Raw genomic sequence first — 114,959 nt, forward strand, 5'->3', positions numbered from 1 at the left:
AAAATCCGACCTATTTCAAAAAATACACCATAGAGCCTTTCAAAATCATTCTTAGCTTTATATAACAATTTATTATCTGATTTTCTCTTAAACTCTTGTCCATCAAAACAAACCTCATCATAGAGTGACGTTACATCAACTATTTGTGTGATCTCGCTAACATGTTTATCACTATTTTCTAACAAAGCAGAAAACTGTGAGTGGTTTCCTCCATAACACTCTATCAGTCCCATAGGATAAAAATAATAGTTATCTAAGTTTCTATTTGGAGAAAGTGGACAGCTATGATGATTTATATTTTCTATATTTTCAACAATCCTACCTTTATTCCAAGCAAACAGTAAGATAGGGTGTTCATTCAAACGGAAAGTTGGTTTTTCTATAGATAGATTGGTATAGTTTGAATAATAATGGACAAAGTCTTCTTGGTGAACGTTAAAAACGTAATTTTTTACTAATTCATGCGAAAACCTAGTATCAATTATGGTGCACAATTTCCCATTTATAACTTTCCCCCACTTATTATTATCCGAATTCAATGTATCAAAGGCTAAATGATATGTATAATAATTAGATAGGGTCCTCAAATACTTATTTACTGATTGGTAATCACCTTTTTCAAGGTATTTTTTGACAGTTGCTACTTTCTCATCTGGTAACTGTTTAGCAGTAATTTTAAATTCTTCAGTCTGTTTTTTCTTCTTATCATCTTCTTTCCGTTTTTTCTCCTCCTGAATTTCATTTTCCTGATTGATATAATCAAGAGTCTTTCCCGTTTTTAATGCAGAATAAATATTTTTAAAGATTGATACCATCTGAACTCCTCTCTTTCTTTACTATATTACAACATTTACAACATAAAGTGTCAAGTATTCATATAACTTATAAGTAATTCAAATTATTTTGCAATATCTTAAGACTAGAGTATCTAATTGCTTCGCCTTATTTGGTATTTCTCCCGATACCGCCTAAAAGTCCTTTCTGATATTCCAGTCAGCTTACTAACGTCTCTATCTGTATATCCCTGAAGATACAAATCAAAGGCATGCTGCAAGCGTTCGTCATTTTCTGTATAGAGTGCTTTCCTGCCCTGGTACTTCCCCTGAACTTTGGCAATTTCTATTCCCTGGCGCTGGCGCTCCTTAATGCGCTCCCGCTCTGCCTGGGCTTGATACTTATACAGCTCTAAAATCAAGTTATTAAGCAACCGTCTGAGATTATCATCCTCGATACCTCGAAGGGTTGGAAGGTTAAGAACTTCCAAAGTGGCACCCCGAGCTTGTATAGCAGTTATGATCTCTGTCAGCTCCTGGTTATTCCTCCCCAAGCGTTCAAGTTCCGTTACGGCGACTATATCCCCTTCTCGGATGTACTGTAGGAGAGCCTGAAGCTGATACCGTTCCTTGCTGGCTCCACTGACCGCCTCCTGGAAAACTTTTTCGCAGTCCTGCATCTGCTCCAGCTGCCGATCCAAATTCTGATCTGTGCTGCTGACTCGTGCATAACCTATTTTTGTCATATGTTCCTCCTTATTTTTGCCGAACTCTAATGGCCGTGTCATAAAATCAATAGAATCAAGTTGCACGTGCAATATATTTATAATTATGTTTATGTTTATAATGAGCTTTCCTGCTCTTTCTCTCTCCGAACCTGGTTATTATCCTTAACAGATCGGTACTCTTCAAAGCTACCAACAATGTCATCATATTTCTGCTGCAGACCTGCTTGCTCAACACTGATTTCAGTAATCTCTTTCTCCAATTCCTCTGCTCGAATGGTCAAAGGGAAGCCCAAGCTTTCTAGAATTTCCTGACCTAGCGCCTGGTATTCTGGATTGTCAGACTTCAGATCAGACAAAGCAGCTGCAGCTTTGTTGAGTTTCATCAATCGCTGCTCAATCTGCTGTAGCGTCTCTTCTGCTTGGTCCAGCTGCTCAATAAAGCGTTCCTCGAGTTCTTCAAATTGTTGGCCACTGGTCACGTCGTGAGCAGCCAGGAACTCAAACTCTTTAATCAACTGATCTAGATTAGAGATGTTCCGATTTTTAGTCAGAACAACCTCACCATTATTATAAGCAAGCTGCTTCATAAGGGTATTTCCTTTGATGTAACGGTTATTCTCTGAGTGATCTGGATTAAGAAAATAAAAGAAATCATTTCTTCGGACAAAGAGTTCAAAACGGCCATCTTCCAACTGATCTACTTGCCGATGTGGGACCTTAATCAAACCATGATTACGGATCCCAAAGTCTATCTCAAGGTAGATGCCGTCAGCTGTAACCTCTTTAACTTGCCAAGGTTCAATCATGAGACGTTGTTCAAAATCTTCTGCTTTTTCTTGCTGCAGTTTGTCATACTCTGGCTTAATGTCCTCTAGGGAGTAGGTCGCCTTGTTTTGGCTGACTCGCTTCTCAATCGTGGCCAAAGTGTAAGCACCTTTTTTAGATAACGTGCTATCACGAGTATTGCGTTGCTGCTCACTGTCCAGCAAACGATAAGTGGCATGCTTACCAGAGAAATTGACTGCTAAATTCAGTGCCTTTGCTTTCTTTAAAAAGTCCTCGATGGATGTTGAGTGCTTAATCAAGAAATTCAAACGGGACTTAATCTCAAGTTTAAATACATTCTTTTTCTGATAGGCTGCGTACTTCGTATGAGAAAATCTTGGAGCGCTCCGATCAATAATTTTAGCTCCAGCCAGCTCCGCATAACGGTCTGAAATTTTCTCCAGGCTCCGCTTAGTTCCCTTTTGCCAACGGAATTTTTTCAAGGTGCTATTATCCGTTGTATTGAAAATGATATGGTTGTGAATGTGATTTTTGTCTACATGAGTTGCAATCACAAACTCATGTTTTCCCTTTGTCAATTCCAAAACAGTCTTGCGTCCTATCTCGTGAATTTCCTCTGCTGTTAGATTGTCCGACGGATCAAAAGATTGGATCAGATGATGAGCTAGCACTCCATTTTCTGTAACCAAGTCAGAGGTTTCTTTTCGGCCAAAACGATTATCAGCCAGCTTCTTAGTCAGAATGAATTCTTCTGCAGCTTTTCGCTCCTGTCCAATCAAATGACCAGAGACTAACTGCGTCTGCAATTTCCCATCTTTAAGAATAACTGGAAAAGATTGGTTGCTGTTAGTGACCAGCTCTACTGTCTTAGCTTCATCCAAAATATATTTAACAGCTCTCTTTAAGTTACCAGTGTTTTTTATCTGAATAGCTTTTGTAACAACCATCTATTCTCCTTTCTCTGCTTCTTCAATCTTGCCCTCAATCAGCTCTTCAATCTCCTGCAGTTTCTCCAAAACAGCAACCAACTCCTCTCTGCTGGCTTCTTCGTTCGTGTTCACCTGCCGAGCAATTTGGTTGATATTGACCCCGACTCGGTTGATTTCCTGACGCAGTTTAGACAGCTCTTCAAAGTTGATAACTTGCACTCGACCAGTAAGCAACATGTAGCGGGCAAAGGTCGAAAAGTTCCGGATACCAGCTTCCCCCATTTTACGACGGATGGCCTGATTTTCGCTTTCGTTTATCCAAAATAGCTTTTGTATTGGTCGTTCTCTGTGTCCTTGTTCTTTCATACCTAATGTTGTTCCTCTCTGCTTGATTGCAACCTGCCATCTTGATATACTTTGCTCTGGCAAGCATAGCATTTGTATATACAAATGCGAAATTTAAAAGAATAGGCTCTCTTCTCTTTGGGCTTTCCCTGCCCAAATAAGAGAACCTATCTTTCAAAATTTTGGGGAAATCCCCAAGCCCCTGGTGAGGTGCTGCGCACCTTAACAAGCGGACCATTTTTCAAATGGCCTCGCCTATTTTGAATACCTACCTAGCGGTAGTTATCCTTCAACTGCTCATATTCTGCGTCGTTAATAGACTGCAGATAGGCGATTGTTTCTGTTGTATCTTCTGCAAGCTCCAGCTCCAACTCTTCCTGTTCTTTCAGGTCCTTTTGGAGTTCGTGGATTGCTGCTTTACGAGAGAGTTTGAAAAATTCTTCATCTGGTTTTAGCACACCATCTGGTGCAAATGTTGTAAAATAGGTTGCTAAAGTTTCTTCAACTATTTCTTTCATCTTGGTTATCCTTTCGTTTTCGGTTAAGTGAACTGAGCAGTTCTTTTACTTGCTCGCTTGGTTGTCCTTCTCCTCGTCCCCTTTCTGGGGATGAGATTTTTTTTCGGGTTCTGATGCCGCCTTTTCTGCCATCTTCTGATGACATTTTTCGTTGAACTGTTCCAATTTTTGAGAGAGCGGATCCTTGGACACTTCCTTGTTTTGATATTTTTCAAATGCTGTATCTAACCGATGAATGAGGTCAGCAGCTTCCTTTTGGACGATGGATAGCTGAGCTTCAAGATCGGCTAGACTATCCGGTTCCTTACTCCAATTAGCAAGGTAACCAAAACTGTATGAGCTGGTATCTAAACCATAATGATTAGCCACAACGTAAGCTACAGACTCAGCTTGCAGCTCCTTATTAGTTCGTGTCAGCTTCTGCCCTTCAAGTGCTTTAGGGTTGTGTAAGTCTGCATGCGCCATCTCGTGAAAGATGGTGCTCAACGTCTCCCGCTCACTCATGCCAGCCCGAATGACAATCTTATTCTCCGTCGGTGAATAATAGCCGTGTGCTTCCATTGGCTCCTTAGAAATTTCTAAACGAACCCCTTTAGCAGCTGCAGTTTCTTTAGCTGCACGATAGAGGTTAGCATAGTCTTGATGGGTTCCTTCTAATTCATAAACAGGTTTAGGAAGCTCCTTGCCTTCCGTTTGACTGACATCAAAGACAGGAACTAAACGGAAGCGTGTGTCCTTTACTTCTTGACCTTTTTTATCTAAAACAGGCTGGCCTTTTTCGTCCTTTCGAGTTACTTGATAGGGTGCCCAAATCTTGAGCGCCTTCTGCCCTTTTTGGACATGTCTTCCTAATTTTTTCCATGCATTAAAGGAAGCAACCGCAGACGCATCTTTCTTTTGAGCGACGATTAAAAATAAATTATTCAGAGAGTAATTGTTGAATTTGCTCATGGTTTGCAAGAAAATTTTATAGGTATCAGAGTTAAAATAATCTTTGACACCTTCCTTCAGGTGAGCAGACAAACCTTTCAGATCTCTGTCTTGAATGAGCTGGTCAATAGTCGCTCTTTTCTCCTGAAACGATGACTTAATCTCACTTACAGAACCAACTGAAACTGCGGTTTTGTATTTATCTAAATCTAAATATTCTCCGTCAGAAGTTAATGCTTCAAAATATGTAATCTCTGCATTTTTTGCTAGACTATATCCATTTACTGTTACTGAACCTAAAACGAAAGAGTCTGCATAAGCTGACAATAAATCGTGAAGATTAGGATTGTTTTTTAAAATTTCATCCATGACCTCTGCCGCTTCTAAATTTAGAGGATCATTTAATTCCTCTCTCAGTCCTTCTAACAAAGCAGCAATGCTCTTATATTCTGTATTACCTCGTATAACGGATGTAATACGTTCTAAATTTGGTTGATCTGCCATTGATATTCCCTCTATTCTTTCTTCATATTTTGTACTCTCTTTAGCTTCTGAGAGCTGCGGGTAAGTCTGTGATTGATTGGTCGCCAGTTCCTCTATCTCGTCCCGAGAGAGCGTTTCAGAGGTACTGAAAGCGACCACATCACCTGCAGTCAACTGGGTGACTTTTGCTGTAGCCAACTCTTTTGAAAAGTAACCTTGATAGGCTGTAGTTTTTTTCTTTTTATCGTAGCTGTAGATATGAACTAGCTCTGCTTGCCCCTGGAGCGGTTCTTTCAAAAAGCTGTTCCAATCGGCTTTTTCAACCCCTTTTTCAGCAATAGGCGGAATATCTAACTTAAAAGGGATTCCCTTTTCCTGCAGCTTGCTGATAAAATTCCACCCTGCAGAGTCATTATCTACGGCCAAAGTGATAAAATCCTCATTGCTCTGAAAGAACGTGGAGGTTTTAGCTGTAGCTTCAAGTACTCTAGCTGTTCGCTCCCCTGGCTCATAAGTCTTGCCCTGCAGCTCACTGACTAGCTCTGCAAAGCGAAAACTCATAAGACCTTCCTTGAGTCCATCCATAGCCACTAAACGGACGTCTTGCAGCTGAGGATGGAGCTGATAATAGCTCATAACATCGATGGGAGACTCTGCAAATATAAGCCGTTTAGGTCGACCAACGTCTGCGTAAAAACCAGTAAGACCATCAGAATTTTTCAATATCCGCTTTAGATAGCCTCTATCAGGATATTTCTCACGATTTTCGACAATTCCCTGCAGGCTGGCTCCCATCACCTTTCCCTGGCTGTTTTTAAATTTAAAAACAATAGCTGGCTCAGAGTAATCGTTCATTTTATGAGATATTTCAGCTATACTCCCTTGTTGAAAGAAAAATTCAATCGTTCCAGGTGACAACTTTCTTTCTCGTCTTAGATACTGTCTTGTCCAGCTAGTATTGACATGCTCATTCTGGCTTAACTTATACTCAAAGGCTATTTTAGGAACTGGTGTAGAGTCCATTTCTGACTCTGGAAAGTGGCCTGCTTCTAGGAAATGTTTAGCAGATTTAAAAGACGGCCGGCTTCCTGTCTGCTCTTCTCGGATCGTTTGGACTAACTCCAAGGCATCTCCTCCCCTTAAATCACGAGAAAACCAAGAAAAGCGATTGCGACGTGGGCTAATAACGAGGCTTTCATGCTCAGTCCAAGCATACCGATCACTGCCTTGCTGCTTCAACTCCATTCCTAAAGCCTCGGCGACATCTAATATAGATATCTTTTTCAATTCTTCTACTCGTGCCATAAACAACCCCCTTTCTATTCTGCACTGCTAGGCAACTTTAGGAAGAAATCTTCTGGAGCAGCTCGGATTAATTCAAACTCTTCCTGAGTTGCCTCCAGAGATCGAACTATTGGGACTTTTGCTGTTTGTTCTGCATCATAACAAAATAGATAAGGCTGCAGCTCTTGGAATTCTTGATAAGTCAATTCCTGAATAGACTTCATAACTACCTGCAGCAAAAACTCTTCCTGAGATTGATCTGCAGTTCCTTCTTTTGTAGCAGATACCGCAGCTCTCAATAATACCCCTCCAGGTATTTGCTCCTCAATGCCCTCAAAAAAACCAACTCCATAAGTTGGTTTTTGAGGTTGTTTGTCGCTCTTAAACATAAAATCGTACATATCATTTCCTTTCTATGCGCTCAAGTCCCAAGGCAGAGCGATTTCTTCCAGTTCTTCCATGCTGATCTCAACCTGGTTACTTAGCTCGACATTTTCTAGCCACTCATCTATATCTGACATATAGCGTCTGTATGTAAACCAATTAGGACTGAATGGCCCATCTGCATGATTTTCATATTGTGGATGTGTCTCTAAGCGGTATTTCTTATCTTTGAACACATTTTGGCGATTGAGATAGAGCAAAGCTTCATCAATGGCTACAGTGGCTACTTCATGATAATTGAGCAGTTCCCGCTTGAGGCTATCTGTGGACTCGCTTGAAGAGCCATGTTGACCATAGCTTTTGGAAGTCTTAGTCTGCTGAATGGTCTGCGGTCCTGTTCGGTCTGCCATACTTTTCAGTGTGTCTGGGTCATTAGAACCCAAATAAAGAACTGCCCCGCAGTTGTTCAAAATGGTGGTAGTATTCTTATCTCCGTACAGCTGCTGAAGCTGACTCATAGATTGGATCATCAGCTTGATTGAAATTTCCCGGCTCCGGACAACAGCAATTTCTTCAGGAAGATAAGGGATTTGCCCAATTTGACCCGTTTCATCTGCATAAATCTGCAAATGCAGTAAAGTCTCAATCGTTGCTGTTGGATGCGTTCCTTGGATGATAGAGTCTGCAGTCTTGTTAGATACTTCAAAAATGGTATGGAAAAACAGGGCTGACAGGAATTGATAAGACTTATCCGTTTCGGGCATATGAATAAAGACAGCTGTTTTCTCCAGCTGCCATTTTTCAATTTCCATTGTATCCCGCTGCACCATCTTTCTCACATCATCATGGTCAAAAACAGAAAACCGGCTGGAGATAATAGCCAGGACAGACATCAAAGTCTGACCGCCAAAGTTCTTCATAAAGAGCTGGAACTGCTTATTAGCATAGTTACCTGGCAACTCCTCTTCAAGCTGCTTAAACATTTCCTCAACCGGACTTTCAATCTCCGGATCAGTCCGCTTCAGGAAGCGTAATAAATCGGCTACTTGAGGCAGGTTTGGCTCATACTTGCCTAGAACTTTTCCATCAAAATATAGATACCCAATCAAAGCTCTGGTCAGAAAAGCCTCTGCCTGAGCCCAGAAGTCCTCCCCTTTATTATCTGAGCGCTTAGTAGCTGTGATAATGGCTTCTGAAACCTTATCAATATCTGTTTCCTTCTGCATATAGTGAAAAACATTGAAACCATCCGAATTGATCAGTTGGATCAAGTCCAAGATTTTAATTTTATAACCAGCCTTTTTCAAAATAGTGCCAACTTCATGTATGATAAGCCCTTTAGTATCTGTGATAACATAGCTCGAGTTTAGCTGCATAATATTAGGTTTCACAAAAGACCGGGTTTTCCAGTCACCAGTTCCCCCGATAACCAGGACATTCTTGTTGATATGCTTGTTGTAGGGCAAGCGTTGATTAAAGAGGCCCATCTGAGATCGCTGTGTGAAAATCATGTTTTTCTCTGGATCCTGATCCTGAAAGCTGGCCAGCTCCTCTACGGTTGCAAAACGAGCTGTTCCGTGTTCTTCTCCAGTTCGGTAAATCCCCCGATCTTGACGCCGAGCAAAAAAGAAAAGAACAGCCATGACACCGACAAGACCAGCCATCAATGAGGAAGAGGTAAACTCGACATCGATAGGAAATTTTTCTGTCCAATGTTCCGCCATCCACTCCAAACGAGCCAAACCAAAATCATCGTTAATGGCCGTATCTGGGGACATTTCAAAAAGTTTGGCCAACCAATGCAGACAATAAAATAAAATCCCTGCTGTAATGACGTAAGGCAATGGTTTTCGTTCTGTCATTTTGTGACCTCCTTACTTGGACTTGGCTTGGTAATCTTTGGAGCCTTCTCTGCAACTGCTTGAATTTTCACCTGCTCTTGAACCTTGAAATGAGTGATTTTTTCCTCAAGGTTCATGTTTTCAGGACTCTTCAGCAATTCCTGAGTGAGTTTCTTAGTCTCCTGAGGACTGGTTAAGTCGGTCAGGAACTGTTCATAGGCTTTTTTGACTAGTTCCTTATTCTTGACCTCAAAGGCCAACATGACTCGGTTATCCTTTAGAGCCTGAGTGGCAAAACCTATTTTATACTCTTCCAGATAAGCCTTGAGCCTATCCAAGTTGACCTCATTGCTCAAGAAGGTTTTCACTTCCTTGGCACTATCACTGGCCATGAACTGGTTCCATCGGGTTTCCGCACCGTATCGTTGCCGTTTCATGTACTTCTGACCCTGATCAGTCATGTACTCAACCATATAAGCCAGCATCTTCAGCAGCATCTCTCCAGTTAGTTTTGACACATCTTTCACCTGAAAGATGGTTCTTTCCTGCTCCATGTCGTCTCTCCTTTCTTGCAAACAAAAACAGCCCTACACAGGCTGTTTCAAAACTTTGTTCTATAAGCTCATCCCTCTGTCAGAATGACCTCTATCTCTATGTAACTGACGAGTAGGCGGCTTGAGTTGGTTCAGTTGCTGGGCCAGATTTCTATTTTCCTCCTTCAGCTGCTCAACCTGAGACTCTAATTGCTGGACCTGAGTCAGCAACTGTCTATACTGCTGTTCCGCTCGGAGACGCCTCTCCTGCGTTTTTTCAATAAATCGAACAACAGAATCGGCCGCCTGTCGAGCCTCTTTTTCTGATCCGTTTAAACTTTCTAAACGCCGATTAGACTCTTCTATACTACCTTTAATATACTCAACCCGAGTATCCAAGGTAGCAAGAGACAGATTAGCCTTATCCTGCTTAGAAAGAATCGTTTGATGATCTCTATCTAATTCATCTTTCAAACGCTGAGATTGATTTTTAATATCTTTCTGACCATTTGAAAGAGTCCGATTATCATAGATAATCTTTACGATAGCCCCAAAACTGGCTATAATACCCGCAAATAATGCCCAATTCAAAATCATTTCCTCCGTCATCTTTTTCCTCCATTCTAACATATTCTACTATTATTTGTATAGAACAGCAGCATCCTCTCAGACGCTGCCGTTTTGCTTCTGTTTCTTGTGAAGAACAAGACCAAGCAAGCCCAAGGCTGCCGCTCCCAGGAAGCTCATAAGGGGGCTGTCAGATGTCCCGGTATCTGGCAGTCGATCTAGAGTTTGCTCGCTCTCCTTTTGTTCAGTAGTTTTCTCTGCCGTTTTTGAGGACTGAATTTGGCTTTTTGGAGTGATAACTACTTCTTCTGCAGGCTTTTCAGAAGATGCGGGAACATCAATGATTGGCTGCTCCCCTGCAGGCTCTGTCGAAGCGCTAGAGCGAACAATAGGAGTCACTGGAGCACTAGGATTAGTTGCTGAAGGAGTTTGGCTGGTTTGACTTGATTGCTCTACTTCTGTAGGCTGATTAGGTTCTGTTGGAGTGACTGGAGTCTTTGGTTGCGTTGGCTCTTCAGGAAGTGGACGAACCGGATCCGTCGGTTGGCTTGGCTGGACTGGAGCCACAGGCTCTGTCGGCTGCACTGGTTTTGTCTCTTCTGTTTCCCCTGGAGTTACTGGATCAGCTGGAGCTGGCTCCACTGGATTAGTTGTTGCAGGTACGGTCGGAATAACTGGCTGACTTGGTTCTGTTGGAGATACAATACCTGGCTTCTCTCCAGCTGGAGCGATGATTTCATCTGCCAAAACAGCTTGATTTAAAGCTAATGAAGTGAGTAATAAAGTTGAGTAAATAGTTGTTTTTTTCATGATTGATTTTCCTTTTCTATTGTTGATGTTTAGATAATGTATTGGTTTATCCTGGATAGAGACTTTCAGTCGGCTGGCTAGTAACAAGCCAACCAAAGCGACTGTCTTTGTCCGCCACAACATCAAATGTCAAGCGGACTAGACGGATACTGTTCTCTTGATTGACATAGAGAACATAGGTCACCTCGTAGCCCTTGCCTTCTGGTTTGATGGCCTCAAAGACAGTAGATTGTAGCTGACCATCTTTGACCTCAATTTTCTTCTGCATATCCGTATTGAGGTATTGCTGGACTTGCTCCTTATTATTGGCAAAGAGAGTGGCCACAAAATAACGGCCAAAGACATCTACCTTTGAGCCTGCTTCTTGCAGATTAGAAAGAGTTCCAACCTGGTTCTTTAGGTCTGTAATCTGGTTTTTCAGCTGCTTGTTTTGGCCACCTAGAACAGTTGTATAGCCCCCTAAAAGAAGAACCAGGAGAAGAACCGGCGCTAAGACTTTAAGAGTGCTGAGAGGGCTTCTAGGAGCTTCTGAAGCAGCCTTTGAGGTAGCTTTCCGCTCTACATCTGACTGAGAAGCGGATTTTTCCAGTTTAAGGAAAGAAGGAAACTTCTTTTTTTGAGCTGTCTGAACGAAGCCAAACTCCTGCAGCAATTCCTCTACTGTTTCTACAAATGGCAAGCTGACCCGCTTCTTCTGCAGGATTTCCCCTTCTTCCGTTACCTGCATCAAGGTCAGGTCCGCTTCCTGTTCCAAACTCTTCACTTTTGCATTTTCCTGCTCAAGAAAGCCCAACAGCTGATCGCGACTAGGAAATTGCTGCTGGCTTCCTCCTGCTACATTCTGAGCTAAAAACATCAGCTCTCACCACCTTCCTCTGTCTGTTCGCTTTCCTCCAGCAGGAGGCCTTTCAGATCGTCCAGAGAAGTATTGGACTGACTGAGCAGGGCAGTCACGTACTCTGCCTTGGCCTGAGTAATAGCCTGCTCCATATCTTTTTCTTTCTTCTTGAGCTGGACTTGCTGCTCCTGTACCTTGATTTTCTCTTGCTCCAGGCGCTGGAGTTTCTTTTCCAGATCCTGAATAGATTTCTTTTTCACCATGTTATGTATGTTCCTTTCTATTCTTGGCTGCTGCTTGACTCGGTCGCTTCTTCTGAGGAGCTAGAGGAGCTTTCTGAGTCCTCTTTCAAAGCTCCATAATCTGGATAGCTGCTAGATGTTCCTGTATTGGACGTGAGAAGCAACTGCTCCTTGCTGTTGAGCAAGAGCTTGCCATCTTGTTTACTGTAGATTAGTTTTAGTGTCGTTTCATTAGCTACATTGGTTTGAGCCTTATCATAATTATTTTTCTTAGATAAGAGCGTATTGCTGTACCTTACCTGAACAATAGCTGTCAGATTTTCCTGATCAATATAGATCTGAGCGCTTTGGAAGACATAGTCTACAACATATCCCTTGTAGGCTTGATTGACGGCCTTGTCTTCCTGATTGACCTCAGACGTATAGAGTCCTTTCGTCATAAAAGGACGATAACGCTCTCGGTTTTCCTCTAAATCCTTTTTGGTAAAGTAAGCTACTAAAAATTCCTTGACTTGCTTCTGGCTCAATTCTGCCTTTTGATTTGTTTTTATCTGTTCCTGTTGATTGGTCGTCGCTTTAGTTTTATTAGAACTGCTGCTCGCCTTTCCAAACCCGCCAATACCATAGCCGATTAAAAAGATAATCACTGCCAGACCAAGCAGGAGAAGATTTTTCATTTTTCCGACCTCAATCTTATCAATCATCTTATTTCCTTTCTCTCTCTTATTTTGTCGCAAAGGTATAGTAGGAAGCATTTTTCAAGACTCGGTAATGCACCCTATCCTGAATACCTAAATAATTACATTCTGAAACTAAGAATGTGCCATCAGGGTTTACAGCTTCTACAAAGGCTACATGTCCATAAATGGCATAAGTTCCATCGAAGCCGCCAAGTGTTGAAACAACTGCCCCAACGCTTGGAGTTGAACTTGTTTTCCAGCCTTTAGCAGCCAAAGATAGCACCCAGTTTTGTCCATTTCCTAGATACCCATAGCCGCCTGAAGTATCCGTCAGAATTCCTGTTTCAACCAGTCTATTATAGACATACCAGGTACATTGACCTACCGGATACCCACTACCGGGCTGCGTAGTCATAGCTGCTGTAGAGGGTCTTCCGTACTGTAGCTTTCCTTCGTATTCAGCAGGTAAATTAACACTGTTGGCCAGTGTTCCGCTTTCGCCTCCAGTTATCTGACGTTTGAAGTAACCTAGCATCTGCTGGGCCACATGTTGCCGCTCGGCCAGCTTATCCCCTGCATTACCTTCCCAGTTATTAAGAAAGCGCTTGGTCAGCGTTTCAACATCTTCATTGCTGGTCAGGATTTGCCGGGCAATTTCTCTGTAATAAGGAGCATCTCCATCCAGGATGAAGTCAATCTGCAGCTGCAGATCGTACCACTTCTTGCCCCGCTCCTGAGCAAAGGCCAAAAGGAGACTATGACGAGTACTGCCATCTTTCGTATCCGTCCACATACCAAGACCCAAACCTCGACGTAGGATATTGTCATAGCCGCCACCATAAATGGTTGGTCCGCTCATTGAGAGCCATGCTTCATCATCCCAGGAGCTGTCAGTTGCACCGACCGGCTGGGCTAGATAATCTCCTTCAGCTCGTTTAGCGGTCATATTGCTCTCTACTCCAAAATTTCCAAACATGGCTGCTATACCGTTATCGGTCGCTTTAGGTTCTTTTTTCTTGATATAATCATACGTTTGTTTGCTTCGAGTAGCCAAGTCTCCTGAAAGTTCTAAATCAGAGATAACCGACGTAGTTTGATTGTATTTGACTTTTTCAAAGTAAAAGCCAGGATTGACCCAGACCCATTCATCCTTTTTATCTTTATCATCGTACTGACGATATTTGCGATAATAGAACTCCTGACCACCCTGACCGGATACTGTTCCCAATTCCTGACCAGCCGAGACCTGTTCGCCATCCTGAACTCGAATACCATCTACTTTTTTATAAGTCAGTTCTCTGTTAGAGCTAGTAATCAGCACATCACTACCCTTTATTTTAATTTTGCCTCCAAAGGCAGCCCTCAAACTTTGTCCCTGGCTAACCTGGATAACTGTTCCGTTATACATCTTATCTTTAGGATCATATCCAAAGCGTCGAGTAATGAGGAGTGGGCTATCATGTCCGGCATCTGAAGAACTATAGATAGGGTTCTCTAATTCCTGATAAGCCATATAGCGACCCAACTCGTCCGATTGCTTCAGGAGTTCTTCATACTCTTTCAAAGCCTTCTCCCCGAGATAGTAAGTAGTAGCTTGCTCATTGGTATATAAATCTTTCATACTCTCCAGCTTCTGGGGATCATCATTCAATCCATGCCAAATCTGACGCAGCAAATCTTTGTAGGTGAGTTGTTCGCTGGTATCTTTCCGAGTGGCCGATGGATTAGTCCTGTTTTTCAAGCTATTACTGCCGTCATCATAAATATCTGACAGCTTATAGTTCTTATAACGGTAATTCATGTAAAAGACCACATCATCAATATTGGACCAGTAGTCCACTTTGTCGTTAGAAGCGTTCCGATCCAATTCTGTCAGATAGATCCATGATTGATTTAATTCCCATTCATCCTGCTGGACTGGGCTTGGATTTCCTAAAAAGATAGCGAAAAAGAGGATAAGAAAAAAGCCTATGATATAGGCTTTGAGTGATAATGGATTTTTCAAAATCACCTGCAGGGGCTTCGTCAGGAAATTCAGAACTTTTCCTGTTCCTCTCACAGACTTACCGGCTTTAGAAAATTTAAGTCGGTGACGAAAAGACCTGAGCCGTTTGGCTGCTTTGACTTCCCATCGTTCCCCTGCAACTGTCCGAGTAAATCCTCGGCCTTGTAACAGGTTATAGCCTCGGTTCACTAATCCATAAGAACCTCTTACTAGTCCTTTAGAAACGGTTTTACTGGATCTGGCTATCCGCTTACTTTGTTGGATACTTGCATGGAAACCTCGGATTTTTTGACGAGCATCTGCGATATCTTCTAAGGTATCATTCCCCTGCCAGGCCACCTCACCCATCCTACCGATGACTCGATGTCCACCTCGGGCTAGTTTTTCCTTTTTCGTGCCACCTACTCGGTTATAAGCCGCTCTTTGAGCCTGCTTATCCACCTTTAAATTGTGTTTGGCTTGATGAAGTTTTTCTCTACTGTCAGCTGTGCTTTGCTTAGCTTTGACCGTCGCTTTATGCTCAGTCTTAGCTTCTTTTAAGCACTGTTTACTTTCCTGAACAGCGCTCTTGGCTTGTTTCAAACCCTGTCGCTTACTCAGTTCATTATGCTCAGAAATCTTCTGGCTGGCTTCTCGTTTGATTTTCCCCCTTTCTGACCAGGGTTCTTTTTCTGCCATTCTCTAGCTCCTTTCTAATTTATGCCACTACTGCATCTGTCTGTGTCAGTTCATAAAGCTTAGTCTCTTTAGGTATCTTGTTTTCAAACGGAACGACAGTTTCTCCAGCTAAAATCAAGCCACTACCTTTTTCTTTTGGTCTCTTGATATAACGTAGCATTGCATCAGGAATATCTACCACGTCTCGCAGGGCCTCGATGTCCTGTTCTCTCATCTTAAGTAAGATGAAAAACTCTGTATTGGACATAAGATTTCTTCCTTCCTCCCAGGCTAGGATAGTTCCTGGGTTTTGGGTAATGCCAGTTGGAATAGCACCGTACTTCCGGATCCGTGCCCATAGCTCAGCAAAGAAAGCAGCATCCGTCTGGTTTCGGAAGGTTAGATGCAGTTCGTCCCAATAAAGACGAATAGTTTCTTTGCCCTGGTACTTGATCACCTGTTGCCAGATGAAATCTTGAAGCACCAAGAGAGCAAAAGGTTTGAGCTTCTTATCCAACCCCTTGAGATTGAAAACAACCAATCGATTATCTAAATTGACATTCGTTTTATGAGAGAACAAGTTCAAGCTCCCTTTAGCATATGGTTCTGATCGGGTAGCTAGTCGCTGAGCTGCAGCTTCTGGCTGTTCTAAAAGAACATCATGCCAATCCGCTAGAGTCGGTTCTGAGTAGCGTTCATAGACCAACTTTGTAACCCGGTCAATAATCCCAATATCTTCATCAGTAACCTCTTTAAGAATAGACTCAAAGAGAGCCATAAGAAGATTGGCCTTATCGGCCACACTGTCAATTTCTTCATCATTCTCGTTAAATAAGACCTGATCCGTCTGAGTCAAGCCCATCAGGTTGATATGGCTATCTGACTTTGGAGATAGGTTAATCACCTGACCTCCAAAAGCCTCTGCAATATCTGTGTATTCATTTTCCGGATCCACTATGATAAAGCGATCCTTAAGATACTTTAAATAGGCTGGAATGACTTCAGTTGTTTTAGTTGTCATCCCTTTCCCTGACCCCGTCGTTCCGATAATCAATCCATTCGCAGCGTTGAGGTCTCTCTGACGGTCCAAAGTAATCAAATTTTTTGACAACTGGTTTTGCCCATAATAAAGAGCTCTTTGACTGTCAGACTGCAGGTCCACATTAGTAAAGGGAACCTGCGTCACTACGTTGGATGTCGTAAAAGGGCGCATAAACTCCTTTTTAACTTCCAGGAAGGGCTTGCCGATCGGAAGAATGGTATTGAGACCATTTTCTTGATGATAATAGGTTTCTTCCAAATCCACTCCCAACTTGCGTCCTGCCGCCTGTACTTTTTTGGTACTCTGCTGCAGTTCTTCCAAACTGTCCGCTACAAAGTAGACTGTGATGACTCCGTTGAAAATTTTCTGATCCTCATTCACCTTATCTTTCCATTTTTGAGTCGTCTCACTAACTTCTACAGCCTTGCCAGATGTCGCCAACTCTGGATCAATCCCAGCCTGAAAGCCTTGTTTTTGGTTACGAACCATTTCTACCTTAGCAGCTGCCTGTTCATTAGAAAGTTCTTTTCCAACTTGCCCTAGTTCCCGAGGAGCAGCATGGATAGAGACCGCCAACTCCAGACCAATATCACAAAAACTCTTGATAAGCTTATCAGATAAGAAGCTTGGATAGTCTCGCACATAGAGGACCTTGGCAAATTTTTCATCAATCCTCATGAAATTCTCTTCAAATTCTATTCGATTGGGAACAATGAAATTTTTAGCTGCTAGGCCAGATAAGGCAATATCTTTGTAGGTGTAAGCAAAATAAGGCTGGTACCTGAGTAGGAAATTAAAGATTCCTAGACGCTCTACTCCTGATAATTTCTCCAGGCTAATATTCATCGCTTGTAATTCATTCTCTACTAAGGTTCCCATCTCCTGAAGCTGAGTATCTGCCAGGCTCTTCTCATAGGCCTCTGTAGCCAAGGTGATATACTTTTCTACCTTGAAATTTTTGGCATCCAGAGAGAAACGATCCTGAATAATATCGTTGTATTCCTCTCGGTAGATATCGTTTCGGTCTCCTGCCGGCTCATAGAGAACCTTGCGAACTGTCTGATTGTCCACCCGTCGATTAATCACCAGAAGCTGAAAATTATCTCCAGCATCCAGAGAGTTCAGTGCCTCTCCATAACTGTCAATAATATCCAACTTATCCTCTGTGCTGGCCGTAGTATAGGCAACATCCCCTAGCCGGAAAGTCCGACTCCACCAGTTTTCTGCAATGTGCATGATTCCAGTCTCAAACTGACTGGTAAAGTAAATGCTATTCTGTGTTGAGGGCTTCCTCTTAAATTCCTTCTGCAGGCGCAACTGACGACTTCGTTCAGCAGCCGTCTGTGTCGTCCGCTTCTTGAACGGAAGCTGATTGAGTAAACTCATAGTGTTTTGTCTCCTCTCCTCCATACTCGGTCATGTAAGACCGTTTCTGATTGGTCACCATAAAGAGCAAACGTTCTTTCAGAATTTGGTCTTTTTTAGTGCCATATAAAAAACTAGGAACAATAATAATCCCTGTAATCAAATAATTAAATATTTCTGGGAAACCCAACCAATTCAAGAGGACTCCCAGGCTGACACCCAAGATAATTCCAATTGTCATGACCAACTCCCTCAAAGTCCGATTTAGAAAGACCGGGCGCTCATAGTCCCCGAATTCCTTAATAAAATCACTACCTAATTTTTCCAAATAAAGCCTCGCTTTCTGATTTGTGCACAATAAAAACACCTTACTGGCTGCAAAGTGTTCTTGATATTTTTTAGTCAATTTTTCCTTGATACTGCCAGATGGTTCCAATCAGAGACAGGACCCCTGCAATCGATATAATAATCGTTGTAATGGTATCATTCATAGAGGTTGGGGGCGCTTGAAAAGGACCTGTACTGTGTTGTTGTAATACAACTACACGGTAAATAAAATCCCCAAAATAGCATATAAGCCAAAGACCAAGTCCCATGAAAAACCAGTTTTTCAGGAAAGAAAGGATGAAAAAAGGAGCCTTGAGAATCCAAAGCAATAACTGAAGTACAATCCAGCCAGCTGCAGCCAGCAACTGACCCGCTCTGGAAATAAACTTCTTCCAGCCAGAAATAGGCGCTTCTTTATCAGGAAGCTCGAACTGGTCCGATTGGAAATTTTGTGTCAAAAATTCTGTTCGCTCTGCTTCTGGGGCTTGGCTTAAAGCCCGATTAAGATTCTTAACCGCTCTTTCTAATTCAGTTGCCATCTTCTCACCTCTTCCCATTTTTATTATTATAGCATAAATTTCTAGGAAGTTCCGAATAACTTTTTAGCTTGTTGCTGAGTTTTCCATATAGTAAAAACAAAAATAATGGATTTTAGAATTGCGCTCCAGGCAATGTCCCAGCCGTCCTTTCCAGTCGAGACCTTAAAAATATCATCGGACACAAAAGCAGCATATATGCTCGCTACTACAAATAGTACGATCCCCTGAAATGCTGCAGCTGCAAACTGCTTAAGCAAGTTCTTGGCGATGTCCCGAGTACCGTCTGCCATCCAAAAAGCAATCAACAGAGGAGCTACTGCTTTAAGAATATACATTTCAAAGGCTCTCATGAAAATAATAAGCTTCATAGAAACACTAACAACAATATCTGTTATACCGCTCACAAGTCCTACAAAGTTCTTTTGTACCCACCCCTCTACTCCGTCTGTATTAATATCAGATTTAAAATTAGGCGACGTATAAAGCCGTCCCAGAAGCTTCAGAATGATATTGAACAGTTCTGCGATGGCATCAAAAATAGTCGCAGAGTAAGTAACAGCTAAAAAAGCAAGAAAAAACTTAAAAAAGAGTTCTAAGAACAGACCATTATTAAAGCCTCCACTTTCTTGCTTTAAGTATCGATGCCACGACTCCATTTCAAGCAGCAGCATGATCAGAATGATAATTTGGCCAGCTTTTACACTGGTAGAGTTAATGAGATTAGCCATCTCATTAACCTTTGGTGCATAATCGGCGAGGCTTTGGGTTAAATCTTTGATTTGATTAACGTCCATTGCTGCCTCCTTCCTGCTTTACTGTGGCAAGTTTGAGATAAGATTGGCTACATAATTCAAGATAATACCAGATCCAGCAATAATCATGCCTCCATAAACCATACCGCCTTGTCCCTTATCTTGTTCTTGAAAAGTGTCATTCTTTTTCCCTTTGGAATATTGGTACCAACCTTCTAAAATGGCTAAAGCACCCATAATGTTCAAGCCATAACCCACAAATTTAATAACTGTTTGTAACACTTCCATGTGATAACTCTCCTTGTATTATTTCTTATAGCCCTGCCCCGTCAACAGCAGGCAGGTTTTACGTTGTTGTTTCATTTTCCTTGCGACCAAAACTGGACCGTCTTTGATGGTCCGTATCTGACTGATCAATCGAGCAGTGTAGGGGATGATTAAATCCACTTCCTGGACTTGGCCAGCAATAATGCCTGACCGTCTTTGAGTCGCATATTTAGGACCCAGGATAATCTCTTCTCCTGAGTCAAGACGAGCAGTTGCTCTGCCATGTTTTCCCATCTTTTTGAGGTCAGAGATGGTCACTGACTTTATGTCGTTTTTTTCAGTCATGGTTAATCCCCCTTCTGAAAATTGCTGATTTACAGCTTGCCGAGGCAGTGCGTAACTGCCTTCCGTTTTTCTTACGCAGGGTTATTTTAGTCTAGTAAACCCTAAAACTCCTTTGCCTTACGGGACAAGTCAACCGTGGCTTTACGTCATGTGACCAACACTAGATATCCTTTTCTAGTTACTCGCCGCCCCTATTTCTCTTTTATGTCTAGGTCACGCTAATCAGGACAGCGGGGGTATTCAGTTGTCAAAGATCTGGTAGCAGTTTAACGACTTGCTGAGGTCAAAATATAGTAATCTTAAGCCAATTAGCCAGCTCCTCCATATTTCAGTTCAGCATTTCTATGAGCTACTATTTTAGCTTCCAGCCTACGCTCTTCCTTGAGGTTCTCCAGGCATTTCAGTAAATAAGCGAGGGGCTGTTCTGTATCAAAGGGCATGCGTTCGATAGTATCCAGGATCTCCTGACTGGTCATATATCCATCAGCCAGAAACTGACCAATCAGCATTTTCTGACGATGGGTTAGATTGTAAATCTCACGTCGGTCATAATCATAAGCAAATTTGTCATTGTAACTATCTGCGATCACCTGTAGCAATGAGTAGTATTCTGGCTGGATATATTTCCCCTCAGATTTTTTTTGAATAGATGGACTATCAGCCCCAGCCTTTCTAGAACTATCAATATTATTTTTATTCTCACTCTGTTTAATCTCACTAGATTTATTCTTACTTGAGTCGGATTTCCCGACTTCTTGAAGTCGATTTTTCCGACCTCTTGAAGTCGATTTTTCCGACTTCTTGAAGTCGATTTTTCCGACTTCTTGAAGTCGATTTTTCCGACTTCAGGCGATTTTACTGGAATTTCAGACTGTTTTGCCTGTTCAAAATCCATATTCAGAAGTTCTATACGAGTTTCAACGTTCTTAACGTAGATCCGGTTAGCCTTCTTCAAACCTTGCCGGACTTCATCAATAAGGTCGTACTCGATAAGCTTTTTTTTGAGTGACATAACTTTGTCACGTTTCCAGCCAAGATCCTCAACAAGCTCTTCAATGGGATAGTAGATAAAGACATCTTGATTATCATCAACAAAACGCATATCGCCTTTTCTGGCATTCTCAATCGAAGCCCCCATACGATCCCTAAGCAACATAAACATCATTTTGGCTTCTGATTTTAACTTGCTGTAATATTTTGAACCAATCATCACTTTAGGTAATTGATAAAAACTTTCACTGCCTAAACCTTGGGCTAGGGATATTCTTCCGTTATCAACCATTATTACAGCGCCTCCTCTCGAAGCATCACTCCGCCTGCAGTTGGAAACTTAATTAGGTTTGCAGCTTCTAGCTCCTTGAGAGAAGCTACTACTTTCGCTCGTGACCAACCAGTTAATTCCATACATTCCATAATTACCATATTTCTTGATTGTCTTTGTTTAGGAAGTCCTTTTTTATTCATAAGCAAATGCTCCTTTTCTTTGAACAACAAAAAACGAGGAAATGATTTCTCATTTCCTCGTCAATTTCTTATTCAATTTTTCACTTTCTCAAAACTCTAGACACTTACGACGGTTCATATAAAAACCCGCCTTAAACGGGCGGGAGTTATCCGGTATGAGGCTGGTAAAAACAAAGCCTTACTTATTATCCTGCAATTCCTGAATGCCACTTCTCTTTTGCTGGGCACTTTCTTTGACTTGTCACCGATTTTATAACTAGTATATTCTTGCCAAGCAATCTTATTCTTTTCTTCATCATTGTAAAACATCGAAATCACTCCTTAAGTAAATCTTGAAATTTCTTTGATTTTGACATTCCCACTGTACTAATTGGTTCGTCTTCCCCATATTTTTGAATGCCAAACTTACCTATAATATCTCGGTTTTTGTTAATCACAATATGAAACATGATTCCGCTCATAGGATTATGACGGATGGTCTTGTCATCTATTTTATAAGAGCGAATCTTCCCCTTATCCGTTAAAGCATGAGGGTCTAATTTTTTAATTTCTTTTCTATTAAATTCTTCACTTCCTCACTGTGAACAATCCTTGTCATCTCATTATGGAATTCTTGATTTTTGTGAGTCAAGTATATTCCTCCTCCCAGACAAAGAGCTAAAAATAAACTGACAACTGATAAGATAATTTTATGTTTTTGCTTCATGAGACACTCCTACGACTATTATAATTTAGTATGTGGTATAGGTTTTGCAATTCCAATTAGAGCAAGAGGTTTTCGCTACAACTAGAATACTGAATCACTTGTCGTCACTTTCCAACAACGCCCGCAAACCAGCTGATTCAGTCATACCATCCGTACGAATTTTCCCATTCTCACCATCCATCCGAAGACCAGTCTTCCCAACCATACTTATACTATCATTAATGATAATATGAAACATAATTCCTCCCATCGGATTATGCTTAATGGAGCTATCATCAATTTTATAAGAGCGAATCTTCCCTTTGTCTGTTAACGCATTAGGATCTTTTCTTTTTAAATCTTCTTCAATCAACTCCCTCACTTCCTCACTGTGAACAATCCTGAACATTTCATTTTGAAATTCTTGATTTTTATGAGCTAGGTAGAGACCTACTCCAATGCAAACAGCCACAAACAAGCTGATAACCGATAAGATAATTTTATGTTTTTTCTTCATGTATTCACCTCTAAAAAAAGAAATCTCCTTATGACTCTTTGGCCATTACTCCCCTAGCAACTTCTGAAGACCTTTTGACCTATCCATACCAACAGTTCGTATGTCCTCATTCTCTCCATATTTTCTAAGGCCTGTTGACCCAACAATATCAGGGTCATCATTAATGATAATATCAAACATAATTCCTCCCATTGGATTATGACGAATGCTTCTATCATCAATTTTATAGGATTGAATTTTCCCCTTATCCGTTAAAGCATGAGAATCTAATTTTTTAAATTTCTTTTCTATTAGATTCTTCACTTTCTTACTGTGGACAATTCTTGTCATCTCATTCTGAAATTCATGAGTTTTATGAGCTAGGTACAGGCCTACTCCCAGCAATATCAGTACACTTATGCCAATAAGTCCCATAATCCTATTTCTTCTCTTAGACATATAAACACTCCTCAATCTCTATCAGTTTCATTATATAGTATAAACCATTTTACCAAAAGCAAAAACCCGCCTTAAACGGGCGGGTTGTGGTGAAGAAAGTGATGAACTTCTTCCTTGATAAATTGACAATAAGCGTAGACAAGGTAGCAAGTAGATGCCACACCTAAAAGGGCAACAAACAACTCAAATAAGGCAGACATAGTCATGGCGAACCTCCTCTCCTTATCAGGCAAAGAATGCAGATACGCTTCTCAGCTTAGGCAGTCTGATTTTTTCCGTTTTATTTTCCTTTCCGACTTACCTAAGTGAGTTCATCACCATTATACCAAAATACGAAAGCGGATACAAGGCGATGAGGCAGTTGCTCTTAATAATGATTTTATCAAAGTAGATAACATGCTAAATTTGAAGCATCAAACGTAGGAATGTCACTGTTAACAAATTTTTTATCTCCTCTTAATTTGACACGGTTTCTCTAAATGAATAAGTATTATCATAGTTGACAGTTACTGAATAATAGTAATAATCGTCGTTTCGGTTTGAGCTTCCAAAACCTAAAGTTGCCTGCTCTCTTTCATTTTTGTGAAAATAATGATTGATAGTTTGATTTTGAACCGAATAATCAATATCGAAGGCCCCGTTGTTGCCATTATAACTTTTGGATTTCATAGATAAAGAAGATAGAAAAGACTGATTAATCGTTAACTTTTGAAATAAGAATCCATCAAAAGGCCATAATTCTTTCGCTTTCTCCTTATCAGAAAAGATAAATTTCCCATCTATATAATCCACCCTTATTGTTTCTTCTGGCTTTTCAGTAATATCATCAGAAGCCCGTGTCTTGGTTAACACTCCAGAAATTGTGTGATTGCTACTATCCCCTTGTAAAGACATTTCGATAAGATAAGTCCCACGTTTGATATACACTTGCTCTACTTTAAACCCATCCGGAAATTGCTTAAACAAATTAAATAGATTTTCAGTGGGATAGACGCGACTCACTTCAGCTACCTTATTCTCAATCCAATCTCGGCTGCCCCTCTTTTCTCCACATCCTATTAATCCTATCATGACTCCCCCTAAAAGTAATATTTTGAGAAAAATTCTCTTTTTCATGATATTCTCCTTGATTATTATGCTTAGCAAAGTAACTTATTTCAGTCACTCTATAGTGTACCATAAATTTTTGAAACTCTATTTTATTCTGCCTCTATCTAATCGTTCGCTTATCTGCTGATATCTTTATTCAGTATTTTCAAACCAATATTAGAAAGCATAAAAGCTCTATACTGGAAATTTCTTCTTGATGAGAGCGCTTTAATATAGTATAATATAAGTCTGAAATTCATTTTAACAAAGGAGATATTATGTCCAAATCATCCCTTCAAAAAACAGTTGTGCTTTTGAGCGCAGCGGCTCTTGCAGCAGCTGTAAATGCTGTCCAGGCTGATGAAAATGCTCCAGCAATCACTGCTAATCCTGCTCCAGTAGAAAGCAGTGCAGCTGAAGCAAAACCAACGACTGCTGCAAGTCCTACTGAAGCTACTGCGACACCAGAGAGCACAGATCCTAGCTCTGCTATTTCTCCAGAAAATGCCAGTGGGAACGCTGATGCTCTGATGGCTATGGCTCGCAATGTCGCAGCTACTGAGGATACAAAGCCCGTGGAGGGACAGACTGTCGATCTTCGTATCTTGGCAACGACCGACCTCCATACCAACTTGGTCAACTACGACTACTATCAGGACAAGCCGGTGGAGACCTTGGGACTGGCTAAAACAGCCGTGCTGATTGAGAAGGCCAAGAAAGAAAATCCTAACGTCCTCTTGGTCGACAATGGCGATACCATCCAAGGAACGCCGCTGGGAACCTATAAGGCAATTGTAGATCCTGTGGAGAAGGGCGAACAGCATCCTATGTACGCTGCTCTGCAGGCTCTGGGCTTTGAAGCTGGTACGCTAGGAAACCATGAGTTTAACTACGGTCTGGACTACCTGAATCGTGTGATTGAGACAGCTGGCATGCCTCTTGTCAATGCCAATGTGCTGGATCCAGCGACTGGTAAATTCATCTATCAGCCTTACAAAATCATCGAAAAGACCTTTACGGATACTCAGGGACACTTGACGACTGTCAAGATTGGTGTGACTGGGATTGTACCGCCGCAGATTCTCAACTGGGATAAGGCAAACCTAGAAGGAAAGGTGGTTGTTCGCGATTCTGTTGAGGCTATTCGAGACATTATTCCTGAGATGCGCAAGGCTGGTGCAGACATCACTTTGGTGCTTTCTCACTCTGGCATCGGAGATGACAAATATGAAAAAGGCGAGGAAAATGAAGGCTATCAAATCGCCAGCCTGCCAGGTGTGGATGCTGTCGTAACGGGCCACTCCCACGCAGAATTTCCAAGTGGAAATGGAACTGGCTTCTACGAAAAATACTCTGGCGTAGACGGTGTCAACGGTAAAATCAACGGCACTCCTGTAACCATGGCTGGAAAATACGGCGACCATCTGGGCGTCATTGACCTCAAGCTAAACTATACCGATGGCAAATGGAAAGTCACTGACAGCAAGGGCTCCATCCGCAAGGTAGATACCAAGTCTAATGTAGCAGATCAGCGCGTCATTGACATTGCCAAAGAATCCCACCAAGGAACTATTAACTATGTCCGCCAGCAAGTCGGCACTACAACTGCACCGATTACAAGCTACTTCTCTCTGGTCAAAGACGATCCATCCGTGCAAATCGTCAACAATGCCCAGCTTTGGTATGCTAAGCAAGAGCTGGCTGGCACGCCTGAAGCCAACCTTCCCATTCTGTCTGCAGCTGCTCCTTTCAAGGCAGGAACTCGTGGGGATGCAACGGCCTACACAGACATTCCAGCTGGTCCTATTGCCATCAAGAACGTAGCAGACCTCTATCTCTATGACAATGTCACTGCTATCCTCAAGGTCAACGGTGCTCAACTCAAAGAATGGTTGGAAATGTCAGCTGGACAATTCAATACCATTGATCCAAATAATAGCCAACCGCAAAATCTGGTCAATACTGACTACCGGACTTATAACTTTGATGTTATCGACGGTGTTACCTATGAGTTTGACATTACCCAGCCGAACAAATACGACCGCGAAGGCAAACTGGCCAATCCAACTGCCAGCCGGGTCCGTAACCTGAAATACCAAGGCAAAGAGATTGACCCCAATCAGGAATTTATCGTTGTGACCAACAACTACAGGTCCAACGGTAACTTCCCTGGTGTTCGAGAAGCCAGCCTCAACCGTCTGCTCAATCTGGAAAACCGCCAAGCCATCATCAACTATATCTTGGCTGTCAAAAATATCAATCCAAGTGCAGATCAGAACTGGCATTTCGCTGATACCATCAAGGGACTGGACCTGCGCTTCCTGACAGCTGATAAGGCCAAGAACTTGATTGGTACTGACGGAGACATCGTCTATCTAGCGGCATCTGCCCAAGAAGGATTCGGCGAATACAAATTCGTCTACGTCGCACCGAAAACTGAACCAGTGCCTATTGAGCAACCAAGCTCTCCGACTATCGCAGTCGAAGCAGCCAACCTTCAGCATAGCAGAGTAGACTTCCCTGTCTTGACTGCTGTTGACCCTAGCACAAACAAGCAAGCGTCCCACAGACAGGCAGGAGCAGAAAGCCTTCCAGCAACCGGAGAAAAAACGTCCTCGCTCGGACTCTTGGGACTTGTTATGACTGGACTTGCAGGAATCTTCGCCTTCAAAAAACGAGAAAGACAATAATGATTAAAAAATCAGCAACCAAAACGGCTGCTGATTTTGCTTTTTAAAGACTGTCCTTGCTCAATTCCGACAAAACACTGACTGCTGTCAAGGCATAAAGCGGAGCGGTTTCAGCCCGCAGGATACGTGGACCTAGACCAGCGGAGACTGCCCCTGCTTGGCCAAAGGCTACTATTTCCTCTGGCGATAAACCGCCCTCCGGTCCGAAGATAAAGAGAACTTTTGCGCCGGCTTCCAAGCCTGACAGAGCCCGGACTAGAGCTGCAGATTCTCCTGCTTTGGCCGATTCTTCATAGGCCACGATGATGCGGTCAAAGTCTGTCAAGGCTGCCAGAAAGTCTGCCTTTTTATCAAAGAACCGAATCTCAGGAATCAGATTGCGCTTGCTCTGCTCTGCTGCTCCCTGAGCAATTTTCTCTAGCTTTTCACTCTTTTTAGCCAGCTTTTTGCCATCCCACTTGGCCACCGACCAGTCCGCTGGGAAAGCCCAGATACCACTGGCTCCTAGCTCCGTTACCTTCTGGGTGATAAACTCTAACTTATCCCCCTTGGGAAAACCTGAAGCAATGGTCACTTGAACCGGCAGCTCGGTATTGTCTGCTAGCTCTTCCAAGATTTCCAAACTCTGCTGACTGGGGTCTAACACCCGAGCCAGCCGTTTCATGCCATCATCAAAAACCAGTGTGACTTGGTCACCCTCTTTGAGCCGCATGACTGAAAACATATGTTTGGCCGTATCCTTATCCGTAACCACCAGAGGGGACTGAGGATTTCCTTTTATAAAATACTGCTGCATCTAACCACCTATCACACCTGAAATGTCCTGCGTTTTCTTAAAGACACAGGCATTCCATTCGCCCTGAATCATATGCGTTTCCAGGAAAAATCCTGCCGCTTCCGCTGACTCGCGCACCATTTCCCACTTCTCAGAAATAATCCCACTCATAATCAGATAGCCCTCATCCTTGACCAGACGGTAGGCATCCTCTGTCAGATGGATGAGAATATCGGCCAAAATGTTGGCAACTATGACATCCGCCTCGGTTTCTACGCCTCGGAGAAGATCACCCGGCGCCACATGAATGTTCTCCATACCAGGGTTGAGCTCAATATTTTCCTGCGCCACGCGTACAGCCACCTCGTCCAGGTCATAGGCGTAGATGTCCTTAGCGCCCAAGAGAGAGCTGGCAATGGAGAGGACGCCGCTGCCTGTACCCACATCCAGCACCGTTTCTCCGCCTCGCAAGACCTGCTCCAGTGCAAAGAGGCTCATCTTGGTCGTCGGGTGAGTGCCTGTACCAAAGGCCATACCAGGATCCAGCTTGATAATCTTCTCACTAGCTGTCGCCTCATACTCCGTCCAGGACGGCACAATTGTCAAGTCATAGGTGATACGAGCCGGCTCAAAGTACTTCTTCCAGTTGTCCGCCCAGTCTTCCTCAGCCAGTTCCTGCCGAGTCAGCTGAATATCTCCCGTCTCCAAGCCGAAGTCATCCAGCTCAGCCAGACGCTCATTGGCCTGGGCCGCAACAGCCTCTATATCTACCGAATCCGGGTAGTAGCCGGTAATCTTGACCCGCTCGCTCTGCTCAACTTCTGGAAAAAGCTCACCATACTGGTCAACCTGCCCCAGATAATCTGCGCTGTCATCGATAGCCACACCCTGACTGCCCAGCTCAATCAGAATATTCGAGGCTGCTTCCTCCGCCTCACGCTTCACTTCAATCGTTAATTCCTGCCAAGTGTCCATCATCAAAATACCAAGCCCGTAAAACACAAAGCCAAAATAGGAAATTCTCTGACGACGTTTGCGTCTAAGAGAACTTTATCTTTTTCCCACAGTGTTTAGGGCGGGTTCAGTTTAGAAATTTAACTGAACAATCCTTTCTTTGTTTATTTCATTGTCTTCGTCATATAGACCATATCCATGCCATCTTTTTCGGGCTCAGTATGGGTCTGATGATAGCCATTTTTCTCATAAAAAGCCACCATGCCTTTATCCTGGAAAACCGTACACAAATCCCATTGCCTAATGGTGGAGAATGTCTCCTCTATCAGACCAAGCCCCTCGGAGCCATATCCTTTATTCTGGTGCTCTGGCAAAATCGCCACTGTCCCAATCCAGCCTGCTGTATGTTCGTCATTTGTATTCAATCGAATAAAGCCCAGAATCTTCTCGCCGTCTTTGACAAAATAATAAAAACTATTGGGCCGCTCAACCAGTTTCCAGCGAATCCGCTCACGCTCCTCCAGATAGGGGTCGTATTGATCCTGATATTTTTCATAAACAGCCTTAAAACTCGCTCGCTGAATGACAATAATGGTCTCTAAATCCTCAGCTCCTGCCCGCTCAATATAAATCATGATCGCACCTCCAAATAATCTATCAACCTGTCCTGCAGCTGCGGAATAACCTTTTTATCTGATAAGAACCGGCTCACATCCATCATCTGATAAGCCTGGCCCTCATCACCAAAGACGATACTGGCAAAATCTTCCTGAGTGATGGTTCCCACCATAAAAATAGAAGTTTCGTCTGGAACAAGCATTCCTTGATATTCCTTGGCCCAGACAATAGCCGTTTCTTCAAGCTTCAAACCAAGTTCTTCAAAAACCTCTCTTTGGACGCATTCAAAAGGCGTTTCCTCGCCCTCTCGGCCACCGCCTGGCAGCTCCCACATATTGGGCCAAGGAATGGTTGAAATATCGTCTCGCAAGATAGTCAGCAGCTTGTCATCACAGATCAAGACGATCTTGCAGCCAGAAAATCCCTGATGTTTGTGCAGCAAATCTAGTTCTTCTTCATCCGCCATAAGCGCCTCCTAATACCTCGGATAGGAATAAAAGTCAGTCTCAATCAAATCAGCTCTGCCATTTTCAAAAGCCTCAGCATTCCAAGCCATCTCAAACTCTGCCACCTCTGGATATGCTAAGAAGTCCATGAGTGCATCGAGACCAGACTCAGCAGTTTGGGTTAGGAAATCCACAAAATAAGCCAGAAACTCCCGTGACAGGCCCTTCTTAGGCTCATAGGGCAGGGCAGCCAGATAGTCCTCGGCCTCAAAACGAGACTTGGCCGGATTGTAGAAAAGCACGGCTTCCTCAAAGTAAATATCCTCAGCCGAAGCATTGCCCTCAGCATCAACCGTCTCAATCCCGCCTGGATTTTGCACCTCAAGAAGAAAGGCTACTTCCACTGCATGATTCTTCTTGTCCCAGTTTATCTCATAGTCAAAAGGAAAGCTCTTCCCCATTTCCTCGTCCAATATCTCCAAAAAACCGTACTTAGCCATGATTTCCTCTTTTCATTGTGATAAAATATTACTATCTACAATAGTAACACAAAAAGCCAAGAAAAACACTTGCAGAAAGGAAATCTTATGCCAGAAAACCTCGCCCTGCGCATGCGGCCGACCGACATCGATCAGATTATCGGCCAGCAACATCTGGTCGGATCTGGAAAAATCATCCGTCGCATGGTTGAAGCCAACCGCCTGTCCTCGATGATTCTTTACGGACCACCCGGCATCGGCAAAACCTCTATTGCCTCAGCTATTGCCGGCACAACCAAGTTCGCCTTTCGGACCTTTAACGCCACCGTAGATAGCAAGAAACGCCTGCAGGAAATTGCTGAAGAAGCTAAATTTTCCGGCGGACTGGTGCTCCTACTTGACGAGATTCACCGTTTGGACAAGACCAAGCAAGACTTTCTTCTACCGCTATTAGAAAGCGGTCTAGTCATCATGATTGGAGCGACGACGGAAAATCCTTTCTTTTCTGTCACCCCTGCCATCCGAAGCCGAGTTCAGATATTTGAGCTTGAGCCCCTCAGCAACGAAGACATCCGGACAGCCATTCAGCTAGCCCTGACAGATAAGGAACGAGGATTTGATTTCCCAGTGGAGCTAGACGATGAAGCTCTAGACTTCATTGCTATCTCTACCAATGGAGACCTGCGCTCTGCCTATAATTCACTGGACCTAGCCGTACTCTCTACCCCAGAAGATAGCAAGGGCATCCGCCACATCACGCTTGATGTGATGGAAAACAGCCTGCAAAAGAGCTACATCACCATGGATAAGGATGGAGACGGCCATTACGATGTCCTCTCTGCCCTGCAGAAGTCCATCCGTGGCTCCGATGTCAATGCCAGCCTCCACTACGCAGCTCGTCTCGTTGAGGCAGAAGACCTAACTAGCCTAGCTCGACGCCTGACCGTTATCGCTTACGAAGATATTGGCTTGGCAAATCCAGACGCTCAAGTTCATACTGTTACAGCTCTGGAGGCAGCTCAGCGGATTGGCTTCCCTGAAGCCCGTATCCTTATTGCTAATATCGTCATTGATTTGGCACTTTCTCCTAAGTCCAACTCAGCCTATGTGGCTATGGACAATGCCCTGGCCGACCTAAAAAAGAATGGAAATCTTCCCATCCCACGCCACTTACGAGACGGCCACTATGCTGGCAGCAAGGAATTGGGCAACGCACAGGACTATCTCTACCCTCACTCCTATCCTGGCAATTGGGTCAAGCAGGACTATCTGCCTGACAAGATAAAAGATGCCAATTACTTCACGCCTAATGAGAATGGCAAATACGAGCGAGCCCTTGGAATGACTAAGGATAAGATTGATGACTTAAAAAAATGATGACATCGTTTGCAAAAAATCACATTTTTCTCTTGAATTTTTCAAAATTTATGGTATCATAATTATAGAAACGCTGTGGTGTACGACTTCACACTTAAGTGTTGACCGACTATTTTTTGTATTATTAGGGAAACAAAAGACTTCTAACAGCATGCAAGCCGTGTCACGCGGAAGCAGCTTCAGTTAGAGCGAGTTGCCCACCTGCTTAATTGCGCGGGTTCAATACAAATCGTGAAGGTCCGGCACCAATACAGCTTTTTCTATTGCCTCCTTAGCTCAGCTGGCAGAGCAGCGGACTCTTAATCCGTGGGTCGCAGGTTCGATCCCTGCAGGGGGCACATCTAAATCAACAGAAATAAGCCTTGAAACCAAGGCTTTTTTTAACGTCTAATAGCTTTTTGTAGAAAAGTATTTAAAAATAAAAGAGAAGAGAATCTCTCACTCTCTTCTCAGTATATCTTATTAAATTTAGTTTTTCTTAATCTACCTGATTTTCCTTTGCAACGACAAATTCTTTAACCAGTCGATAGATAACAGCAAATACGGGGGTAAAGAATATCATTCCAAGTAGTCCGAAAAGATTCCCTCCAATACTAGCAGCCGCAAGCGTGAAAATAGCTGGCAAACCAATAGACTGACCTACAACTCTAGGATAAATAAGGTTTCCTTCAATCAGCTGTATAACTTGATATAGAAGAAGAGAAAGTAAGGCTTGAGTAGGACTCACTGTGAAGATAAAAATCGCTCCCACAACACAAGCAATCATAGGCCCTACATAAGGAATGAACGATAGCACTCCTGCAAAGATACCTGTCATTACTCCATAGGGTATCCCAAACACGCTGTAACCAACCGCTATCATAACTCCTATGATAACTGCTTCAATCAGCTGACTCATCAAAAATTGGTCATAAGTCTCTAGTGCTACTTGTCCAATGTAAGTCAACTTTATCACCACCTTCTCTGGAAGAAAAACTTTTAGAAGTCGACTCGTCATCGCTGCCAAATGTTCCTTACTGGATAAAAATAAAAAGGTGAAGACTATAATCAAAAAGGCATTCATCAAACTTGAAAAAATATTGCCGATATTACTAGTCAGACCTGATAAAAAACCTATCAAAGCTTGGCTAATAGAACTAGATTGTCCCTGTATGCCTGATACGATAGTTGACAACATGTCTTTGGTTACAAATTCCGAGCTGCCTAGCAATTTCCCAAGTTGAGTAAGGACTGTTGAAAGGACTGTTCCCAGCTGACTAATAGTCTGGGCTAGGGTTGGCAGCACCAAAACCAAAAGAGCAATCACGATTAAGATAAGAGCTAGGAAAACAAGTACCATGGCAATCGGACGACGCAACTCTGCCTTTACCTTCAATTTAACTAAGTACTGTTCAATTTTTTTCATAGGAACATTAAGCACAAAAGCAATAACAGCACCATAAATCAAGGTTGATATTACATCAAAGAGAGAGATTGCTCCTGATATAAAGCTCGATGCATTCAGAATTACAAGAGCAACCAGCCCTATAAAAAGTATTAACGGGGTGTATTTTTTTACTAAGTTCATAAATTCTCCTTAATAAACATGTTTAGATACGACTATACTATTTGGTTTTTCAAACTCTCGATTAAGGTAGGCTTGGTAAGTTCCTGGAGCGATAAATCCTTTGGGTGAGAGGATATCGGTGCCAGCCTGACCGACTATGGTATCAGCCAAGAGCACACAGTTTGTAGATAAGACAAAGTAGGATTTAAACTTAGATTTGATAAATTTATAAAGTTCCCCATCTGTCTCATGTCTGATTTTATAAGCGTAGGTGTAGTCTTCCTTACCATCACCTGTCATGATTTTATCTGCACTTGGCTCCCATGGAATCGTCAGTTGTTTCAATTCAGCCAACTTTTTCTGAACTGCTTTTTCCATTTCAGGCGTCAAATCTATCCCATAACCAAAAAGCGTTTTTTGACTCTCACGTTTACATAGGTCAATGTACTTGTCACGATCACAGAAATATAAGACACCATCTCCTACCATGCCAAATAAGGTCTCAGAAGACGGATCATAGTTGCCATAAGAAATAACACGGCCTTGATAGCAGATATCCACATGACCAATTGCCGAAAACAGAGAGGTCTCAGCTGTATGAACAAAAATTTCAAGCTCCGCTGTCTTACCAGACTTCACCATTCCAAGATGGATATCCTCTCTCTCATCAGCATTTTCCAGCATAAATTTGTTAATTTTTGCTAAAGTTCTTGCAGGGATGAGAGCGGCTAGGACAATAGGTAAGCTAATTCTAATGCGACGTTTGAGATGGTTTTTCCCAATTTCCCCTTCAAATAAGAAACCGTCACGGATATTGGACAGACCATAAAGGAAAAAATAAGCCCCTAAAACAAAGAGTTGAAAGACAGAATTTCCCGTAGAGGACAAAAGACTAGCTCCACCAAGAAAAACTAGTAGAATACCATCTAGTAAGAGACGAAAACGAGGTCGAATATTATTTTTACGGTAGAGAACATAGGTGACAAGATTAATCGTGGCCCTAAAAATCTGATAAACTCCAATCACAAGAGCCAGAACATAAATCGGTATATCAGTCGCAAGATTAGAACCTAGCAAATATCCCAGCACTAACAATTTAACCAGTGCAACTCCCAAGGTATCCGTTGACTGGCTTTTTTTGAAAACTCTTAATAGCAAATCTACGACCGTTGCTATCCAAGCTAAAAACAGAACCAGGCGAATAACTGTTACTGGCAACCAAGTCCCCGTGACCATCAAGATGAGACCTAGCAGAACAAACAAGAACCCCTGAGCAAGTAATTTCTTACCTGTCAGACCTAAAGATAGAATTTTCGCCATATAAAAACCTTTCAACAATAAAAATTAAACACTCCGATTAAACTGACTAGTAAATAGCCAACACTACAAACAGCCTGTGCCAGCAACATATGGTGACTAGAAATGACTGTAGTAATGTCACCATCTTGTCTTATGCACTTCTAAAATTTGTTATATTGATTAGAAACCAGAGCTTATAAAAACTAGCTAAACTCGAGAGATAGACACAATTGCGACGAAAAAATGTATAACCAATTCAACTTGTTAAGGTAAGAAAGCATTATTTCCAATCTATTAATTATTCATATATTACCTATTATGACACAATATTCCCTATAGTTCAACTTTTTACTTGTTTTTATATTACACGGACTAAAAAGTTTTCAACAGTTGATTGCATTTGTTTTAATAAGTTTTAACCTTTCTTGGTTAGATAAAAAAAGAACCATACAGTTTAGAATCTGTATGGTTTTTGCCCCACTTTTGCCCCATTTTTAAATCATGACATTGAAAATACCTAAAAGTACCTTCCGAAAATCACTTAAATTTCAACTTTTTAATTACTTTCAAGATGATATAGTCTCCCAAATCCATGGGGGCATCTACATACAACAGGAAAAGCCTTGGAATCAAGGCTTTTTTGTGTAGTCTTAGCACTAAAAAACGATAGAAAAAACACCCCTTCTGAACTGCACCCCAAAAGTTAGACAGAAAAAACCTAACTTTTGTGGCGCAGTTCATTCGCGTCACATGAAGTTATTTAAGCATCTCCCTTTTTTTTATTACCATTTTCTGTTATAATAAATTGTACTTCTAAAATAGAAAGGTCTTAAGATGACAACTCTTATTAAACATAAACGTGTAGAATTTTCAGAACTTTTTTATGACCTAGTTTTTGTTTTTGCAATTTCAAAAGTAACTACTTTAATTGACCATCTTCATAACGGTATTTTGACTTGGAATTCTTTCCTTGATTTTTTCATTGCTACTTTGTTTCTCATCGATTCCTGGATGATTCAAACCGATTATACCAATCGCTATGGAAAGAACTCTTTATTTAACATAGTAATCATGTTTATCAAAATGGGAATTTTACTCTTTATAGCCAATATGATTGGACCTGATTGGCAACAATATTTTCATTATCTCTGTTGGGCTATTGGTACATTAACCCTTACCTTATTTTTTCAATATTTGGTTGAATTTTTTAGAAAATCAACCGATGATGCTAATCGGGAAAGTATCAAAGGTTTTCTATGGATAACAGGTCTAGGAAGTTTAGGATTCTATCTAGCAGCTCTTCTTCCTATTTACCTTAGAGTCTATATCTTATTTGCTAGTATTCTGCTAACATTTATTATGCCAAGTATCTTGCTTAATAAAGATAAGCATTACCAGGTAAATCTCCCCCATTTAATCGAGCGTATCTCCCTTCTTGTCATTATTATGTTTGGAGAGATGATTACGGAGCTAGCTAACTTCTTTACAATCGAGAATTTCTCGATTTATTCGGTTCTTTATTTCATTATTATGATTTCTCTGTTCTTGTTTTATTTTGGTCAATTCGACCATGCTATTGATGAAAAATCTAATCAAAAGGGACTATTTCTAATTTACAGTCACTATCCTATTTTCATTGGACTTATTATGATGACTGTATCGATGAGTTTTCTTCAGAATCCTGAAGCTAATCGTCTCTTTGCAACCATCTTCTCTTATATCGGATTTGGCCTCTTCCAAGTTGCTGTCCTAGTAAATGGGCCCTGTAACAAACACTATCTTCGCTATTCGAAAAGTTACTACTGTGTCCAAGCGACACTCTATCTGGCTGCCTTGATTCTCTCTTTAATCTTTGCTTCTAATCCTATAATAGTAGTGAGTATTACAACCATTTTAGCTCTAGCTATAGCCATTCATTTTATTTATTTTTATATGACACAGAATAAAAAATATTCCAAATCTAACTGGGGGTTCTTTTAATGAGTTTATAACATAAAAAAGCTTTGGGAACCAAGGCTTTATATGATATCAATCACCGACCACGAAAATGTTTAGCTTACAGAACTGCTAGTGAAGCTCTAGAGGATGAGTTCGAGTAAATGTTGCACTTATTCTTGCAATTTATCATTTACTTGATGCACGAACTCGATATTTTTTTCGTTAATTTGTTTTTGCCCCACTTTTGCCCCATTTTTAAATCCTGACATTGAAAATACCTAAAAGTATTTCCCTAAAATCAGCTATATTTCAACATTTTTGTTTATTTTCAATATGAAAAGTTCTTACAAATTCATGCAGGGGGCATAGAAATAGATAAGAAAAAGCCTTGGTTTCAGGGCTTTTTTGTTTGTTTTATCTTTTTTCTGCTCAATCATCTCCTTAAATTCAAAGTAGATTTTCAACAAAAAAATCCCCTTCCTTTAGGCACAAAAAGGAGGGGGTATTGCATAACAAAAACTACAAGAGAAGACTGAAGTAAAATAAGTTTGACGAAAACCTGATAAAGATGATCACACACTGAGCATATTCCTAAGGATGTCTTATAATTTTTTTGGTTTAGGAATTAAGAAAGATTATATATATCAAGTTTTGATATGCCTCACGCTTGCATATCCAAGCGGCTTTCCCCGTAGTTCTGAGCAACTAATTTGTTCTAGGAAACATCTTAGTTGCTTTTTATTTTAAAACAACTATATTACGGAACATCACAGTCTCGATTAACAAAAGGATACAAGATAGTGACTGATTGTAAAAAACATTCTTAATTCTGCTTTCTAAAAAGCGACCACTGCTACTTCGGAGTTGGAGTAAAAAATCTCTGTCCCTTAAGGGAACAGAGATGAAATTTATTTCTTCTTCGCACGGAAGACAACAAAGCCTACCAAGCCTACTAGAGCTACTCCAGCAGCAATCATGATCCAGCTAGCATTCTCACCTGTTTTAGGAAGAGCCTTCTTGACTACAGTACTACTAGAACTACTACTTGAACCTGGTGCTTGAGGTTTGCTTGGAATGATTGTATTAATAATATTCATGCCATCTACAGTAGTTGTATAATCATAAACACTATCTTCAGTTACAGAATATACGATATCGGTTCCATCCGCACTACTAGCAGGTAAATCAGTAAATTCATATTTCCATTCACCCTTTTCATTTGGACGAACTTCTTTAGAAGCAACTTCAGTACCATTGGCAAAGAGGTGAACAGTAATCTTATCAGGACGCTTACCAGCTTTATTGTTATCATCAACCCAAGTTTTGGTACCTGAAGCAGTAATCAAAGCTTGACGGTTAGTGAAGTCTTTGTAAATGACACCAGATCCATAAGTGTCAAGCTGAGCAGCATTGACTTGAATAGCTTCATCAGATAGTTGATAACCTGCTGGAGCTTTAGTCTCTTTAATGACATAATGTTCTTTAATCAGATTACTGAAAGAAGCCACGCCATTAGAATCACTCGTAGCTGTCTGAACAACTGTCACACCGTCTGCATCATAGAGCGTAAACTCAGCACCTTCTAAAGGTTTTCCATTTTCATCCTTCTTAGTTACTTGAACCCCATATACATCTCCATTCGCCAATCCATTTGCATGTTGATAACGAACGACTGCAGAAGATTTTTGATCCTCTATATTATCCGCCTTTAAAACAGCATCATTAGGAAATTGTGTTCCATTTAGCGGGGCAGCAGGAAATTTCACTCGATAGCGGATAGAAAAACCTTCATCTGCTGAGATATTACCCAAGTTTAGCTTGAATGAACGTTTATCTTCAGATAGTTCTACTTTATATTGAGCAGTCACATCTTCACGTTCTTTAGCGAGATGAAAAGAATTATCAGATGGGTCTACAATCCAACGACTCTTTATGATTTCAAAGCGATTCATATCAATTTCTCCACCTTCAAATCCAAGAGTGTCAGCAATTTGTACATTCTGTAATTCCTGACCATCTTGGTTGATGTTCAAGCAATAGGTGATAGACTTGATATCATCCGCATTATCCCAGCCAGATTTTATAAAGGTATGAGGCTTTTCTGGCTGGCCAGGAACACCTTTGAAATCAATCTTTCCGAACTCAATAATTACATTTTTTCCAATAGTAAGGTAAAAAGGTATAGAGTTCTTATCTTTGGCAACAGTATGATCTACACGAGCAATAAGATGAACTTTCCCTTCAATCCTGGACTTTGTTAACACATAATCTGTATAGGTCAAAGTTAGTTCCTTGGAATTGCTATTAACCGCTGCAGTTGCAACCAAATTGCCATCTTTATCCTTCACTTCAAAATCAACATCTTCTAAAATGAATTGCGCGGGAAGAGAAATACTCGTTGTATCTCCTGGCTGAACTTTCCCATAATTAAAAGCAAAGTTCGCATCTATTTGGAATCTCTCCCAAAGAGCCAATCCTTCAGTAAGTGCTTCTCCTTTTTCATTATAAACATTAACTGACGTAAAGACGTCATCTACTGTTGCTGCTTTCGCTTCTTTAGCACCTGTAAAAATGGAACCTGTACACAAGAAAACGAGTGATAATAAACTTGCAAATATCTGCGTCAATTTTTTCATTTTTGTCACTCCATAGTCACTTTTTATAGATTATGTAAAAAATATTAAAATTTATTTACATTTCCACTATACTACATATATTAGACTATCATACGATTGACTATAAGTCAACTATTATACTTTACTAGTTGATAAACAAGCTACAATCTGTAAACCTAGATTTTTCCCAAAAACCTTGTCATTTAAGACTTGGAAACACTTGCAGCTGTTATTTCTTTGTATTTTTTGAAACAAAAACGTAATATTTGACAACCAAACAAATGAACCAATCTAAACACTTCTCAAGGATATGAACATATATATAAATATATACTTGCTTAAAACAAAATTTTCAAGCACTTCCATATATAGTAATATAATCAAAAAAACTGAACAAATCTGCTCAGTTTTCTAATTGATAAATATAAGACAAAGATTATACCTAATTTATACGAATATATAATCCATTATTTTCTACATCATACCGCCCATCATTCCTGGATCCATAGCTGGAGCTGGGCTAGCTGGTTCTGGTTGATTAGCTACTACTGCTTCGGTTGTCAAGATAAGACTGGCAACAGAAGCGGCATTTTGCAAGGCTGAACGAGTCACCTTAACTGGGTCAATGATTCCAGCCTCAATCATGTTAACCCATTCGCCAGTCGCAGCATTAAAGCCTGTACCAACTTCAGAGTTTTTCAGACGGTCAATGACGATTGAACCTTCAAAGCCTGCATTCAGAGCGATTTGACGGACAGGCTCTTCCAAGGCGCGAAGAACAATGTTACGACCAGTCGCTTCATCCCCTGCCAACTCAAGACCTGCGACAGCGTCCAGTACGTTGATATAGGCCGTACCACCACCTGAGACGATTCCTTCTTCTACCGCTGCACGGGTTGCGTTAAGGGCATCTTCGATGCGGAGTTTCATTTCTTTGAGTTCTGTTTCTGTGGCAGCTCCAACCTTAATCACAGCTACACCACCGGACAATTTAGCCAGACGTTCTTGCAGTTTTTCACGGTCAAACTCAGAAGTGCTGCTTTCAATCTGTGACTTAATGACTGCCACACGGTTAGAAATAGCTTCTGGATTGCCAGAACCTTCCACAATCACAGTGCTGTCCTTATCAACAGTGACTTTAGAAGCTTGTCCAAGCGCTTCAATCGTAGCGTCCTTGAGCTCTAAACCAAGGTCATCTGTAATCACTGTACCGCCCGTCAAGATAGCGATGTCTTCCAACATAGCCTTACGACGATCGCCAAAGCCTGGTGCCTTGACAGCTACGACATTAAAGGTTCCTCGAATCTTGTTAAGAACCAATGTTGGCAGAGCTTCACCATCTACATCATCTGCGACAATCAAGAGCGGACGATTGGTTTTCAAAATGTTTTCCAATAATGGCAGAATCTCTTGAATGTTAGAAATTTTCTTGTCAGTAATCAAGATGTAAGGATTGTCCAGTTCGGCTACCATTTTTTCATTGTCAGTTACCATGTACTGAGACAAGTAGCCGCGGTCAAACTGCATACCTTCAACTACATCCAGCTCAGTTTCCATCCCTTTGGACTCTTCGATGGTAATGACACCGTCATTTCCAACTTTTTCCATAGCTTCAGAGATATATTCACCGACTTTCTCGCTGCGAGAAGATACGGCAGCAACCTGAGCAATAGCTTCCTTGTTAGAAACTGGCACTGAGTTAGACTTCAGAGCTTCAACAGCTGTTGCAACGGCTGCTTCAATACCGCGTCGGATACCAATTGGATTAGCACCAGCTGTAACATTTTTAATCCCTTCACGGACGATAGCCTGTGTCAAAACAGTTGCTGTTGTTGTTCCGTCACCAGCGATATCATTGGTCTTTGAAGCAACTTCTGACACCAGCTTAGCGCCCATGTTTTCAAAATGGTCTTCTAGTTCGATTTCCTTGGCAATGGTCACACCGTCATTGGTGATAAGAGGTGAACCAAAGGATTTTTCCAAAACGACATTGCGGCCTTTAGGGCCCAAAGTTACCTTGACAGTATTCGCCAAGATGTCAACACCACGAACCATACTGCTTCTTGCATCTGCTGAAAATTTAATATCTTTTGCCATTTTATTATTCCTCTCTTCTAATCTTACTCGACAACTGCTAGAATATTGGCTTCACTGACTAAGAGATAAGCTTCATCTCCGTCCTTGACTTCCACGCCTGCATGGCTTTCTACGAGAACCTTGTCCCCTTCCTTGACACTCAAGGCTACCAGCTCACCGTTCAAAGTACGAATACCTTGACCGACTGCGACAACTTCTGCTGTCTTAGTCGCTGCTTGGCCGTTGCCTGCAATGACAAATCCGCCAACTTTCTGCTCTTTTTCTTCTACTTTCAAGACCACACGGTCTCCTAATGGTTTTAACATGGTTTTCCTCCAAAGATTGATTTTTTAGCACTCTAAACTATCGAGTGCTAATCTATAGTTATTATTTTATCACTTGGTCAAAAATAGTCAAGAAAAAAAGCGGCTAGATGAAAGAAAAATTTTATTTTTTTGCTTTACTTGCTCCTAAAGTCAAAAAAATAAAAAACAAGTCCGAGCTAAAATCCTCTCAGACTTGTCTTTAGGGGGAGAAATGTCTATCTTGCAAGTTTTAGTTTTGCTTCAAAATCATCAATCACTTTTTGCAGATTTAGGCGCCCTCTATAGATCCCATAGCCAAACAAAAGCATGGCTAAGATACCAAGTAGAGCTAGAACGATTCCTGCAATCAGTGCTAGGAGATTGGTCTCATGAAAGAGATAAATCAGAACAAGACCCATGCTGGCAATGGCAAAGAAGAGACTGAACCAGCGTCCTAGATTTTCAATCATGTGCTTCTGGTAGTGAATTTCTGTTTCATAGCCTTCAATCAATTCTTGTTCTGTCATGATTTTCTCCGTTCTTTCTTTTACTCTGCTCAAAAAAATTTGTATTAGACTAGCAGCAAATCGGACTTACTGCCAGCCTGAAATTGAGCGAGGATTAGTATTTCAGTTGAGGGTCAAAGATGCCAAGCGCTACACCAATCAAAGCAATGACAACCAAGAGGAGCATAACGAGGTTTGGTGATACTTTTTTCTTGGCCATCAGCCACCAGCAAAGGGTGATAAAGCCAGCTGTTAAGAGACCTGGATAAACACCGTCAATTTTTTCTTGCAGCTTCAGGAAGGCTTCGCCATCAGCATTTTTCAGCTCTAATGAAGTCGTTACAGATACCCAAGTTGCAGCGACTGCCCCGATAACCATACCACCAATAACACTGATTGCCTTACGAAGCGCCTGTCCTTTAGGTCCTACAAGGAATTCTACCGCCTTGTCCCCTAATTCATAGCCTTTGAAGTAGGCAAAGCGCATACCGCCATAGATGAGAACATTCCAGACAAGGATGTAGAAGAGAGCCCCGATAGGATTTCCACCTTTAGAGAGGCCAAGGGCAATCCCCAGCAGAACTGGAATCAAAGTTCCGACAACCAAAGAGTCACCGATACCCGCAATAGGTCCCATGAGACCGGCACGCATACCATTGATAGTTTCGCCGTCAACAGCGTCACCATTGGCACGCGCTTCTTCCAAACCAGCTGTAATCCCCACTACCAAAGCTCCGAGCTGAGGTTCAGTGTTGAAGAAAGCTGTATAAGTCTGCATAGCTTCTTTCTGCTCTGCCTTGTCTTTGTAGAGTTCTTCCACGATTGGCAGCATAGAGGTCAAGTAGCCGAAAGTCTGCATGTGCTCTTGAGAGAAGCAAGTCAAATGACCATAGTACCAATGGTGGAATGATTTCGCTAAAGTCTTTTTAGTTATTTTCTTTCTTTCAGCCATCTTAGATATCCTCCTCATCGTCATCAAAGTCAGCCCCACCAGCCGGCGCGGTTACACGAGCTGATTTGATTACTTCCAATTCATAGTAAATTACTGCAAAAATCAATGAAACAACTGCACTGGCAACCAAATTAAGACCGAGTGACTTAGCCAAGGTGAAGCCCACAAAGAATGGGATAAAGTCAGCAGCCTTGGTAACGATTTGTTTCAAAAGAATGGCAATACCGACACATGGGAGAAGAGCTCCGACTGTAAAGAGGGATTTCATGATGAAGCCATCCATTGGCAGGTGGGTCTTCATCAGTTCAACCATATTCGGACCAAACTTCGTGATAATCATAGTTGGAAGGAAAGAGAAGACAAAGTGGGAAATCCAAGGATAGACCCAGTCAACAGCGTAAAGCTTTTTGAATTCGCCTTTTTCAACAGCTTTCCAGCCAATGTGCTGCCAAAGCAAGTTTGTAGTGGCTGTTCCATAGAAGAGAACTGTACCGATAGTACCAACTGCTGCTCCGATTGGTGCAGCTGCTGCAGCGATAGCAGATTCAGACGTGATTCCTTTAGAGTGAACAAACAAGATTGCGAGAGGAATCCCAATGTAAGAAATCGCCCGAACGTCAGCGGAAACTGTCCCACCTGGTGTTACCAGAGCGATATAGAGAACCTGAAGGGCTACCCCAACCATAATACCTGTTTTTAAATCTCCAAGAATCAAGCCACTAATCAAGCCTCCGACCAGTGGACGTCCCAGAGTGTAGTTACCAATACTAGAACCACCCATACCAGGCATAGAAGCTAAACTAGCAAAAAGACCCAGTAAAGCGGCTTGCAGCCAAGAAATTGTCATAATTGACCCTCCTTTTCATTATTGTAATTAAAAACCAAATTTAGACTTGAAATCGCTCCAGTAACCGATGGAAACATCTGGCAAGAGCTGGAATTTGACTTTGTAGCCAGCTTTTTCAATCGCTTCAATCGCTTCTGCCTCTTCCTGGGTGATGGACTGGTTGTTGCCCAGCTTAATAGCTCCCGGACGGTCATTAGCAGGACCGATGATGATTTCCTTAACATCCCCAGGTACAAAACCTTGGTCCACTAGGATTTCCTTCATGTCCACAGGATTTTTTGTAATGAGAAAATAGCGACTGTCTGACTCGGTGACCTTGCCTGATTTTTCCTTGAAGGCTTCCTTGGTCCAAACAAAAGTCTTCTTATCAGAAGCTCCCTTGTAGGCCTGAATCAAAACCTTGTTTCCTGCTGCAGCATTATTAACTGCAATCAAGCCATCACAAGGGTATTCCTTAGCCCAGCGAGTGACTGTTTGACCGTGGATCATGCGGTCGTCAATCCGTACAAATGATACTGTCATCTTTAAAATCTCCTTTTATCTTTTATAATGTATGCGGAAGCACTAAATGTCGTCTTCATCTTCGTCAGCTGCATCGCTTACGACTTCAAATTCCTGCAAAGCAGCTGTGGCCTCGGAAAGGATAGCCTGAGCCAGCTCTTTTCCGTCTAAGATGTCTTTCATAACCAAGCCAGTCAATCCCATGGTTAGGTTCAAACCGCCCAAGATAACTGCTGTGTCGAGCTTACCCATGTCAGCTAAGACGCTAGCTGCTGTCGTCAGAGGACTGCCTCCTACAATATCAGCCAGAACTAAGACACTGTCATCAGCGCTTAAGCCAGCCAAAGCCTGAGTAAAATCAACTGCAAAATCATCAACTGAGTTGCCTTCCTGAAGACCGACCGCAATCACCTGATCCGTCTTGTCTCCGGCAAACATCTTCAAGGAACTCTGCACGCCTGCAGCCAGTCCCCCATGGCTGACCAGTACAAGGTATTTCATCTTTCCTGCCTCCTTTATCCTTCGACTTCTTAGCCCAGTCTGGCTTTAGATGCCTAAGGATTTATTGATGATTTTATTGTACAGGATATGAAACCGATTTCATATTGTCAAATGTCATTTTGCCCAGATGACATTTGTTAGGAAAAATATGACATTTGTCATATTGGTCTAGGCAGCTGTACTTTTTTCTGACTTAATTGGCAATAAAAAAGAAAGCAGATTATTTTCCGCTTTCTATTTCTCTTTGAATGCTCGGCAAGGCACTGTCAATCTCTTGATTCTGCATAGCATTTTGAATCAGATAGTCCATCCGGTCCATCGTATGACGGTCTACTTCTAGACTGATGTCAATGATGGAGCGATTCATCATGTGGTTTAGCCTCTCAGAAGTCAAGGAATCCAAGCCAAAATCATCAGCCTGTAAGATTTCTCTAGCCTGTTGACTTTTCACCACAGATGGTAAGACAGAGGTCCCCTGCGATTTTTCAAATAAGGCCTGCTGGCTTTCTTTATCCTGTGACAGCAAGAGCATAAATTCCCAAGCCAGCTTCTCTTGCTTGGTATTGGAAGACATGGCAAAGAGCGAGGTCTTAACCTGTGTTCCCATCACCTGGCTATTGGCTGTCGGCATGAGGATACAGGTCCAAGAAAAGCTAGAATACTTGGCAACATGGTAAGGGTAAGGCTTGTAGGTCCGATACTGGGCCAGACTCATGGGATAGAAGGCCACCCGTCCCTCATCAAAGTCATTAGAAGTCACCTTATAGTGCTGGCTGAGCATGTCTAGCTTGCTCATAAAGGCCAAGGCTTGGTGCATCTCTGAGCTGTCTACATTGATACCGGATTTATCGGTAAGATGGCCGCCGTAAGCTACCAGAGCTTGCTGCCAAGTGTAATCTGTTATACCGTACTGATCCACCACACCATCGCCATTGGTATCCTTGGTTACCTTCTTGCAAATCTCATAGAAATCCTCTAAAGTCCAGCCTGACTCAGGAATGCTGATTCCTTCTTTTTCAAGCAAGTCTTTATTGACACACATCATGATGGGATTGCTCTCAACTGGAAGGGCATAGCTTACTCCCTGATATTTCCCAGCTTCATATGCCACCGGATAAAAGGCTGTCCGTTCATCATCCGTTAGGAGGGTATCCAAGGATTTAAGCGCGCCAGTCGAAGCCAACATGCTAAAGTCGTTTTCCGGTACCATAAAGAGATCAGGCTGCTCGCCTTTCAGGACTTGCTCCGCCAGCCAGTCAGCGTAATCATCCTTAGGAATCCCGCTTTCGTAGACGACCTTGACATGAGGATGCGTCTTTTCAAATTGTTTAATCAGGCTGTCCAAGACCTTGTTTTCGCGGCTGTTAGGCACATCCCAGCTAGAGCCAGCATAGACCCCGATACGCAGGACTTTTTCCTGAGCCGAAGCCCAAAAGACAAAAGCCAAGGCAACAGATATGATCAGGACAACCAGCAGGGCCAAATGTCTTAGTCTCCACTTCATTTGTCACTTTCCTTACTAAAATCTCTCTGGGTGACTCCGGTCTGCACAGCCCAGATAGCCAGCTGGGTTCGGTCTCGCAAGTTGAGCTTGGCTAGGATACCTGACAGGTAATTTCGGACTGTCCCTTCTGATAGAAAGAGCTTGGCTGCAATTTCTTTATTAGAAATTCCAAAGCCAATCTGCTGGATAATCTTCCACTCCGTCCGGCTCATGTCCTCTATATTTTCCTCCGTCACTGTGATAGCAAAGTTGGACTGGGCCATCTGTGAAAAGATTTTGAAGACCTTGGTGGCAATATTGGGATTGATCATAGCTCCGCCTCGATAGACTGTCTGAATGGCTTCGTGAAGCTCTTCTGTCGAAACCCCTTTGAGAATATAACCAGACGCCCCGTATTTGAGAGCAGAGAAGATAAATTCATCGTCATCAAAGGTCGTCAGAATGATAATCTTAACATCCGGATACTGCTCTTTGACAGCCTTGGTACAGAGAACACCGTCCATGACTGGCATGCGAATATCCATTAAAATCACATCTGGGCGTACCCGATGAAGCTTTTCCAGCACTTCCTTACCGTCTCCGACTGTCCCGACTACCTCAATATCTGCGTGTGCTGACAGGATGATTTGCAGAGACTCGCGAATCAAGGCCTGATCGTCTGCTATTAAAACCTTAATCATGTCTTCCTCCTATTTGTGGGATTTCGATATGCGTGTAGAAACCGTCCCGATTTTCAAAGCGGACGCTTCCTCCAATAATCATTAGGCGCTCCTGCATCTGCTTGAGGCCATAGCCATAGTGGAGTTCATCAAAGCCAACACCATCATCCTGAATGGTCATTACATAGGACTCTTCCTCCAGCAGCTCAATCCAGATAGTCTTGGCATGGCCGTGGCGGACAGAGTTGGTAATAGACTCCTGAATCACCCGGAAGACAATGTCTTCCTTGGCAATATCCAAGTCAATATTATCCCATTCGTAGCGGAGATGAATCTCCAAATTGGAGATGGCTTCATACTCACGGATAATCTTAATCAGAGCTTCCTTCAAAGTATTATTTTCCAGAGCTCCCGGTCGCATCTTATTGAGCGATCCTCGGACATCACGGATACCATCTCGAACAACGACAGAGACATTATTGAGCTGCTCCTTAGCCCGATTGGTATCAATATCAACCAAGACCTTGACCGCATCAATACCCGCTGAAATTCCCGTCAGGGCATGGCCCAATGTATCGTGAATCTCTCTGGCAATCCGCTTCCGCTCTCGGTCTTCTGCTATTTTTTCGGACAAGGCCAGATAAGAGTTCAACTCGCGATTGGCCTGAGAAGCCATGCGCAGCTCTTCCTCAATCCGATGACGCTCTGTAATAGCCGACAAGATATAGAAGAGCAAGGAAATCATAAAGACAACGATATTGAGGGAGTAGAGAAAGTTCTTGCCAAAAAGCAGCAACAACCGGACGGACTCTGGGTAAAACCGAATATAGGTATCTAGAGAAGGCAGCTTGATAAAGAGCGACATGAGGTCATAGTTGGACAAGAGCAGCATGCCAAAGCTCAAAATAATGAAAGAAAACCAATACTTCTTGTCCTTGGAAGAATTGAACTCCTTAGAACCATAGAAAATATCCGCAAACACCAAGAGAATCAAGCCATTGTAGGACGAGTGCAAGACGGAAAAGATGACCAGCATAAGCAGGATTTCAATAATAGTCGCTTTGTCATAGACGGACAGCTGATTGGGATGGCGCTCGCGATAGTACATGACCAAAAGCAAACTACCATAGAGGCTAATTGATACCCAGAAAATCAAGCTGGGAGAGCCCGGAATGGCATCCAAACGCTCCAAAAGCGAGTGACTGAAGCCCTTAGCAGCTACATAGTTGGTCGCAAAAAGATAGATGGACGCATTATAGACAATGGCAACCAGATTGATAACCATCAGGGCTATTTTGCTGTAAAATATACTTTTTTGAGGTCTCATTATTGCCACCCTGTAACTGTGTATTGACTGATATTATCTCTGTTGACTAAGTGAACAGGAATCAGGTATTGGCTGTCATAGGATTTCCCCTCCTGCATCAGCTCAATTACCTGTGCCACCTTGCGTCCCATCTGAATGGGCGATTGGGCCACGGTTCCCTCTATATCGCTAGTCGTAGCCAGAAAGTTTTTGATATCTGGTGAACCATCCACGCCATAGATTGAAATTCTCTTATCAAGACCTTGATTTTTAATAGCAGCCAATGCCCCGATGGCTGCCCGATCATTGAGCGCCATAACTACATTAAAGTCCAAACCTTCGTCTAGAGCCCCTTTGACCTGTGGCATGGTTTCCTCAGTCTGGCCTAGTGTTTCTTTCTGGGAAACAATCTTGTAGCTAGGCTGATTTTCAATCGTATCAATAAATCCCTGAATCCGGTCCATGGCAGAGACGGCATTGCGGTGCTCCAGAAGAAGAATATTGGCAGAAGGCAGACGCTTCATCATGTCCTGGGCAATCAGGACGCCTGCTTGGTAGTTATCAGACACAATTGTCGTATCCACTTTTACATCCTGACTGATAGGCGCATCCACTACGATGATTTTAATACCAGCTTTCTTAGCCTTTTGAAGAGAGGAAATAATACTTGGACTATTGCTTTTTACCGGATTGATGACAATGACATCAACCTTTTCTCGGACAAAAAAGTCAATCTGCTGGCTCTGCTTGCCCTCATCCAGCTCAGGATCCCGGACATAGAGCCTGCTGCCCTGCTGGTTGGTTTTCTTCTCCAGTTCCGCATTTAAGGTCTTGTAAAAGTCATTGTTCATGGTCATGTAGGTAACACCAATCTTGACCTGCTTCTCATCTGGCAAAACGCCCTTGAAATAAACAAAAAGCAAACCCAAGATAAGCAGAATGAAAAGCGGCCAGAGAGCCTTCTTCTGATAATGCTGTATCCGTTTTTTGACCTTAGCTGATACCATTTTTCACCCCCTATGCCGCAAGCGCCTTTATAAAACATATAGCATTATTATATTACAAAGCCGCCAAAAAGCAAAATCTTTCCAGAAATGACTATAATAAAAGAGGCGAGACAGAATCTAAAAAATCCACGATTTTTGATTCTTGGTCCCACCTCGGCAATCATAACTAAATCTCAAAAAGCTTGATAGAAAGAGACTTTCAGTCAAACAGAGCTTGCATCCTGCAAAACTGAATGATGATTTGTTAGAGCAAGGTCATTTCCCAGTCTTTGCTTCTTGCTTAAAAGGGAAGTTCCTCTTCTTCCAACACCAAATCTGCCAAATCAGCTCCGCTGTTATTTTCACGCAGAGCGCGCTGGGCCCGACTTTCCAGGAGCTGGAAGCTATGACAGAGCACCTCTGTCACATAATGAGTGGCCCCCTCTTTTTCATAGCGACGAGTCCGCAACTCACCATCCAGAGAAATCAAGCTGCCCTTACTTGCATAGCTGGCTAAAGTCTCAGCTAGGCGCCCCCAGACAACCACATTTACAAAATCCGCCTCACGCTCACCGCTCTGAGATTTATAACGGCGATTAACCGCGACCGTTGCGCGAGCCACAGATTTTTCATTCGCAGTCTTGTGCAGTTCAGGCGTAGCCGTAAGCCGGCCGATTACAATTACTTTATTATACATTTTATATCCTCCTAACTTATCATTCGTAATAGGAGGCAAAAAGTGAAAAAAATGTGGTATAGTATAGATAAAAAGGAAAGTTGCAGTTTCTGCCCCTTTCCTACTAGACTTGTATAATGGAGGCTCCGATGACCATTAAACATTCCCCTGTGAAAAATATTCTTTTTATCCTGATTTCTCTGTGGTTCGGAGGTTTTTCCGCCTTGGCCGCCGTAGACTACCTGACCAGCTCCAACCCCTACAAAGACACTAGTTTCTTTGTCCTTAGTCTGCTGGTTGCTGCCTTCTTCTTACTGCTACTTATCTTTGCTATTCGCAGACTAACCATTCATGCGACTATCCTCTCCTTTGACCATGAATATGTAACCTACCATTATAGCGGACTCTTATCAGCTGCCACCTACTGCATTCCTATGCAGCAAATTAGTCATGCTCGCTACAGCCGAGATAGTGAAGAATCCGAGATTGGCCTTTGGATGGGGGACGGCTTCCATGACTTTGCAGCCTTTAACCATCCCCGCCACAAAATTTATGCCTATCCTGACAGCCAACTCATCGGCATTGTTTTCAAGAGAAAGCGCCTCAAAGTATTGGAAGACCACGGCCTAAACAGCCTTATCTACCAATACAAATACAGCACTCCGAGCCAGAGTCCCACAGCCACTCCTCAATCAACAACCGACTCACAAAGTAATAGCGACAGCGTCTTCTTTTGAGACAATGTGGGCACGAGACATAAGTTTCTAACAAAAAAGCTCAGAAATTCTGAGCTTTTTGTGATTTTAAATCTTCATTTTTATCCCTGCCAATGTTTGGCTGGGTCAAAGGCGGTGCCAACTAGTTCGCTATCGGCTAATTCAATGATGCCGCGTTTTTGAGGCGCATTCGGCAGCTGAAGTTCCCGTGGGCTGCACATCATGCCAAAACTCTTTTCGCCTCGAAGTTCTCCCGGAAAAATCAAATTTCCTTTAGGCATCATAGCACCTGGCAGAGCCACAATCGTTTTGAGGCCGACTTTGGCATTAGGAGCACCGGCCACGATTTGAACGGTCTTATCAGCAGCTACCTGCACTTGGCAGATATTCAGATGGTCACTATCTGGATGAGCTACCATATCAACAATTTCTCCAACCACAAACTTCGGCTGGCTGTCATTGACCAAGTCCGCTGGGAAGCCTTCCTTGCTCAACTCCTGATTGAGAATAGCCACTTGCTCATCTGTCAAAAAGACCTGTCCGCGCTCTGCAATTTCAAAAAGGTCTGACTGCTCAAAGATATTCCAAGCTACTGTCTGGCCATTATCTTCACGGTAAACACGCGCCACTCGTCCCTTGCGCTCAGCCGCCAGTTTAGCTCCTTGATTGTCCGCAACAATAACCATCAGCACATCGCCGACATATTCTTTATTATAGGTAAAAATCATTTTACGCTCCCTTTTTCTCTTATACTCGCTAAAAATTCATTGATTTGACCCTTGGTCTTGCGGTCACGATTGACCAGACGGCCAATCTCCTGTCCCTTTTCCAGCACTACTAAGCTGGGAATCCCGTATACGTCCCACTCTTTGGCCAGATCCAGATAATCATCACGATCCACTTGGATAAAGCGATAGTCAGGATTTTCCGCTTCTATCTCTGGCAGAAAAGGTTTGATAAATCGGCAATCTCCACACCAGTCAGCTGTGAAAAAGATGACAGTCTTCTCCCCATCATTGACATAAGAAGCCAATTCCTCTATATTTACAGGAAAAATCATGCTTCTTCCTCGTAGCTTAGCTGACCATTTTCATAGACAAAAGCAAAATGGCGGTCGTCCTCTAAGACCAGACCACCAACCAAGCGGTCATCTGTGGACTCGTAGAGCTTAACATAAAGGCAGGAAATAGTTCCCTGACTGGAAAAGAAATCTCGCACAAGCTCGACGATTTCCTCCCGATTACGCAGTCTTTTCTGCTCCTGTACGACTTTGGCTGCTCCAAAAGCCAGCGCTCCAGCCCCCAAAAGGGCGGTTGTGGTTAAAATGATTTTTTTAGCTTTCATGTAGAATATTTTAACACAAAAGAGCAGAGGCGACAAACAATATTCCAGATTTCCCTGGGAGAAGCTGGATTCTTGAATAGGCAGTCCTCTTGATTCATACAAGCTATAAGATTTCCCTACTCATTTACCGCAAAAAGTGATAAAATAGGGGACAGAAAGAAGGTAAGTTTATGACAACATTATTTTCAAAAATCAAGGAAGTAACAGAGCTTTCTGCTATTTCGGGTCACGAGGCACCTGTTCGCAGTTACCTGCGGGAAAAACTCACTCCCCATGTCGATGAGGTTGTCACCGACGGCCTAGGCGGTATCTTTGGGGTACGCCATGCAGAAGCTGAAAATGCTCCCCGTGTATTGGTAGCAGCCCACATGGACGAGGTTGGCTTTATGGTCAGCGAGATCAAAGCTGACGGAACCTTCCGCGTAGTGGAAATCGGCGGCTGGAATCCGCTGGTCGTTAGCAGCCAACGCTTCAAACTCTTTACCCGTGAAGGTCGGGAAATCCCTCTTATCTCAGGCTCTGTCCCTCCTCATCTGACACGCGGATCTGGCGGACCAGTTATGCCACAGATTGCAGATATTGTTTTTGACGGTGGCTTTGCGGATAAGGCGGAAGCTGAAAGCTACGGCATCCGTCCAGGAGACACGATTGTGCCAGACAGCTCTGCTATTCTCACAACTAACGGGAAAAATATCATCTCCAAAGCCTGGGATAATCGCTACGGCGTCCTTATGGTCAGCGAATTGGCCCAAGCCTTGTCTGGTCAACCACTAGACAGCCAACTCTATGTCGGTGCCAATGTTCAAGAAGAAGTTGGCCTGCGTGGTGCCCATGCTTCTACGACAAAATTTGCCCCTGAGGTCTTCCTGGCTGTAGATTGCTCCCCAGCGGGTGACATCTACGGCGGTCAAGGGGCCATCGGCGACGGAACCTTGATTCGCTTCTTTGACCCTGGTCATCTCATGCTGCCAGCTATGAAGGACTTGCTCTTGACAACTGCTGAGGAAGCTGGCATCAAGTATCAATATTACTGTGGCAAGGGCGGAACGGACGCTGGTGCTGCCCATCTCCAAAGCGGCGGCGTACCATCTACTACCATTGGTGTCTGCGCCCGCTACATCCATTCTCACCAAACTCTCTATGCCATGGACGATTTCCTACAAGCACAAGCTTTCCTGCAAGCTCTGGTCAAAAAGCTGGATCGCTCAACGGTGGACACGATTACCAACTACTAATTTTAAAAGGCAGCCCGTTCTTCATTCGGGCTGCTATCTCTTTTGCCTAATACTTTCCCTTTCAACTTTCCAATTTGAAGAAAATTTTGTTATAATGCTTAGCAGAGGTGAAAATATACATGAAAAAAATTGCTTTTGATTCCGAGAAATACTTAAACTTGCAGCGCGACCATATCTTGGAGCGCATTAATCAATTTGAGGGCAAACTTTACATGGAATTCGGCGGTAAAATGCTGGAAGACTTCCATGCCGCCCGCGTCCTGCCAGGCTATGAGCCGGACAATAAAATCAGACTTCTCAAAGAGCTCAAGGACCAAGTAGAGATTGTCATTGCTATCAATGCCAACAACATTGAGCACTCTAAGGCGCGTGGTGATTTGGGTATTTCCTATGATCAGGAAGTGCTGAGACTAATCGATACCTTTAACGAGTTGGATATTTATGTAGGCTCAGTGGTCATCACCCAGTATTCCGGTCAGCCGGCGGCGGACCTCTTCCGCAGCCAGCTGGAAAAGAATGGTATCGCCTCCTACATCCACTACCCGATTAAGGGCTACCCGACTGACATGGACCATATTATCTCTCCTGAAGGTATGGGGAAAAACGACTACATCAAAACCAGCCGTAATCTAGTCGTAGTGACCGCACCTGGTCCTGGTTCTGGTAAATTAGCAACTTGCTTGTCCAATATGTATCATGACCAAATCAATGGCATCAAGTCAGGCTACGCCAAGTTTGAAACCTTCCCCGTTTGGAATCTGCCCCTGCACCATCCAGTCAATTTAGCTTATGAGGCAGCGACAGCAGACTTGGACGATGTCAACATGATCGATCCTTTCCACTTGCAAACCTACGGCGAAACCACTGTCAACTACAACCGTGATATCGAAATTTTCCCAGTCCTCAAGCGTATGCTGGAGCGCATCCTAGGCAAATCACCTTATGCTTCTCCAACGGACATGGGCGTCAACATGGTCGGCTTTGCTATTGTAGATAATGATGCAGCTATCGAGGCATCTCAGCAGGAAATCATCCGTCGCTACTACCAGACTATTCTGGATTTCAAGGCGGAGCGCGTTTCTGAATCTGCTATCAAGAAAATCGAACTCTTGATGAACGACTTGGGCATCACACCGCTGGACCGTAAGGTAACAGTTATAGCACGCGATAAGGCTGAAAGCACTGGCGAGCCAGCTCTGGCCTTGGAATTGCCAAACGGTGAAATAGTAACTGGTAAAACCTCTGAACTCTTTGGCCCTACGGCTGCTGTATTGATTAATGCTATTAAGAAATTAGCCAATATTGCCAAAGAGACTAAGCTGATCGAGCCTGAGTATGTCAAGCCAATCCAAGGCTTAAAAATCAACCATCTGGGCAGCCGCAATCCTCGCCTCCACTCAAACGAAATCTTGATGGCTCTGGCAATCACAGCCATGGAAAATCAAGATGCAGCAAATGCTATGCAGCAACTCGGTAATCTCAAAGGTAGCGAGGCCCACTCCACTGTCACTCTGACAGATGAAGACAAAAACGTCCTGCGCAAGCTAGGAATCCACGTCACCATGGATCCCGTTTACCAGTACGATCGACTTTATAGAAAATAAAAACAAGCTCTGTTAAAAGCTTGTTGAGAAAGCTGGCTCTGCCAGCTTTTTTGTTAATAACGCTTGGACAGGAGAAAGCGCAAGAGATAATAAAGTCCCAAAACCAGAATAATGGTCAAGGTCAGAAACTGATTGAGACTTAAGATGATTGGGAAAATCATGGACAGGACACTCAAGCAGGCTGCCAGCAGCAAAAGGATATTAAAAAGCAGAGTGCGGGTCTTTTCGTCAATCATGCGATTGCGCTCATCAGTCACCTGAATGTAGAGCCGATCAAAATTTTCCTCCCGTCTTAGGGCAAGATTATACCGAATAGTCATCAAGGCAAGCCCCAGCAGGATGCCGACCATGACTCCTTCCTGAAGATCATCCAGAGAATGAAAATGGCTCCAAGCCAATCCCACCAAGATGATAAAGGTTAAGATACGTCCCACGATAACTTTCTTTTGAAGTTTTTTTCGAAATTCTTGTTTAGTTAATGTTTCCATGTCGGCCTCCTATTTTTCATACGCTTGAAAAATTTTCAAGATCAGCACAATCAAGATCATTCCCACAACAGGCAGGATTTCCTTAGGGATAAAATCGAACTGTAAATGAAGAAAGATCAAGACAAGGACTACTAAGAAACCTAGTCCCCATTTGAGCATATAAGTCCATTTCATGATTCATCCTCCTCAAAGAGAAACACTTCTTCAATCCTTAAATTGAAAAAGGATGCAATTTTATGAGCCAAAAGGAGCGAAGCATTGTAGCGTCCCTTTTCCAAAGAAATAATCGTTTGTCTCGTGACCTCTAGCTTCTCAGCCAGTTCTTCCTGGCTGAGATTTTTTCTTTTTCGCAATTCTTGAATTCGATTTTCCAAGGTTGCCTCCTTTTGCTATGTAAAATAAGCTTTGCTTTTTAAACATAGTATAGTCTCCTTTACATCTTTTGTCAAGAAGAAAGCGGTAAAAAAAGAGGCTGGGACAAAAGTCCTAGCCTCTCAATTGTCTTTGGATTGTCGAGCAAGACGCAGTGGTTGAGTGGGCTCTACTACGCTGATTCCATCAGCTTTTACAGCCCTACTCAACTGTGCGGAGGTGGGACGACGAAATCGAATTCTAACGAATTACCGATTTCTGTCCCACTCTCTTTTATCATCTTGATTGATTTCCTTTGTTATTTGCCTTTTAAAGGCAACAGTCAACTCGACACAGGCTCCTCCTTGATCTGGATTGAGCAGGGTCAGATGACCACCATGCAAGAGAGCTACTTGCTTAGAAAAAGCTAAGCCGATGCCATGATGGGGATTAGCTGAATTGCGGCTTTGGTCACTCTTGTAAAAGAGTTGGTCTGCTCCCAGCAGCATCTCCTCTGAAAATGCAGGGCCATTGTTCCAGATAGCAAAAACCAACTGGTCCTGTTGTAATGATACCGTCAGCTTCACTTCTTTTTGGTCTTGGTTAGCATGTTCAAGCGCATTCAGTAAAATATTGAGCAAAGCTCGCTTGAGATAGTCCAAATGAATAGACAAGCTTAAGCTAGGATTACAATCTTCTTGGAGAGAAAAACGATGGCTTTCTTGTTTGCTGAACAGTGCCCAATCGTCCTGGAGATAAGCCAAAAAGTCCCCTAAGGAAAGCTGACTGAACTGATTAGAATCAATCTGAAAAGTCTTAGCGTAATCAATCAAAGAACCACAATACTCTTCCATCTTGTGACTGGCCTGCAAAATCTCAGAAGCATAGTCTGCCTGTGGCTGGCCTAACTGCGCCAATTCCAAGAGCTCAGCATTCCCCTTAATCACAGTTAGGGGCGTCTTCAAATCGTGCGATGTCGCTGATAGCTGTAGAATCAACTCCTGATTATGCTGCTGCTCTTTTTCTAGAAGACGAGCATTTTCTTGGTGGCTACTCCGCAAATCGCCATAGACCTCTAGCATCTCCTCAATCCGAAATAGCTTGCTTTGATTTTCTTCTAAAAGCTTCTCACTTGTTAGCATTTTTATTTCCCTGTCGATTTTTCGGAGCAATTTTAAAATATGATAAAAAGTAATCAGCAGCAAGCTCCCTGCCCAGAAGAACAAGGTAAAAAGAACCTGCTTGCCACCTTGAGAAAATTCATAGCCTATCAATGCAAAAATCAAAACATGAAAAAAGACGATTTTTAAACTGGTTGTCCAGACTAGGCTTTTGAAATTTCGGGTTCTAATTGCCATCTATAGCCTACTCCTCTCACTGTTGCGATTGCTTGTAGCCCTTCTTGTTTGCATTTTTGACGAATCTGATATACGTATTCTGAGATGGAGCGAAGCTGTGTTTCTGAACTTTCTGGGTAAAGCAAGGTATGCAGGCGTTCAGCTGAAAAGGTCTGTTTGGGATTGCTAGCTAGTAAATGCAGTAACTTAAACTCTCGCTCTGAAAATTTCAAGACTTTACCAAAACAGGCAACTTCATAGCGCTCTGGATAAAATTGACAAGAAGCAATTTCAGAATATCGCTCCTCCCGTCTTTCCTCCCGCCGAAGATGAGCTCTGACACGCGCCAGCAATTCTTTGGTCCCAAAAGGCTTGACAACATAGTCATCTGCACCACGAAAGAGCCCTTCCACCTTGTCCGTCTCAAATTCCTTGGCCGTCAGAAAGATGATTGGGCACGAAAGATGAGGACGAATGTAGGAACACAGCTCAAAACCATTAACAGGCTCCATCATCACATCCAGCAGAATCAAGTCATATCCGACAAAATGCGTCAGATCTAGCTCTTCTATCCAATCAAGCGTCGTCACATCATAAGCATCGAGCTCTAGGACATTTTTCACTAGCTTCAAAATGCTCCGGTCGTCATCAACCACCAAAATACGATACTGTCTCATGATTTCCATTATAGCATACCTCTAGCGAACATCTCGTTTCAAGGTTAAGAATATAGCAGAGCTCCAAACCAAAGCTAACCATAACAGCTGTGTTCCCAGCCCTGATAGATCTATTGAATGCTGAAGCCCTTCATACTCAAAAAGATTTAGCGTAGCCAGGTCGGGCAAGTATTTTGCTTCCTTGATGAACGTTGCCAATAAACGGCTGAGACCAATCAAGAGAGGAAAGAGCACCGACACCGGCACAACCCAAGATTGAAAGAGCAAAGCGAGGCCGGCAGTTAAGAAAGCTAGAAAAAGATTGCTGAGAAGACCAAAAAAGTTGTAATAAAGGAATTTCCCCAGTAAGGACCAGCTAAAGTCTAGGTCAAATCGAGCCAGCATAACAAAGAAACAGCTACTTATAATGACACTATAGAGAACCAAGAGCAGCACGGCCAGAAAAAGGAATTTCCCAGCCAACCAAGCCTTTCTATTTGATACGGTTAGAAAATTCGTTCGCATCCCAGACTTGACAAACTCCTGGGCAAAATAGAGGGAAGTAAAGATGACGATGACAGGCTGTGCCAGATAGAGGGCATGCAAAGCCTCACTCAGAGCCTTTGTCTGGCCAACTGCTGTTTGACTGTAGTCAAGATTCATCAGAAAAAATGGAACGATTACCAGAGCCACCAAGGCTGCACCAAGAGCGAGATAGTAAGAACGGAACTTAATCCATTCGCTTCTAAGTAGAGCTTTTATCATCAGTATCGCCCTCCTAAATCCGTCTTCAAAAAGCGCAGAGAGGTCATACCGCCGATGACTAATAACCATGCACCAAGTATCAACAGTCCTTGCAAGGGATTGTTGGCATATTGGGAAGTTGGCGTTGCAGCAAACAACTCTCCTGCTGGCTGTGGCAAATAAGCCCCCCAACTCGTGTGAGCAGCTAGGTAGTTTCCCAGATTATAGATCTGTGGTACGAGAAAAAGCAGAGGAACCAGCATGGTCCTAGCCAATAAACCTAACAAAAATGAAAGGATTCCTAATAAGGTTAGAGATAAGGTTTTCCACAAAATTAAACTCCAAGCTGCTTGATTGAGCAGAATTGGATTAAGCCCTTCCTTTCCTAAAGCCAGGTGCATGACCATATAACTAAAGTAAATCGATAAAAAGCTACTGGCAAGAGAAAAGCAAGCAAAGGTCATGAGTTTCCCCACAAGCAACTTCAGGCGGTTATTACAGGACAAGAGACTGGTTCTCAAGCTATGAGACTGAAATTCCATAGCTCCCAAAATTCCAGCTAAGATGACCAAAACCATGCCTGCCATAGAAGCCCCATTGAGGCCTAGATATTCCAGCGGGTCAATGGCTTCTGCCAGGCCGGGAACCGTCTCAGGTGTGGCATCCAAGCCGACAGATAAATACTGCCGACCCTCCAGCCAAGATACGATAGGCACCAATAGCAGCATGAAGGCCATACTCACTTTGAAAGCCTTGGTTGAGCAAATTTTCAACCATTCTGAATGCAATAAGGACATCGTTTCTTTCATCTTAAACCTCCTCTGTCAAATCAAAGAAGAGATCTTCTAGACTGTCTGAATCTTGCAGCACCTCTTCCAATTGTCCCTGCTCAATAATTCGCCCATGATGAATCAAGACTACATCATCTGTCACCATTTGCACCTCTGACAAGATGTGGGAGGATAGAAGTACCGTTTTCCCTAAATCAGCCTGCTGACGGATGAACTTTCTAAACCACTTAATCCCACTTGGATCCAGTCCATTAGTCGGCTCATCTAATATAAGAAACTGAGGATCACCCAGCAAAGCTGCGGCCAAACCCAGCCGCTGACCTTCCCCCAGAGACAGGCTTGACAAGAGGTCCTTCCTCTTATGAGCGATTCCAGTCATCTCCAAAACCTCATCGATCCGAGACTTGGGAATAGCATTACTCGCCGCAATAATCCTCAAGTGGTCATAGACCTTTCGATTTGGCAGACCGCCAATGCCGTCAAAGGCTGCACCTACCGTTCTGAGCGGATAGGTCATTGACTGATAGGTTTGCCCATCAAAAGTCGCAGTTCCTGTTGTCGCCCGATCTAACCCCAAGAGAATCCTCAAGGTCGAACTTTTCCCTGCGCCATTTGGGCCCAGAAAAGCTGTAATCCGCCCGCTTCTAGCTGTAAAAGAAATATCTTCTAAAATCTGCTTGCTGCCATGCTTCTTGCAGACCCCTTCTATTTTCACCATATGTTCCATACTGAACTCCTTTTGATTTTTCTTTAGTATACAGGGGCAAGTTCAGAGAAAGTTCAGACAATGAAAAAACTTGCCTTGCGACAAGCTTCTTTTCTCATTTTTCAACCACATCCCAGAGCTGGCGGATGCTTTTTTTCTGCACGGGATCGACAAAGTGTGGGGCGATTTCTACCAGAGATTGCAAGACAAAAGCTCGCTCAGCCACATAAGGATGAGGAACAATCAAATCTGGACTATATATCTCCTCCTGCCCTATGTAAAGGATATCCAGATCAATCACACGAGGTCCCCATTTGATCTCCCGCACGCGCCCTAGATCCGCTTCGATAGCCAAGAGCGTCTGCATTAACTCCTCAGGATTGAGCCAAGTTTCAACTTCAACAACTTGATTGAGAAACGGATCCTGCTCAACCCCACCCCAAGGCTCCGTCTCGATACGACTTGATGCCTGCAAAATTCTTATATTTTGTTCTGCCATTTTTTCCAAAGCCGCATCCAGATTGGCTGCTGGGCTGCCTTGATTGCTTCCCAGAGCGATAAAGGCTTTCCGCTTTTGACGCACTAGCTTGACTGAGCAGGTCTCTAAAGGCAGCGGCACCGGTGCCCAAGGCTTCTTGACCTCCAAGCTGACCTTTTGCACCAAAGGATGAGTCAGAAAAATCCGATCAATCAGCTTATAAGCCAGCGTCTCAATCAAGTCTTCCTTGCTTTCCTGACACCAGTGGGTCAAATCCTGAGCCAATTCTCCATAGTGGATAGAAGCTGTCAGGTCGCCTGTTTTGGCAGGCCGAGTCATATCATAATCCAAAATAAGATCCAGCACAAAACGCTGGCCCAATTCCTTCTCCGCTCCAAACAGACCGTGATAAGCATATACTTCCAAATCCATTATGCGCAGCTGATCCATTCTCTCATCCTTTCTGATTCAAGTTTCTGCATTTCATCCTTAATAAAACTATTTGGTCTTTCCTGAAATGCTCCACCACTGATAAAATCAATGTCCCATCAGTTTGTAAGCTTCATTTTTTAGGTCCTTGTCCGTCGCTAAAATGCCACGCGCCGCTGTAGTAACCGTTGCAGTGCCAGGCTTTCTGACTCCGCGCATATTCATACACATATGCTCAGCTTCTACCCAGACCAGGGCCCCTTGAGCACCCAGATAGTCCATCAAGGCCTCAGCAATCTCTACAGTCAATCGCTCTTGAATCTGCGGTTTCTTGGCATAGACCTCTACTGTTCGGGCCAGCTTGGACAGGCCTGCTACCCGACCATTAGGCACATAGGCGATGTGAACCTTCCCGTAAAATGGCAGGAAGTGGTGCTCACACATGGAATGAAAGAAAATATCCTTCTCCACTACCATATTATTGTCAATGATTTCAAAAGACTTGGCCAGATGCTCCTCAGCAGTCTCACCCAACCCAGCAAATATTTCCTGGTACATTTTAGCAATGCGCTGTGGCGTCTCCTGCAAACCTTCGCGGCTTCCATCTTCTCCAACCGCCTCAATAATCTGGGCTACAGCTGCTTCAATTTTCTTCGTGTCCATATATGCTCCTATGTTCATTTTTATTTTTTGATAATTGACTTGACTGAGAAGGACGCTCAGCAAAGTCTAACTCGCGATTCTCAAGGATTGATTTTCTAACCTGAGCCAGAAAATAAAGAGAACCCGTAATCAGCAAAAGCTCATCTGACTCATGCTCTACTGCTAAATAATCTGCTAAATAATCCGGCCATTCATTGTAAGACAGGTCTTGCTGCTCAGTCAGGGCTTGCATGCTCTCTTTAGAAAAACTCCGCGGATCAGCAAAGGCTGTCAAGCTTATAGCTGCTTTGGGAATCTTTTGCAGAAGCTCCACCATATCATCCAAGGCCTTGGTTTGGATACAAGCAAATAAAATGTGCTTCTTATAAGTCGGATAATGCTGGTCCAGTGTCGCTGCTAACGACCGCAGGGCATGGGGATTATGGGCTCCATCCAGAAGAATAAGCGGCTGATCCGATATCCTTTCCAAACGCCCTGGCCATACAGCAGCAAGCAAAGCACTCTCAACCTCTGCTTTTGTCAATAAGGGCAGCGACTGTAGCTGACAGCATAGGTCGCACAAGTGCAGAGCTAGTCCAGCATTATCTGCCTGATGCAGTCCCATCAGAGCTGTTTGATACAAGTCTTTGGCCCGATAGGCATTCGAAAAGGAAAAGCACTCCCCCTCCTCTGACTCTTGATGTTCCACTTGATAGTCTTGAGACCAAGAAAAGAGCGGAGCATCTTTTTCAGCAGCCTTTTGCTCAACTACTGCCAGAGCCTCTGGCTCCAACCTACCGGTCACAATGGGAACTCCAGGCTTGATAATGCCAGCTTTCTGCTGGGCAATAGCCTCTAGACTGTCACCCAGCAAGGCCACATGATCCAGACCGACTGTTGTGATAGCAGTCAGCAAGGGCTGGCAGACATTGGTACTGTCCAAAAGCCCACCCATGCCGACCTCGATAATAGCCACATCCACCTGCTGCTGGACAAAATAATCATAAGCAAGAGCAGTTACAATCTCAAACTCAGTCACCCCCTGCAAGCCAGAGTCTGTCGCATGCTGGGCTAAGAGGTCCTGATAAAGGCTCAGCAATCGCTGAAGATCTTGGTCGGAAATCGCATTGCCATTAATGGCAATCTGCTCATTGTAGCTGACTAGGTAGGGAGAGGTGAAAGTGCCAACACGCTGGTCTCGCACCTCCAAAAGTTGGCGCAGATGGGCAATGGTTGAACCCTTGCCATTAGTCCCCGCAATATGGATGACTGGTAGCTGCAAATGCGGATTCCCTCGCAACTCCAGCAAACGCTCCATCCGCTCCAAGCCAAAATTGGGACTGGCTGTTCGATAGGCTTCCAGCCAGCTTAAATCAGGTAATTCTTGTTTTTTCATCTTACTTATACTGACCTAGATTGAGATCTTCTGTCTGCTGCGCTAGACGAATCGCATCGCCAACGGCAGCAGCCATCCGGTGCTTAGCCACTTCGTGCACTCTGACAACTTCAACGCCTCTGCTGGCCGCAAGGGTAGTCAGATGGGCTGAAGCTGTATCACGGTTTTCGAAGCCATCCTGAGTCTCAGGATTGACCTCAAAGCCGTTTTCTTCTAAGATACTAACGAGAAACCGCTTACGAGAAACCCCAAGAAAAATAGGGAAACCAGCCTGATGGAGACTATCCAGCTCCTGCAAAAGGAGAAGATTCTCCCGCTTGGTCAAACCGAAACCAATCCCTGGATCCAGCATGATATTATCACGCGAAAGGCCGGCATGTTCTGCCACCTTCAAAGATTTCTCAAAACACTTCCACATCAGTTCTGTAATTGGTAGCTCTGCAAAAAGAGATAACTCTTCCTTTGTGAAGGCTGAACCAAAGCCAAATTCTGGGAAAACTTTTGAGCTGGCATGTTGAGGACGAGCCATCACTGGATTAAACATGACAATGACTGGCGCGCCATATTTCGCAGCTGTCTCCGCCATCTTTTCATCGCCCAAGAGACCGGTAATATCGTTGATGATATCTGCACCCGCAGCCAATGCCGCTGCAGCCACTTCCGACTTCCAAGTGTCCACAGAAATCAGAATATCACTTTCCCGACGAATAGCTTCAATGACCGGCACCACCCGTTCTATCTCTTCTTGAATAGCCACAAAATGACTGCCTGGCCGAGTAGACTCACCACCAATATCCAGCATGTGAGCCCCCTCAGCAATCAGCTTTCTAGCCTGAGCCAATGCCGTCTCAACCGTATTGTAGCGCCCACCATCTGAAAAGGAATCCGGCGTCGCATTGATAATGCCACAGAGGCCCGTTCGGCCATCTGGAGCAATTGCTTTTAGATTCACCATTTGACTTTCATCTCATTTCTATCGACTGCCCTGCTCTTCAACAAAAAAGGCACACTCATCTAGTGTACCGCAAAGCTCTCAGCAGATGCAGCATCCAGTCCTATGAACTGCACTCGACTTCACAAGAAGACCTTATCTAGCCCCTTGTTTCATTTACCATTTTACCATAATTCTTCTATTTGACAAAACACTTTCTAAAAGCAAAAGGGTAAAAGACTGAGAATAATCATATTTCGGAGAATATGGGCCAGCATAGACAGCTCCAAATGCTGAAAATAAGGCCTGAGGAGACGGGCAAAGACTAATCCCAAAAGCAGATAGGACAGAAAACACAGAGTTTCCTGAGGATTTTTCGCAAGGGAAAAGCAGAGCAAACCTAGTGCAATCCCCCAGCTCTTCCGATAGCGAAGAGACCAGTCCCTGTTAACAAATTTCGGTGCCGCGGGGGATAAAACGGCGATGTCAATCCCCAGAAGCAAAAGAGAAGATGACAGAAAACTCTCCGTCAGCATCTGCTCCACCGCCTGTCCTGATTGCACCTCCTTGCCACACAGCAGAAGAATCCCCGCAGCATTGACCAAAATCATCAAAAAATACAAGAAAAGCAAGTGTCGATAGTTGCTTGACTGACGCAGAGAACCTTTGATTTCCTGAAGTTCTCTGGAAAAATAAAAGGCACAACAAAAAAGCAACCCCAGCAAGCCCACCATAAAAAGCAGATTAGCCTGACTAAAGACCAAGCGATGAGGCATTGGATGAAGCATGAGCAGCAGTCCCGTCTGAGTCAACATAGCCAGTAGTAACAATTGAATGATTTTTTCTAATTTCAGCATATTCTCTCCATTCTTCTCTTATCATTATAGAAGAAGTAAGAGCAAGCTGGTAGAAATCCCCTCAAATGTCCTAATTTGTGCCTCAAATGACAAAAAAAGCAGATATTCTCTGCTTTCTTACTTGTTCACCAAACCTGTCAGTATCATAATGAGTACTGCAACTCCATTTCTCAGCATGTGTGCCAAAATAGACATTTCCAAACGCTTAAATATGTAAGCAACCGCAGCTAAAACAGCACCCATACCTGCATATATAACAAAACTGCCGATATTGGTCGGGCCATGAAAAAGACCGAAAAGAATGACTCCTACAACCAATCCCCAAACATAATGCTTGGTAAAAATTTTCTGAGGAATCAAGCCGCGAAAGACTACTTCCTCCAAGATAGGGGCCTGAATCACAGCTCCTACCACTAATAAAATCTTGGGTACATGCTGAAATAAAGCGTTCAAGGCATCCTGATTGGCAGTGGATATGGCCTGACCTTCCAGCAGCATGATAATTGCTCCCAGCATGTTGACGCCAATCATGACAACATTAGAAACAGCTAACCAGCCAAACAAAGACCATTTAAAAAAGCTAAAGTCAAGGCTCAGCAGTTCTTCTTGCTTAGCCATTCTCAGAACAAAAAAGATAATCAAAAGATATACCACCAGCACAAAGATAGTCTGTCCAGCTGAAAAATTCTTTTCAGAAGCAGTCATCTGTCGGATAAATATAAATGGTATCTGGCTGAGAAATAAGACAAACAAAGTCAGTAGAATGTACTCTAATTTTTTTAGAATTGCTTTCATATCTTCCTCCTTTTCCTTCCTAGTATAGCTCAATTTTCTTATTTTGTATAGACAATTCTTAACTGCAAACATTTTATATATCACGTATTGTGAGCCAATACTGATAGTGACTATGAGATAGAATCGCTCAGTTTATTCCAAAGCCAAAGACCAAGAATTTTTTTCTTAAAGCATACAAAAAGCCCAGTCAAACTGAGCTTTTAGATTTATTGATTTTTGAAACGTTCGACATCACGCGCGATGACCAATTCTTCGTCAGTCGGGATAACCAAGACTTTGACCTTGGCATCAGGACTGGAAATCACGCCTTCTGCACCACGCACATTCTTTTCTGGGTCTACGTTACAGCCAAACCAAGAAATACCATTAATAACCAGTTCACGAATGGTCACAGAATTTTCACTAATTCCTGCAGTAAAGATGATAGCATCAGCTCCATTTAAGACAGCAAGATACTGACCAATGTATTTTTGAATCCGGTCTACAAAAATGTCATTAGCTAATTGAGCCTTGGCATCACCTGCCCGCATCGCCTCATGAATATCACGCATATCACTAGACTTTTCAGAAACTCCCAGCAGGCCTGACTCACGGTTCAAGACGCGGCTAATATCTTCCGGAGTATTAAAGTCATCTGTGTATTGCATCAGGTAAGGAATGATAGCTGGGTCGATATCCCCTGTACGCGTTCCCATCATGACGCCGCCAAGTGGTGTGAATCCCATAGAGGTATCTACAGAAACGCCCTTGTCAACCGCTGTGATGGAAGCTCCGTTACCGATATGACAAGTAATAAGCTTGAGTTCTTCAATCGGACGTCCCAAAACTTTAGCAGCTTCCTTGGCTACATACTCATGGCTGGTCCCGTGAGCTCCGTACTTGCGGACCTTGTTTTCAGTGTAATATTTAGTCGGAATCGGATAGCGATAAGCTTTTTCCGGCATAGTTGTATGGAAAGAGGTGTCAAAGACTACCACGCTGGTAATGTCTGGCAGAATTTCTCTAAAAGCACGGATGCCTGCAGCATTGGCTGGATTATGCAATGGAGCCAGAAGAGACAACTCCTCTACCTTTTGAATCACTTCTTCATCAACGAGGGCTGAATCCTTAAAGTGTTCACCGCCAGCCACAACACGATGGCCCACACCGGTAATTTCATCATAAGATTCGATGATATTAAAGCGTTTCAAATCATCCAGCAAAATTTTTACGGCCTGCGTGTGATCTGCAATATCAAGAACCTGCTTTTCTGAACGACCGTCAAACTTCACTGTTGAAATAGAATCCTTGAGACCAATCCGTTCCAGCAAGCCCTTAGCCAATACTTTTTCTTCCGGCATCAAGTAGAGTTGCCATTTTAAGCTTGAGCTTCCTGCATTAATAGAAATTGTTTTCGACATTTCTTCACCTCTTTAAGCGTTTTCAAAATCATTATATCAAAATTTTGTTTGAATTTCACTATCTTTGTACCAGTTTTGAAAACTTTGACGGAATTTAAACATTTCATCATGATCCTGCAAATCCCGCAGAGGATAGATAAAAGGCTGAATGTTATTCGCTTCTTGCTTCCTCAAGACAAAAAGGGTTTTGGCATGCTTGCTGCTTGAGAAAATAGACTCTGGCAAGGTTATCATCGCGATAAACTGAGCCTTGGCGAGGAGCCATTTTTTCAGCAACGGTGCTTGAGCGCTGGTCAAGAGGTCATTCGGCGCCATAAATATAGCATAACCACCTGGCTTTAGATATTTGAGCGACTGCTCCATTAGAAGATGATGGGCATAAGTGTGCTCATCCGAACTAGCCACTTCATAGCGAGAGGCGATACTGTCGTCTGGATAATAACCGACCGGTAAATCACTGATAATGATATCACTCTCTTTCAGAACCTGAGGCCGAACCGCATCACCCTGAGCAAAGTGAGCCTTAGAGTTCATAACCTCTGCAATGCTGGCAGAAAGGTCAATTAATAAATCATCTAGCTCCAGACCTAAGTAGTCAATCTTCTTTTGGGTATGATTGAGAACAGTCTCCGCCAAATTTCCAGTCCCACTGCCGATTTCTAATACATCAGCTTCCTCTCCGTGAGCTAGCTGGTCCAATAAGAAAGTAATCAGAAAACCGATTGTGTCAGGTGTGAATTGATGGTTGACCTGCATGGGCTCCGTCTGGGCAGCCTTCATTAGGATAAACTGATAGGCTCTCCGCCACTCTTCCTTGGTCAAATGCAGAGCGCGGATTTTTTCATCGTTGGTCAGAACCTCTTGTAAATCAGTATCTCCATCTAGGTAAATGCCATTCTGCTCAATCAGAGCATCGTAAAAATTGGTCGCCAGAGTGTTTTGGATATTCTGGACGTTTTCGAGAATCAGAGTATAAGCTTGTTCTATCTTTTCAAAATTCATGGAATCCTCCGTTCATCCTATCATACCAAAAATAAGGCCCTTTTCCAAGATATATAAAATTACAAAGATTTTACAGTTATATTAGTCCGACTTACCAGCTTTGTCCGAAACCGCTCTCTCCTTTTTGTCAATTGCTTTCTTGTCTTCCTTAGCTTTATCCTCATCCTTCTTAGAAATGACAAAAGTAAAAGAATAGGGATGACCGCTGCTGAGCCGACTGCTGATTTCCAGTTCCTGCCCTTCCTTACGGTAGGCCGCCTTGCCTTGCTCAAACTCCATCTCACCGCTATCATCCTTGGCTGTAGCTTTTGTCAGAACTGCCATTGCATAGGCTTCCGTCCTTTCCCTGTTGAAAAGCTGCAAACGCTGACTGCTGACTTGACGGTTGAGATAAAACTGCAGGAGCAGGCTAAAGACTGCGGCCATCAGCAGCGCATACAGTAAAATCCCAGCCTCAACTTTCTTCTTCCACACGATAGACGAACTCCCTCTCTAAGCCTTTTTCAAAGCGAAAATGAAGATGGACAAGCTTACCGTCCTGACGGACGTCAGCTACTTCTAAACCATAAATCATCGGTTGGTAGCCGCGACCACTCTTATCTGTTTTACGGAAATCATCTCCCTTGGATTTACCCAAGGCCAAGTCCCTACCATCCTGTCTGATGTAGATTTTATTGTCTTCAACCTTGTCAAATTGACTTCGCGAAAGCTCCGTCTCCAGTTGGTCGGCAAACAAAAGCCACTCTTGCTGCTGATTATTCTCCTGCTGATGCAGTTCTGAAGATAAGAGCTGGGTCATAGCCTGAAAGACCAGTATTCCACCACTGAGAACCAGCAAGGCTACTAAGGTCTCCAAGAGAGTAAAGGCCTTGACTTTAAGGTTTTTGGACACGGATAACTACCTCCCCTTCGTGATAGACCAGCAGCTGCTTATCTGTCTTAAGCTGACGTACAGTAATTCCGTTGATATGAAGCTCTTCTTGTCCTGTCTGCAGAGCCATGCGAGCTACCCTAAGCACCTCTTCCTGCTGCAGAAGGATCTGCTGCTCCTTACGAGACCGGCTAATCTGTCCCAGAAGCAGACTAGCAATAGCCGCAAAAACTGCCATGGCCACCAGAGCTTCCAGCAGAATGCTAGCCTGAAGCTGTCGTCTTTTTAAACTTTCCATTACCCATATAAAGCTGGTAAACAACTGTCCTGTCCTCCGTCTGAAAAGTAATTTTGCTGAGTGATGAATTCCCGCCAGCCCGGTCAAACAGAATGACCTGCTGCTCATGTTCCTGCAAAGTTTGCGGAAAATCCAGTTCTTGATAGCCATTAGAAATCTGCCGTCCCGAAATCTTCAGAGAAAGCTTCTCATGACCGGCTAAGCTCAACCTCTGCGTCTCCTGGTAGAGCCTCTCAAACTCTAAAAAGAAGAGTTGCTCTTGAACCTGATTGAAACCAGCCCTGACCGAGCCAGACAAGCCCAGTAAGAGAAAACTCACAACAAAAAGAACGAGGAGACTTTCCAGCAGCGTAAAAGCCTTAATTGGCAACCGCTTGAGTTTCGCCACTGTGTTTTCCATAGTAAGCCTTATAAGAATCTGCCTGTTTCTGGCTGATATTTCCTGCGCTGACTAGCTTGCTCAGGCTAGCCTTTTCATTGGTATTCTTCAGTTCATACAGCTCTGCCTGGCTTTCTACTACCTTGACCACCGCTGCAGTTCCTGTATCTGAAACAGCATCTTTTTGCTTGGTCAGATTAGGCACAAAGAGCAGCAAGAGAACGCTGATAACCAGCAAGACAATCAGCATTTCCACAAGGGTAAATGCTTGAACTTTTAAGGTATTAAGTTTTTTCATTACAAATGAACCTCCATATTCTGATAAATGGGCAAGAGCATTGCCGCATAAAGTAAAACAATCACTAAGGCAACAAAAATAAATACTAGGGGCTGAATTAAATTCATGGCTCGGTTGATACGTAGGAAAAATTCCTCCCAAGTCTTTTCAGCATAGACTTCCAGCTCACTGCCTAGCTTGGACTTGACCTCACCATACTCAATCATCAAGGACAATTCTTTCTTAAAGAAAGAATAGCTTGCCACCTTTTCTGCATAGCCCTGACCGCCCTGCAAAGCAACCGCCATATCTTCTCCGATTTCCTGAAAGAGCTGGGAAGGCTGCTCCTGCATAATCGCAAAAATCTGACTCAATTCCAGGCCCTGACCAATCATATTTCCCCATTCACGAGCATAATAAGCAGTCAAGTAAGCCTGCACCAAACGCCCAATAAAGGGCAGAGCTGCTAGTTTGCTGAAAAAACGAATCTTGGATGACTTTCGATAATAAAAGAGAGCCACTGAAATCAAGGCGGCCCAAGCAAGGCTGCTCCACAAAAAGATCTGAGGCAGGTGATTAATCAGCTGAGTAGCTAGATTCTGGCTGTCTAATTGAGGCAGAAGATAGTTGCGCAATCCCAGCATGATAAGGACCAAAAAGCCCAGCAGCATGAGAGGATAGGTCCCTACCTCTATCAATTTTTTCTTAACCTTGGACAGATTTTCCAGATAGGCCTCAATTTTGCCCAGACTAAGTGTCAGATTGCCATGCAGCTCAGATAAGGACAGCTGGGTTACAACACTGTCGGAAAATCCCAGTCGACTGACAATCTCTGAAAAGGACTGACCAGCTGACAAGCCTGCCCGCATTTCAGTGACATATACTTCCTCCAGCAAGGCACTTCGCCTCAGAAAGTCTACAATCTCTGCTAAGTGAAAACCGCTGCTAAAGAGATTATGAAAGAGCTCAATAATCTTTTTCTGCTTAGGCGTAGACAATTTTTTCGGTCTGCCTTTGCTCAGCACTGATATGTCCTTCTGCAAAAAGCTGATCAATCTGCTGATTCCAGACTGCGGCTTCGTGCTCTTGATAGTTTTGACTGACAAAATCAACGACACCTCCTCCCCCAATTAAACGCTGATAACAAACACCTTGCAGCACCATTCTTAGCTCATCCTCGCTAACGCCCAATTCCAAAAGTCGCTCATAGACACCGCGAACACTCTTGGCATGAATCGTTGAAAAGACCGTAGCTCCGGTCAAACTTGCCCGAACCACTGCCCTAGCTGTCTCTCGATCACGGATTTCCCCGATAATCAAGAGATCCGGACGATGTCGCAGAGACAGCTTAATCAGACTGTCATAAGTCATGCCAATGGTTTCGTTCAGCTGCAGCTGCAGCATAGCCTCTTGCTTAATCTCAACCGGATCTTCAATCGACATAACCTGCTGACCAGAAAATTTGAGCTGAGCCAAATGGTACATTAAGGTTGTCTTGCCGCTACCGACCGGACCCGAGAAAAGATAGAGACCGCGAGCCTGAATTTTCTTTCGCAGCTCCGGCAATTGCTCAAACCAAAAGCGCAGCTCCCTGTCTTCGTCATGAAGGAGTCGGATGACCAGACTTTCAAAACCACGGTAATCCCCAACTGACGACAGCCGGATTGAAACCTTGGCTTCCTCGCAGTCATAATCGCAAGACCCAAGCTGACTGCGGCGCTTCTCTCCAACATTCATACCTGCGACAAACTTAAAGTGGCTGATAACAGCTGACAGAAGCTCGAAATCATAAGTTTTTATAAAGCGACGTTCATCACCGATTCTCATATAAAGCTCATAGCAAGTAGTCTTAGGAATGAGGTAAATATCCTGCGCCCCTTCTTGCCGAGCCTGCCTAATCATTTCTTTTGCAATTTCTTGAACCATACATCCTCCTCACCTTACTATTCGCAAAAAATCCAGAAAAAGAAAAAACAGCGGAAGAAACTTAACTTCTAACAAGTTAGGTCTCTTCTGCTGCTCTATTATCAGATTTGCAAAATATATTCTATCGATTTAAAGAGGCTTAGCGGATTTTAGTTTGACTGAGCAAGCTCGGTGCTTTTCAAGGCCGTTCTGCTTAGTATAGCCTGGCCGATACTTGCTCTTAGGAATCTTGCACTCATTCTCCAGCAAAAACAGCGAATGATACTGCTGAACATTCTCATCGCACTCCTCGCACCAGCGCTGATCCTCCGGATCCCAAAAAATTGTCATTAAATCACTGCGGCTCTTATACAAAGGTGACTGGTCTGCCATTTGCAGCCAGCGGTTTTTATAATACTTAAGGGCTTCATAATAATCATCGAACTGCTTTTTTGCAACGATATCCTCTTCCCAGCCATCCAGGAACCACCACGGTTCATAGTCCCCGTACATCTCAATTACACAATACATACTCGTCCTCTCTTTGTACCGTATATTATATATGAATTCTTTGACGAACAAAACTATTTTGCTCAAAATCAGAAAACAAGAACTTTATTGGAACGGAGACAAGCACATCGCTCTTCATAATATGAAGATTAACATCACGTATAGTATTCTTAACCATGTGAACAAATAGTGTTGGTCCATTTACACATAAGACAGATTTATCAGCATCTTTCATATTATAGGCTATATTAAGGTTAATTGATTCAACTCTATTCTTTAAGTTTTTACGAAGTCAAAATGCACTTCATAAAAAAAGTCCTATCTTCACCTGGAGATAGGACTTTTTTATTAGTTCATATTAGTAGATGTAATATCTACATTTTCCTCTATATAAGGAGCTTCGTCGATAATTTCAACTTCATTGACAGCCTGAGGCTCCAAGTTGCGGTAGCGGGCCATACCAGTACCAGCTGGGATAATCTTACCGATGATAACATTTTCCTTGAGTCCGAGCAGATGGTCTTTCTTACCACGGATAGCAGCATCTGTCAGGACACGAGTTGTTTCCTGGAAGGAAGCTGCAGACAAGAAGCTGTTAGTTTCAAGGGAAGCTTTGGTGATTCCCATGAGGACTGGACGAGCTGTCGCAGGTACACCACCTGAGATAACCACATCACGGTTAGCATCTGTAAAGTCTGTAATATCCATGAGAGTTCCCATGAGGAGATCTGTATCTCCTGGATCCATGACGCGCACCTTGCGAATCATCTGACGAACCATTACTTCGATGTGTTTGTCACCAATTTCTACCCCTTGGCTGCGGTAAACTTTTTGTACTTCAGCAAGCAGGTAAGTTTCAACAGACAAGACATCGCGGACAGCCAGCAAGTGCTTAGGCTGGATAGAACCTTCAGTCAAGGCAGCACCACGAGAAACTTGGTCACCCACTTCAACCTTCATGCGGGCTGTAAATGGTACCACATACTCACCTTCGCCAGTTTGGCCTTTAACAAAGACCTTCTTGGTACGAGTAGATGCATCTTCTTCGATAGCAGTAACTTCACCCTTGACTTCAGTGATGACCGCTTCCCCTTTCGGATTGCGGGCTTCAAAGATTTCTTGGACACGAGGGAGACCTTGCGTGATATCGGTATTAGAGGCAACACCACCCGTGTGGAAGGTACGCATGGTCAGCTGTGTACCAGGCTCCCCGATAGATTGAGCAGCGATGGTTCCGACTGCTTCACCGACTTCAACCGCATCACCCGTTGCCAAGTTGATACCGTAACAATGACGGCAGACACCGTGGCGGGTGTTACATGTAAAGACAGAGCGGATTGTCACTTCATCAACACCAGCATTAACGATTTCACGTGCCTTATCTTCTGTGATCAATTCATTTGGACCAATAATGACAGCACCAGTTTCTGGATGTTTAACTGTTTTCTTAGTGTAACGACCATTGAGACGCTCTTCCAGAGACTCGATCATTTCCTTGCCTTCTGTGATAGAAGTGACAAGAAGTCCACGATCTGTACCACAGTCATCTTCACGGATAATCACATCTTGGGCAACGTCAACCAGACGACGAGTCAGGTAACCTGAGTCGGCAGTCTTAAGGGCCGTATCTGTCATACCCTTACGAGCACCATGGGTTGAGAAGAACATTTCCAGAACAGACAGACCTTCACGGAAGTTAGACAAGATTGGCAATTCCATGATACGTCCGTTTGGCGCAGCCATCAAACCACGCATACCAGCCAACTGGGAGAAGTTAGAGATGTTACCCCGGGCTCCAGAGTCCATCATCATAACGATAGGGTTCTTCGGATCTTGATTGGCAACCAAACGTTTTTCAAGTTTTTCACGGGCAGCACGCCATTCAGCAGTTACAGCATTGTAGCGCTCGTCGTCTGTGATCATACCACGACGGAATTGTTTAGTGATTTGTTCTACACGTTTGTGTGATTCTTCAATAATCTCAGCCTTGTCTTCAACAACTGGAATATCAGCAATACCCACTGTCAAACCAGCCAGAGTAGAATGGTGGTAACCCAAGTTCTTCAAGCGGTCAAGAAGAGCAGATGTTTCTGTTGTACGGAAGCGTTTAAAGATTTCCGCGATAATGTTCCCCAGATTTTTCTTCTTAAACGGAACATTGATCTCAAGCTGTTCAATGACTTCCTTGATGTCTTGTCCTGACTCCAAGAAGTACTTAGCTGGCACACCTTCTGTCAAGTTAGCATTAGTTGGCTCTTGCAGATAAGGCAATTCCTCTGGCATGATTGCGTTAAAGAGAATTTTACCAACAGTTGTGATTAAAATCTTATGCTTCTGGTCTTCTGTCCAAGGCTTATTAAGACTGTCCGTTGCAATACCAACACGAGTATGCAAGTGAACATAGCCGTTGCGGAGAGCCATGACCGCCTCATCCATATCCTTGAAAATCATGCCTTCGCCTTCGCGGCCAGCCTCTTCCATAGTCAGATAGTAGTTCCCCAAGACCATATCCTGAGACGGTGTTACGACTGGTTTACCATCTTTCGGATTCAAGATATGCTCAGCAGCCAACATAAGAATACGAGCTTCAGCTTGCGCTTCCTCTGACAATGGTACGTGGATGGCCATTTGGTCACCGTCAAAGTCGGCATTGTAAGCTTCACAGACCAGCGGATGCAAACGCAAAGCTTTACCGTCAATCAGCACTGGCTCGAAGGCCTGAATTCCCAAACGGTGAAGGGTCGGTGCGCGGTTGAGAAGCACTGGGTGTTCCTTGATCACTTCTTCCAGAATATCCCAGATGCGCTCATCTCCACGCTCTACCAAGCGTTTGGCAGCTTTAACGTTCTGCACGATATCGCGAGCAACGATTTCCCGCATGACAAACGGCTTGAAAAGCTCAATCGCCATTTCACGCGGCACACCACATTGATACATTTTCAATGTAGGACCAACGGCGATAACGGAACGACCTGAGAAGTCAACCCGTTTACCTAGCAAGTTTTGGCGGAAACGCCCTTGCTTCCCTTTGAGCATGTGGCTCAGAGACTTGAGCGGTCGGCTGCCTGGTCCTGTGATTGGACGGCCACGGCGACCATTATCAATCAAAGCGTCAACCGCTTCTTGAAGCATCCGCTTCTCATTTTGAACGATGATACCAGGGGCGTTGAGTTCCAGCAAACGAGCCAAACGGTTGTTCCGGTTGATAACACGGCGATAGAGATCATTGAGGTCAGATGCCGCAAAACGACCACCATCCAGCTGAACCATCGGGCGCAAATCTGGCGGAATAACCGGCAGGATATTAAGAACCATCCATTCTGGCTTATTGCCAGACTTGTAGAAGGCATCCAAAACATCCAAACGACGGACAGCCTTGATCCGTTTTTGACCTGAAGCAGTTTTCAATTCTTCTTTGAGGACAGCAATCTCAGCTTCCAAGTCCACTTGTTTCAAGAGGTCTTGAATAGCTTCGGCTCCCATTTTGGCTACAAATGAGCCTGCACCGTACTCGCGTAAACGCTCACGGTACTCACGCTCCGTCATGATTGACTTGTGCTCTAGCGGTGTATCCTTAGGATCAATCACCACATAAGCCGCAAAATAAATGACTTCTTCCAGGGCACGTGGGCTCATATCCAAAGTGAGACCCATGCGGCTTGGAATTCCTTTAAAGTACCAAATATGTGAAACAGGTGCCTTCAATTCAATGTGGCCCATACGCTCACGGCGAACCTTGGCGCGGGTTACTTCAACACCACAGCGGTCACAGACGATTCCTTTGTAACGAATCCGTTTGTACTTACCACAGGCACATTCCCAGTCCTTGGTTGGACCGAAGATCACTTCGTCAAAAAGGCCTTCGCGTTCTGGTTTCAGGGTTCGGTAATTGATTGTTTCAGGTTTCTTCACTTCCCCATAAGACCATGAACGGACCTTGTTAGGAGAAGCTAGGGTGATTTGCATACTTTTAAAACGATTTACATCAACCACTATTTCTTACCTTTCTTCATTTTCTAATCAGTGTGTATTCTTATTCTTTTCCTTCAGCTTCAAAAGCTGCTTTCGCTTCTTGAGCTGCTTTTTCACGCGCTTTTTCAAGATCGTCAACGTGAATCACATCATCATCTTCACCTTCGTCTAGGTCACGCAGTTCTACTTCATTGTCATCTTCATCGAGAACGCGCATATCCAGACCAAGAGACTGCAATTCTTTGACAAGAACGCGGAAGGATTCTGGCACACCTGGTTTTGGAATTGGTTTTCCTTTGGTAATAGCTTCATAAGCCTTCAAACGTCCATTGACATCATCTGACTTGTAAGTCAGGATTTCTTGCAGAACGTTAGAAGCACCGTAAGCTTCCAAGGCCCAAACTTCCATCTCACCAAAACGTTGTCCACCAAACTGAGCTTTACCTCCGAGCGGCTGTTGGGTAACCATTGAGTAAGGTCCTACTGAGCGGGCATGGAGTTTGTCATCTACCATGTGGTGGAGCTTGATCATGTACATGACACCGACAGATACACGGTTGTCAAACGGCTCACCGGTACGTCCATCATAGAGAATGGTTTTAGCATCACTGTCCATACCAGCTTCGCGCACTGTATCCCAGAGATCTTCTGAGCTTGCTCCATCAAAGACTGGAGTTGCAATATGGATGCCCAAGTTACGTGCTGCCATACCAAGGTGAAGCTCCATAACCTGACCAATGTTCATACGAGATGGTACCCCGAGTGGGTTCAGCATGATATCAACTGGTGTTCCATCTGGCAAGTAAGGCATGTCTTCCACAGGAACGATACGGGATACAACCCCCTTGTTTCCGTGACGACCGGCCATCTTATCTCCGACCTTGATCTTACGTTTTTGAGCGATGTAGACGCGAACCAGCATATTAACTCCAGATTGCAGTTCATCACCATTAGCACGGGTAAAGATCTTCACGTCACGAACCACTCCATCAGCACCGTGTGGCACACGCAGAGAGGTATCACGAACTTCACGAGACTTGTCTCCGAAGATAGCGTGCAAGAGACGTTCCTCAGCAGAAAGGTCTTTTTCACCCTTAGGGGTCACTTTACCTACAAGAATATCGCCTTCTTTGACTTCCGCCCCGATGCGGATAATACCCATTTCGTCCAAGTTGCGCAGGGCATCTTCCCCTACGTTTGGGATTTCGCGGGTAATTTCTTCAGGGCCAAGCTTGGTGTCGCGAGTTTCTGATTCGTATTCTTCCAAGTGAACTGAGGTGTAGACATCGTCTTTCACCAGACGCTCACTCATGATAACCGCATCCTCGAAGTTGTAACCTTCCCATGTCATGTAGGCAACGATTGGGTTTTGTCCCAGGGCCATTTCTCCATTTTCCATAGAAGGTCCGTCAGCGATAAAGTCGCCTTTTTCGACAACATCGCCAACTTTCACCAAGGTACGTTGGTTGTAAGCAGTTCCCGAGTTAGAACGGCGGAATTTTTGAATTTGGTAAACATCAAGAGAACCATCTTCACGGCGGACCTCAACCTTGTCGGCATCCGCATAGGTAACCTTACCATCATGCTGGGCAATAACTGCTGCACCAGAGTCGTGGGCAGCTTGGTATTCCATACCAGTACCAACGTAAGGTGCTTTTGGATCGATCAAAGGCACAGCCTGACGCTGCATGTTGGCACCCATGAGGGCACGGTTGGAGTCGTCATTTTCCAAGAAAGGAATACATGCTGTCGCTACGGCAACTACCTGCTTAGGCGATACATCCATGTAGTCTACTTGGTCTGATGGGAATTCTTGGTTATTACCTTGGTGGCGTCCCATAACGATAGGCTCAGCAAAGCCACCTTTTTCATTCAGCTTAGAGTTAGCCTGCGCTACGATAAATTCATCTTCCTCATCAGCTGTCAGCCAAACGATTTCGTTGGTTACTACGCAAGCTTCACGGTCTACCTTACGGTAAGGCGTTTGGATAAAGCCATATTTGTTAAGGTGTCCATAAGAAGACAAGTTATTGATCAAACCGATGTTTGGTCCTTCAGGCGTTTCGATTGGACACATACGGCCATAGTGAGTATAGTGCACATCCCGCACTTCATAACCAGCACGGTCACGTGTCAAACCACCAGGTCCTAAGGCAGAAAGACGGCGCTTGTGAGAAAGCTCAGACAGCGGATTGTGTTGATCCATGAACTGTGACAATTGTGAAGAACCAAAGAATTCTTTAATAGCTGCAGTCACTGGACGGATGTTGATGATTTGCTGTGGAGTTAGTACTTCATTGTCCTGAACAGACATCCGTTCACGAACATTACGCTCCATCCGAGAAAGTCCCAAACGGACTTGGTTGGCCAAAAGCTCGCCAACCGCACGAATACGACGGTTCCCCAAGTGGTCAATATCATCTACACGACCAATACCTTCAGCCAAGTTGAGGAAGTAGCTCATCTCAGCCAAGATGTCAGCTGGTGTTACAATCCGTACCTTGTCAGAAGGATTTGCGTTACCAATGATGGTCACAACGCGGTCTGGATCAGTCGGTGCCACAACCTTGAACTTCTGCAATTCTACAGGATCTGTCAAAACAGCTGAGTCGTTTGGAATATAAGTGATTTTGTTCAAACCATTGTCCAACTGCTCTGCAATGCTGTCAATGACACTGCGAGTCATAACTGTACCAGCTTCAACCAAGATTTCCCCTGTTTCAGCATCTACCAATGGCTCAGCAATGGTTTGGTTCAGCAAGCGTGTCTTGACATTGAGTTTCTTATTAATCTTGTAGCGACCAACTGCTGCCAAGTCATAACGATGCGGATCAAAGAAACGCGCTTCAAGAAGGGAACGAGAACTTTCAGCCGTCTTAGGCTCGCCTGGACGAAGACGCTCATAGATTTCTTTCAGGGCTTCATCTGTACGAGAGTCCATTGGGTTCTTGTGGATATCTTTTTCAATGGTATTGCGCACCAAGTCGCTGTCACCAAAGATGTCCAAGATCTCATCATCACCTGAGAAACCAAGCGCACGCACCAAAGTGGTAAATGGAATCTTCCGTGTCCGGTCAATACGAGTGTAGGCAATGTCTTTTGAGTCTGTTTCCAACTCTAACCAAGCTCCGCGGTTAGGAATAACCGTTGAACCGTAGCCAACTTTTCCATTTTTGTCAACTTTATCGTTAAAGTAAACCCCTGGAGAACGCACCAACTGGGATACGATAATCCGCTCACCACCATTGATAATGAAGGTTCCCATTTCAGTCATGATTGGGAAATCACCAAAGAAGACTTCCTGAGTCTTGATTTCACCAGTTTCCTTGTTAATCAGACGGAAAGTCACAAAGATTGGCGCTGAATAGCTGGCATCGTGGATACGTGCTTCTTCCAGCGTATATTTAGGCTCACGGATTTCATAGCCGACAAATTCCAATTCCATGGTGTCGGTAAAGTTTGAAATAGGAAGTACATCTTCAAAGACTTCCTTCAGACCATGATCCAAGAAATCTTGGAACGAATCCGTTTGGATTTCAATCAAATTTGGTAAATCAAGAACTTCCTTAATTCTTGAAAAACTACGACGGGTACGGTGTTTACCGTATCGAACTTCATGTCCTGCCAAGTTTTTACTCCTTTATGATAAGATACTAAGCCCTTGATAAAGCGAGAAGAAGCGTATCTTTACCTCACGCTTTTTAGAGCGAGTTCTGTGAAATGTTTTCAGAGGAAAATCCCCTGTCATTTACAATGCTGCAAAACAGCCACAATCAGTCCCTTTTGTTTAATTTTCAGAAAAATTAAATTATGATTACATAATTCGTTTTTCCTAAAAATAGGCACAAAAAGAGCAGCTAAATCTGACTTATTCAAGTTTGATTTAACTGCTGTAAGCTTCTATTTGGACAATATTTCAAATAAAGCACACGACAAATTATTGTTATCATTATACCTTATTTAGCTAGAAATTGCAAGGATCTCATCCGCTTTCTGAAAAGTTAAAAACTGTTCCGGATGAGCTAGTTCCTCATCGATTAATTCTAGAATTTGAGCCAGAATTAGAACCGCCCAGAATAGCTGACCAAGCTTTTTGATAATCCGAATCTGATGCCCCGATACCAAAACGGTAGGTCGTGGTTGGAGCACCGTTTTTAGCCCAATAGCTAGGCACTGTAGGACCACTGAGATTAACAGAGCGGCCGTTTACCGTTACTGTACCTGGCTTTTCTCCTGTAGACTTGAGTACATCAGACTTAATCACACTCGGATCAAGAGTGAACTTATCACCAACACCCCAGGCATTTGGATCTGCCTGATAGATGGCATCTACCATATAAGCCATGTAGGAGGCGTTATTGTTATAACCAGTCAACGCCGCCATAGAACTATTATCATCATGACCAATCCAGCCTCCCAAAGTCAACTTTGGAGTAGAAAGCATCAGCCACATATCACCATTACTATTAGTCGTCCCAGTCTTACCAATCCAGTCGGCTCCAGCCAAGGTTCCGTTGACCTGACTGATTCTGGATTTATAGGTCGTAGTCGCTCCAGAATTGATAACCCCCCGCATGAGCTCCTGCATAATCGTAGCTGCTGCCGGGCTGTATACCTGAACAGGATTCGTCTTATGCTGGTAAATCACCTTGCCGTCTCTGTCTGTGATTTTTTCAACCATGTATTTTTTCTGGTAGGTTCCATTATTAGCTAAGGTTTGGAAACCATTGGTATGCTGAGCTACAGATACTTCTATTCCCCCGCCCATTGGGAGACTCTCAATGCTGTAGTCATCGATGTAATAGCCCATTTTTTCCATATAGCCACGGACATTGACACCTTTTTCGCGTAATCCGCGGTAAGTCCAATAAGCCGGGATATTCCAAGAAGTATTAAGCGCTTCTTGCAGGTCCATCATGGCTGTACCACGGCTGTCTACGTGCATGATTGGATCGCCGCTTGAAAAGTTAGTTGGATAATTGGAAAGAACGCTGGCGCTGCCCATCAGACCTTGGTCAATAGCAATCCCATAAGCCAGAATCGGCTTAATAGTCGAACCCGGTGAGCGTTCCGTATCAAAGGCATGATTGTTCTGATTGGAAGCATAGTCTCTGCCTCCTACAAAGCCAATCACAGCACCTGTTTTATTATCCAAGAGGACATTTCCCACTTCAACTGCACCAGTCCCGTCATCCAAGACGCCACCATAGTTGGCTACTGCATTTTGCATAGCGGTATGGATTTTTTTATTGATAGTAGTGGTAACTGTGTAGCCACCTTCACGTAATTCCTTATCTGCTAACTCCTTATAAGATTTAACTGTAGCATTATTCTTCAATTCTTGTTGAGAAACATTATCCCGCTGAATCAAGTACTCGTACATGGTCTGCTGAGCTTCTTCAATCGCTGTGTAATAAAGGTAGCCATGCGAAGATTTTTCCGAGCTTTCAGAAGGCTTGAAATCCTTGGTCAAGTCGTAGTCCTTGTACTCCTTGTACTCTTTTTCGCTTAGATGGCCCGTCCGATACATATTATAGAGCACATCCTTGGCACGTTCCAAGCCCAGAGCCATATCCCCTGCACTCTTGAGACTGCCATCGGCTGCATAAGGCGAATAAACAATTGGACTCTGTGGCAAGCCGGCAATAAAAGCAGACTGGGGCACTGTCAAATCCTTAGCAGAGACACCAAAAATTCCTTGAGCAGCTTCTTCCACACCAGCGATATTCTGCCCCTTATTATTGCGCCCGAAAGGCGAAACGTTCAAGTAGGTCGTCAAAATATCATCCTTGGACATGTAACGCTCCAAAGCCAGCGCATCAACAATCTCCGCTGCTTTCCGCTTGAAGGTCGGTGCATCACCCACCACCTGCTGCTTAATCAACTGCTGAGTAATAGTTGAACCCCCGCTGGACGAGCCAACTCCGACAACAGAGCCGAGTGTAGCCCGAAGCACAGCCTTAGGCACCACTCCGTTATGCGTTTCAAAATTCTCATCCTCTGTAGCGATAACGGCTTTTTTTACATTTTCAGAGATGGCGTCACTCTTAACCGGGATGCGGAGCAAATCATTGTCCACTTCTGCAATCAAGCTGCCATCAGCATAGGTAAGCTTAGAAATACCAGAGATATTATTCACCTGCTTGACCAGCTCTTCTTGCTTGGGCACTTCAACCTTACTGAAAAGACTAGCTGCATAGCCTACCCCAATCCCAGCACCGATTACGCCACCGAAGAAGATAAACACAAAAGCCATATTCATCAGAAGTTTAAAAGTCCGTAAGAAAACAGCAAAAACATCACCGATAGACCAGCCATTGTTGCCACTAACGATCTTCTTGCTCCATTCTGGAAGATGTATTTTTTTGATAAACTGCTGGGCTTTTCCCCAGAACTCTTTTAATTTTTCTATTAATTGTTCCAAGCTTGATTCTCCTTGTTATCTTCCCATTATACCAAATATCTATGATTTATTTCAAGGAAACATTGCTATTTAAAAGCTTTATGATACAATAGAGTAACATAAATTTAAAATATAGATAAGCCAATTTATTGGCTTTTAGAATAGGAGAGACATGATGCACATTTTTGATGAGCTAAAAGAACGTGGCTTGGTATTCCAAACCACTGATGAAGCAGCTTTACGCAAGGCCTTAGAAGAAGGACAAGTCTCTTATTATAGTGGATACGATCCGACCGCTGACAGCCTGCACCTTGGCCACTTGGTAGCCATTCTGACCAGCCGTCGCTTGCAACTAGCCGGACACAAACCCTACGCTCTGGTCGGAGGAGCAACTGGATTGATTGGTGATCCATCCTTTAAGGATGCAGAACGCAGCCTACAAACCAAGGAAACTGTGGAAGGCTGGGTGAAATCTATCCAAGATCAGCTTTCTCGCTTTCTGGACTTTGAAAAGGGTGATAATAAGGCCGAAATGGTCAACAACTATGACTGGTTCAGCAGCATCAGCTTTATCGACTTCCTGCGCGATGTCGGCAAATACTTCACTGTCAACTACATGATGAGTAAAGATTCTGTCAAGAGCCGGATTGAGACAGGGATTTCCTATACAGAATTCGCCTACCAGATCATGCAAGGATATGACTTCTATATCCTCAATCAAAATCATGGTGTAACCCTGCAAATCGGTGGTTCTGACCAGTGGGGCAATATGACAGCAGGTACAGAACTCCTGCGCCGCAAGGCTGACAAGACTGGCCATGTGATGACCGTTCCGCTCATTACCGATGCTACTGGCAAAAAATTTGGTAAGTCAGAAGGTAATGCTGTCTGGCTCAATCCTGACAAGACTTCTCCTTACGAAATGTATCAATTCTGGATGAATGTCATGGACGCAGATGCTATCCGCTTCCTGAAAATCTTCACCTTCCTGTCCTTGGATGAGATTGAAGAAATTCGTCAGCAGTTTGAAGCAGCACCACACGAACGCTTGGCTCAGAAAGTCCTAGCTCGCGAAGTGGTCAGTCTGGTTCACGGTCAAGAAGCTTACCAGGAAGCCCTCAACATCACTGAGCAGCTCTTTGCTGGAAATATTAAAAACCTATCTGTCAAGGAACTCAAACAAGGTCTGCGCGGCGTGCCTAACTATCAGGTCCAGGTAGAAGACAACCTCAATATTGTAGAACTGCTTGTGACAGCCGGCGTGGTAAACTCAAAACGTCAAGCCCGCGAAGACGTCCAAAACGGCGCTATCTACCTCAATGGTGAGCGCATCCAAGATTTAGACTATGTCCTCAGCGACTCAGATAAACTGGAAGACGAGCTGACAGTTATCCGCCGCGGTAAAAAGAAATACTTTGTCCTGACCTACTAAAGATAAAAAATCCGATTACCTGAATCGGATTTTTCTATGTCTTACCAAAAAGAAGTCATTCAGCTATATAAAAACAATAGAAAGAGAGCGACTATGAAACCAAAACTCGCCCGTTTTGCCCAAGCTCCGGCTCTGTCCTGTCCACTCTGCCAGCAAAGTTTGGCTATGGAAGAAAACAGCCTCAAGTGCGCCAATCGCCATTCCTACGATATATCCAAATTCGGTTATGTCAATCTAGCTCCTCAAGCTAGACAAGCTAAAGACTATGACAAAACAAGCTTTCAAAATAGGCAAGTCATCTTGGAAGCCGGCTTTTATCAGCATATCCTAGATGAGTTGCAGGATCTGCTGCAGACTCTGCCTGAAGAACAGACCATTCTGGACGTCGCTTGCGGAGAGGGCTACTATGCTCGAAAAATTCAGGAAAAATTCCCCAACAAAGAAATTTACGCTTTTGATTTATCCAAAGATTCTATCCAGTTAGCTGCCAAAAGTGATCAGAGTCTTGCTGTAAAATGGTTTGTTGGTGATTTGGCACACTTGCCCGTTCAGGATCAAAGCATGGATGTCTTACTGGACATCTTCTCACCCGCCAACTATCATGAATTTCAGCGAGTATTGAAAAAAGAGGGACTCATCATCAAAGTCATCCCAACAGAAAATCATCTGAAAGAAATTCGTCAAAAAGTTGCTCAATATCTGGACAAGAAAGATTATTCTAATCAACATATCATCCAGCATTTCCAGAAACACTTTGTCATCCTATCTAGAAAGACCGTAGAATCAACCCATACTCTGCATTCTGAGGAGAAAACTGCCCTGCTGCAGATGACTCCTTTACTCTTTCATGTTGAAAAAAATCTAATCAATTGGGAGCAGCTTACACATGCCACCATTTCAGCTGAGATTCTTATCGGAAAACTAAAAGAAGAAAAAATCTAAGCTCCTTTCAGTAAAAAATGATGTTATAACAGCCATTTTAAAAACGCAGACTGTCCTGTCTGCGTTCTTTGTTTATCAACTGATTAATAGACTGTCTTCTCTGTCTCTGGATCAAAGAAGTGCGCTTTATTGAGGTCGAAGCCTAGGTCAATACCTGCACCAGTTTCTAGGTAATCGCGTGAATCCACACGCGCTACAAACTCACTAGAACCCACTTGGCAGTAGAGATGAGACTCTGCTCCCAGTAATTCTGAAACAGAAATCTTGGCATGCACAACTGAATTCGGGAAAGTTTCCAAGAAAGCAGCTTCCGCATTGATATCTTCCGGACGAATACCGAAGATTAGCTCCTTGCCCTCGTATCCTTTCTCCCGCAGAACCTTAAGAGCTCCTTCTGGCACAGTCAAGCGCAGTCCTTCTGCGACAATCTCATTCCCTTCAAGCTTAACTGGGATGAAGTTCATAGCTGGGCTGCCGATGAAGCCAGCAACGAACTTATTAACTGGGTTGTTATAGACTTCCTGCGGCGTACCAATCTGCTCCACTCGACCAATCGTTCCAGTTCCAGCAGGATTCTTGGTCGCTGACATGATAACGATACGATCCGCCAAGGTCATAGCTTCAGTCTGGTCATGGGTAACATAAATAGTTGTTGCACCGATACGGCGGTGAATCTTGGCAATCTCCGCCCGCATAGAAACACGCAGCTTAGCATCCAAGTTAGACAAAGGTTCATCCATAAGGAAAACCTTTGCATCACGAACGATAGCGCGTCCCATAGCTACCCGCTGACGCTGACCGCCAGACAAGTCGGCTGGCTTACGTTGCAAGAATTCCTTCAAGCCTAGGATTTCTGCTGCTTCGTTGACCCGTTTGTCAATATCTTCCTTGCTGTACTTGCGCAGCTTGAGACCAAAAGCCATATTGTCGTAGACAGTCATATGCGGATAAAGGGCATAGTTCTGGAAGACCATAGCGATATCACGGTCTTTGGGTGCCACATCATTAACCACTGTACCGTCAATAGAGGCAGTTCCTTCAGTGATGTCTTCAAGACCTGCAATCATACGCAGCGTAGTTGATTTCCCGCAACCAGACGGACCGACAAAAACGATAAATTCCTTGTCCTTGATATCAAGATTGAAATCTTCCACTGAGTAGTGGTCGCTGTTGGGATATTTTTTATAGATATTTTTCAGATTTAATTCGACCATAATAAGCCCCTTCTTTTGAATAAAAATATTTTCTTTCACGCTCTCGTTTGCAAAGCGCTTTCACATTGTCCATTATATCGTTTTTTTTTGACTTTTTCAAGCACTTTTAGTAAAACGTTTGCATAATTTTAAAAAACAACCTAAAAAGGCTGTTTCTTTGATTCTATGATAAAAAATCTTACTCAAGGCTTCTTTTTAAAGAATAGAATTAGCACCCCTATCAAACTGGCTCCAAACAAGAAGTAGAAAATATTTTCTACACTACTTGTTGAAGGCAATTGCGATTGATTAGCTAATATAGATAAAGCTTCAACTTTTGGGGTGTTCATCACCTGATCATTATGCTTGTCCTTAGTCACTTGAGAATCTTTATAGCTACTCAACAGAGAGAGCTGCTTATCTAGAAGCTCTCTATCAATCTTAGAATTAGCTGAGCAAAAAGACGACAACATCACTTCTTGATTATCTCGGCTTTCTTCTTTTGTTATAATATGACAACTAAAGATTAAATCATCAGCTGCCAAAACTCTAGGACTATCAAAACTAGTAAATAATAACACCAAACTTAAAATCAGCAATAAACAAGTACTTTTTCTCTTTTTCTCCATATAAATCTCTCCCTATATACAACTAGCTGCTCATAAAAATATGACAACAATTACCAGTATAACAAAGGAATTTACACGGTGTCAATCAATATGCTTGTTTTTAGAAAAATATTACTAGTTAGTTTTAAATATCCAAAATAATGGATATTTTTACACTTTGTAAACTTTTTTTCTAAAAAATAAGAGGTATTTCCTAGATTATTTCATTTTTAAACAGTAGAATGGAATAGGAGGGCAAATTTATGACGCTTCACACCAGAAAAAGGATATTAGATGCTTTTTTTACATTAGCTGAACAAAATCCGACCAAAGTTCGTTTCACCTTTACAGATATAGCAAAAACTGCTGATTTATCAAGACAGGCAATCTATAAACGGCATTTTAATAATGTCAACGAAATTATTGATTACATACATGAAAAGTTGAATGATGAATTTAATCAAGCTTGTAGCCAGTACAAATTTACTTCTTCAAATCCCTTTCTCTCTTTTTCAGAAACCATTCTCCCCATAATATACAGAAATAGAGATTGGATTAGAACACTCTATACTACTTCAGTAGACCCCTTTTGGAGTGATTTTATTATCTCTTATTTCACTGATTGGATTTCTCAAAATATCAAACTTGATGACACAAAGCTAGATATGCCTAGCGAGATAAGTAACACTCTTCTTGCCAAATGTTTTAACTTACTTATCGAAAACTGGATTACTCAGACTTATCCACTATCTTTAGAAAAATTCTCAAATATTTTCCTTAACCTAGTTTCTTCACCGCTTACTAGTTTCACTATTCCTAACAGTCAAACTAAGTCTTCAAATAAAATTATTATCAAAAAGCCATCTCGCAGAAAGACAAAGAAGTAAAAAGAAGTAAAGGGAGCAGTTTCTATATTTGAGACTGTTTTTTAAATTTTTCAAAAATTTTAAGAAATAAATAGACAAATAGTCAAGAAAATGCTATCATTTAATTGACAATCAGTTAACTTAAAAAGGTAGATTATTAATGAAAGAAGGTAAATATGCCACAAGATACTAAAAACAAAGTCGTTAATGCCTTAATTGAGCTGGCAGAACAAAATCCAGAAAAATCTTACTTTACTTTTTCTGAAATCGCTAAGCAAGCTGGATTATCTAGACAAGCAATTTATAAAAAACACTTTAGTAACGTTGAAGAAATTATTGAGTACATCCGTCAAAGTATCATGGCTCCATTTATCCCTCTGTATGAGAGCTATGCTGAAGGAAGTAAAGAAAATCCTTTAATCTTCTTTGCTCAACATATGATTCCTGCCATCTACGAACATAGACATTGGATGAAAGTTCTTTATACAACTGCTATTGATCCTTTCTGGAGAGAGTATATTTCTAGTTTCTTTACACAATGGGTAAAAGACAATCTAGATATCGATGCAAAAAAAATGGGAATTCCTCAAGAGATGGGAACAGAAATTATCGTAAAATGGATTAATTCGCTTATTGAAATATGGATTATCAAAGAAGAACCTATGCCCTCAGAAGATTTTGCACAATTATTTCTATCAATCGTTTCAACACCTATGGCTCAATTTGTTAGTTCGCACAGCGAGCCCTAGTTCAACTCAAAATTATGAAGCCCGCCTTGTTTAGGTAGGCTTTTTTTGTCTGTAAAATTTCTTACTCTCCCAAAGAAAAGAGAGCAGATAGTCTTCTGCTCTCGTCAACATATAAGCTATAAAATTAAGCACCAAGCTTCGTTTAATCTACTCGATAATAGAAGCTGCCTTGTTCGTCAAAGCTATTCAGGCCAACACCTGTCCAGATTCTATCTTGACCAACATCTGAACTATCTGTAAAGTTTTCCTTGTCTGCGACCTTAACTCCCTTGGGAAGAAACTCAATCAGAAAACCTCCACTTTCTCCCCCGTAGACACCGCCAGCAGCAGTCCCATAGTCTGTCAGAGAAGCTCCATACAATTCATAACCACTTGAAACCAAGCCCTTTTCCTCAAAAACAAGCTGGTTGCCAGAAGCATCCTGCCAGGTTCCTTTAACGCTGGCATAATTACCATTTGCAAGTGCGGAAATGTCCATCGCTTCTTTCTTTTCCTTAGTTTTTTCTGTGCTCGCACTCTCTGAGCTAGTGCTACTAGCCGCTGAAGATGCTGTTGCAGTTGATTGACTGGATGCCTGCTCCACAGAACTTGTTACTGAGCCAGTACTGCTAGTAGGCGTCTCTGATTGATTCGTAGCGCTGCCCTTTGAACAAGCTGTCATAGCTAATAAAGCAGCTCCTGCTAGTAAAAAAGGTAAAGCTTTTTTCTTCATTTTTCTCCTCTTTCTCACGGTAAGATAAAACATGTGATTAGTAACATTATAGATTATTTTATCGCTTTTTACAAGAAGAAGTCTAGCAACTGGGCAGGCGCAAAACTACTGACTTTATTCATTCAGCTTCTGCCACATCCAGAACCCTGTAGATTGTTTTTGCCAGAGCTGCTTCATAATCTGATGCACCATAAGGCTTATCAGTCGTGACGTGGGCTGCCTGCTTTTCTAGGTCTACCGCCACATCTGACACTTCCTCCATAGATAGGAAGTGCTGGGTGACGTGTTTGACACAGTTTTGACAAGATAAGTTTTCTAATTGGACTATTTGTTTCATAGATTCATTCCTCCGTATATTTCTTTATTTTAAAGCGTCCTAGACGCAGAGCATTGACGACAACCGACACTGAGCTTAAGCTCATGGCCAGACCAGCCAACATAGGATTGAGCAAGGGACCGCCGAAAAGATGCAATAGCCCCATAGCAATCGGAATACCTAGTGTATTGTAGGCAAAAGCCCAGAAGAGATTTTCCTTGATATTACGAATGGTCGCCTGGCTGAGCTTGATAGCCTTGACTACATCCCGCAAATCACTATGCATGAGCACTACATCTGCTGACTCAATAGCCACATCGGCGCCAGAGCCGATGGCAATTCCAACATCTGCCTGGACCAGAGCCGGCGCATCATTGATACCGTCTCCTACCATAGCCAGTTTTTTCCCAGCTTCCTGTAAGTTCTTGATAGCAGCGGCCTTCCCATCTGGCAATACACCTGCGATGACTTTTTGGATTCCAGCTTTCTGGGCAATAGCTGTCGCTGTTTCTTCACGATCTCCTGTCAGCATGATGACTTCCAGCCCCATAGACTGGAGCTCCTGCACTGCCTTCAGGCTGCTAGACTTCATCTCATCTGCTACCGCTAAAATACCAGCTAGCTGTCCATCTACTGCGACAAACATGGCTGTCTTCCCTTCTTGGGAAAGCTCCAACAACTGTTCTTGAAAGACACTGCTGTCAATGTTCTTGTCTTTCATCAATGACTCATTTCCCACTAGAAGCTGTTTGCCCTCAACCTGAGCTGACAAACCTCGTCCAACCATAGCCTCAAAATGACTGACAGGCAGTAAGTCAAGCCCCTCCTCTTCAGCTGCTTCTAAGATAGCCTGAGCCAAAGGATGCTCAGAATGCTGCTCAGCACTGGCTATTAGCTGCAATAAGTCAGAGCGATTAAAATCACTCAAAGGTAACAAATCCGTCAGACTGGGCTTACCAACCGTAATCGTCCCAGTCTTATCAAGAACAATAGTATCCAGCTGATAAGCTGCTTCCAAAGCTTGCCCAGACTTAATCAGAATCCCATTTTCAGCTCCTTTACCAGTCCCGACCATGATGGCTGTCGGAGTAGCTAACCCCAGCGCACAAGGGCAGGCAATGACCAGAACTGCGATAAAGATTGACAGAGAAAAGCTAAGACTCTCACCAGCCAGAAAATACCAGCCAAGCGCGGACAAAGTAGCCAAGCTCAGCACGATTGGGACAAAATAGAGCGAAATCTTATCGGCCAAAGCCGCTATCGGAGCCTTAGACCCTTGCGCTTCCTCCACTAATCTAACAATCTGAGCTAAGGTCGTATCCGAACCCACCCTAGTTGCTTGGTAGTCAATACTACCATTTTGATTGATTGTTGCACTGGTAATGGTATCGCCGACCTTCTTTTCAATCGGGACACTTTCACCAGTCATCATGGACTCATCCACAAAGGTCTGCCCCTCCGTCACAAGGCCATCTACCGGCATACGCTCTCCAGGCTTAATACGGATAATGTCTCCAACTCGGATATCCTCTGTATCAATGGTCACAGCCTCACCATAACGAATCACTGTCGCCTGACTAGGTACTAGCTCAAGTAGAGACTGAATCGCCTGAGACGTTCGACCCTTGGCAGAACTTTCCAGATATTTACCCAGAAGAACCAAGGTAATAATCACTGCAACAGACTCAAAGTAAAGCTGATGAACAAAGGGATGATGACCTAGAAAAACCTGACTGACAGAGTATAGACTGTAGAAAAATGCTGCGCTGGTTCCCACCGCAATCAAACTATCCATATTAGGATGCCTCTTGATAAGATTGCGAAATCCCCTCTGATAGAAACCACGACCAATCCACACAGCAGGCAGAGTCAAAAGTAGTTGTGACAGAACGAAGACCAAAGGGTGCGCCATATGGTCCAAGAAGCTGGGCAGAGGAAGACCGACCATACTTCCCATAGAGATATAAAGTAAAGGCAGAGCCGTAATCAAAAGAATCAGTAACTCTTGTTTCTTTTTTTGCAATTTCTGAGCTTTAATCACAGCTTCTTTGCTTACATCAGACGGTTTGTCTTTTCCTTTTTCTTCTGCATGATAACCAGCCTCGGCTACAGCATCCAGCACTTGCTGGCTGTCAAATCCTGCCTTAGGCAGCAAACTGAGACGTTCTGTCGCCAGATTGACACTGACATCTTCGACCGTTTCCAAGTCCTTGACCGCCATCTCTACCGTCATAGCACAGGCAGCGCAGGTCATGCCTGAGAGCTTGTATTCTTTCTTCTCACTCATCAATGCGTCTCCTTTCCGTGACCGCAACGACATTGGCCTTGTGGGCAGTCGCATTTGACTTCCAAAGGAGCCGAGGCTCTTTTCTTATCAATGACCTGACTGAGCCGCTCCAAGTCCCCTTGACTGAACTGACTTCTCTCAATCATCGAAATCAAAAGGTCTCCATGTTTAGTATTACAGATATTGTCAAAAAGCGCCTGCCATGTACTTTCCAGATGGTCCGCTTCTAAAATCCGAGCATCGTAGTAAAACTTGCCCTCGATTTTTTCCATAGCGATAAATTCTTTGGTCTTCAGACGATTCAAAAGAGTCTTGATGGTTGCCGGTTTCCAGGAAAAATCGGCTTCCAACCGCGCTATAATCTCTGTACTGCGACTGTGTGGATAGGCCCATAGCACGCGCATCACTTGCCATTCTGCTTGGCTAATATTTTGCTGTTCCATTGTTTAACACTCCCTTATCATTTACATTTGTAATCCAACTCTTTATTAGTTTACATTTGTAATCGTAATTTGTCAAGTATTTTTATCGTCATTTCCTAATATACAAAAAAAGAAGGCGGGATAGTCCCGTCTTCTTACTTTATTTATATTAATGCGCCAACATCTCTTGGGCAATTTCTTGACCGGTCAATTTACTTGGATAGTAGGTTGGCCAGTTTTCCAGCTCGTCAAAGAGTGCTTCCTGGCTCTCGCCACCATAGAAGATGTGGAAATGAGCTGCCTTGGTCGGTGCAATGTTATGGTCGCTAAACTGAACATACTTGTACTCCCCAGCATCCTCGTCTGTCGCTTCAAACATAAAGCGAACTCCACGATTTCCCTTAGAGTAAGTCAGAGTGTGCTTACCAACGTATTTATAAGTATATTTCTTGGATTTTCCATCTACCACAAATTCCATAGTCTTGTCTGTGATATTGATATTGGAAACATCTGTTTTGTAGCCCTTGTCATAGTAGTCCTTGTATTCAGCTGCCGTCATTTTCCCAGTCAGCTTAGCCTTGTAGTCAAAGACTTGATCCAGGGTACCGTCTTTCAGATAAGGGTAAACAGACTGCCACTCGCCAGCATAGTCCGACAAAGTACGATCCTTGACGGCACTGTCTTCAAAGTAGCCGTTTTGGACTGTCTTATCGTCTTCTTCTTTCTCGGCTGCAATCTCCGCTCCCTCTTGGTCAGTTGTCTTCTTGAGAGTCTTTAGATTGTCCTGCATGATAGAAACATAGTCTGCTCCGTCCTTGGTCTGCTCTTCAGTCAAGCTTTCCAGCGGATTCAGGACATCAAGTTCTACTCCTGTTTCCTTAGCTAATGTAGAAGCCAAAGCCTGGGAAGCATTTTCTTCGAAGTAGATATACTTGATTTTATTTTTCTTAATATACTCGGTCAATTCAGCCAAGCGGGAAGCGGATGGCTCACTGTCTGGTGAAAGTCCAGAAATTGGTACCTGCTTCAAGCCATAGTCCAATGCTAGATAGTTAAAGGCTGCGTGCTGAGTTACAAAGCTCTTTTGCTTGGCGTTGGCCAACCCATCTTCATATTCTTTATCCAAGGCTTCTAGCTTCTTGATATAAGCCGCTGCATTTTTCTCAAAAGCCGCTTTCTTGTCAGGATAAGACTTGCTCAAGCTATCACGAATGTGCTCCACCATTTTAATAGCCCGCTTCGGAGATAACCAAACATGGGGATCATAGGCATGATGATGCCCCTCTTCACCATGGTCGTGGTCTTCTTCCTCTTCACCACCAGGCAGCAAGAGCATATCTCCTGTCGCCTTGATAACCGTTTCTTCCTTATTTTTCAAGGTTTTTAGCAAATCTGGAACCCAAGTCTCCATGTTTTCATTTTCATAGACAAAGGCATCTGCATCCTGAATCGTCGCAACTGCCTTAGCTGAAGGTTCATAATCATGCGGCTCTGTACCAGCCCCGATTAGAAGTTCAACATTGGCCTCATCTCCAGCCACTTGCTTGGTAAACTCATAAACAGGATAAAAAGTCGTGACAATATTGAGCTTGCCATCTGCATTTTTTTGATTGGAACAAGCTACTAAGAAAATACTCAGTAAGCCTGCTAATAGTAAGCTAATTTTTTTCATTTTCTGCTCCTATTTCATAAATTTTTTGACCAGATTGACCAGCAAGAACAAGCTGACGAAAATAATCGTAATGCTAGCACTAGCTGGCGTCTCTGCATAGTAAGAAATATAAAGTCCGGCAATCATACCAAAAAAGCCGATGGCATTTGCCAGCAAAATAACCGACTTGAAATTTTTCCCAATCCGCAAGGCAATACTGGCCGGCAAGACCATGATGGTCGAAACCAGCAAGGCTCCCGCAGCTGGAATCATGAGGGCAATCGCAACACCCGTCACGATATTGAAGAGAATAGACATGGTCCGCACCGGCAACCCATCCACAAAGGCCGTATCCTCATCAAAGGTCAAGATGTACATGGGGCGAATGAAGAGGAAGGTCAAGACAAGCACCACAGCAGCAATAACAAAGAGAGAAATCACCTGTTCCATACTGATAGTCACAATGGAGCCAAACAGATACTGATCCAGACTCATTGAGCTAGAACTCTTACCCTTACTCATAACAATCAAGGAAATAGCTAAGCCGGTTGACATGAGAATGGCTGTCCCGATTTCCATAAAATTCTTATAGATAGTTCGTAGATACTCTAAAAAGACTGCTGCGACAATGACGACAAGCACCGTTGTGAGAGTGGGCGATAGTCCAAGAACCAAACCAAAAGCTACACCTGCCAATGAAACGTGACTGAGCGTGTCACTCATAAGGCTCTGCCGACGTAAAATCAGGAAAGTCCCCAAAATCGGTGAGAAGAGGCTCATGGCAATAACTGCCAAGAAGGCCCGCTGCATAAAATCATAGGAAAATAGATTAAGCATGGCTCACCTCCTGTCCATTGTCGCTTTCATGCACATTGAAACAGCGCCAAGGTGAGTCCTGATTACGGACCAGGTGAATGTTGCGGTCAGCATATTTACGAACTTCTTCCGGATCGTGTGTAATCATCAAGACAGCTTTTCCATGCTTGTGAGCACTATGGTGCATGAGCTTGTAAAATTCATCCTTGCTGCCTGCATCCATTCCTGTTGTCGGCTCATCTAGGACAAAAATATCCGGATCCGAAGCAAACATCCGAGCAATCACAGCTCTCTGCTTTTGCCCACCAGAGAGAGAACCAATCCTCTTATCCCGATGTTCCCACATTCCAACTGACTCCAGACTAGCCTTGATATGCTCTTCATCATGCTCATTCAAACGACGAAACCAACCCTTATGCGGATAACGTCCCGACTTGACAAACTCATATACCGTACTAGGGAAACCTGCATTAAAACTAGCAATCTGCTGAGGTAGATATGCAATCCGCAGTTTCTTGCCTTGCACATTAGTCTTGGAAATCTTCACTTCCCCATACTTAGGTTGCAAAATACCCAAACTAGCCTTGATAAGTGTCGTCTTAGCAGCTCCATTTTCCCCCGTCAAAGTTACAAACTCCCCACTGTCTAGAAAATAATGAATATGCTCCAGCACAGGCTCCTTGTCATAGTAAAAGGAAAGATTATCGACTGTGATATATCTCATTTGCCGATCTCTCCCACTAAGGCTTCCAAAAACTTCGCAATTGTCGCCTGTTCACTAGCAGAAAACTGCTCAGCCAATTTTTGATAAATCTCCAAAGTATGCGCGTGATGATGCTGGTGTTCCTTTGCAATCGGCTGAGCTAACTCAGTCAAACGGTAAAAGGTAACCCGTGCATCTCTCTTATCTTTAAAAGCTTGCAGCATCTCTTGCCGAACCAAAGATTTCACAGCCTTGGTCACAGCAGCTTGACTTACATTCAGTATTTTTGCCAAATCAGAATTTGTCAAAGATTCCTCAGATAAAAGCATCAAAATATGCTCCTGCGTATTGGTTAAAGGCACATCACTCGTGCAAGAACCTATCAGAATCTCATGCTGATTTTCTGCTTTCAAAATAACTTCATTTAAAAATTGATCGATCTTCTGCGCTAAATGAGTCATTCCTTCCCTCCTTCTCTTAACCAGTTAAAGCTTTACTGGTTAATTATACCACAAAACAGAAAAGAGTCAAGAATTTTCAGTAAATCCACTTGACCCTTTCACATTACCAGAATTGAAATAAGTAAAACTTCCACCTCTCTACCCAAGATTACAAAAATACTCGCAGCAAGGCCACCAAGACTACACCAAATACAACAGTTGCAATTAAGTTCTTATACTTAAAAGCCACATAGCTAGTCGGAAAAATGGCAATTAAATCCAGCCATTTAAAACTCGGCAGCTGACCTATTTTAGCATTGGTGACACTGGACAGGATTAGGGCAAAGATAATGGAAACTGGCAGATATTTGAGGAAACGCTCTACCATGGGCGGAAGCCCCTTGTACTTGACTAGGATAAAGGGCAAAACCCGCGGAATCCAAGTGACCAGGGCTGACAAAAGAATGGCCAGCAAAATATACTTACCTATCATCCAAGATCACCCCCACCATACAGCCTAGCAAGGTTGCAAAAAGCACCGCCAGTGAATTTTGAAGCAGCATGGTCAGGAGCAAGTAGGCAAGGCCCACCACACCCAAGACGAAAAAGAGCTTCTTTATCTTGACCCGTCGCAGCATGATTGTAAATTGAGAGGAGAAAATACCAATAAACATGGCGACTAGGGCAAAGTCTAGGCCAAAGCTCTCAGGATTGGGCAGAAGGGCGCCGAGGGCAGTTCCTAAAATAGTACCCAAAATCCAAGAAGTATAACTCATGAAATTGTTACCCATCATCCAGCTAGCCGAAATCTCTTCTGTATGCACCTGCTCTCCCATCAAGACCCCATAAGATTCATCCGTCAAAAAAGAGCCAATGACAATATTCTGCATCAAGCTAGCCTTACGAAAAAGGGTCGATGCATGCAGACAGAGCAGAAGATGCCGGATATTGATGAGAAAAACAGTCAGTGCGATGGCCAAGACCGGCGCCTGCTGGGCAAATAAACCAATCATGGCAAACTGGGCACTGCCAGCATAAACCAGAATACTCATCAGCCCCATCTCCAAGGGATTCATATAAGGCGCCGCCATGATGCCGCAGGCTAGGCCAATCCCAATATAGCCCAGAGCTGTTGGCACAGCTGCTTGTGCCCCTTGTTTAAATGTCTGTCCGCGCATTCTTCTCCTTTACTCCATGGTTTCAAAAGCTAGACTTGGCTTAGCATTGAGATCCAAACTGGCAAAATTTTCCTTATTCCACTCGCTGACACTAGCATAAGCAATCATACCAGCATTGTCACCGCAAAGGCGAAGAGGCGGAATAATCACCTTAACATCCTGAATCTCAGCTGCCAAGCGTTCTCTCAGCCCTTGATTGGCCGCAACACCGCCCGCCACGACCAGAGTTTTAACTGGATATTTTTCCAGTGCTTTCTTAGTCTTGGCCATAAGAATATCCATGACCGCCGCCTGAAAGCTTGCTGACAGGTCTTGATTAGACAAGGCCTCTCCTTTTTGCTGGGCATTGTGGTGCAGGTTGATAAAGGCCGACTTGAGACCAGAAAAAGAAAATTCCAGATTGTCTTCCTTAATCATGGCCCGCGGAAAATCATAAATATCCTGTCCCTCATGAGCCAGCTGATCAATCTCTCGGCCTGCTGGATAGGTCAGCCCCATGACTCGACCGACCTTATCATAGGCTTCACCGACCGCATCATCTCGAGTTTCCCCCACAATCTTATAGTCACCAGCCTGACTGACATAGACCAGCTCGGTATGGCCGCCACTGACTAAGAGAGCCAGCAAGGGAAATTCCAAGGGCTCCACACTCTGGGCTGCCATCAGGTGTCCAGCCATGTGATTGACCGGAATCAAGGGAATATCATGAGCCCAAGCAAAAGACTTGGCCGCTGCCAAGCCGACCAGAAGCGCCCCAACCAGACCAGGACCGTAGGTAACGGCCACCGCTGTAACTTGCTCCTCGCTAATCCCTGCTTCAGCCAAGGCCTCCTCAATGCACACCGTAATGACCTCCACATGGTGACGGCTGGCCACTTCCGGTACCACTCCGCCAAAACGCTTGTGGCTCTCAATCTGGCTGGCAATAACATTGCTCAAAAGCTCAGTCTCATTCTTCAGAACCGCCACACTGGTCTCGTCACAAGACGTCTCAAAAGCTAAAATATATCTATCTTTCATGGATCTCTCTTTTCATGACAATCGCATCTTCCACTGGCGCATGATAGTAGGCCTTCCGCCGCGCGATTTCTTCAAATTTTTCTTTTTTGTAAAATAGCAGAGCTGGCTTGTTGGACTCTCTTACTTCGAGGAAAATTTCTTTGTCTGCTGGCAAAAAGTCAAACAAAGCTGTCGCGATTTTCTGTCCCTGATAGCTAGGCAATACAGCAATCTGCAGGACTTCTGCTTCAAAGTCTGTCTCCTGCCAGACTAAAAAGCCGACAAGCTGTTCCCCATCTTCTGCTAGCATACAACTGTTCACATCCGAGCGCAGAACCTCTTCCACTTGGCCTGCGGTCCAAGGACTGACCTCATAGACTGCAAGTAAGAGCTGTTCCAGCTCTTCTGCGAGAGGTACCGCGTCCACATCCGAGTCAGCGCTCCATTTTCTCATCTCAATCATAGGCGCTGAATGTAAGAATCACTGGATTCCTGATGGGTCTTGAGCCAATTTTCCTCGGCCTCTACCCGCTTGAGGTAGTTAGGAACAAAATCATGAATAGACTGGGCTGGCAGGTCCAAACCGAGACGACCAACAGCTGCTGCGTCTGGTAAGGTCGGCTGAACCGATACCCCAGGAAGAGCAGCTTCAATCTGCTCCGCAAACACTGCAGTCTCTCCGACAAAGGTGACTGGCTGATCAGCAAAGCCAGCTATTTCCAAAACCTCTGCCAATGGCAGATGAGCCTCCGGCCGTACAGACTGACCAGACTGATAAAAGCCAGCATAGACATTATTGCGGCGGGCATCCATGACAGGAATGACCAAACCTTCCACCTGCTTTGGGACTAAAGCCAGCAAACTAGACACACCGACCAGCTCAATCTTGAGGGTATGAGCCAGAGTCTTGGCTGTCGCCACCGCCATTCGCAGACCTGTGTAGCTGCCCGGACCCTGAGCAACTACGATACGATCCAAATCCGTCGGCTTCATGTCCAGACTATTCATCAGAAAATCAATAGCCGGCATCAGGGTAATGCTATGGTTTTTCTTTATATTTAAAGTCATCTGCGCCAGCAAGGTCTCGTCCTCTAAAATCGCGAGCGTCAGCGCCTTACTTGACGTATCAAAAGCTGCAATCTTCATGCTTATCCTCTATTTTTCCTCTTGCCGCCAAAGTGAGCGGCGTTTTAATTTGTCTTCGTAGAAACTATCTACCAAAAATTCCTCTAAAATCTGGCTAAAAGCCTCCAAATTAGGCACTTGCTGCGCCAAGTGTTTTCCAAAAATCGCTTCTTGCTCAGCAATCTTGGGCAGCAAATCCGCTCCAGCAGCAGTCAAGCTCAAGCGAGAACTGCGCTTGTCCTTGCTAGAAATTTCCTTCTTGACCAAGCCTTTTTTAATCAAAGCCTGCACCAAGCGACTAGGGCTTTTTTCCTCACAAATCAGGGATTCCCCCAAGCCCTTGAGAGACAGCGGAGCATGTTCGCCCAAAACGAGCAAGACCTCGCTTTGATTGGGCGTAATTCCCAAAGGCTCTAGCAACTTCCCATATTCTCTCGTCGCTAAGCTCTCTGCACTTCTAAACAAATAGCCAAATCGAATTCCTTCTGCTACCACGCTGCTCTCCTTTCAAAAATCACTTCTATACTATTTTACACTAGATTAGGTAAATTGTTGACAATTTTAGTTAAAAAATATAAAATCTTAAATAGATGATATATCATCTATTTGCAAAAGGAGGAAAAACGGATGCCCCCAAACCCTACAAATCAAAAACCAGCCAGAACAATGACCCACGCTTTTGTGACTGGTGCGACCGGTCTTTTAGGAAATAATCTCGTGCGTGCTCTGCTAAAAGAAAACATTCAAGTGACCGCTCTCGTTCGCTCCGAGGAAAAAGCGCGCAAACAATTTGCCGACCTGCCTATCCAGATTGTCAAGGGGGATATTTTAGAGCCCGAAAGCTATCGTGACTATCTAGCAGGCTGCGACAGCCTCTTTCATACCGCTGCTTTTTTCCGCGATAATTATAAAGGCGGCAAGCACTGGCAGGAGCTCTACGACACTAATATTATAGGCACGAATAACCTCCTAGAAGCTGCTTACGAGGCTGGTATCCGCCAATTAGTCCATACTTCCTCCTGTGTCGTACTGGAAGGTGAGGCCAATCAGCTAATCGATGAAAGCATGTCTCGCTCAAAAGATACTCCTTTTGATTACTATCGCAGCAAGATTTTGAGTGAAGAGGCTGTTCGTGATTTCTTGGACAAGCATTCAGATGTTTTCGGTTGCTTTATCTTGCCGAGTGTAATGTTGGGTCCTAGAGACCTTGGTCCGACCTCCAGTGGGCAGCTGATTATCAATTTTGTAGAGCAAAAACTTCCAGGTATCTTAAAGGCTAGCTATAATATGGTGGATGCTAGAGATGTAGCAGATATTCATCTCCGCGCCATGAAATACGGACGCTCAAAGGAGCGCTATCTGGCAGTTGGACGGCAAGTGACCATGACAGAATTGTACCAAATACTGGAAAAAATCACTGGCGTTCCCGCCCCCAAGCGCAAGATCTCCCCTCTTTTCGTCAAAATCTATGCCCAAGCAAGTGAGCTCTACCACCGGCTCACCAAAAAACCAATTTTGGTTACCAATGAGCTCGCTCATCTCATGGCCGAAGAATATCTCAAAAGTAATTTTAGCTTTGCCAAAACCGAGAGCGAGCTAGGCGGACAGCATCGCCCTCTCGAAGAAAGCTTAGCTGACGTGGTAGATTGGTACCGCAAGCACGGCTATTTCGCCAAATAAGCAGCCCTCAAAATCAAGTGACCAAATGTTCATCGCTTGATTTTTCTTTTTGTCAAGCCGCTTTGGCTGAAAAACCGTCTCTGAAATTCACCGTCCCGACTTGCTTCCTAAGCTCATTCTATGGTATAATTACAATAATAATTAAACATCAGGTCAATTTCATTACTCTTACTTTTCCATAAGATACAAGGCTAAAACAGCATTTTAGCCTCTTCATTTGAGTAAGCCCTATCAGAAGTCACAGCAATCGCTCACTTTCCATTTATCATTTTTAATTTATCATGTGAAGAAATGCGCTAACGCCTGCCTTCTTTTATTTTTTAGACCTTATCACAGAAAGGAATCTTATGATTTACAAAGTTTTTTATCAGGAAACAAAAGAGCGCAGCCCGCGCCGTGAAAAGACACGCGCCCTCTATTTGGATATTCAAGCTGACAGCGAGTTGGAAGGTCGCATTCAGGCTCGTAAGCTCATCGAAGAAAATACCCCTTACAATATTGAATTTATCGAGCTCTTGTCTGACAAACACCTCGAATATGAAAAAGAGTCAGGCACTTTTGAATTGACGGAGTTCTAACCCATGGCATATACCTTAAAACCCAAAGAAGTTGGCGTTTTTGCGATTGGTGGGTTAGGCGAAATCGGTAAAAACACCTACGGGATTGAATACCAAAATGAAATCATCATCGTGGATGCCGGTATCAAGTTCCCAGAAGACGACCTGCTAGGAATTGACTATGTCATTCCCGACTACTCTTATATCGTGGAAAATATTGACCGCGTAAAAGCTGTTCTCATCACCCACGGGCACGAGGACCATATCGGCGGTATTCCTTTCCTGCTCAAGCAAGCCAATGTTCCTATCTATGCTGGTCCTCTGGCTCTGGCCCTCATTCGCGGCAAGCTAGAAGAACATGGACTTTTGCGCGATGCCAAGCTCTATGAAATCAATCAAAACACAGAACTGCAGTTCAAGCATCTGAAAGCTACTTTCTTCCGTACAACCCACTCTATTCCAGAGCCTTTGGGAATTGTCATCCATACGCCGCAGGGTAAGATTGTCTGTACCGGTGACTTCAAGTTTGACTTTACACCAGTCGGTGAGCCGGCCGACCTGCACCGCATGGCTGCTCTAGGCGAGGAAGGCGTTCTCTGCCTCTTATCAGACTCGACCAATGCTGAAGTTCCGACCTTTACTAATTCCGAAAAAGTTGTCGGCCAGTCTATTATGAAGATCATTGAAGGCATTCATGGACGGATTATTTTCGCCTCCTTTGCTTCAAACATCTTCCGGCTCCAGCAGGCAGCAGATGCTGCTGTCAAGACCGGCCGTAAGATTGCGGTCTTTGGCCGATCCATGGAAAAGGCTATTGTCAACGGGATTGAGCTGGGCTATATCAAGGTTCCTAAAGATACCTTCATTGAACCAAATGAACTCAAGGACTACCCAGCTGGTGAAGTGCTGATTATGTGTACCGGAAGCCAGGGTGAGCCGATGGCAGCACTATCTCGGATTGCCAATGGAACCCACCGCCAGGTTCAGCTGCAACCTGGAGATACGGTCATCTTCTCATCTAGCCCTATCCCTGGTAATACGACCAGCGTTAACAAGCTGATTAATATTATCTCTGAGGCCGGTGTAGAAGTGATTCACGGTAAGATTAACAACATCCACACCTCTGGACACGGTGGCCAACAAGAGCAGAAACTCATGCTTCGCTTGATCAAGCCTAAATATTTCATGCCAGTCCATGGTGAATACCGTATGCAGAAAGTCCATGCAGGTCTAGCCGTTGATACTGGAGTACCAAAAGACAATATCTTCATCATGAGCAATGGTGACGTGCTAGCTCTGACAGCTGACTCAGCTCGTATTGCCGGCAGCTTCAACGCTCAAGATATTTATGTTGATGGGAACCGCATTGGTGAAATCGGAGCTGCAGTCCTGCGCGACCGTAAAGACCTGTCAGAGGACGGTGTTGTCCTGGCTGTTGCGACGGTTGATTTTGAGTCCAAGATGATTTTAGCCGGTCCAGATATTCTCAGCCGCGGCTTTATCTACATGCGCGAATCAGGTGACCTCATTCGCCAAAGCCAACGCATCCTCTTTAACGCCATTCGCATTGCACTCAAGAATAAAGACGCCAGCGTCCAATCTGTTAGCGGCGCTATCGTCAATGCCTTGCGTCCTTTCCTCTACGAAAGCACCGAGCGTGAACCTATTATTATTCCGATGGTGCTTACACCAGACGAAGACAACTAAAAAATAAGCTTTGCTAGATTTAGCAAGGCTTATTTTCTGCTTTATTTTTTGTTCGAGAAGCATGCTTGATAATCCAAGCGCAACTCGGACTCAGCTTTTCCTCTTGCCAAGTCCCAATCACTCTCTCAAACTTTTCAGGATCTTCTTTATATAAATCATTCAGATTATTAGCGACACTTTTTTGGATTGATTTATCCGCATCATCCTTTAGATTCCTTAAAATAGCGGTAAATTCATCAAAATAATCTAATACCACAGTCTGCTTCTTAGCCCAGGGCAGTCGGATACGCATACACTCGCTGGCTAATCTGCGGACGCGCATATTCTCATCTCGGCTCCACTCTAGCAGTAACTCCATCGTAGCTTTAGGATAATTAGCCAGCAAGGGTCGCATGGAAAATTCTCCAGTAAATCGCTTGGTTAATTCCTTACTGAAGGCGGCACTCAGATCGAATTCCTGACTTCCGTAAAGTTCTACGTATTTGCCAATCGGCCACAACCAGTACCCTTCTGAGAACATACCCAAGCCGCCCTCTAACTCCGGACCAAGTATCTGCTCAAAAACCTTCAGAGAATCAGCATAAGAAAGCGGCAAGCATTCCTTGATACTCTTTGCCAGCAACTCTTGACGCTGAGTAAATTCCAAAGCCTCTAAGTCGCTTTCAACTAGAGACATAAAATGCTGAGCATCAAATTTATCTGTGACTTCTTGCAAGCGACGGCTCAAGTCCTCCGCATAAACCAAATCATAATAATCTTTAACCTTTTTTGCCATGATTTTTAATTCCTCTTAACAGACTTCTCACTATTCCTCTGACTTCTGCTTCTTCCTCTTTCTCAGCTAGAAAAAGAGACAACTCATTCAAGGCACCTGAAATCATATGAGCTGCCATATCCAGATCAATAGAGATAAGTTTCCCTTCTTTAGATAAAATTTCTAATTGCTCTCTCAAATGAAAGAAAGAATTAGCCTCGTCCTGACGACGCCACTCTTTCCACTCAACGACATTGGGACCATCAAGCAGGAGAATACGTTTATTTTCCGTCAAGGTCGCAAAACGAACAAAAGCCACACAGCCTTCTACCAACTGCTCCCAAGAATCATGTGCTTCCAGGGCGTTTTTTTCTACATAAGATCCCAGTTCGGACTGAATTTGTGCCAGTACGGCGGTAAATAAAGTTTTCTTATTCCCGAAATGATGATAAAGTGCGCCTCTTGTCATTCCCAACTCATCTACAATTTCTTCCAAGGAAGTTTCTGAAAAACCCTTTAAAGAAAAATGTTTCCGGGCGATAGCTAATATTTTCTTGCTTGTCTCTAAGGAAGCCTGCTGTTTTTTATTCATCTTCACTCTCCAAATAATTTGCCGCAAACTCAGCGCTAGGTGGAATGACTTGAATGACATCAACCAAAACAGAACCAGGCGCTTCCACAATGAAATGGCGCTGGCCAAAATCTTCACTCTTAATGGGAAGAAGGAACTCCATTTCTCCTTGCTGACGCAATTCTTCATAAAGACAATCCACATTGTCAACTTCGATATTGATGATTAGACCACTCGCCTTAGACTGGTAGGCTTGTGGCACTGTCCCATGCTTGCTATCAATAAAAGCAAGCTCAAAACCACTCTCGATATTCTTTAAACTAATATACCAATCTGAATGGAAGGTTTCCTGAAATTGGAAATATTCAATGAAAAATTGTGCCGCTTGATGGACATCTTCGCTCATTAAAACGGGGTATAAACTGGTAATCATTTGTTCTCCTTTTCTTAAACTTTATCTTAACATACATACCGAATGTATGCAAATGAATATTAAAAAACAGAAGCCAAATTGACTTCCATCTATTGAGACTAGCTCAGCTCAATCGCTTGATAAAATGATATTTGGTAATGCCCTTTTGCGGGACATCTGCTAGACTGGCGTAGATTTCATAGCCTTGCTTGATGTAAAAATCCTTGGCCTGATAAGATTTAGTGGACAAGGTAATGCTAGTTACTCCAGCTTCTGTAGCCTTTTCTTCTAATTCTGCCAGCAGACTGGCTCCCAATCCTCTTTTCTGATATTCTTTATCCACCACCAAAGCCTTGATATGAATGTTTTCCAACACCTGTTGGGCATGGAGCAAGGCAGTTAACCGTCCATCTTCCTCCCGCCTTAGATAATAATCTTGAGGTTCAAGTTTTTCAAGCATACCTGAACTAAAACAAGCCTCATATTGCTCATCAAAAACCCGCTTTATAAAATCATGAAATTTTTCCATCTTTTTCCTCCTCCACGAAAAAGCAGGGGATATGCCAATCCTCCTGCTCTAAGTTTAGTATAAATCTAAATAATTATCCACTTCCCATTGAGAGACAAAGGTTGCATAGCTAGCCCACTCGATACGCTTAGCTTCTAAGAAGCTTGTATAGATATGATCGCCAAGTGCTGCTTTAACGACTTCGTCTTCTGTCAAGGCTTTCAAGGCATTGTGAAGAGTTGATGGCAGGTCTGTAATTCCTGCTTCCTTCCGCTCCTCAGGAGTCATGATATAGATATTCTCTTCGATTGGGGCTGGAGCTTCGATTTTATTTTCAACACCGTGCAGTCCAACTTCCAAGAGAACAGCCATAGCAATATATGGATTAGCCATCGGATCAACGGAGCGCAGTTCCAAGCGAGTACCCATACCACGAGAAGCTGGCACACGCACTAATGGTGAACGATTGCGTCCTGCCCAAGCGATATAAACTGGTGCTTCATAGCCAGGAACCAGACGTTTGTATGAGTTAACCGTTGGATTCATGATAGCTGTGTAGTTATAAGCATGGTTAATCAAACCACCCAAGAAATGGTAGGCTGTTTCTGACAGTTGCATACCTTTTGGATCTTCTGGATCGAAGAAGGCATTATTTCCGTCTTGATCAAAGAGAGACATATTACAGTGCATACCAGATCCCGCAATGCCAAACTTAGGCTTAGCCATAAAGGTTGCATACAGACCATGCTTACGAGCAATAGTTTTCACAACCAGCTTAAAAATCTGAATTTTATCACAAGCACGGAGCACTTCGTCATACTTAAAGTCAATCTCGTGCTGGCCGACTGCGACCTCATGGTGGCTAGCTTCTACTTCAAAGCCCATCTTGGTCAGGACATTGACGATTTCCCGACGGGTATTGTCTGCCAAGTCTGTCGGCGCCAAGTCAAAATAACCGCCCTTGTCATTTACTTCCAGCGTCGGATCCCCATTTTCATCCAACTTAAAGAGGAAAAACTCTGGCTCTGGTCCGAGGTTAAAGGATTTGAAGCCCAGCTCTTCCATATGCTTGAGGGCGCGCTTGAGGTTACTGCGAGGATCCCCTAGAAACGGTACATGATCTGTCGTGTAAACATCGCAAATCAGACCCGCCACACTGCCGTTTTCATCTCCCCAAGGAAAGACCGTCCAAGTATCCAGATCAGGATAGAGATACATATCTGATTCATTGATACGGACAAAACCTTCGATGGAAGAACCATCAAACATGGCTTTATTGGATAAGACTTTGTCAAGCTGTTCATCCGTGGCAGGAATTTCTACATTCTTCATAGTTCCTAAAATATCAGAGAACATAAGACGAATAAAGGTAACATTTTTCTCTTTTACTTCGCGACGGATATCAGCTGCTGTAATAGACATTAAATTTCTCCTTGTAATTCAAACAAAATAGCTATGGTCGACGCATCTGACCAAAGGTTGGCAGAGAAGAAGCAAAACGGCCTTGCTGCAAGATGTCATGATGCAAAGCACGGCGGACATCTTTTTCACTAATGGTCTTGTGGGACTTGGCTTCACGCTCAGCATATTTCCTCTTAATTGCAGCGATATTATAACCTTCCGAAATATAATCTTTAATTTCTAAAAGGCGGTCCATATCATTCAAAGAATACATCCGACGGTTGCCCTCATTCCGAGCAGGGGTAATCAGATTCTGGTCTTCATAATAACGGATCTGACGGGCAGATAGGTCCGTCAGTTTCATAACACTGCCGATGGGAAAGACTGCCATGTTTCGGCGAAACTCTTTTTCCTTCATTCAAATTCCTCTCTACGCACTATTATAGGACGAAATAAATCTTATGTCAAGAAATAATGTCAGATTTTCTTACACAGATTTTATTTTTTCTTTTCAAAGATGGTTCGAAGCCGATCTATATCAGAATTTACCAGAATCGCAACAAAGACTCCCATGAAGGTTTCAAAGATTCTGGCAAAGACATACAAAATGGTATCTTCCGGCCGAATGGACAGGGTAATAATCAGCATAGCAGATACTCCGCCAATGACTCCCGCCTTGTTGTTCATAGCGACATTGGTCATGATTGTCAGCATAGTACAGACCGGTACCAAAAGGAGGGTGACCCAATACTGCTCCTTAAAGACACTATTGGCAATGAAAAAGAGCAGAGCGTAAAAACCACCGATGCTGTTTCCCAAGATTCGCGATGTCCCGAAGTGGACACTCTGATCAAAATCCTCACGAAGACTGAAGACCGCCGTTAAAGCACCAATTTGCAGGCCTTTCCAACCAAAAAGCCCAAAGAGCAATAGGATGATGAAAACAGCTAGACCGGTTTTAAAGGTACGCATGCCCAGACGAAATTTCGATTTATCAAACTTGTACTTATTGAAATAACTCATTAGTCTCCTTCCAGGAAATCCTCCCTCTCTTCATTTTAACATATTTCGCCTCAAAAAAACTCTTTCTGCTTAGGAGATTTCCCACACAAAGAACAAGCCCTATCAGCTACCGCATCAAGAGCTATCGACTATTTAAAAGCTGAGACATTATCTGTCCCAGCCACATTTTTATTATCTTTAGTTTGGATAAATGTAGGTAACTCCACCCATAAATTCATTCGGATTAAAGTAGCCACGATAGTTGTTAATTTGCTTTTGGCGATTGTAATTCGCTTCTAGAACTTGAATTGAGCTATCGCTTTGCACATCTGTCACATAAGCAACATGTCCGTATTCGCCACCATCCCAAACTGCAATAGCGCCTGCTACCGGAACATTTCCTGTTGCATAACCCTGAGCACCAGCATTGATTGCCCAAGTATTAGCATTACCCCACCAGTTGCTTGCCCAAGGAGCCATTTCTTTCACACCCCATGTACATTGGCCGATTGGGTAAGAATTGCCATAGTCAGTCGGTGTATTTAAGACAACATCTTCTGTATCAGATACCAAGGCAGCATCACTTGTCGCTTCATAAGCTGGAGCACTGTAAGGATTGTAAGTCTGAGCCAAAGCTGTACCATTTACTTGCAGCACATCTCCTGGGTTAATCGTATCAAAAATTGTCTTTCCATTATTGGCAGCAAGTTCGTAAGGATTCATTCCATTGGCACTAGCAATGGCAAAAAAAGAGTCCCCCGGCTGGACAACGTAAGAATCTGCATGAACAGATTGAGCGCCGATTGTCGCCAAAAAAGCTGTAGAAGTTAAACCAAGAGTTGCTTTAGCAAATGCTTTTTTCATAAATGTGTTTCTCCGTATAATTTGATGATAAAAAAATCATACCTTATTTACATGTCAGTTTTTTTAGAGTTATGTTTTTGTCATGTTACAAATGATTTATAGTTATGCTACATTAAATTTAACAGTATTTTTAAAGATAAAAAGGCTAGAGATTGATTCCCTAGCCTCATCTATTATCAGTCTTCTCTACGTCTCAATTTTCCTAGACCTAAAGCACCGACAATGGCTGCTAAACCTAGGTAGGGCAGATAGACCGTATCTTCTGATCCTGTTTCTGGCAAAATAGAGATGGGAACTCTCTTATACACTGGAATAGGAGTTTTTGGATCTTCCACTTCAGGAACAAGAGGTTCTTTTGGTTTAGGTGTAACTGTTTTGACAGTGTTTGAAGCATATAAAACATTATTAACGGTATTAATGTAGGTATTTTCAAAGGTACCCACAGCAATCCTTTTCATTTGAAGATACGTTTCAGCCTGAAAAGCTGAATCTAGAGAAACAGTCTCTAAAAATTCTTTCTTGAAACGAATAGAAATCAAGCCTTTCTCAAATTCAACTTTCACAGCTGTATACTCAGTCAAATCTGTGCCAGCCTTTATCACCTTGCCATCTTTGAGCATAATATCTACTTTTGCATAAGCTTTATAAGCACCTGTGTACTCATCTCCATTTTGGTCGTAATCATCCACAAAGCTATAGTCTGTTAAATCCTCAGAATGATTAGCTGGGATTAAGCCGCCGATGAGTCGGTAATTAAAGTTTTGTCCTAAGCTTATCTCCTTGCCATCCAAGTTCTCTGAACTTGTTGGATCAAGGCTCAATGTAATATCTTTTTCAGGACTAATTTTGGGAACATTATTTACAACTATCTCTGTTGCATAACCATTTCCGAAATCAATTTGATAAGCCTTGTTTTCATACTTACCACCTGTCTTACCAAATTCAGACTTAACAGTCATCGGATCTGTAATGACTAGTGATGTTCCAGTTGCTACATATTGCTTATAAAATTCTTCTGGATTATCAGCAGAGAAGAGTTGGAAAGCACCCTTAACAGTAATGTTAGCTTTCTTCAACAAGTCCTGAACTTTCTTAGGAGCAGCTTCTAGACTGTCATATTGTTGAACGCTGACACCTGATACTTGATTTCCTTTTTCATCTGCAACCTTAACCAAATCAGGGCGAACATCTAAAGCTTCCTCTGGATAATCATCTACATAGTAGAAACCATTTTGGATTGCTTCCTTAGAAGATTTATCGCCCTTATATTGATCCAAATCCCATGTTAATTCGTAGTAGTTGGTTGAACCAGCTAAAACTTCTTTTCCGTCAATATTAAGACCTTCTTTATTCTTATTTACTTTCGTTGGCTTAATATAATTGTTATTTGGATTATCAGGATCATTTGGTTTACCAGGAGTCGTTACACGAACAACATTTGACTTAATACCATAAGCATCATTGACTGTCAAAGTGAAGTTATTAGTATAAGTTGCCCCATCGTTCAAGACTCGACCAACAACCATTGGATGAAGAGTCTCAACAGGTTTAGTTAAATCAGCATTGTAGCTTGCCAATGTCTCATCAGTCGCTTTAAAGGTTACAGTATGACTGGCTTCATCATAAGTTGTATCAAAGCCTGTACTTGCAGCCTTAGTTGCATCTAAGTCAAACTTATAGCCAGTTGGTAGTGGATCTACCAATACAAATGAAGTAGTTTTTGGACGTCCAGCTGTCAACGCTTCAGTTTTCAATTCAAACTTAACAATTGACTGTTTAGCAACCAACGTCCGGTCAATATCTACACCATCCTCATTCTTGATTTCTTTATTAATCTGAGGCTGAGCTAATAAACTGCTATAGTGGAAATGAACTGTCGGTACTACTGGTGGAGTTGGCAACTGCTTAGGAGTTGGTGCTAGCGGTGGAGTTGGCAATGGATCATATGTTGGCTCTTCCGGTTTTGATGGCTCCGGTTGATCTGGAGTCTTAACTGGTGGAGTTGGCTCATTTTCATATGTTGGTGCTACTGGTGCTGGTTCCAATGGCTTCTCTGTCTCATATGTTGGCTCTTCCGGTTTTGATGGCTCCGGTTGATCTGGAGTCTTAACTGGTGGAGTTGGCTCATTTTCATATGTTGGTGCTACTGGTGCTGGCTCCGATGGTTTCTCTGTCTCATATGTTGGCTCTTCCGGTTTTGACGGCTCCGGTTGATCTGGAGTCTTAACTGGTGGAGTTGGCTCATTTTCATATGTAGGCACTACTGGTGCTGGCTCCAATGGTTTTTCCTCTTCATAAGTAGGAGCTTGTGGTTCAGTTGGTGCTACCGGCGGAGTTGGTTTTTCCTTAGTAATTTTCGGAACGTTGACCGCACGAATTTTACCATTGAGTGAGTACCAAATGTTTGGTTTTTTACCTTCGGTATTATCTCTTCCAGGTACTTTAGGCATTTCCGCTACAGGCATCACATTGGTAGCAGACGTTGCACCAACAGTAACGTAATTATTAGGGCCTGACATGCTAATAGCTCCCGCACCATACCAAGAGTTTGGCGCATCAGAGGTATCCCAACCAGAACCTGGCTCGTTCGCTCTAGTATACATTGTCCAGCGTGCTCCACCCTGTCCTTGTCTAAAGTTGAGCGTCTCAGTTGCATAAATCATGCCATTCTTTTCACCGATGGATGAGCCAGAGATTTTGACAAACTTACCACTATAATCCTTGGCCATCTCAATAGAGTTGTGCTCACGGTTAAGTGAGGCTACAGAAAGAAGGGCGTTGTCAAAATTAATTGGCTGATCATTTTCATCATAGAAGGTGAATTCATTTTTAATGAAAAGCGAAGTGTCTTTTTCTACTTGACCCGTATAGGCTGAAGCAAAGACTCCTAGAGTAGGGTCGGTAAAGATTCCCAACCAAACTTTTCCACTAGGATTTTTAAATTGCGAAGAAGGATCTACAGTATATTTGTAAACAATCTTCGAAATCTTTTTACCGTTGTAGTATGAATTTTGAAGGTTGGTATAAGTCGCTGTTACGCTTTGTCCACGTTCTAGAAGAACAGTTCCCCATTTAACTTCAGTTTTATTCCCTACATTGGTGGTCCAGTCAGATTTATTGTTGATGTTCCCATACAATTCTACTGAGGAAGTGGTAGCACCGTTTTCCAAATTCTTGACATTCAGGTTGTCTAACTGAAGATTCTTTTTACCATACTGGTCTGTGTCTTTCTTAAAGGCTTCATCAACAGCTGCTGCTGTAAGAAGTTTTCCTTCTGTTTTGAGGTCAAGTTGAGCATTCGGTTCTAAATCATAAACCAAGCTCTGAGCAGATGGCTTAGACAAGTAACCATCTTGATCTTTATTCTTTTCAAGTTCTACAAGTGCTGCCTTAATTTTGGCCTGCTCATCTTCATAAGCCTTCAACTTAGCCGGATATTCAGCCAACTTTTTCTTATATTTGGCAAGATCAGCTTCATATTTAGCTAATTTTGCTTCATAGTCAGTTTTAGCTGCGGCATTCCGCTGCTTGATTTCTTCGTTTTCAGCTTGGAGCGCTGCATTTTTTGCCTTATTGTCTTCAACGGCCTTCTCATATGCTGCTTTAGCATCAGCATTTGCCTTTTGAACGCGAGCTAGTTCTGTCTGGTATTCAGCTAGCTTAGCTTGGTAGTCAGCTTCACTGTCTTCGTTGGCTTTCTTTACTGCTGCCAAATCTGCTTCATATTGCTTCAACGCTGCTTCATAAGTCGCTTTAGCCGTCTCATTACGTTGCTTAATGGCTTCATTTTCAGCTTGAATGGCTGTATTTTTAGCTGTGTTTTCTTCAACTGCCTTTTCATAGGCTGCTTTAGCATCAGCATTTGCCTTTTGAACACGAGCCAGCTCTGCTTGGTAAGCTGCTAATTTGGCTTGGTAATCAGCATCATTATCTTCCTTAGCTTTTTTAATAGCCGCAAGATCTGCTTCATACTGCTTCATCGCTGCGTCATAGTTTGCTTTGGCAGTTTCATTACGTTGCTTAATAGCTTCATTTTCAGCTTGGAGTGCAGCATTTTTAGCAGTATTTTCCTTTACTGCTTTTTCATAAGCTTCTTTAGCTTCAGCATTTGCTTTTTGAACACGAGCCAATTCTGCTTGGTAAGCTGAAAGCTTGTTTTGATAATCAAGCTGACTGTCTTCATTAGCTTTTTGAACAGCGGCTAAATCTTTTTGATATTGAGCTAGCTTCGCTTCATATTCTGCCTTTGCTGTCGCATTAGCAGTGTTGATTTTTTCAACTTCCGCTTGATGAGCTTTCAAATCTTCTTGATACTTATCTTCAGCAGCTTTGTTCTCAGCATTGATTTTATCTGTTTCAGCCTGATGAGCCTCTACTTCTTTTTTATAAGCTTCCGTTGTTTTCTTTATTTCTTCAGCTTGTTTAGCGTAGTCACTCTTAATTTCAGCTTGCTTTTGCGCATTTTCTGCGGCAGTTGTGGCTGTCCCTTTATCGCTTGTTTGATCTTGTACAACATTGACACCTGCTGCTTTGGCATCAGTCACTGCTTTATTTAAATCATCAGCAGATACTTCTACTGGCAGAGCACCATCTTTAGAACCGGCCTGTGCTTGACTTTGGCTTGCTGCTTCAGTCGCTTCTCCCTGTGCTTCAGGCAGATTAGTAGCTGGATTTCCAGTTGTAGTGACTGCTACATTTGCTGTACTATTTGTTTCTGTAACTTCATCAGCCAAAGCTTGCTGATCTGCAACAGCAATCAAAGCTGCCCCTAAGACAGCTCCACATAAAGTCTTAGCGACTTTACTTTTACGAAAACCAAAAACTTCTTTTCTTTTGTTCATTTAATCCCTTTCCTTTAGCATAATTAGTTTTATACATCAGTTTATAATAGCAGTTTTACAGACTGTATGCAACTATTTTACCTACTTTTTTTCTAAAGAACAGATGAAAGCATTTTATCCAAAAAATTAGGCCAGAATATTAGATAAAAAGATGGCTAAAAGCCATCTTAATATGATATCTTATTTCTCTGTAAGTGCTGCAAGACCTGGTAAAACCTTACCTTCAAGAAGTTCCATTGAAGCACCACCACCAGTAGAGATCCAAGAGAATTTGTCTGCACGGCCAAGGTTGATAGCTGCAGCAGCTGAGTCACCACCACCGATGATTGATTTAACACCTGGTTGTTTCACGATAGCATCCATAACACCGATTGTACCAGCTTGGAAGTCTGGGTTTTCAAATACACCCATAGGACCATTCCATACAACTGTTTTCGCACCAGTCAAAGCTTCGTCGAATTTAGCGATAGATTTAGGACCGATATCCAAACCAAGGAAACCTGGATCAACTGCTTCACCTTCAGTGTCTTTCACTTCAGTGTAGTCAGCAAATGCGTTTGCTTCTTTTGAGTCAACTGGCAGAACCAATTTGCCGTTTGCTTTTTCAAGAAGAGCTTTTGCAACATCCAATTTGTCTTCTTCTACAAGTGAGTTACCGATTTCGATACCTTGAGCTTTGTAGAATGTGTAAGTCATACCACCACCGATAAGGACTTTATCAGCTTTCTCAAGCAAGTTTTCGATAACTCCGATCTTGTCTGAAACTTTTGAACCACCAAGAATCGCTACGAATGGACGTTCTGGAGTTTCAACTGCTTCTTGGATGTAGGCAATTTCATTTTCAAGAAGGAAGCCAGCAACAGCTTTTTCAACATTTGCTGAGATACCGACGTTAGATGCGTGTGCACGGTGAGCTGTACCGAATGCATCATTTACGAAGATACCATCTCCAAGAGATGCCCAGTATTTACCAAGTTCTGGATCGTTTTTAGATTCTTTCTTGCCGCCAACATCTTCAAAACGAGTGTTTTCAACCAAAAGAACTTGTCCATCTTCAAGAGCATTGATAGCTGCTTCCAATTCAGCACCACGAGTGACACCTGGGAAAACAACGTCCTGACCCAATTTAGCAGCCAAGTCTGCTGCTACTGGCGCAAGAGATTTACCTTCTTTGTCCGCTTCTTCTTTGACACGTCCAAGGTGAGAGAAGAGAATTGCGCGACCGCCTTGCTCGATGATGTATTTAATAGTTGGAAGAGCAGCAGTGATACGGTTGTCATTTGTAATCACTCCGTCTTTCAATGGTACGTTAAAGTCTACACGAACGAGGACTTTTTTACCTTTTAAATCAACGTCTTTAACAGTAAGTTTTGCCATGTTACAAAAACTCCTTTTCATATTTTATACGCAACTATTATATCATATTTTCCAAAAGTTTTCTTGATATAAAGAAAATTTTCACAAAAAGGAAGAATACTGCACTTATTTCAGATGATAGTTAAAACCTAGCCGGGGTAAAATTACTACACCTTATCTCTTTGTTATCACCCAATAATTAACAAAAAGAGACTCAAATGAGCCTCTTTTTTCTACTATTGAATTATTTAGCGATTTTTGCGAAGTATTCAAGAGTACGTACAAGTTGTGCAGTGTAAGACATTTCGTTGTCGTACCATGATACAACTTTAACCAATTGTTTGCCGTCAACATCAAGAACTTTAGTTTGAGTTGCGTCGAACAATGAACCGTAAGCCATACCTACGATATCTGAAGATACGATTGGATCTTCTGTGTAACCGTATGATTCGTTAGCTGCTGCTTTCATAGCTGCATTTACTTCATCAACTGTTACGTTCTTTTCAAGAACAGCAACCAATTCAGTAACTGATCCAGTTGGAGTTGGAACGCGTTGTGCAGATCCGTCCAATTTACCGTTCAATTCTGGGATAACCAAGCCGATGGCTTTAGCAGCACCAGTTGAGTTAGG

118 protein-coding genes, 1 tRNA gene and 1 pseudogene (1 of these 120 only partly in view) are annotated in these 114,959 nt (G+C 43.2%); 14 read left to right on the plus strand and 106 right to left on the minus strand.

What is annotated here, in order from left to right; genetic code table 11:
• The 29 genes and pseudogenes from HMPREF9380_RS01085 to HMPREF9380_RS00960 all read right to left on the minus strand — a co-directional run.
• A partial coding sequence (locus tag HMPREF9380_RS01085; protein ID WP_004193600.1) for a DUF6710 family protein occupies positions 1–815 on the minus strand: 815 nt, incomplete at its 3' end.
• Between the two features lie 113 nt (positions 816–928).
• On the minus strand, positions 929–1,519 hold the full coding sequence (locus HMPREF9380_RS01080) for a recombinase family protein (protein WP_032907755.1): 591 nt from the start codon (positions 1,517–1,519) through the stop codon (positions 929–931).
• A 95-nt stretch (positions 1,520–1,614) separates the two neighbouring features.
• Entirely contained in the window at positions 1,615–3,234 is a 1,620-nt protein-coding gene (locus HMPREF9380_RS01075; protein WP_004193603.1) for a relaxase/mobilization nuclease domain-containing protein, read from the minus strand.
• Positions 3,235–3,582: a plasmid mobilization protein gene (locus tag HMPREF9380_RS01070; protein ID WP_002926311.1), complete on the minus strand. Its 348-nt coding sequence runs from the start codon at positions 3,580–3,582 to the stop codon at positions 3,235–3,237.
• A gap of 251 nt (positions 3,583–3,833) precedes the next feature.
• Positions 3,834–4,079 carry a hypothetical protein gene (locus HMPREF9380_RS01065; protein ID WP_004193607.1) on the minus strand — a complete coding sequence of 82 codons (246 nt, stop codon included), beginning with the start codon at positions 4,077–4,079 and terminating at the stop codon, positions 3,834–3,836.
• A 45-nt stretch (positions 4,080–4,124) separates the two neighbouring features.
• On the minus strand, positions 4,125–6,797 hold the full coding sequence (locus HMPREF9380_RS12080; RefSeq protein WP_004193609.1) for an ArdC-like ssDNA-binding domain-containing protein: 2,673 nt from the start codon (positions 6,795–6,797) through the stop codon (positions 4,125–4,127).
• 14 nt (positions 6,798–6,811) lie between these two features.
• The gene (locus HMPREF9380_RS01055) at positions 6,812–7,177 is read right to left on the minus strand and encodes a hypothetical protein (RefSeq protein ID WP_004193611.1); all 366 of its coding nucleotides are present in this window, start codon (positions 7,175–7,177) and stop codon (positions 6,812–6,814) included.
• 12 nt (positions 7,178–7,189) lie between these two features.
• Positions 7,190–9,022: a VirD4-like conjugal transfer protein, CD1115 family gene (locus HMPREF9380_RS01050; protein WP_004193613.1), complete on the minus strand. Its 1,833-nt coding sequence runs from the start codon at positions 9,020–9,022 to the stop codon at positions 7,190–7,192.
• A complete protein-coding gene (locus HMPREF9380_RS01045; protein WP_004193615.1) occupies positions 9,019–9,555 on the minus strand; it encodes a hypothetical protein in 537 nt (178 codons plus the stop codon). Before HMPREF9380_RS01045 ends, HMPREF9380_RS01050 begins: the two co-directional genes overlap by 4 nt.
• Before the next feature lie 60 nt (positions 9,556–9,615).
• On the minus strand, positions 9,616–10,143 hold the full coding sequence (locus HMPREF9380_RS01040) for a hypothetical protein (protein WP_032907758.1): 528 nt from the start codon (positions 10,141–10,143) through the stop codon (positions 9,616–9,618).
• 57 nt (positions 10,144–10,200) lie between these two features.
• Complete coding sequence (locus tag HMPREF9380_RS01035) at positions 10,201–10,911, minus strand: LPXTG cell wall anchor domain-containing protein (protein ID WP_004193618.1); 711 nt, start codon at positions 10,909–10,911, stop codon at positions 10,201–10,203.
• Positions 10,912–10,957: 46 nt separating this feature from the next.
• Positions 10,958–11,767: a hypothetical protein gene (locus tag HMPREF9380_RS01030; protein ID WP_004193620.1), complete on the minus strand. Its 810-nt coding sequence runs from the start codon at positions 11,765–11,767 to the stop codon at positions 10,958–10,960.
• On the minus strand, positions 11,767–12,012 hold the full coding sequence (locus tag HMPREF9380_RS01025) for a hypothetical protein (RefSeq protein WP_004193622.1): 246 nt from the start codon (positions 12,010–12,012) through the stop codon (positions 11,767–11,769). Before HMPREF9380_RS01025 ends, HMPREF9380_RS01030 begins: the two co-directional genes overlap by 1 nt.
• A gap of 17 nt (positions 12,013–12,029) precedes the next feature.
• Positions 12,030–12,695: a hypothetical protein gene (locus tag HMPREF9380_RS01020; protein WP_032907761.1), complete on the minus strand. Its 666-nt coding sequence runs from the start codon at positions 12,693–12,695 to the stop codon at positions 12,030–12,032.
• A 19-nt stretch (positions 12,696–12,714) separates the two neighbouring features.
• Positions 12,715–15,354 carry a phage tail tip lysozyme gene (locus tag HMPREF9380_RS01015; protein ID WP_004193628.1) on the minus strand — a complete coding sequence of 880 codons (2,640 nt, stop codon included), beginning with the start codon at positions 15,352–15,354 and terminating at the stop codon, positions 12,715–12,717.
• 19 nt (positions 15,355–15,373) lie between these two features.
• Positions 15,374–17,761, minus strand: a complete 2,388-nt coding sequence (locus HMPREF9380_RS01010) for a VirB4-like conjugal transfer ATPase, CD1110 family (RefSeq protein ID WP_004193630.1) — start codon at positions 17,759–17,761, stop codon at positions 15,374–15,376.
• The gene (locus HMPREF9380_RS01005) at positions 17,706–18,068 is read right to left on the minus strand and encodes a hypothetical protein (protein WP_032907840.1); all 363 of its coding nucleotides are present in this window, start codon (positions 18,066–18,068) and stop codon (positions 17,706–17,708) included. The genes HMPREF9380_RS01010 and HMPREF9380_RS01005 overlap by 56 nt, the downstream gene beginning before the upstream one ends.
• A 70-nt stretch (positions 18,069–18,138) precedes the next feature.
• The gene (locus HMPREF9380_RS01000; protein ID WP_032907764.1) at positions 18,139–18,606 is read right to left on the minus strand and encodes a hypothetical protein; all 468 of its coding nucleotides are present in this window, start codon (positions 18,604–18,606) and stop codon (positions 18,139–18,141) included.
• Between the two features lie 41 nt (positions 18,607–18,647).
• Entirely contained in the window at positions 18,648–19,400 is a 753-nt protein-coding gene (locus tag HMPREF9380_RS00995; RefSeq protein WP_004193634.1) for a type IV secretion system protein, read from the minus strand.
• Positions 19,401–19,418: 18 nt separating this feature from the next.
• Positions 19,419–19,646, minus strand: coding sequence for a hypothetical protein (locus HMPREF9380_RS00990; protein ID WP_004193637.1), 228 nt, complete (start codon positions 19,644–19,646; stop codon positions 19,419–19,421).
• Between the two features lie 18 nt (positions 19,647–19,664).
• Positions 19,665–19,970 (minus strand): hypothetical protein, encoded by a 306-nt coding sequence (locus tag HMPREF9380_RS00985; RefSeq protein ID WP_004193638.1) that lies wholly within the window; start codon positions 19,968–19,970, stop codon positions 19,665–19,667.
• A gap of 308 nt (positions 19,971–20,278) precedes the next feature.
• Positions 20,279–20,560 carry a hypothetical protein gene (locus tag HMPREF9380_RS12085; protein WP_004193641.1) on the minus strand — a complete coding sequence of 94 codons (282 nt, stop codon included), beginning with the start codon at positions 20,558–20,560 and terminating at the stop codon, positions 20,279–20,281.
• Positions 20,557–21,252: a replication initiator protein A gene (locus HMPREF9380_RS11225; protein ID WP_004193644.1), complete on the minus strand. Its 696-nt coding sequence runs from the start codon at positions 21,250–21,252 to the stop codon at positions 20,557–20,559. Before HMPREF9380_RS11225 ends, HMPREF9380_RS12085 begins: the two co-directional genes overlap by 4 nt.
• 2 nt (positions 21,253–21,254) lie before the next feature.
• The gene (locus tag HMPREF9380_RS00980) at positions 21,255–21,434 is read right to left on the minus strand and encodes a hypothetical protein (protein WP_032907766.1); all 180 of its coding nucleotides are present in this window, start codon (positions 21,432–21,434) and stop codon (positions 21,255–21,257) included.
• 314 nt (positions 21,435–21,748) lie between these two features.
• Positions 21,749–22,140: pseudogene (locus HMPREF9380_RS0111160) on the minus strand (DUF1310 family protein).
• Between the two features lie 94 nt (positions 22,141–22,234).
• A complete protein-coding gene (locus HMPREF9380_RS00970; RefSeq protein WP_002907404.1) occupies positions 22,235–22,636 on the minus strand; it encodes a DUF1310 family protein in 402 nt (133 codons plus the stop codon).
• A gap of 45 nt (positions 22,637–22,681) precedes the next feature.
• A complete protein-coding gene (locus HMPREF9380_RS00965) occupies positions 22,682–23,074 on the minus strand; it encodes a DUF1310 family protein (protein ID WP_002907405.1) in 393 nt (130 codons plus the stop codon).
• A gap of 71 nt (positions 23,075–23,145) precedes the next feature.
• On the minus strand, positions 23,146–23,280 hold the full coding sequence (locus HMPREF9380_RS12125; RefSeq protein WP_002896703.1) for a hypothetical protein: 135 nt from the start codon (positions 23,278–23,280) through the stop codon (positions 23,146–23,148).
• Positions 23,281–23,530: 250 nt separating this feature from the next.
• On the minus strand, positions 23,531–24,190 hold the full coding sequence (locus HMPREF9380_RS00960) for a hypothetical protein (protein ID WP_004193657.1): 660 nt from the start codon (positions 24,188–24,190) through the stop codon (positions 23,531–23,533).
• A gap of 251 nt (positions 24,191–24,441) precedes the next feature.
• Here HMPREF9380_RS00960 and HMPREF9380_RS00955 point away from each other — a divergent pair, with 251 nt between their 5' ends.
• A complete protein-coding gene (locus tag HMPREF9380_RS00955) occupies positions 24,442–26,853 on the plus strand; it encodes a bifunctional 2',3'-cyclic-nucleotide 2'-phosphodiesterase/3'-nucleotidase (protein WP_004193661.1) in 2,412 nt (803 codons plus the stop codon).
• Between the two features lie 43 nt (positions 26,854–26,896).
• On the opposite strand, the gene HMPREF9380_RS00950 is transcribed toward HMPREF9380_RS00955, so the two are convergent.
• The 5 genes from HMPREF9380_RS00950 to HMPREF9380_RS00930 all read right to left on the minus strand — a co-directional run bounded on the left by HMPREF9380_RS00950 (position 26,897) and on the right by HMPREF9380_RS00930 (position 30,146).
• A complete protein-coding gene (locus tag HMPREF9380_RS00950) occupies positions 26,897–27,649 on the minus strand; it encodes a 16S rRNA (uracil(1498)-N(3))-methyltransferase (RefSeq protein ID WP_004193663.1) in 753 nt (250 codons plus the stop codon).
• Positions 27,650–28,603: a 50S ribosomal protein L11 methyltransferase gene (gene prmA, locus HMPREF9380_RS00945; RefSeq protein ID WP_032907848.1), complete on the minus strand. Its 954-nt coding sequence runs from the start codon at positions 28,601–28,603 to the stop codon at positions 27,650–27,652. It lies immediately after the preceding gene.
• Positions 28,604–28,746: 143 nt separating this feature from the next.
• Positions 28,747–29,217, minus strand: coding sequence for a GNAT family N-acetyltransferase (locus tag HMPREF9380_RS00940; protein WP_004193668.1), 471 nt, complete (start codon positions 29,215–29,217; stop codon positions 28,747–28,749).
• On the minus strand, positions 29,214–29,666 hold the full coding sequence (locus HMPREF9380_RS00935) for an NUDIX hydrolase (protein ID WP_004193669.1): 453 nt from the start codon (positions 29,664–29,666) through the stop codon (positions 29,214–29,216). The genes HMPREF9380_RS00940 and HMPREF9380_RS00935 overlap by 4 nt, the downstream gene beginning before the upstream one ends.
• A 9-nt stretch (positions 29,667–29,675) precedes the next feature.
• Entirely contained in the window at positions 29,676–30,146 is a 471-nt protein-coding gene (locus HMPREF9380_RS00930) for a DUF3013 family protein (RefSeq protein WP_004193672.1), read from the minus strand.
• 87 nt (positions 30,147–30,233) lie between these two features.
• Between HMPREF9380_RS00930 and HMPREF9380_RS00925 the strand changes: the two genes are divergently transcribed.
• A complete protein-coding gene (locus HMPREF9380_RS00925; protein ID WP_004193674.1) occupies positions 30,234–31,502 on the plus strand; it encodes a replication-associated recombination protein A in 1,269 nt (422 codons plus the stop codon).
• Between the two features lie 265 nt (positions 31,503–31,767).
• Positions 31,768–31,840 (plus strand) — tRNA-Lys (locus HMPREF9380_RS00920).
• Between the two features lie 140 nt (positions 31,841–31,980).
• Here HMPREF9380_RS00920 and HMPREF9380_RS00915 read toward each other — a convergent pair.
• Positions 31,981–33,069: an AI-2E family transporter gene (locus HMPREF9380_RS00915; protein ID WP_004193676.1), complete on the minus strand. Its 1,089-nt coding sequence runs from the start codon at positions 33,067–33,069 to the stop codon at positions 31,981–31,983.
• A 9-nt stretch (positions 33,070–33,078) separates the two neighbouring features.
• Positions 33,079–34,368, minus strand: a complete 1,290-nt coding sequence (locus tag HMPREF9380_RS00910; RefSeq protein WP_032907771.1) for a membrane protein — start codon at positions 34,366–34,368, stop codon at positions 33,079–33,081.
• 813 nt (positions 34,369–35,181) lie between these two features.
• Between HMPREF9380_RS00910 and HMPREF9380_RS00900 the strand changes: the two genes are divergently transcribed.
• Positions 35,182–36,327: a low temperature requirement protein A gene (locus tag HMPREF9380_RS00900; protein WP_004193681.1), complete on the plus strand. Its 1,146-nt coding sequence runs from the start codon at positions 35,182–35,184 to the stop codon at positions 36,325–36,327.
• Between the two features lie 866 nt (positions 36,328–37,193).
• On the opposite strand, the gene HMPREF9380_RS00895 is transcribed toward HMPREF9380_RS00900, so the two are convergent.
• The 13 genes from HMPREF9380_RS00895 to HMPREF9380_RS00835 all read right to left on the minus strand — a co-directional run bounded on the left by HMPREF9380_RS00895 (position 37,194) and on the right by HMPREF9380_RS00835 (position 49,740).
• Positions 37,194–38,921 (minus strand): Cna B-type domain-containing protein, encoded by a 1,728-nt coding sequence (locus HMPREF9380_RS00895; protein ID WP_004193686.1) that lies wholly within the window; start codon positions 38,919–38,921, stop codon positions 37,194–37,196.
• A 453-nt stretch (positions 38,922–39,374) separates the two neighbouring features.
• Positions 39,375–40,997 carry a chaperonin GroEL gene (gene groL / locus HMPREF9380_RS00890; RefSeq protein ID WP_004189007.1) on the minus strand — a complete coding sequence of 541 codons (1,623 nt, stop codon included), beginning with the start codon at positions 40,995–40,997 and terminating at the stop codon, positions 39,375–39,377.
• 23 nt (positions 40,998–41,020) lie between these two features.
• Positions 41,021–41,302, minus strand: coding sequence for a co-chaperone GroES (gene groES / locus HMPREF9380_RS00885; RefSeq protein ID WP_002919847.1), 282 nt, complete (start codon positions 41,300–41,302; stop codon positions 41,021–41,023).
• 215 nt (positions 41,303–41,517) lie between these two features.
• On the minus strand, positions 41,518–41,808 hold the full coding sequence (locus HMPREF9380_RS00880; protein WP_004193688.1) for a hypothetical protein: 291 nt from the start codon (positions 41,806–41,808) through the stop codon (positions 41,518–41,520).
• 94 nt (positions 41,809–41,902) lie between these two features.
• Positions 41,903–42,757 carry a PTS system mannose/fructose/sorbose family transporter subunit IID gene (locus tag HMPREF9380_RS00875; protein ID WP_002896727.1) on the minus strand — a complete coding sequence of 285 codons (855 nt, stop codon included), beginning with the start codon at positions 42,755–42,757 and terminating at the stop codon, positions 41,903–41,905.
• On the minus strand, positions 42,741–43,586 hold the full coding sequence (locus tag HMPREF9380_RS00870; RefSeq protein WP_002896728.1) for a PTS mannose/fructose/sorbose/N-acetylgalactosamine transporter subunit IIC: 846 nt from the start codon (positions 43,584–43,586) through the stop codon (positions 42,741–42,743). The genes HMPREF9380_RS00875 and HMPREF9380_RS00870 overlap by 17 nt, the downstream gene beginning before the upstream one ends.
• A gap of 27 nt (positions 43,587–43,613) precedes the next feature.
• Positions 43,614–44,108: a PTS system mannose/fructose/N-acetylgalactosamine-transporter subunit IIB gene (locus tag HMPREF9380_RS00865; RefSeq protein ID WP_004193690.1), complete on the minus strand. Its 495-nt coding sequence runs from the start codon at positions 44,106–44,108 to the stop codon at positions 43,614–43,616.
• 42 nt (positions 44,109–44,150) lie between these two features.
• Positions 44,151–44,588 (minus strand): PTS sugar transporter subunit IIA, encoded by a 438-nt coding sequence (locus HMPREF9380_RS00860; RefSeq protein ID WP_004193692.1) that lies wholly within the window; start codon positions 44,586–44,588, stop codon positions 44,151–44,153.
• Between the two features lie 220 nt (positions 44,589–44,808).
• On the minus strand, positions 44,809–46,092 hold the full coding sequence (locus HMPREF9380_RS00855) for an ABC transporter substrate-binding protein (protein WP_004193693.1): 1,284 nt from the start codon (positions 46,090–46,092) through the stop codon (positions 44,809–44,811).
• On the minus strand, positions 46,089–46,772 hold the full coding sequence (locus tag HMPREF9380_RS00850; RefSeq protein ID WP_002896732.1) for a response regulator transcription factor: 684 nt from the start codon (positions 46,770–46,772) through the stop codon (positions 46,089–46,091). The genes HMPREF9380_RS00855 and HMPREF9380_RS00850 overlap by 4 nt, the downstream gene beginning before the upstream one ends.
• On the minus strand, positions 46,765–48,078 hold the full coding sequence (locus HMPREF9380_RS00845; RefSeq protein ID WP_004193695.1) for a sensor histidine kinase: 1,314 nt from the start codon (positions 48,076–48,078) through the stop codon (positions 46,765–46,767). Before HMPREF9380_RS00845 ends, HMPREF9380_RS00850 begins: the two co-directional genes overlap by 8 nt.
• Entirely contained in the window at positions 48,078–49,064 is a 987-nt protein-coding gene (locus HMPREF9380_RS00840; RefSeq protein WP_004193699.1) for a substrate-binding domain-containing protein, read from the minus strand. The genes HMPREF9380_RS00845 and HMPREF9380_RS00840 overlap by 1 nt, the downstream gene beginning before the upstream one ends.
• A gap of 280 nt (positions 49,065–49,344) precedes the next feature.
• Positions 49,345–49,740: a single-stranded DNA-binding protein gene (locus HMPREF9380_RS00835; protein WP_002896737.1), complete on the minus strand. Its 396-nt coding sequence runs from the start codon at positions 49,738–49,740 to the stop codon at positions 49,345–49,347.
• Positions 49,741–49,868: 128 nt separating this feature from the next.
• Between HMPREF9380_RS00835 and HMPREF9380_RS00830 the strand changes: the two genes are divergently transcribed.
• Positions 49,869–50,456, plus strand: coding sequence for a hypothetical protein (locus HMPREF9380_RS00830; protein ID WP_032907775.1), 588 nt, complete (start codon positions 49,869–49,871; stop codon positions 50,454–50,456).
• An 80-nt stretch (positions 50,457–50,536) separates the two neighbouring features.
• Here HMPREF9380_RS00830 and ytpR read toward each other — a convergent pair whose 3' ends face one another.
• The 3 genes from ytpR to HMPREF9380_RS00815 are packed head-to-tail and all read right to left on the minus strand — an operon-like array spanning position 50,537 to position 51,779.
• Positions 50,537–51,163, minus strand: coding sequence for a YtpR family tRNA-binding protein (ytpR, locus tag HMPREF9380_RS00825; RefSeq protein ID WP_004193702.1), 627 nt, complete (start codon positions 51,161–51,163; stop codon positions 50,537–50,539).
• A complete protein-coding gene (locus HMPREF9380_RS00820) occupies positions 51,160–51,495 on the minus strand; it encodes a thioredoxin family protein (protein WP_002898599.1) in 336 nt (111 codons plus the stop codon). The genes ytpR and HMPREF9380_RS00820 overlap by 4 nt, the downstream gene beginning before the upstream one ends.
• On the minus strand, positions 51,492–51,779 hold the full coding sequence (locus HMPREF9380_RS00815) for a DUF4651 domain-containing protein (RefSeq protein ID WP_002903480.1): 288 nt from the start codon (positions 51,777–51,779) through the stop codon (positions 51,492–51,494). The genes HMPREF9380_RS00820 and HMPREF9380_RS00815 overlap by 4 nt, the downstream gene beginning before the upstream one ends.
• Before the next feature lie 170 nt (positions 51,780–51,949).
• Here HMPREF9380_RS00815 and pepA point away from each other — a divergent pair, with 170 nt between their 5' ends.
• Complete coding sequence (gene pepA, locus HMPREF9380_RS00810) at positions 51,950–53,014, plus strand: glutamyl aminopeptidase (protein ID WP_004193705.1); 1,065 nt, start codon at positions 51,950–51,952, stop codon at positions 53,012–53,014.
• Between the two features lie 119 nt (positions 53,015–53,133).
• On the plus strand, positions 53,134–54,618 hold the full coding sequence (locus HMPREF9380_RS00805) for a DUF1846 domain-containing protein (protein WP_004193707.1): 1,485 nt from the start codon (positions 53,134–53,136) through the stop codon (positions 54,616–54,618).
• A 53-nt stretch (positions 54,619–54,671) separates the two neighbouring features.
• On the opposite strand, the gene HMPREF9380_RS00800 is transcribed toward HMPREF9380_RS00805, so the two are convergent.
• From HMPREF9380_RS00800 to pbp1b, 27 genes are all read right to left on the minus strand, one after another.
• Positions 54,672–55,106 carry a hypothetical protein gene (locus HMPREF9380_RS00800; protein WP_004193709.1) on the minus strand — a complete coding sequence of 145 codons (435 nt, stop codon included), beginning with the start codon at positions 55,104–55,106 and terminating at the stop codon, positions 54,672–54,674.
• Between the two features lie 9 nt (positions 55,107–55,115).
• The gene (locus HMPREF9380_RS11950; RefSeq protein ID WP_004193711.1) at positions 55,116–55,280 is read right to left on the minus strand and encodes a hypothetical protein; all 165 of its coding nucleotides are present in this window, start codon (positions 55,278–55,280) and stop codon (positions 55,116–55,118) included.
• Complete coding sequence (locus HMPREF9380_RS00795; protein WP_002901686.1) at positions 55,277–55,480, minus strand: helix-turn-helix transcriptional regulator; 204 nt, start codon at positions 55,478–55,480, stop codon at positions 55,277–55,279. The genes HMPREF9380_RS11950 and HMPREF9380_RS00795 overlap by 4 nt, the downstream gene beginning before the upstream one ends.
• Before the next feature lie 246 nt (positions 55,481–55,726).
• Positions 55,727–56,815, minus strand: a complete 1,089-nt coding sequence (locus HMPREF9380_RS00790; protein WP_004193714.1) for a sensor histidine kinase — start codon at positions 56,813–56,815, stop codon at positions 55,727–55,729.
• Positions 56,782–57,480: a response regulator transcription factor gene (locus HMPREF9380_RS00785; RefSeq protein WP_004193715.1), complete on the minus strand. Its 699-nt coding sequence runs from the start codon at positions 57,478–57,480 to the stop codon at positions 56,782–56,784. Before HMPREF9380_RS00785 ends, HMPREF9380_RS00790 begins: the two co-directional genes overlap by 34 nt.
• A gap of 12 nt (positions 57,481–57,492) precedes the next feature.
• Positions 57,493–58,215: a hypothetical protein gene (locus tag HMPREF9380_RS00780; RefSeq protein WP_004193718.1), complete on the minus strand. Its 723-nt coding sequence runs from the start codon at positions 58,213–58,215 to the stop codon at positions 57,493–57,495.
• Positions 58,215–59,003: a lantibiotic ABC transporter permease gene (locus HMPREF9380_RS00775; RefSeq protein ID WP_004193721.1), complete on the minus strand. Its 789-nt coding sequence runs from the start codon at positions 59,001–59,003 to the stop codon at positions 58,215–58,217. Before HMPREF9380_RS00775 ends, HMPREF9380_RS00780 begins: the two co-directional genes overlap by 1 nt.
• 1 nt (position 59,004) lies before the next feature.
• A complete protein-coding gene (locus HMPREF9380_RS00770) occupies positions 59,005–59,712 on the minus strand; it encodes an ABC transporter ATP-binding protein (RefSeq protein WP_004193723.1) in 708 nt (235 codons plus the stop codon).
• Positions 59,713–59,806: 94 nt separating this feature from the next.
• Positions 59,807–60,619, minus strand: a complete 813-nt coding sequence (folK, locus tag HMPREF9380_RS00765) for a 2-amino-4-hydroxy-6-hydroxymethyldihydropteridine diphosphokinase (protein WP_004193726.1) — start codon at positions 60,617–60,619, stop codon at positions 59,807–59,809.
• 87 nt (positions 60,620–60,706) lie between these two features.
• Entirely contained in the window at positions 60,707–61,261 is a 555-nt protein-coding gene (gene folE / locus HMPREF9380_RS00760) for a GTP cyclohydrolase I FolE (RefSeq protein ID WP_002903492.1), read from the minus strand.
• Complete coding sequence (locus HMPREF9380_RS00755; RefSeq protein ID WP_004193728.1) at positions 61,242–62,636, minus strand: bifunctional folylpolyglutamate synthase/dihydrofolate synthase; 1,395 nt, start codon at positions 62,634–62,636, stop codon at positions 61,242–61,244. Before HMPREF9380_RS00755 ends, folE begins: the two co-directional genes overlap by 20 nt.
• 1 nt (position 62,637) lies before the next feature.
• Positions 62,638–63,591: a dihydropteroate synthase gene (gene folP / locus HMPREF9380_RS00750; protein ID WP_004193731.1), complete on the minus strand. Its 954-nt coding sequence runs from the start codon at positions 63,589–63,591 to the stop codon at positions 62,638–62,640.
• 194 nt (positions 63,592–63,785) lie between these two features.
• Positions 63,786–64,424 carry a type II CAAX prenyl endopeptidase Rce1 family protein gene (locus HMPREF9380_RS00745; RefSeq protein ID WP_004193732.1) on the minus strand — a complete coding sequence of 213 codons (639 nt, stop codon included), beginning with the start codon at positions 64,422–64,424 and terminating at the stop codon, positions 63,786–63,788.
• Positions 64,425–64,541: 117 nt separating this feature from the next.
• On the minus strand, positions 64,542–65,291 hold the full coding sequence (locus HMPREF9380_RS00740) for a CPBP family intramembrane glutamic endopeptidase (RefSeq protein WP_004193733.1): 750 nt from the start codon (positions 65,289–65,291) through the stop codon (positions 64,542–64,544).
• A 134-nt stretch (positions 65,292–65,425) separates the two neighbouring features.
• Entirely contained in the window at positions 65,426–66,619 is a 1,194-nt protein-coding gene (locus HMPREF9380_RS00735; RefSeq protein ID WP_004193736.1) for an acetate kinase, read from the minus strand.
• Positions 66,620–66,655: 36 nt separating this feature from the next.
• A complete protein-coding gene (locus HMPREF9380_RS00730; protein ID WP_004193738.1) occupies positions 66,656–67,621 on the minus strand; it encodes a class I SAM-dependent methyltransferase in 966 nt (321 codons plus the stop codon).
• A gap of 81 nt (positions 67,622–67,702) precedes the next feature.
• On the minus strand, positions 67,703–68,095 hold the full coding sequence (gene comGG, locus HMPREF9380_RS00725) for a competence type IV pilus minor pilin ComGG (RefSeq protein ID WP_004193740.1): 393 nt from the start codon (positions 68,093–68,095) through the stop codon (positions 67,703–67,705).
• Positions 68,076–68,513, minus strand: coding sequence for a competence type IV pilus minor pilin ComGF (gene comGF / locus HMPREF9380_RS00720; protein WP_004193742.1), 438 nt, complete (start codon positions 68,511–68,513; stop codon positions 68,076–68,078). The genes comGG and comGF overlap by 20 nt, the downstream gene beginning before the upstream one ends.
• The gene (gene comGE / locus HMPREF9380_RS00715; RefSeq protein ID WP_004193744.1) at positions 68,497–68,790 is read right to left on the minus strand and encodes a competence type IV pilus minor pilin ComGE; all 294 of its coding nucleotides are present in this window, start codon (positions 68,788–68,790) and stop codon (positions 68,497–68,499) included. The genes comGF and comGE overlap by 17 nt, the downstream gene beginning before the upstream one ends.
• The gene (comGD, locus tag HMPREF9380_RS00710) at positions 68,756–69,190 is read right to left on the minus strand and encodes a competence type IV pilus minor pilin ComGD (RefSeq protein WP_032907779.1); all 435 of its coding nucleotides are present in this window, start codon (positions 69,188–69,190) and stop codon (positions 68,756–68,758) included. The genes comGE and comGD overlap by 35 nt, the downstream gene beginning before the upstream one ends.
• Positions 69,150–69,467, minus strand: a complete 318-nt coding sequence (comGC, locus tag HMPREF9380_RS00705) for a competence type IV pilus major pilin ComGC (protein WP_002896769.1) — start codon at positions 69,465–69,467, stop codon at positions 69,150–69,152. The genes comGD and comGC overlap by 41 nt, the downstream gene beginning before the upstream one ends.
• On the minus strand, positions 69,467–70,501 hold the full coding sequence (gene comGB / locus HMPREF9380_RS00700) for a competence type IV pilus assembly protein ComGB (RefSeq protein ID WP_260469347.1): 1,035 nt from the start codon (positions 70,499–70,501) through the stop codon (positions 69,467–69,469). Before comGB ends, comGC begins: the two co-directional genes overlap by 1 nt.
• Complete coding sequence (comGA, locus tag HMPREF9380_RS00695) at positions 70,431–71,372, minus strand: competence type IV pilus ATPase ComGA (protein WP_004193750.1); 942 nt, start codon at positions 71,370–71,372, stop codon at positions 70,431–70,433. Before comGA ends, comGB begins: the two co-directional genes overlap by 71 nt.
• A 129-nt stretch (positions 71,373–71,501) precedes the next feature.
• A complete protein-coding gene (locus HMPREF9380_RS00690; RefSeq protein ID WP_002907451.1) occupies positions 71,502–71,882 on the minus strand; it encodes a DUF1033 family protein in 381 nt (126 codons plus the stop codon).
• Positions 71,883–72,209: 327 nt separating this feature from the next.
• Positions 72,210–75,854, minus strand: coding sequence for a DNA-directed RNA polymerase subunit beta' (gene rpoC, locus HMPREF9380_RS00685; protein WP_004193753.1), 3,645 nt, complete (start codon positions 75,852–75,854; stop codon positions 72,210–72,212).
• A gap of 40 nt (positions 75,855–75,894) precedes the next feature.
• Entirely contained in the window at positions 75,895–79,461 is a 3,567-nt protein-coding gene (gene rpoB / locus HMPREF9380_RS00680) for a DNA-directed RNA polymerase subunit beta (RefSeq protein WP_004193755.1), read from the minus strand.
• Positions 79,462–79,863: 402 nt separating this feature from the next.
• On the minus strand, positions 79,864–82,257 hold the full coding sequence (pbp1b, locus tag HMPREF9380_RS00675) for a penicillin-binding protein PBP1B (protein ID WP_004193759.1): 2,394 nt from the start codon (positions 82,255–82,257) through the stop codon (positions 79,864–79,866).
• A 154-nt stretch (positions 82,258–82,411) separates the two neighbouring features.
• Here pbp1b and tyrS point away from each other — a divergent pair, with 154 nt between their 5' ends.
• Complete coding sequence (gene tyrS / locus HMPREF9380_RS00670) at positions 82,412–83,668, plus strand: tyrosine--tRNA ligase (RefSeq protein WP_032907781.1); 1,257 nt, start codon at positions 82,412–82,414, stop codon at positions 83,666–83,668.
• 93 nt (positions 83,669–83,761) lie between these two features.
• A complete protein-coding gene (locus tag HMPREF9380_RS00665) occupies positions 83,762–84,610 on the plus strand; it encodes a putative RNA methyltransferase (protein WP_032907782.1) in 849 nt (282 codons plus the stop codon).
• An 83-nt stretch (positions 84,611–84,693) separates the two neighbouring features.
• On the opposite strand, the gene HMPREF9380_RS00660 is transcribed toward HMPREF9380_RS00665, so the two are convergent.
• Both HMPREF9380_RS00660 and HMPREF9380_RS00655 read right to left on the minus strand, forming a co-directional pair.
• Positions 84,694–85,824 carry an ABC transporter ATP-binding protein gene (locus tag HMPREF9380_RS00660; RefSeq protein WP_002896829.1) on the minus strand — a complete coding sequence of 377 codons (1,131 nt, stop codon included), beginning with the start codon at positions 85,822–85,824 and terminating at the stop codon, positions 84,694–84,696.
• A 182-nt stretch (positions 85,825–86,006) separates the two neighbouring features.
• The gene (locus tag HMPREF9380_RS00655) at positions 86,007–86,432 is read right to left on the minus strand and encodes an LPXTG cell wall anchor domain-containing protein (RefSeq protein WP_004193768.1); all 426 of its coding nucleotides are present in this window, start codon (positions 86,430–86,432) and stop codon (positions 86,007–86,009) included.
• Between the two features lie 242 nt (positions 86,433–86,674).
• Here HMPREF9380_RS00655 and HMPREF9380_RS00650 point away from each other — a divergent pair, with 242 nt between their 5' ends.
• On the plus strand, positions 86,675–87,298 hold the full coding sequence (locus tag HMPREF9380_RS00650) for a TetR/AcrR family transcriptional regulator (RefSeq protein WP_004193770.1): 624 nt from the start codon (positions 86,675–86,677) through the stop codon (positions 87,296–87,298).
• 155 nt (positions 87,299–87,453) lie between these two features.
• A complete protein-coding gene (locus HMPREF9380_RS00645; RefSeq protein ID WP_004193772.1) occupies positions 87,454–88,026 on the plus strand; it encodes a TetR/AcrR family transcriptional regulator in 573 nt (190 codons plus the stop codon).
• Between the two features lie 142 nt (positions 88,027–88,168).
• Here the strand turns inward: HMPREF9380_RS00645 and HMPREF9380_RS11865 are convergent, their stop codons facing one another.
• From HMPREF9380_RS11865 to HMPREF9380_RS00575, 14 genes are all read right to left on the minus strand, one after another.
• Positions 88,169–88,771 carry a DUF6287 domain-containing protein gene (locus HMPREF9380_RS11865; RefSeq protein ID WP_004193774.1) on the minus strand — a complete coding sequence of 201 codons (603 nt, stop codon included), beginning with the start codon at positions 88,769–88,771 and terminating at the stop codon, positions 88,169–88,171.
• 85 nt (positions 88,772–88,856) lie between these two features.
• Positions 88,857–89,075, minus strand: coding sequence for a heavy-metal-associated domain-containing protein (locus HMPREF9380_RS00635; protein WP_004193776.1), 219 nt, complete (start codon positions 89,073–89,075; stop codon positions 88,857–88,859).
• 4 nt (positions 89,076–89,079) lie between these two features.
• Entirely contained in the window at positions 89,080–91,341 is a 2,262-nt protein-coding gene (locus HMPREF9380_RS00630; RefSeq protein ID WP_004193778.1) for a heavy metal translocating P-type ATPase, read from the minus strand.
• Complete coding sequence (locus HMPREF9380_RS00625) at positions 91,341–91,784, minus strand: CopY/TcrY family copper transport repressor (protein ID WP_004193780.1); 444 nt, start codon at positions 91,782–91,784, stop codon at positions 91,341–91,343. The genes HMPREF9380_RS00630 and HMPREF9380_RS00625 overlap by 1 nt, the downstream gene beginning before the upstream one ends.
• A 148-nt stretch (positions 91,785–91,932) precedes the next feature.
• On the minus strand, positions 91,933–93,435 hold the full coding sequence (locus tag HMPREF9380_RS00620) for a zinc ABC transporter substrate-binding protein AdcA (RefSeq protein ID WP_004193781.1): 1,503 nt from the start codon (positions 93,433–93,435) through the stop codon (positions 91,933–91,935).
• A 9-nt stretch (positions 93,436–93,444) separates the two neighbouring features.
• Positions 93,445–94,251, minus strand: a complete 807-nt coding sequence (locus HMPREF9380_RS00615) for a metal ABC transporter permease (RefSeq protein WP_004193783.1) — start codon at positions 94,249–94,251, stop codon at positions 93,445–93,447.
• The gene (locus tag HMPREF9380_RS00610) at positions 94,244–94,954 is read right to left on the minus strand and encodes a metal ABC transporter ATP-binding protein (RefSeq protein WP_004193785.1); all 711 of its coding nucleotides are present in this window, start codon (positions 94,952–94,954) and stop codon (positions 94,244–94,246) included. The genes HMPREF9380_RS00615 and HMPREF9380_RS00610 overlap by 8 nt, the downstream gene beginning before the upstream one ends.
• Positions 94,951–95,394, minus strand: a complete 444-nt coding sequence (locus tag HMPREF9380_RS00605; RefSeq protein ID WP_004193787.1) for a zinc-dependent MarR family transcriptional regulator — start codon at positions 95,392–95,394, stop codon at positions 94,951–94,953. Before HMPREF9380_RS00605 ends, HMPREF9380_RS00610 begins: the two co-directional genes overlap by 4 nt.
• Positions 95,395–95,542: 148 nt before the next feature.
• Complete coding sequence (locus HMPREF9380_RS00600; RefSeq protein ID WP_004193788.1) at positions 95,543–95,866, minus strand: AzlD domain-containing protein; 324 nt, start codon at positions 95,864–95,866, stop codon at positions 95,543–95,545.
• Positions 95,856–96,551, minus strand: a complete 696-nt coding sequence (locus HMPREF9380_RS00595) for an AzlC family ABC transporter permease (RefSeq protein ID WP_004193790.1) — start codon at positions 96,549–96,551, stop codon at positions 95,856–95,858. Before HMPREF9380_RS00595 ends, HMPREF9380_RS00600 begins: the two co-directional genes overlap by 11 nt.
• Before the next feature lie 9 nt (positions 96,552–96,560).
• Positions 96,561–97,571, minus strand: a complete 1,011-nt coding sequence (gene tsaD, locus HMPREF9380_RS00590; RefSeq protein ID WP_004193792.1) for a tRNA (adenosine(37)-N6)-threonylcarbamoyltransferase complex transferase subunit TsaD — start codon at positions 97,569–97,571, stop codon at positions 96,561–96,563.
• A complete protein-coding gene (gene rimI / locus HMPREF9380_RS00585; protein WP_004193793.1) occupies positions 97,561–98,013 on the minus strand; it encodes a ribosomal protein S18-alanine N-acetyltransferase in 453 nt (150 codons plus the stop codon). Before rimI ends, tsaD begins: the two co-directional genes overlap by 11 nt.
• Positions 98,010–98,696, minus strand: a complete 687-nt coding sequence (tsaB, locus tag HMPREF9380_RS00580; RefSeq protein ID WP_004193795.1) for a tRNA (adenosine(37)-N6)-threonylcarbamoyltransferase complex dimerization subunit type 1 TsaB — start codon at positions 98,694–98,696, stop codon at positions 98,010–98,012. Before tsaB ends, rimI begins: the two co-directional genes overlap by 4 nt.
• A 9-nt stretch (positions 98,697–98,705) precedes the next feature.
• The gene (locus HMPREF9380_RS00575; protein ID WP_000225125.1) at positions 98,706–99,170 is read right to left on the minus strand and encodes a MarR family winged helix-turn-helix transcriptional regulator; all 465 of its coding nucleotides are present in this window, start codon (positions 99,168–99,170) and stop codon (positions 98,706–98,708) included.
• A gap of 132 nt (positions 99,171–99,302) precedes the next feature.
• On the opposite strand from HMPREF9380_RS00575, the gene HMPREF9380_RS00570 reads away from it, so the two are divergent.
• The 3 genes from HMPREF9380_RS00570 to rnjA all read left to right on the plus strand — a co-directional run bounded on the left by HMPREF9380_RS00570 (position 99,303) and on the right by rnjA (position 102,619).
• Positions 99,303–100,355 carry an SDR family oxidoreductase gene (locus HMPREF9380_RS00570; protein WP_032907785.1) on the plus strand — a complete coding sequence of 351 codons (1,053 nt, stop codon included), beginning with the start codon at positions 99,303–99,305 and terminating at the stop codon, positions 100,353–100,355.
• 347 nt (positions 100,356–100,702) lie between these two features.
• Entirely contained in the window at positions 100,703–100,933 is a 231-nt protein-coding gene (locus tag HMPREF9380_RS00565) for a DNA-dependent RNA polymerase subunit epsilon (protein WP_002896634.1), read from the plus strand.
• A 3-nt stretch (positions 100,934–100,936) separates the two neighbouring features.
• Positions 100,937–102,619 (plus strand): ribonuclease J1, encoded by a 1,683-nt coding sequence (gene rnjA / locus HMPREF9380_RS00560; protein WP_002898451.1) that lies wholly within the window; start codon positions 100,937–100,939, stop codon positions 102,617–102,619.
• Positions 102,620–102,638: 19 nt separating this feature from the next.
• Here the strand turns inward: rnjA and HMPREF9380_RS00555 are convergent, their stop codons facing one another.
• The 11 genes from HMPREF9380_RS00555 to gap all read right to left on the minus strand — a co-directional run.
• Positions 102,639–103,394, minus strand: coding sequence for a DNA alkylation repair protein (locus tag HMPREF9380_RS00555; protein ID WP_004193803.1), 756 nt, complete (start codon positions 103,392–103,394; stop codon positions 102,639–102,641).
• Positions 103,378–103,965, minus strand: coding sequence for a TetR/AcrR family transcriptional regulator (locus tag HMPREF9380_RS00550; protein WP_004193805.1), 588 nt, complete (start codon positions 103,963–103,965; stop codon positions 103,378–103,380). The genes HMPREF9380_RS00555 and HMPREF9380_RS00550 overlap by 17 nt, the downstream gene beginning before the upstream one ends.
• Positions 103,958–104,377: a VOC family protein gene (locus HMPREF9380_RS00545; protein WP_002919763.1), complete on the minus strand. Its 420-nt coding sequence runs from the start codon at positions 104,375–104,377 to the stop codon at positions 103,958–103,960. The genes HMPREF9380_RS00550 and HMPREF9380_RS00545 overlap by 8 nt, the downstream gene beginning before the upstream one ends.
• 103 nt (positions 104,378–104,480) lie before the next feature.
• Entirely contained in the window at positions 104,481–104,885 is a 405-nt protein-coding gene (locus tag HMPREF9380_RS00540) for a GNAT family N-acetyltransferase (protein WP_004193807.1), read from the minus strand.
• A 54-nt stretch (positions 104,886–104,939) separates the two neighbouring features.
• The gene (gene glnA, locus HMPREF9380_RS00535) at positions 104,940–106,286 is read right to left on the minus strand and encodes a type I glutamate--ammonia ligase (protein ID WP_004193809.1); all 1,347 of its coding nucleotides are present in this window, start codon (positions 106,284–106,286) and stop codon (positions 104,940–104,942) included.
• A gap of 31 nt (positions 106,287–106,317) precedes the next feature.
• Positions 106,318–106,683 (minus strand): MerR family transcriptional regulator, encoded by a 366-nt coding sequence (locus HMPREF9380_RS00530; RefSeq protein WP_002898467.1) that lies wholly within the window; start codon positions 106,681–106,683, stop codon positions 106,318–106,320.
• A gap of 80 nt (positions 106,684–106,763) precedes the next feature.
• Positions 106,764–107,288, minus strand: coding sequence for an FUSC family protein (locus HMPREF9380_RS00525; protein ID WP_004193811.1), 525 nt, complete (start codon positions 107,286–107,288; stop codon positions 106,764–106,766).
• A 177-nt stretch (positions 107,289–107,465) separates the two neighbouring features.
• On the minus strand, positions 107,466–108,131 hold the full coding sequence (locus HMPREF9380_RS00520) for a COG3942 and LysM peptidoglycan-binding domain-containing protein (RefSeq protein WP_004193812.1): 666 nt from the start codon (positions 108,129–108,131) through the stop codon (positions 107,466–107,468).
• 176 nt (positions 108,132–108,307) lie between these two features.
• On the minus strand, positions 108,308–112,972 hold the full coding sequence (locus HMPREF9380_RS00515; protein WP_004193814.1) for an antigen I/II family LPXTG-anchored adhesin: 4,665 nt from the start codon (positions 112,970–112,972) through the stop codon (positions 108,308–108,310).
• 180 nt (positions 112,973–113,152) lie between these two features.
• Positions 113,153–114,349 carry a phosphoglycerate kinase gene (locus tag HMPREF9380_RS00510; RefSeq protein ID WP_004193816.1) on the minus strand — a complete coding sequence of 399 codons (1,197 nt, stop codon included), beginning with the start codon at positions 114,347–114,349 and terminating at the stop codon, positions 113,153–113,155.
• Positions 114,350–114,572: 223 nt separating this feature from the next.
• Positions 114,573–114,959: the final stretch of a type I glyceraldehyde-3-phosphate dehydrogenase gene (gap, locus tag HMPREF9380_RS00505; RefSeq protein ID WP_002899102.1), read on the minus strand. Its footprint extends 621 nt past the window's final position; only the last 387 of its 1,008 coding nucleotides appear in the window; its start codon lies beyond the right edge, outside the window; it ends in the stop codon at positions 114,573–114,575.

It is taken from the genome of Streptococcus sanguinis SK49 (genome assembly GCF_000212815.1).
GTDB lineage: Bacteria > Bacillota > Bacilli > Lactobacillales > Streptococcaceae > Streptococcus > Streptococcus sanguinis_C.

Coding starts and splice junctions, on each gene's coding strand:
- HMPREF9380_RS00665 (WP_032907782.1), top strand. CDS start 83,762: ATGAAACCAAAACTCGCCCGTTTTGCCCAAGCTCCGGCTCTGTCCTGT.
- HMPREF9380_RS00840 (WP_004193699.1), bottom strand. CDS start 49,064: ATGGTATCAGCTAAGGTCAAAAAACGGATACAGCATTATCAGAAGAAG.
- HMPREF9380_RS01080 (WP_032907755.1), bottom strand. CDS start 1,519: ATGACAAAAATAGGTTATGCACGAGTCAGCAGCACAGATCAGAATTTG.
- HMPREF9380_RS00540 (WP_004193807.1), bottom strand. CDS start 104,885: ATGGAAAAATTTCATGATTTTATAAAGCGGGTTTTTGATGAGCAATAT.
- HMPREF9380_RS00625 (WP_004193780.1), bottom strand. CDS start 91,784: ATGGAACAGCAAAATATTAGCCAAGCAGAATGGCAAGTGATGCGCGTG.
- HMPREF9380_RS00895 (WP_004193686.1), bottom strand. CDS start 38,921: ATGAAAAAATTGACGCAGATATTTGCAAGTTTATTATCACTCGTTTTC.
- HMPREF9380_RS00610 (WP_004193785.1), bottom strand. CDS start 94,954: ATGAGATATATCACAGTCGATAATCTTTCCTTTTACTATGACAAGGAG.
- HMPREF9380_RS00860 (WP_004193692.1), bottom strand. CDS start 44,588: ATGAAATACCTTGTACTGGTCAGCCATGGGGGACTGGCTGCAGGCGTG.
- HMPREF9380_RS11225 (WP_004193644.1), bottom strand. CDS start 21,252: ATGGTTGATAACGGAAGAATATCCCTAGCCCAAGGTTTAGGCAGTGAA.
- HMPREF9380_RS00770 (WP_004193723.1), bottom strand. CDS start 59,712: ATGGAACATATGGTGAAAATAGAAGGGGTCTGCAAGAAGCATGGCAGC.
- HMPREF9380_RS00755 (WP_004193728.1), bottom strand. CDS start 62,636: ATGAAAAAACAAGAATTACCTGATTTAAGCTGGCTGGAAGCCTATCGA.
- HMPREF9380_RS00620 (WP_004193781.1), bottom strand. CDS start 93,435: ATGAAAAAAATTAGCTTACTATTAGCAGGCTTACTGAGTATTTTCTTA.
- HMPREF9380_RS01000 (WP_032907764.1), bottom strand. CDS start 18,606: ATGGCAACTGAATTAGAAAGAGCGGTTAAGAATCTTAATCGGGCTTTA.
- HMPREF9380_RS00970 (WP_002907404.1), bottom strand. CDS start 22,636: ATGAAGAAAAAACATAAAATTATCTTATCGGTTATCAGCTTGTTTGTG.
- HMPREF9380_RS00985 (WP_004193638.1), bottom strand. CDS start 19,970: ATGACTGAAAAAAACGACATAAAGTCAGTGACCATCTCTGACCTCAAA.
- HMPREF9380_RS00980 (WP_032907766.1), bottom strand. CDS start 21,434: ATGAATAAAAAAGGACTTCCTAAACAAAGACAATCAAGAAATATGGTA.
- HMPREF9380_RS01055 (WP_004193611.1), bottom strand. CDS start 7,177: ATGTACGATTTTATGTTTAAGAGCGACAAACAACCTCAAAAACCAACT.
- HMPREF9380_RS00775 (WP_004193721.1), bottom strand. CDS start 59,003: ATGAAAGAAACGATGTCCTTATTGCATTCAGAATGGTTGAAAATTTGC.
- prmA (WP_032907848.1), bottom strand. CDS start 28,603: ATGGACACTTGGCAGGAATTAACGATTGAAGTGAAGCGTGAGGCGGAG.
- tsaB (WP_004193795.1), bottom strand. CDS start 98,696: ATGAAGATTGCAGCTTTTGATACGTCAAGTAAGGCGCTGACGCTCGCG.
- HMPREF9380_RS00600 (WP_004193788.1), bottom strand. CDS start 95,866: ATGATAGGTAAGTATATTTTGCTGGCCATTCTTTTGTCAGCCCTGGTC.
- HMPREF9380_RS01045 (WP_004193615.1), bottom strand. CDS start 9,555: ATGGAGCAGGAAAGAACCATCTTTCAGGTGAAAGATGTGTCAAAACTA.
- HMPREF9380_RS00935 (WP_004193669.1), bottom strand. CDS start 29,666: ATGGCGGATGAAGAAGAACTAGATTTGCTGCACAAACATCAGGGATTT.
- tyrS (WP_032907781.1), top strand. CDS start 82,412: ATGCACATTTTTGATGAGCTAAAAGAACGTGGCTTGGTATTCCAAACC.
- HMPREF9380_RS00845 (WP_004193695.1), bottom strand. CDS start 48,078: ATGAGACCTCAAAAAAGTATATTTTACAGCAAAATAGCCCTGATGGTT.
- HMPREF9380_RS00740 (WP_004193733.1), bottom strand. CDS start 65,291: ATGTTTGCAGTTAAGAATTGTCTATACAAAATAAGAAAATTGAGCTAT.
- HMPREF9380_RS00930 (WP_004193672.1), bottom strand. CDS start 30,146: ATGGCTAAGTACGGTTTTTTGGAGATATTGGACGAGGAAATGGGGAAG.
- HMPREF9380_RS12125 (WP_002896703.1), bottom strand. CDS start 23,280: ATGACTATGTCTGCCTTATTTGAGTTGTTTGTTGCCCTTTTAGGTGTG.
- rimI (WP_004193793.1), bottom strand. CDS start 98,013: ATGATTGAGATGAGAAAATGGAGCGCTGACTCGGATGTGGACGCGGTA.
- HMPREF9380_RS01015 (WP_004193628.1), bottom strand. CDS start 15,354: ATGGCAGAAAAAGAACCCTGGTCAGAAAGGGGGAAAATCAAACGAGAA.
- HMPREF9380_RS11865 (WP_004193774.1), bottom strand. CDS start 88,771: ATGTTTTATCTTACCGTGAGAAAGAGGAGAAAAATGAAGAAAAAAGCT.
- HMPREF9380_RS01040 (WP_032907758.1), bottom strand. CDS start 10,143: ATGACGGAGGAAATGATTTTGAATTGGGCATTATTTGCGGGTATTATA.
- HMPREF9380_RS01070 (WP_002926311.1), bottom strand. CDS start 3,582: ATGAAAGAACAAGGACACAGAGAACGACCAATACAAAAGCTATTTTGG.
- comGD (WP_032907779.1), bottom strand. CDS start 69,190: ATGGAAAACACAGTGGCGAAACTCAAGCGGTTGCCAATTAAGGCTTTT.
- HMPREF9380_RS00915 (WP_004193676.1), bottom strand. CDS start 33,069: ATGAACTTAGTAAAAAAATACACCCCGTTAATACTTTTTATAGGGCTG.
- HMPREF9380_RS00730 (WP_004193738.1), bottom strand. CDS start 67,621: ATGAATTTTGAAAAGATAGAACAAGCTTATACTCTGATTCTCGAAAAC.
- HMPREF9380_RS00555 (WP_004193803.1), bottom strand. CDS start 103,394: ATGGCAAAAAAGGTTAAAGATTATTATGATTTGGTTTATGCGGAGGAC.
- HMPREF9380_RS00735 (WP_004193736.1), bottom strand. CDS start 66,619: ATGTCGAAAACAATTTCTATTAATGCAGGAAGCTCAAGCTTAAAATGG.
- HMPREF9380_RS12080 (WP_004193609.1), bottom strand. CDS start 6,797: ATGGCACGAGTAGAAGAATTGAAAAAGATATCTATATTAGATGTCGCC.
- HMPREF9380_RS00530 (WP_002898467.1), bottom strand. CDS start 106,683: ATGAAGGAAAAAGAGTTTCGCCGAAACATGGCAGTCTTTCCCATCGGC.
- HMPREF9380_RS01010 (WP_004193630.1), bottom strand. CDS start 17,761: ATGAGTTTACTCAATCAGCTTCCGTTCAAGAAGCGGACGACACAGACG.
- HMPREF9380_RS00855 (WP_004193693.1), bottom strand. CDS start 46,092: ATGAAGTGGAGACTAAGACATTTGGCCCTGCTGGTTGTCCTGATCATA.
- HMPREF9380_RS00790 (WP_004193714.1), bottom strand. CDS start 56,815: ATGGCAATTAGAACCCGAAATTTCAAAAGCCTAGTCTGGACAACCAGT.
- HMPREF9380_RS00635 (WP_004193776.1), bottom strand. CDS start 89,075: ATGAAACAAATAGTCCAATTAGAAAACTTATCTTGTCAAAACTGTGTC.
- HMPREF9380_RS00820 (WP_002898599.1), bottom strand. CDS start 51,495: ATGATTTTTCCTGTAAATATAGAGGAATTGGCTTCTTATGTCAATGAT.
- HMPREF9380_RS00655 (WP_004193768.1), bottom strand. CDS start 86,432: ATGGAGAAAAAGAGAAAAAGTACTTGTTTATTGCTGATTTTAAGTTTG.
- HMPREF9380_RS00785 (WP_004193715.1), bottom strand. CDS start 57,480: ATGGAAATCATGAGACAGTATCGTATTTTGGTGGTTGATGACGACCGG.
- HMPREF9380_RS01035 (WP_004193618.1), bottom strand. CDS start 10,911: ATGAAAAAAACAACTATTTACTCAACTTTATTACTCACTTCATTAGCT.
- HMPREF9380_RS00965 (WP_002907405.1), bottom strand. CDS start 23,074: ATGTCTAAGAGAAGAAATAGGATTATGGGACTTATTGGCATAAGTGTA.
- ytpR (WP_004193702.1), bottom strand. CDS start 51,163: ATGATTTTTACCTATAATAAAGAATATGTCGGCGATGTGCTGATGGTT.
- HMPREF9380_RS00995 (WP_004193634.1), bottom strand. CDS start 19,400: ATGGACGTTAATCAAATCAAAGATTTAACCCAAAGCCTCGCCGATTAT.
- folP (WP_004193731.1), bottom strand. CDS start 63,591: ATGGTGAATCTAAAAGCAATTGCTCCAGATGGCCGAACGGGCCTCTGT.
- HMPREF9380_RS00520 (WP_004193812.1), bottom strand. CDS start 108,131: ATGAAAAAAGCATTTGCTAAAGCAACTCTTGGTTTAACTTCTACAGCT.
- HMPREF9380_RS00515 (WP_004193814.1), bottom strand. CDS start 112,972: ATGAACAAAAGAAAAGAAGTTTTTGGTTTTCGTAAAAGTAAAGTCGCT.
- HMPREF9380_RS00570 (WP_032907785.1), top strand. CDS start 99,303: ATGCCCCCAAACCCTACAAATCAAAAACCAGCCAGAACAATGACCCAC.
- HMPREF9380_RS00595 (WP_004193790.1), bottom strand. CDS start 96,551: ATGCGCGGACAGACATTTAAACAAGGGGCACAAGCAGCTGTGCCAACA.
- glnA (WP_004193809.1), bottom strand. CDS start 106,286: ATGTCTATTACAGCAGCTGATATCCGTCGCGAAGTAAAAGAGAAAAAT.
- HMPREF9380_RS01050 (WP_004193613.1), bottom strand. CDS start 9,022: ATGACAGAACGAAAACCATTGCCTTACGTCATTACAGCAGGGATTTTA.
- HMPREF9380_RS00830 (WP_032907775.1), top strand. CDS start 49,869: ATGACCATTAAACATTCCCCTGTGAAAAATATTCTTTTTATCCTGATT.
- HMPREF9380_RS00510 (WP_004193816.1), bottom strand. CDS start 114,349: ATGGCAAAACTTACTGTTAAAGACGTTGATTTAAAAGGTAAAAAAGTC.
- HMPREF9380_RS00850 (WP_002896732.1), bottom strand. CDS start 46,772: ATGATTAAGGTTTTAATAGCAGACGATCAGGCCTTGATTCGCGAGTCT.
- HMPREF9380_RS01030 (WP_004193620.1), bottom strand. CDS start 11,767: ATGTTTTTAGCTCAGAATGTAGCAGGAGGAAGCCAGCAGCAATTTCCT.
- HMPREF9380_RS00545 (WP_002919763.1), bottom strand. CDS start 104,377: ATGATTACCAGTTTATACCCCGTTTTAATGAGCGAAGATGTCCATCAA.
- folK (WP_004193726.1), bottom strand. CDS start 60,619: ATGGATCAGCTGCGCATAATGGATTTGGAAGTATATGCTTATCACGGT.
- HMPREF9380_RS00925 (WP_004193674.1), top strand. CDS start 30,234: ATGCCAGAAAACCTCGCCCTGCGCATGCGGCCGACCGACATCGATCAG.
- comGA (WP_004193750.1), bottom strand. CDS start 71,372: ATGGTTCAAGAAATTGCAAAAGAAATGATTAGGCAGGCTCGGCAAGAA.
- HMPREF9380_RS00950 (WP_004193663.1), bottom strand. CDS start 27,649: ATGCAGCAGTATTTTATAAAAGGAAATCCTCAGTCCCCTCTGGTGGTT.
- HMPREF9380_RS00645 (WP_004193772.1), top strand. CDS start 87,454: ATGCCACAAGATACTAAAAACAAAGTCGTTAATGCCTTAATTGAGCTG.
- folE (WP_002903492.1), bottom strand. CDS start 61,261: ATGGACACGAAGAAAATTGAAGCAGCTGTAGCCCAGATTATTGAGGCG.
- HMPREF9380_RS00525 (WP_004193811.1), bottom strand. CDS start 107,288: ATGAGTTATTTCAATAAGTACAAGTTTGATAAATCGAAATTTCGTCTG.
- HMPREF9380_RS01075 (WP_004193603.1), bottom strand. CDS start 3,234: ATGGTTGTTACAAAAGCTATTCAGATAAAAAACACTGGTAACTTAAAG.
- HMPREF9380_RS00940 (WP_004193668.1), bottom strand. CDS start 29,217: ATGATTTATATTGAGCGGGCAGGAGCTGAGGATTTAGAGACCATTATT.
- HMPREF9380_RS00835 (WP_002896737.1), bottom strand. CDS start 49,740: ATGTATAATAAAGTAATTGTAATCGGCCGGCTTACGGCTACGCCTGAA.
- HMPREF9380_RS00800 (WP_004193709.1), bottom strand. CDS start 55,106: ATGGAAACATTAACTAAACAAGAATTTCGAAAAAAACTTCAAAAGAAA.
- HMPREF9380_RS00875 (WP_002896727.1), bottom strand. CDS start 42,757: ATGAGGAGGATATCTAAGATGGCTGAAAGAAAGAAAATAACTAAAAAG.
- HMPREF9380_RS00780 (WP_004193718.1), bottom strand. CDS start 58,215: ATGATAAAAGCTCTACTTAGAAGCGAATGGATTAAGTTCCGTTCTTAC.
- HMPREF9380_RS00900 (WP_004193681.1), top strand. CDS start 35,182: ATGACAACTCTTATTAAACATAAACGTGTAGAATTTTCAGAACTTTTT.
- rnjA (WP_002898451.1), top strand. CDS start 100,937: ATGGCATATACCTTAAAACCCAAAGAAGTTGGCGTTTTTGCGATTGGT.
- HMPREF9380_RS00990 (WP_004193637.1), bottom strand. CDS start 19,646: ATGGAAGTGTTACAAACAGTTATTAAATTTGTGGGTTATGGCTTGAAC.
- HMPREF9380_RS01025 (WP_004193622.1), bottom strand. CDS start 12,012: ATGGTGAAAAAGAAATCTATTCAGGATCTGGAAAAGAAACTCCAGCGC.
- HMPREF9380_RS00815 (WP_002903480.1), bottom strand. CDS start 51,779: ATGAAAGCTAAAAAAATCATTTTAACCACAACCGCCCTTTTGGGGGCT.
- HMPREF9380_RS00615 (WP_004193783.1), bottom strand. CDS start 94,251: ATGCTTAATCTATTTTCCTATGATTTTATGCAGCGGGCCTTCTTGGCA.
- HMPREF9380_RS00910 (WP_032907771.1), bottom strand. CDS start 34,368: ATGGCGAAAATTCTATCTTTAGGTCTGACAGGTAAGAAATTACTTGCT.
- HMPREF9380_RS00955 (WP_004193661.1), top strand. CDS start 24,442: ATGTCCAAATCATCCCTTCAAAAAACAGTTGTGCTTTTGAGCGCAGCG.
- HMPREF9380_RS00605 (WP_004193787.1), bottom strand. CDS start 95,394: ATGACTCATTTAGCGCAGAAGATCGATCAATTTTTAAATGAAGTTATT.
- HMPREF9380_RS00630 (WP_004193778.1), bottom strand. CDS start 91,341: ATGAGTGAGAAGAAAGAATACAAGCTCTCAGGCATGACCTGCGCTGCC.
- tsaD (WP_004193792.1), bottom strand. CDS start 97,571: ATGAAAGATAGATATATTTTAGCTTTTGAGACGTCTTGTGACGAGACC.
- HMPREF9380_RS00960 (WP_004193657.1), bottom strand. CDS start 24,190: ATGAAAAAGAGAATTTTTCTCAAAATATTACTTTTAGGGGGAGTCATG.
- groES (WP_002919847.1), bottom strand. CDS start 41,302: ATGTTAAAACCATTAGGAGACCGTGTGGTCTTGAAAGTAGAAGAAAAA.
- HMPREF9380_RS00865 (WP_004193690.1), bottom strand. CDS start 44,108: ATGACAGTATCATTTGTACGGATTGACGACCGCATGATCCACGGTCAA.
- HMPREF9380_RS00805 (WP_004193707.1), top strand. CDS start 53,134: ATGAAAAAAATTGCTTTTGATTCCGAGAAATACTTAAACTTGCAGCGC.
- HMPREF9380_RS00565 (WP_002896634.1), top strand. CDS start 100,703: ATGATTTACAAAGTTTTTTATCAGGAAACAAAAGAGCGCAGCCCGCGC.
- HMPREF9380_RS00550 (WP_004193805.1), bottom strand. CDS start 103,965: ATGAATAAAAAACAGCAGGCTTCCTTAGAGACAAGCAAGAAAATATTA.
- HMPREF9380_RS00660 (WP_002896829.1), bottom strand. CDS start 85,824: ATGGTCGAATTAAATCTGAAAAATATCTATAAAAAATATCCCAACAGC.
- groL (WP_004189007.1), bottom strand. CDS start 40,997: ATGGCAAAAGATATTAAATTTTCAGCAGATGCAAGAAGCAGTATGGTT.
- comGC (WP_002896769.1), bottom strand. CDS start 69,467: ATGAAAAAACTTAATACCTTAAAAGTTCAAGCATTTACCCTTGTGGAA.
- HMPREF9380_RS01020 (WP_032907761.1), bottom strand. CDS start 12,695: ATGATTGATAAGATTGAGGTCGGAAAAATGAAAAATCTTCTCCTGCTT.
- HMPREF9380_RS00690 (WP_002907451.1), bottom strand. CDS start 71,882: ATGTATTGTGTAATTGAGATGTACGGGGACTATGAACCGTGGTGGTTC.
- HMPREF9380_RS00870 (WP_002896728.1), bottom strand. CDS start 43,586: ATGACAATTTCTTGGCTGCAAGCCGCTTTACTGGGTCTTTTTGCTAGT.
- comGE (WP_004193744.1), bottom strand. CDS start 68,790: ATGGAAAGTTTAAAAAGACGACAGCTTCAGGCTAGCATTCTGCTGGAA.
- HMPREF9380_RS00650 (WP_004193770.1), top strand. CDS start 86,675: ATGACGCTTCACACCAGAAAAAGGATATTAGATGCTTTTTTTACATTA.
- HMPREF9380_RS01065 (WP_004193607.1), bottom strand. CDS start 4,079: ATGAAAGAAATAGTTGAAGAAACTTTAGCAACCTATTTTACAACATTT.
- HMPREF9380_RS00880 (WP_004193688.1), bottom strand. CDS start 41,808: ATGACAGAACAAGAATTGATTGAAGGCTATGAAACAGAAATTCACTAC.
- HMPREF9380_RS11950 (WP_004193711.1), bottom strand. CDS start 55,280: ATGAAATGGACTTATATGCTCAAATGGGGACTAGGTTTCTTAGTAGTC.
- pepA (WP_004193705.1), top strand. CDS start 51,950: ATGACAACATTATTTTCAAAAATCAAGGAAGTAACAGAGCTTTCTGCT.
- HMPREF9380_RS00745 (WP_004193732.1), bottom strand. CDS start 64,424: ATGCTGAAATTAGAAAAAATCATTCAATTGTTACTACTGGCTATGTTG.